The organism is Streptomyces sp. NPDC007872 (assembly GCF_042868165.1).
GTDB lineage: Bacteria > Actinomycetota > Actinomycetes > Streptomycetales > Streptomycetaceae > Streptomyces.
The window spans coordinates 171,802-283,127 of sequence record NZ_JBIAEA010000007.1 but is presented as its reverse complement, the minus strand read 5'-3'; the positions used below and the strand labels follow the sequence as shown (position 1 = coordinate 283,127).

108 protein-coding genes, 2 tRNA genes, 2 pseudogenes and 1 riboswitch (1 of these 113 running past the window's edge) are annotated in these 111,326 nt (G+C 74.0%); of the genes and pseudogenes, 70 read left to right on the top strand and 42 right to left on the bottom strand.

What is annotated here, in order from left to right; all coding sequences use genetic code 11:
• Positions 1-275: 275 nt before the first annotated feature.
• A complete protein-coding gene (locus tag ACFYNX_RS25190; RefSeq protein WP_388664313.1) occupies positions 276-1,142 on the bottom strand; it encodes a LysR substrate-binding domain-containing protein in 867 nt (288 codons plus the stop codon).
• 213 nt (positions 1,143-1,355) lie between these two features.
• Between ACFYNX_RS25190 and ACFYNX_RS25185 the strand changes: the two genes are divergently transcribed.
• The 7 genes from ACFYNX_RS25185 (at position 1,356) to ACFYNX_RS25155 (ending at position 6,493) form a co-directional block, all read left to right on the top strand.
• Entirely contained in the window at positions 1,356-2,396 is a 1,041-nt protein-coding gene (locus ACFYNX_RS25185; protein ID WP_388664311.1) for a bile acid:sodium symporter family protein, read from the top strand.
• A 57-nt stretch (positions 2,397-2,453) separates the two neighbouring features.
• Entirely contained in the window at positions 2,454-2,975 is a 522-nt protein-coding gene (locus tag ACFYNX_RS25180) for an isochorismatase family protein (protein WP_388664309.1), read from the top strand.
• Positions 2,972-3,355 carry a (2Fe-2S) ferredoxin domain-containing protein gene (locus ACFYNX_RS25175; RefSeq protein WP_388664307.1) on the top strand — a complete coding sequence of 128 codons (384 nt, stop codon included), beginning with the start codon at positions 2,972-2,974 and terminating at the stop codon, positions 3,353-3,355. The genes ACFYNX_RS25180 and ACFYNX_RS25175 overlap by 4 nt, the downstream gene beginning before the upstream one ends.
• Positions 3,356-3,546: 191 nt before the next feature.
• Positions 3,547-4,509, top strand: coding sequence for a beta-ketoacyl-ACP synthase III (locus tag ACFYNX_RS25170; RefSeq protein WP_365540359.1), 963 nt, complete (start codon positions 3,547-3,549; stop codon positions 4,507-4,509).
• A gap of 152 nt (positions 4,510-4,661) precedes the next feature.
• Positions 4,662-5,291: a hypothetical protein gene (locus tag ACFYNX_RS25165; RefSeq protein ID WP_388664304.1), complete on the top strand. Its 630-nt coding sequence runs from the start codon at positions 4,662-4,664 to the stop codon at positions 5,289-5,291.
• A 136-nt stretch (positions 5,292-5,427) separates the two neighbouring features.
• A complete protein-coding gene (locus ACFYNX_RS25160; protein ID WP_388664302.1) occupies positions 5,428-6,084 on the top strand; it encodes a class F sortase in 657 nt (218 codons plus the stop codon).
• A gap of 324 nt (positions 6,085-6,408) precedes the next feature.
• Positions 6,409-6,493 (top strand) — tRNA-Leu (locus ACFYNX_RS25155).
• A gap of 67 nt (positions 6,494-6,560) precedes the next feature.
• Here the strand turns inward: ACFYNX_RS25155 and ACFYNX_RS25150 are convergent.
• The 3 genes from ACFYNX_RS25150 to ACFYNX_RS25140 form a co-directional block, all read right to left on the bottom strand.
• Entirely contained in the window at positions 6,561-7,271 is a 711-nt protein-coding gene (locus ACFYNX_RS25150; protein ID WP_388664299.1) for a class I SAM-dependent methyltransferase, read from the bottom strand.
• Between the two features lie 35 nt (positions 7,272-7,306).
• Positions 7,307-7,765, bottom strand: a complete 459-nt coding sequence (locus ACFYNX_RS25145) for a hypothetical protein (protein WP_388664540.1) — start codon at positions 7,763-7,765, stop codon at positions 7,307-7,309.
• Between the two features lie 77 nt (positions 7,766-7,842).
• Positions 7,843-8,280, bottom strand: a complete 438-nt coding sequence (locus tag ACFYNX_RS25140; protein ID WP_388664538.1) for an ATP-binding protein — start codon at positions 8,278-8,280, stop codon at positions 7,843-7,845.
• A gap of 263 nt (positions 8,281-8,543) precedes the next feature.
• Here ACFYNX_RS25140 and ACFYNX_RS25135 point away from each other — a divergent pair, with 263 nt between their 5' ends.
• The 3 genes from ACFYNX_RS25135 (at position 8,544) to ACFYNX_RS25125 (ending at position 10,548) form a co-directional block, all read left to right on the top strand.
• A complete protein-coding gene (locus tag ACFYNX_RS25135) occupies positions 8,544-9,419 on the top strand; it encodes a helix-turn-helix domain-containing protein (protein ID WP_388664297.1) in 876 nt (291 codons plus the stop codon).
• Positions 9,420-9,656, top strand: coding sequence for a DUF397 domain-containing protein (locus ACFYNX_RS25130; RefSeq protein WP_030215754.1), 237 nt, complete (start codon positions 9,420-9,422; stop codon positions 9,654-9,656).
• 73 nt (positions 9,657-9,729) lie between these two features.
• On the top strand, positions 9,730-10,548 hold the full coding sequence (locus tag ACFYNX_RS25125) for an SAM-dependent methyltransferase (RefSeq protein WP_388664295.1): 819 nt from the start codon (positions 9,730-9,732) through the stop codon (positions 10,546-10,548).
• 67 nt (positions 10,549-10,615) lie between these two features.
• Here ACFYNX_RS25125 and ACFYNX_RS25120 read toward each other — a convergent pair whose 3' ends face one another.
• Entirely contained in the window at positions 10,616-12,547 is a 1,932-nt protein-coding gene (locus tag ACFYNX_RS25120; RefSeq protein ID WP_388664293.1) for a M64 family metallopeptidase, read from the bottom strand.
• Positions 12,548-12,632: 85 nt separating this feature from the next.
• Positions 12,633-13,976 carry a 6-phospho-beta-glucosidase gene (locus tag ACFYNX_RS25115; RefSeq protein WP_388664291.1) on the bottom strand — a complete coding sequence of 448 codons (1,344 nt, stop codon included), beginning with the start codon at positions 13,974-13,976 and terminating at the stop codon, positions 12,633-12,635.
• A 110-nt stretch (positions 13,977-14,086) separates the two neighbouring features.
• Between ACFYNX_RS25115 and ACFYNX_RS25110 the strand changes: the two genes are divergently transcribed.
• Positions 14,087-14,548: a YchJ family protein gene (locus ACFYNX_RS25110; RefSeq protein ID WP_388664289.1), complete on the top strand. Its 462-nt coding sequence runs from the start codon at positions 14,087-14,089 to the stop codon at positions 14,546-14,548.
• 18 nt (positions 14,549-14,566) lie between these two features.
• Here ACFYNX_RS25110 and ACFYNX_RS25105 read toward each other — a convergent pair whose 3' ends face one another.
• On the bottom strand, positions 14,567-16,660 hold the full coding sequence (locus ACFYNX_RS25105) for an MDR family MFS transporter (RefSeq protein WP_365540348.1): 2,094 nt from the start codon (positions 16,658-16,660) through the stop codon (positions 14,567-14,569).
• Positions 16,661-16,771: 111 nt separating this feature from the next.
• Positions 16,772-16,966 carry a hypothetical protein gene (locus tag ACFYNX_RS25100; protein ID WP_051716123.1) on the bottom strand — a complete coding sequence of 65 codons (195 nt, stop codon included), beginning with the start codon at positions 16,964-16,966 and terminating at the stop codon, positions 16,772-16,774.
• Positions 16,967-17,506: 540 nt separating this feature from the next.
• Here ACFYNX_RS25100 and ACFYNX_RS25095 point away from each other — a divergent pair.
• Positions 17,507-18,391 carry an alpha/beta hydrolase gene (locus ACFYNX_RS25095; protein WP_388664286.1) on the top strand — a complete coding sequence of 295 codons (885 nt, stop codon included), beginning with the start codon at positions 17,507-17,509 and terminating at the stop codon, positions 18,389-18,391.
• Positions 18,392-18,435: 44 nt separating this feature from the next.
• Here the strand turns inward: ACFYNX_RS25095 and ACFYNX_RS25090 are convergent, their stop codons facing one another.
• Together ACFYNX_RS25090 and ACFYNX_RS25085 are read right to left on the bottom strand one after the other, a co-directional pair.
• Positions 18,436-19,101, bottom strand: a complete 666-nt coding sequence (locus ACFYNX_RS25090) for a TetR/AcrR family transcriptional regulator (protein WP_365540346.1) — start codon at positions 19,099-19,101, stop codon at positions 18,436-18,438.
• Positions 19,102-19,174: 73 nt separating this feature from the next.
• Entirely contained in the window at positions 19,175-19,966 is a 792-nt protein-coding gene (locus tag ACFYNX_RS25085) for an IclR family transcriptional regulator (RefSeq protein ID WP_365540345.1), read from the bottom strand.
• 200 nt (positions 19,967-20,166) lie between these two features.
• Here ACFYNX_RS25085 and ACFYNX_RS25080 point away from each other — a divergent pair, with 200 nt between their 5' ends.
• The 8 genes from ACFYNX_RS25080 (at position 20,167) to ACFYNX_RS25045 (ending at position 26,819) form a co-directional block, all read left to right on the top strand.
• Positions 20,167-20,283 carry a putative leader peptide gene (locus ACFYNX_RS25080; protein WP_312847659.1) on the top strand — a complete coding sequence of 39 codons (117 nt, stop codon included), beginning with the start codon at positions 20,167-20,169 and terminating at the stop codon, positions 20,281-20,283.
• A gap of 343 nt (positions 20,284-20,626) precedes the next feature.
• Complete coding sequence (locus ACFYNX_RS25075) at positions 20,627-21,643, top strand: ABC transporter substrate-binding protein (RefSeq protein ID WP_388664283.1); 1,017 nt, start codon at positions 20,627-20,629, stop codon at positions 21,641-21,643.
• Positions 21,644-21,783: 140 nt separating this feature from the next.
• The gene (locus ACFYNX_RS25070) at positions 21,784-22,806 is read left to right on the top strand and encodes an ABC transporter substrate-binding protein (RefSeq protein ID WP_365540343.1); all 1,023 of its coding nucleotides are present in this window, start codon (positions 21,784-21,786) and stop codon (positions 22,804-22,806) included.
• Positions 22,803-23,681, top strand: coding sequence for an ABC transporter permease (locus ACFYNX_RS25065; RefSeq protein WP_388664280.1), 879 nt, complete (start codon positions 22,803-22,805; stop codon positions 23,679-23,681). Before ACFYNX_RS25070 ends, ACFYNX_RS25065 begins: the two co-directional genes overlap by 4 nt.
• Positions 23,678-24,517: an ABC transporter ATP-binding protein gene (locus tag ACFYNX_RS25060; RefSeq protein WP_388664278.1), complete on the top strand. Its 840-nt coding sequence runs from the start codon at positions 23,678-23,680 to the stop codon at positions 24,515-24,517. Before ACFYNX_RS25065 ends, ACFYNX_RS25060 begins: the two co-directional genes overlap by 4 nt.
• Positions 24,514-25,377 carry an ABC transporter substrate-binding protein gene (locus tag ACFYNX_RS25055; RefSeq protein ID WP_388664275.1) on the top strand — a complete coding sequence of 288 codons (864 nt, stop codon included), beginning with the start codon at positions 24,514-24,516 and terminating at the stop codon, positions 25,375-25,377. The genes ACFYNX_RS25060 and ACFYNX_RS25055 overlap by 4 nt, the downstream gene beginning before the upstream one ends.
• A 3-nt stretch (positions 25,378-25,380) precedes the next feature.
• Complete coding sequence (locus tag ACFYNX_RS25050; RefSeq protein WP_388664273.1) at positions 25,381-26,469, top strand: LLM class flavin-dependent oxidoreductase; 1,089 nt, start codon at positions 25,381-25,383, stop codon at positions 26,467-26,469.
• A gap of 92 nt (positions 26,470-26,561) precedes the next feature.
• Positions 26,562-26,819, top strand: coding sequence for a WhiB family transcriptional regulator (locus ACFYNX_RS25045; RefSeq protein ID WP_030215710.1), 258 nt, complete (start codon positions 26,562-26,564; stop codon positions 26,817-26,819).
• A gap of 59 nt (positions 26,820-26,878) precedes the next feature.
• Here ACFYNX_RS25045 and ACFYNX_RS25040 read toward each other — a convergent pair whose 3' ends face one another.
• The 3 genes from ACFYNX_RS25040 to ACFYNX_RS25030 all read right to left on the bottom strand — a co-directional run bounded on the left by ACFYNX_RS25040 (position 26,879) and on the right by ACFYNX_RS25030 (position 30,464).
• Entirely contained in the window at positions 26,879-27,853 is a 975-nt protein-coding gene (locus ACFYNX_RS25040) for an acyl-ACP desaturase (protein ID WP_365540339.1), read from the bottom strand.
• A 297-nt stretch (positions 27,854-28,150) separates the two neighbouring features.
• Positions 28,151-29,794 (bottom strand): ABC-F family ATP-binding cassette domain-containing protein, encoded by a 1,644-nt coding sequence (locus tag ACFYNX_RS25035; protein ID WP_388664270.1) that lies wholly within the window; start codon positions 29,792-29,794, stop codon positions 28,151-28,153.
• A 253-nt stretch (positions 29,795-30,047) separates the two neighbouring features.
• A complete protein-coding gene (locus ACFYNX_RS25030) occupies positions 30,048-30,464 on the bottom strand; it encodes an SsgA family sporulation/cell division regulator (protein WP_121829748.1) in 417 nt (138 codons plus the stop codon).
• Between the two features lie 400 nt (positions 30,465-30,864).
• Between ACFYNX_RS25030 and ACFYNX_RS25025 the strand changes: the two genes are divergently transcribed.
• Entirely contained in the window at positions 30,865-32,055 is a 1,191-nt protein-coding gene (locus ACFYNX_RS25025) for a WD40/YVTN/BNR-like repeat-containing protein (protein ID WP_388664267.1), read from the top strand.
• Here ACFYNX_RS25025 and ACFYNX_RS25020 read toward each other — a convergent pair.
• Complete coding sequence (locus ACFYNX_RS25020) at positions 32,052-32,351, bottom strand: YciI family protein (protein ID WP_365540336.1); 300 nt, start codon at positions 32,349-32,351, stop codon at positions 32,052-32,054. The genes ACFYNX_RS25025 and ACFYNX_RS25020 overlap by 4 nt on opposite strands.
• A 91-nt stretch (positions 32,352-32,442) precedes the next feature.
• Between ACFYNX_RS25020 and ACFYNX_RS25015 the strand changes: the two genes are divergently transcribed.
• Positions 32,443-33,168 carry an endonuclease V gene (locus ACFYNX_RS25015; protein WP_388664264.1) on the top strand — a complete coding sequence of 242 codons (726 nt, stop codon included), beginning with the start codon at positions 32,443-32,445 and terminating at the stop codon, positions 33,166-33,168.
• A gap of 129 nt (positions 33,169-33,297) precedes the next feature.
• Positions 33,298-33,669: a VOC family protein gene (locus ACFYNX_RS25010; protein WP_125667193.1), complete on the top strand. Its 372-nt coding sequence runs from the start codon at positions 33,298-33,300 to the stop codon at positions 33,667-33,669.
• 51 nt (positions 33,670-33,720) lie between these two features.
• Here the strand turns inward: ACFYNX_RS25010 and ACFYNX_RS25005 are convergent, their stop codons facing one another.
• Positions 33,721-34,944 carry a saccharopine dehydrogenase family protein gene (locus ACFYNX_RS25005; RefSeq protein WP_388664262.1) on the bottom strand — a complete coding sequence of 408 codons (1,224 nt, stop codon included), beginning with the start codon at positions 34,942-34,944 and terminating at the stop codon, positions 33,721-33,723.
• A gap of 213 nt (positions 34,945-35,157) precedes the next feature.
• On the opposite strand from ACFYNX_RS25005, the gene ACFYNX_RS25000 reads away from it, so the two are divergent.
• The 4 genes from ACFYNX_RS25000 to ACFYNX_RS24985 are packed head-to-tail and all read left to right on the top strand — an operon-like array spanning position 35,158 to position 40,935.
• Positions 35,158-36,306: a CaiB/BaiF CoA transferase family protein gene (locus tag ACFYNX_RS25000; RefSeq protein ID WP_388664260.1), complete on the top strand. Its 1,149-nt coding sequence runs from the start codon at positions 35,158-35,160 to the stop codon at positions 36,304-36,306.
• Positions 36,303-37,445 carry an acyl-CoA dehydrogenase family protein gene (locus tag ACFYNX_RS24995; protein ID WP_365540332.1) on the top strand — a complete coding sequence of 381 codons (1,143 nt, stop codon included), beginning with the start codon at positions 36,303-36,305 and terminating at the stop codon, positions 37,443-37,445. The genes ACFYNX_RS25000 and ACFYNX_RS24995 overlap by 4 nt, the downstream gene beginning before the upstream one ends.
• Before the next feature lie 60 nt (positions 37,446-37,505).
• The gene (locus tag ACFYNX_RS24990; RefSeq protein ID WP_365540331.1) at positions 37,506-38,720 is read left to right on the top strand and encodes an acetyl-CoA C-acetyltransferase; all 1,215 of its coding nucleotides are present in this window, start codon (positions 37,506-37,508) and stop codon (positions 38,718-38,720) included.
• Between the two features lie 40 nt (positions 38,721-38,760).
• Complete coding sequence (locus tag ACFYNX_RS24985; RefSeq protein ID WP_388664257.1) at positions 38,761-40,935, top strand: 3-hydroxyacyl-CoA dehydrogenase NAD-binding domain-containing protein; 2,175 nt, start codon at positions 38,761-38,763, stop codon at positions 40,933-40,935.
• 4 nt (positions 40,936-40,939) lie between these two features.
• On the opposite strand, the gene ACFYNX_RS24980 is transcribed toward ACFYNX_RS24985, so the two are convergent.
• On the bottom strand, positions 40,940-41,677 hold the full coding sequence (locus ACFYNX_RS24980; RefSeq protein WP_365540329.1) for a MerR family transcriptional regulator: 738 nt from the start codon (positions 41,675-41,677) through the stop codon (positions 40,940-40,942).
• 291 nt (positions 41,678-41,968) lie between these two features.
• Here ACFYNX_RS24980 and ACFYNX_RS24975 point away from each other — a divergent pair, with 291 nt between their 5' ends.
• Complete coding sequence (locus ACFYNX_RS24975) at positions 41,969-42,463, top strand: hypothetical protein (RefSeq protein ID WP_388664254.1); 495 nt, start codon at positions 41,969-41,971, stop codon at positions 42,461-42,463.
• Between the two features lie 22 nt (positions 42,464-42,485).
• Here the strand turns inward: ACFYNX_RS24975 and sph are convergent, their stop codons facing one another.
• Positions 42,486-43,511, bottom strand: coding sequence for a sphingomyelin phosphodiesterase (gene sph, locus ACFYNX_RS24970; protein ID WP_388664252.1), 1,026 nt, complete (start codon positions 43,509-43,511; stop codon positions 42,486-42,488).
• 125 nt (positions 43,512-43,636) lie between these two features.
• On the opposite strand from sph, the gene ACFYNX_RS24965 reads away from it, so the two are divergent.
• Together ACFYNX_RS24965 and ACFYNX_RS24960 are read left to right on the top strand one after the other, a co-directional pair.
• Entirely contained in the window at positions 43,637-44,122 is a 486-nt protein-coding gene (locus ACFYNX_RS24965; protein WP_365540326.1) for a hypothetical protein, read from the top strand.
• A 98-nt stretch (positions 44,123-44,220) separates the two neighbouring features.
• Positions 44,221-45,084 (top strand): oxygenase MpaB family protein, encoded by an 864-nt coding sequence (locus ACFYNX_RS24960; RefSeq protein WP_388664250.1) that lies wholly within the window; start codon positions 44,221-44,223, stop codon positions 45,082-45,084.
• 38 nt (positions 45,085-45,122) lie between these two features.
• Here ACFYNX_RS24960 and ACFYNX_RS24955 read toward each other — a convergent pair whose 3' ends face one another.
• Complete coding sequence (locus ACFYNX_RS24955) at positions 45,123-46,691, bottom strand: M1 family metallopeptidase (protein ID WP_388664248.1); 1,569 nt, start codon at positions 46,689-46,691, stop codon at positions 45,123-45,125.
• Between the two features lie 225 nt (positions 46,692-46,916).
• Between ACFYNX_RS24955 and ACFYNX_RS24950 the strand changes: the two genes are divergently transcribed.
• The 6 genes from ACFYNX_RS24950 to ACFYNX_RS24925 all read left to right on the top strand — a co-directional run bounded on the left by ACFYNX_RS24950 (position 46,917) and on the right by ACFYNX_RS24925 (position 53,680).
• A complete protein-coding gene (locus ACFYNX_RS24950) occupies positions 46,917-48,944 on the top strand; it encodes a Xaa-Pro dipeptidyl-peptidase (protein ID WP_388664246.1) in 2,028 nt (675 codons plus the stop codon).
• Positions 48,941-50,254: a M14 family zinc carboxypeptidase gene (locus ACFYNX_RS24945; RefSeq protein ID WP_388664244.1), complete on the top strand. Its 1,314-nt coding sequence runs from the start codon at positions 48,941-48,943 to the stop codon at positions 50,252-50,254. Before ACFYNX_RS24950 ends, ACFYNX_RS24945 begins: the two co-directional genes overlap by 4 nt.
• Positions 50,255-50,372: 118 nt before the next feature.
• Positions 50,373-50,672: a hypothetical protein gene (locus ACFYNX_RS24940; protein WP_365540321.1), complete on the top strand. Its 300-nt coding sequence runs from the start codon at positions 50,373-50,375 to the stop codon at positions 50,670-50,672.
• 165 nt (positions 50,673-50,837) lie between these two features.
• Complete coding sequence (locus ACFYNX_RS24935; RefSeq protein WP_365540320.1) at positions 50,838-51,314, top strand: hypothetical protein; 477 nt, start codon at positions 50,838-50,840, stop codon at positions 51,312-51,314.
• A gap of 196 nt (positions 51,315-51,510) precedes the next feature.
• Positions 51,511-53,148 carry an ABC-F family ATP-binding cassette domain-containing protein gene (locus ACFYNX_RS24930; protein WP_388664241.1) on the top strand — a complete coding sequence of 546 codons (1,638 nt, stop codon included), beginning with the start codon at positions 51,511-51,513 and terminating at the stop codon, positions 53,146-53,148.
• 127 nt (positions 53,149-53,275) lie between these two features.
• Positions 53,276-53,680, top strand: coding sequence for a hypothetical protein (locus tag ACFYNX_RS24925; RefSeq protein WP_388664240.1), 405 nt, complete (start codon positions 53,276-53,278; stop codon positions 53,678-53,680).
• Positions 53,681-53,727: 47 nt separating this feature from the next.
• Here ACFYNX_RS24925 and ACFYNX_RS24920 read toward each other — a convergent pair whose 3' ends face one another.
• Together ACFYNX_RS24920 and ACFYNX_RS24915 are read right to left on the bottom strand one after the other, a co-directional pair.
• Complete coding sequence (locus ACFYNX_RS24920; RefSeq protein ID WP_388664239.1) at positions 53,728-56,157, bottom strand: Tex family protein; 2,430 nt, start codon at positions 56,155-56,157, stop codon at positions 53,728-53,730.
• A 95-nt stretch (positions 56,158-56,252) separates the two neighbouring features.
• A complete protein-coding gene (locus tag ACFYNX_RS24915; protein ID WP_388664238.1) occupies positions 56,253-57,119 on the bottom strand; it encodes a hypothetical protein in 867 nt (288 codons plus the stop codon).
• Between ACFYNX_RS24915 and ACFYNX_RS24910 the strand changes: the two genes are divergently transcribed.
• A complete protein-coding gene (locus ACFYNX_RS24910) occupies positions 57,118-57,471 on the top strand; it encodes a hypothetical protein (RefSeq protein WP_388664236.1) in 354 nt (117 codons plus the stop codon). The two genes, ACFYNX_RS24915 and ACFYNX_RS24910, sit on opposite strands and share 2 nt — an antisense overlap.
• 12 nt (positions 57,472-57,483) lie before the next feature.
• Here ACFYNX_RS24910 and ACFYNX_RS24905 read toward each other — a convergent pair whose 3' ends face one another.
• Positions 57,484-58,227, bottom strand: a complete 744-nt coding sequence (locus ACFYNX_RS24905) for an enoyl-CoA hydratase-related protein (RefSeq protein WP_365540315.1) — start codon at positions 58,225-58,227, stop codon at positions 57,484-57,486.
• A 69-nt stretch (positions 58,228-58,296) separates the two neighbouring features.
• On the opposite strand from ACFYNX_RS24905, the gene ACFYNX_RS24900 reads away from it, so the two are divergent.
• Positions 58,297-59,010 carry an HdeD family acid-resistance protein gene (locus ACFYNX_RS24900; protein ID WP_388664234.1) on the top strand — a complete coding sequence of 238 codons (714 nt, stop codon included), beginning with the start codon at positions 58,297-58,299 and terminating at the stop codon, positions 59,008-59,010.
• 94 nt (positions 59,011-59,104) lie between these two features.
• Complete coding sequence (locus ACFYNX_RS24895) at positions 59,105-59,662, top strand: ATP-binding protein (protein WP_388664232.1); 558 nt, start codon at positions 59,105-59,107, stop codon at positions 59,660-59,662.
• On the opposite strand, the gene idi is transcribed toward ACFYNX_RS24895, so the two are convergent.
• The 3 genes from idi to ACFYNX_RS24880 form a co-directional block, all read right to left on the bottom strand.
• Positions 59,628-60,248 (bottom strand): isopentenyl-diphosphate Delta-isomerase, encoded by a 621-nt coding sequence (gene idi / locus ACFYNX_RS24890; RefSeq protein WP_125663071.1) that lies wholly within the window; start codon positions 60,246-60,248, stop codon positions 59,628-59,630. The genes ACFYNX_RS24895 and idi overlap by 35 nt on opposite strands.
• A 152-nt stretch (positions 60,249-60,400) precedes the next feature.
• Positions 60,401-61,666, bottom strand: a complete 1,266-nt coding sequence (locus ACFYNX_RS24885; protein ID WP_388664229.1) for a GNAT family N-acetyltransferase — start codon at positions 61,664-61,666, stop codon at positions 60,401-60,403.
• 201 nt (positions 61,667-61,867) lie between these two features.
• Entirely contained in the window at positions 61,868-62,809 is a 942-nt protein-coding gene (locus tag ACFYNX_RS24880; RefSeq protein WP_388664227.1) for a cation diffusion facilitator family transporter, read from the bottom strand.
• A 414-nt stretch (positions 62,810-63,223) separates the two neighbouring features.
• Here ACFYNX_RS24880 and ACFYNX_RS24875 point away from each other — a divergent pair, with 414 nt between their 5' ends.
• The 18 genes from ACFYNX_RS24875 (at position 63,224) to ACFYNX_RS24790 (ending at position 82,147) form a co-directional block, all read left to right on the top strand.
• The gene (locus ACFYNX_RS24875; RefSeq protein WP_388664536.1) at positions 63,224-65,017 is read left to right on the top strand and encodes a DUF5941 domain-containing protein; all 1,794 of its coding nucleotides are present in this window, start codon (positions 63,224-63,226) and stop codon (positions 65,015-65,017) included.
• Entirely contained in the window at positions 65,014-65,751 is a 738-nt protein-coding gene (locus ACFYNX_RS24870; protein ID WP_365540311.1) for a phosphocholine cytidylyltransferase family protein, read from the top strand. The genes ACFYNX_RS24875 and ACFYNX_RS24870 overlap by 4 nt, the downstream gene beginning before the upstream one ends.
• Positions 65,739-66,800 carry an iron-containing alcohol dehydrogenase family protein gene (locus ACFYNX_RS24865; protein WP_388664225.1) on the top strand — a complete coding sequence of 354 codons (1,062 nt, stop codon included), beginning with the start codon at positions 65,739-65,741 and terminating at the stop codon, positions 66,798-66,800. Before ACFYNX_RS24870 ends, ACFYNX_RS24865 begins: the two co-directional genes overlap by 13 nt.
• The gene (locus tag ACFYNX_RS24860) at positions 66,778-67,557 is read left to right on the top strand and encodes a CDP-alcohol phosphatidyltransferase family protein (protein WP_125663058.1); all 780 of its coding nucleotides are present in this window, start codon (positions 66,778-66,780) and stop codon (positions 67,555-67,557) included. The genes ACFYNX_RS24865 and ACFYNX_RS24860 overlap by 23 nt, the downstream gene beginning before the upstream one ends.
• A gap of 26 nt (positions 67,558-67,583) precedes the next feature.
• Complete coding sequence (locus ACFYNX_RS24855) at positions 67,584-68,450, top strand: glycosyltransferase family 2 protein (protein WP_388664534.1); 867 nt, start codon at positions 67,584-67,586, stop codon at positions 68,448-68,450.
• 50 nt (positions 68,451-68,500) lie between these two features.
• Positions 68,501-69,430 carry an ABC transporter permease gene (locus ACFYNX_RS24850; RefSeq protein ID WP_125663054.1) on the top strand — a complete coding sequence of 310 codons (930 nt, stop codon included), beginning with the start codon at positions 68,501-68,503 and terminating at the stop codon, positions 69,428-69,430.
• Complete coding sequence (locus tag ACFYNX_RS24845; RefSeq protein ID WP_125663052.1) at positions 69,423-70,208, top strand: ABC transporter ATP-binding protein; 786 nt, start codon at positions 69,423-69,425, stop codon at positions 70,206-70,208. Before ACFYNX_RS24850 ends, ACFYNX_RS24845 begins: the two co-directional genes overlap by 8 nt.
• 119 nt (positions 70,209-70,327) lie before the next feature.
• The gene (locus ACFYNX_RS24840) at positions 70,328-70,975 is read left to right on the top strand and encodes a TetR/AcrR family transcriptional regulator (protein ID WP_365540309.1); all 648 of its coding nucleotides are present in this window, start codon (positions 70,328-70,330) and stop codon (positions 70,973-70,975) included.
• Between the two features lie 312 nt (positions 70,976-71,287).
• Positions 71,288-72,199, top strand: a complete 912-nt coding sequence (hpnC, locus tag ACFYNX_RS24835) for a squalene synthase HpnC (protein WP_388664221.1) — start codon at positions 71,288-71,290, stop codon at positions 72,197-72,199.
• Positions 72,196-73,146, top strand: coding sequence for a presqualene diphosphate synthase HpnD (gene hpnD, locus ACFYNX_RS24830; protein WP_388664219.1), 951 nt, complete (start codon positions 72,196-72,198; stop codon positions 73,144-73,146). The genes hpnC and hpnD overlap by 4 nt, the downstream gene beginning before the upstream one ends.
• 295 nt (positions 73,147-73,441) lie before the next feature.
• Complete coding sequence (gene hpnE, locus ACFYNX_RS24825; protein ID WP_365540306.1) at positions 73,442-74,842, top strand: hydroxysqualene dehydroxylase HpnE; 1,401 nt, start codon at positions 73,442-73,444, stop codon at positions 74,840-74,842.
• Positions 74,839-75,939, top strand: coding sequence for a polyprenyl synthetase family protein (locus ACFYNX_RS24820; protein ID WP_365540305.1), 1,101 nt, complete (start codon positions 74,839-74,841; stop codon positions 75,937-75,939). Before hpnE ends, ACFYNX_RS24820 begins: the two co-directional genes overlap by 4 nt.
• A gap of 108 nt (positions 75,940-76,047) precedes the next feature.
• A complete protein-coding gene (gene shc, locus ACFYNX_RS24815) occupies positions 76,048-78,087 on the top strand; it encodes a squalene--hopene cyclase (protein ID WP_388664216.1) in 2,040 nt (679 codons plus the stop codon).
• Positions 78,087-78,761, top strand: a complete 675-nt coding sequence (locus ACFYNX_RS24810; RefSeq protein WP_365540303.1) for a 1-hydroxy-2-methyl-2-butenyl 4-diphosphate reductase — start codon at positions 78,087-78,089, stop codon at positions 78,759-78,761. The genes shc and ACFYNX_RS24810 overlap by 1 nt, the downstream gene beginning before the upstream one ends.
• Positions 78,762-78,768: 7 nt before the next feature.
• On the top strand, positions 78,769-79,791 hold the full coding sequence (gene hpnH / locus ACFYNX_RS24805; RefSeq protein ID WP_125665970.1) for an adenosyl-hopene transferase HpnH: 1,023 nt from the start codon (positions 78,769-78,771) through the stop codon (positions 79,789-79,791).
• 7 nt (positions 79,792-79,798) lie between these two features.
• Positions 79,799-81,187, top strand: a complete 1,389-nt coding sequence (locus ACFYNX_RS24800) for an aspartate aminotransferase family protein (RefSeq protein WP_365540302.1) — start codon at positions 79,799-79,801, stop codon at positions 81,185-81,187.
• Positions 81,188-81,327: 140 nt separating this feature from the next.
• Entirely contained in the window at positions 81,328-81,954 is a 627-nt protein-coding gene (locus ACFYNX_RS24795) for a helix-turn-helix domain-containing protein (RefSeq protein ID WP_388664213.1), read from the top strand.
• Positions 81,955-81,997: 43 nt separating this feature from the next.
• Positions 81,998-82,147, top strand: coding sequence for a DUF6126 family protein (locus tag ACFYNX_RS24790; protein ID WP_365540300.1), 150 nt, complete (start codon positions 81,998-82,000; stop codon positions 82,145-82,147).
• Positions 82,148-82,165: 18 nt separating this feature from the next.
• Here the strand turns inward: ACFYNX_RS24790 and ACFYNX_RS24785 are convergent, their stop codons facing one another.
• Positions 82,166-82,987, bottom strand: coding sequence for a tyrosine-protein phosphatase (locus tag ACFYNX_RS24785; protein WP_388664210.1), 822 nt, complete (start codon positions 82,985-82,987; stop codon positions 82,166-82,168).
• A 400-nt stretch (positions 82,988-83,387) separates the two neighbouring features.
• Positions 83,388-83,547, top strand: a riboswitch (cyclic di-AMP (ydaO/yuaA leader).
• Between the two features lie 3 nt (positions 83,548-83,550).
• Between ACFYNX_RS24785 and ACFYNX_RS24780 the strand changes: the two genes are divergently transcribed.
• The gene (locus tag ACFYNX_RS24780) at positions 83,551-84,501 is read left to right on the top strand and encodes a peptidoglycan DD-metalloendopeptidase family protein (protein ID WP_388664208.1); all 951 of its coding nucleotides are present in this window, start codon (positions 83,551-83,553) and stop codon (positions 84,499-84,501) included.
• 161 nt (positions 84,502-84,662) lie between these two features.
• Complete coding sequence (locus tag ACFYNX_RS24775) at positions 84,663-85,466, top strand: SGNH/GDSL hydrolase family protein (RefSeq protein WP_365540297.1); 804 nt, start codon at positions 84,663-84,665, stop codon at positions 85,464-85,466.
• Here the strand turns inward: ACFYNX_RS24775 and ACFYNX_RS24770 are convergent.
• From ACFYNX_RS24770 to ACFYNX_RS24750, 5 genes are read right to left on the bottom strand one after another with little or no spacing between them, the layout of a single operon-like run.
• Positions 85,444-86,316, bottom strand: a complete 873-nt coding sequence (locus ACFYNX_RS24770) for an STM4011 family radical SAM protein (RefSeq protein ID WP_388664206.1) — start codon at positions 86,314-86,316, stop codon at positions 85,444-85,446. The genes ACFYNX_RS24775 and ACFYNX_RS24770 overlap by 23 nt on opposite strands.
• 9 nt (positions 86,317-86,325) lie before the next feature.
• Entirely contained in the window at positions 86,326-87,702 is a 1,377-nt protein-coding gene (locus ACFYNX_RS24765) for an STM4012 family radical SAM protein (RefSeq protein ID WP_388664204.1), read from the bottom strand.
• A complete protein-coding gene (locus ACFYNX_RS24760; RefSeq protein ID WP_365540437.1) occupies positions 87,699-88,538 on the bottom strand; it encodes an STM4013/SEN3800 family hydrolase in 840 nt (279 codons plus the stop codon). Before ACFYNX_RS24760 ends, ACFYNX_RS24765 begins: the two co-directional genes overlap by 4 nt.
• Positions 88,539-88,549: 11 nt before the next feature.
• Entirely contained in the window at positions 88,550-89,716 is a 1,167-nt protein-coding gene (locus ACFYNX_RS24755; RefSeq protein ID WP_388664202.1) for an STM4014 family protein, read from the bottom strand.
• Positions 89,713-90,672 (bottom strand): STM4015 family protein, encoded by a 960-nt coding sequence (locus ACFYNX_RS24750; protein WP_388664200.1) that lies wholly within the window; start codon positions 90,670-90,672, stop codon positions 89,713-89,715. The genes ACFYNX_RS24755 and ACFYNX_RS24750 overlap by 4 nt, the downstream gene beginning before the upstream one ends.
• Before the next feature lie 236 nt (positions 90,673-90,908).
• Here ACFYNX_RS24750 and ACFYNX_RS24745 point away from each other — a divergent pair.
• The 3 genes and pseudogenes from ACFYNX_RS24745 to ACFYNX_RS24735 all read left to right on the top strand — a co-directional run.
• Positions 90,909-91,231, top strand: a pseudogene (locus ACFYNX_RS24745) (hypothetical protein); the annotation flags it as partial.
• A gap of 64 nt (positions 91,232-91,295) precedes the next feature.
• Positions 91,296-91,511 (top strand): annotated as a pseudogene (locus ACFYNX_RS24740) (DUF6745 domain-containing protein); the annotation flags it as partial.
• A gap of 144 nt (positions 91,512-91,655) precedes the next feature.
• Positions 91,656-92,429, top strand: a complete 774-nt coding sequence (locus ACFYNX_RS24735; RefSeq protein WP_388664198.1) for an SIMPL domain-containing protein — start codon at positions 91,656-91,658, stop codon at positions 92,427-92,429.
• A 70-nt stretch (positions 92,430-92,499) separates the two neighbouring features.
• On the opposite strand, the gene ACFYNX_RS24730 is transcribed toward ACFYNX_RS24735, so the two are convergent.
• Positions 92,500-93,132 carry a TetR/AcrR family transcriptional regulator gene (locus ACFYNX_RS24730; protein ID WP_388664196.1) on the bottom strand — a complete coding sequence of 211 codons (633 nt, stop codon included), beginning with the start codon at positions 93,130-93,132 and terminating at the stop codon, positions 92,500-92,502.
• A gap of 216 nt (positions 93,133-93,348) precedes the next feature.
• Here ACFYNX_RS24730 and ACFYNX_RS24725 point away from each other — a divergent pair, with 216 nt between their 5' ends.
• Entirely contained in the window at positions 93,349-94,548 is a 1,200-nt protein-coding gene (locus ACFYNX_RS24725) for an MBL fold metallo-hydrolase (protein ID WP_388664194.1), read from the top strand.
• A gap of 61 nt (positions 94,549-94,609) precedes the next feature.
• On the opposite strand, the gene ACFYNX_RS24720 is transcribed toward ACFYNX_RS24725, so the two are convergent.
• Entirely contained in the window at positions 94,610-95,221 is a 612-nt protein-coding gene (locus ACFYNX_RS24720) for a hypothetical protein (RefSeq protein WP_388664192.1), read from the bottom strand.
• Positions 95,222-95,258: 37 nt separating this feature from the next.
• On the opposite strand from ACFYNX_RS24720, the gene ACFYNX_RS24715 reads away from it, so the two are divergent.
• The 6 genes from ACFYNX_RS24715 to ACFYNX_RS24690 all read left to right on the top strand — a co-directional run bounded on the left by ACFYNX_RS24715 (position 95,259) and on the right by ACFYNX_RS24690 (position 100,237).
• On the top strand, positions 95,259-95,756 hold the full coding sequence (locus ACFYNX_RS24715) for a thioesterase II family protein (protein ID WP_388664190.1): 498 nt from the start codon (positions 95,259-95,261) through the stop codon (positions 95,754-95,756).
• Between the two features lie 527 nt (positions 95,757-96,283).
• A complete protein-coding gene (locus ACFYNX_RS24710) occupies positions 96,284-98,233 on the top strand; it encodes an ATP-binding protein (protein ID WP_388664188.1) in 1,950 nt (649 codons plus the stop codon).
• A gap of 7 nt (positions 98,234-98,240) precedes the next feature.
• Positions 98,241-98,675, top strand: a complete 435-nt coding sequence (locus ACFYNX_RS24705) for a roadblock/LC7 domain-containing protein (RefSeq protein WP_030215496.1) — start codon at positions 98,241-98,243, stop codon at positions 98,673-98,675.
• Positions 98,676-98,677: 2 nt separating this feature from the next.
• Entirely contained in the window at positions 98,678-99,049 is a 372-nt protein-coding gene (locus tag ACFYNX_RS24700) for a DUF742 domain-containing protein (RefSeq protein ID WP_125660154.1), read from the top strand.
• The gene (locus ACFYNX_RS24695) at positions 99,027-99,665 is read left to right on the top strand and encodes an ATP/GTP-binding protein (protein WP_365540278.1); all 639 of its coding nucleotides are present in this window, start codon (positions 99,027-99,029) and stop codon (positions 99,663-99,665) included. Before ACFYNX_RS24700 ends, ACFYNX_RS24695 begins: the two co-directional genes overlap by 23 nt.
• A complete protein-coding gene (locus ACFYNX_RS24690; RefSeq protein WP_365540277.1) occupies positions 99,662-100,237 on the top strand; it encodes a GAF domain-containing protein in 576 nt (191 codons plus the stop codon). Before ACFYNX_RS24695 ends, ACFYNX_RS24690 begins: the two co-directional genes overlap by 4 nt.
• 80 nt (positions 100,238-100,317) lie before the next feature.
• Here ACFYNX_RS24690 and ACFYNX_RS24685 read toward each other — a convergent pair whose 3' ends face one another.
• The gene (locus ACFYNX_RS24685) at positions 100,318-101,526 is read right to left on the bottom strand and encodes an acyl-CoA dehydrogenase family protein (RefSeq protein WP_388664185.1); all 1,209 of its coding nucleotides are present in this window, start codon (positions 101,524-101,526) and stop codon (positions 100,318-100,320) included.
• 483 nt (positions 101,527-102,009) lie between these two features.
• Between ACFYNX_RS24685 and ACFYNX_RS24680 the strand changes: the two genes are divergently transcribed.
• Positions 102,010-102,086: transfer RNA gene (locus tag ACFYNX_RS24680), tRNA-Pro, on the top strand.
• A gap of 218 nt (positions 102,087-102,304) precedes the next feature.
• Here ACFYNX_RS24680 and ACFYNX_RS24675 read toward each other — a convergent pair.
• The 9 genes from ACFYNX_RS24675 to ACFYNX_RS24635 all read right to left on the bottom strand — a co-directional run.
• On the bottom strand, positions 102,305-104,419 hold the full coding sequence (locus ACFYNX_RS24675) for a xanthine dehydrogenase family protein molybdopterin-binding subunit (protein WP_365540275.1): 2,115 nt from the start codon (positions 104,417-104,419) through the stop codon (positions 102,305-102,307).
• 58 nt (positions 104,420-104,477) lie between these two features.
• Complete coding sequence (locus tag ACFYNX_RS24670) at positions 104,478-105,473, bottom strand: xanthine dehydrogenase family protein subunit M (RefSeq protein ID WP_365540274.1); 996 nt, start codon at positions 105,471-105,473, stop codon at positions 104,478-104,480.
• Positions 105,470-106,030: a 2Fe-2S iron-sulfur cluster-binding protein gene (locus ACFYNX_RS24665; protein ID WP_365540273.1), complete on the bottom strand. Its 561-nt coding sequence runs from the start codon at positions 106,028-106,030 to the stop codon at positions 105,470-105,472. The genes ACFYNX_RS24670 and ACFYNX_RS24665 overlap by 4 nt, the downstream gene beginning before the upstream one ends.
• Before the next feature lie 137 nt (positions 106,031-106,167).
• Positions 106,168-107,163: an endo alpha-1,4 polygalactosaminidase gene (locus tag ACFYNX_RS24660; RefSeq protein ID WP_388664182.1), complete on the bottom strand. Its 996-nt coding sequence runs from the start codon at positions 107,161-107,163 to the stop codon at positions 106,168-106,170.
• The gene (locus tag ACFYNX_RS24655; RefSeq protein ID WP_365540271.1) at positions 107,160-107,822 is read right to left on the bottom strand and encodes a spherulation-specific family 4 protein; all 663 of its coding nucleotides are present in this window, start codon (positions 107,820-107,822) and stop codon (positions 107,160-107,162) included. The genes ACFYNX_RS24660 and ACFYNX_RS24655 overlap by 4 nt, the downstream gene beginning before the upstream one ends.
• Complete coding sequence (locus ACFYNX_RS24650) at positions 107,819-108,754, bottom strand: NAD-dependent epimerase/dehydratase family protein (RefSeq protein WP_365540270.1); 936 nt, start codon at positions 108,752-108,754, stop codon at positions 107,819-107,821. The genes ACFYNX_RS24655 and ACFYNX_RS24650 overlap by 4 nt, the downstream gene beginning before the upstream one ends.
• 6 nt (positions 108,755-108,760) lie before the next feature.
• Positions 108,761-109,474 carry an NDP-sugar synthase gene (locus tag ACFYNX_RS24645; protein WP_388664176.1) on the bottom strand — a complete coding sequence of 238 codons (714 nt, stop codon included), beginning with the start codon at positions 109,472-109,474 and terminating at the stop codon, positions 108,761-108,763.
• A 31-nt stretch (positions 109,475-109,505) separates the two neighbouring features.
• Complete coding sequence (locus ACFYNX_RS24640; RefSeq protein ID WP_365540268.1) at positions 109,506-110,507, bottom strand: GDP-mannose 4,6-dehydratase; 1,002 nt, start codon at positions 110,505-110,507, stop codon at positions 109,506-109,508.
• 67 nt (positions 110,508-110,574) lie between these two features.
• A protein-coding gene (locus ACFYNX_RS24635; protein ID WP_388664174.1) for a hypothetical protein crosses the window boundary here: on the bottom strand, positions 110,575-111,326 show its 3' portion. 646 nt of this gene lie beyond the right edge of the window; only the last 752 of its 1,398 coding nucleotides appear in the window; the start codon falls outside the window, past its right edge; it ends in the stop codon at positions 110,575-110,577.

Below are 111,326 nucleotides of genomic sequence, written 5' to 3'. Positions count from 1 at the left end.
CTCGACGGCTCGATGGCTGAAAAAGCCCGTTGGTCGCTCTCCGTACGGCGCGGGCGACGGTACCCCACCCGCCTGCCCGGCGGGAGGACCTTCACCAAGCCGGGACATTCGCCGTTCCCACAGGTCAGAATGGGTGGAGGAGCCAAGTCGGAAGCGCGGCGGGGGGATTGCGTACCGGGCGGTACGTCCGCCGGGCGCGAATCTCCACGGAATCTGTACGGAGCGCTCACGGCGGACCCCCCGCGCGGCGCGCCCGTACGGAACCGGCGGCTCCGTCAGCGGGGGCGGTGCAGCCGGTCGCCGCCCGCCAGGATCGCCTCCGCGAGCGCGTCGGCCGCCTCCTGCGCCTCCCCGCCCCGGCGCCCCCTCCGCAGCACGAAGCCCACCTCGCCGAGGTCCGGCAGGCCCGCCCGGGCCGGCACCGGGACGAGCCCCGGCGGCACCAGGCCCCGGGTGTGCGCCATCACCCCGAGCCCCGCGCGGGCCGCCGCCACGTTCGCGCTCAGGCTGGAGCTCGTGCAGGCGATCCGCCACGCCCGGCCCTGCGCCTCCAGGGCCTCCAGGGCCCGCGCCCGGGTGATCCCCGGCGGCGGGTACAGGATGAGCGGCACCGGCCGGTCCGGTTCGAGCCGCAGCCCCGGCGACCCGATCCAGATCAGGGAGTCCTCCCAGACGAGCCGGCCCCCGCTCTCCGTGCCCCGCCGCTTGGCCAGGATCAGATCGAGCCGGCCGGCCGCGAGCCGCGCCTGGAGCACCCCCGACAGCTCGACCGTCAGCTCCAGATCGACCTCGGGGTGCTCGCGCCGGAAGGACTCCAGGATCTCCGGCAGCCGGGTCGTCACGAAGTCCTCCGACGCGCCGAACCGCAGCCTTCCGCGCAACCGCGTCCCGCCGAAGAACGCCGCCGCCCGCTCGTGCGCCTGCAGGATCGTCCGCGCGAAGCCGAGCATCGCCTCGCCGTCCTCGGTCAGCTCCACGCGGTGCGTGTCCCGGCTGAAGAGCGGCCGCCCGGTCGCCTCCTCCAGGCGCCGCACGTGCTGGCTGACGGTCGACTGGCGCAGCCCGAGCCGGTCCGCGGCCCGCGTGAAGCTCAGCGTCTGGGCCACGGCGAGGAAGGTGCGCAGTCGGGCGGGCTCGTACACGGGCCGAGGTTATCGCGGTGCGTGATGACAGTCAGAGCGCTGTACGGGATTCCCGATCACCGGGCCGTGGAGCAGGATGGACGCACCCGTACTCGTGCCGGTCTCGTGCCCGCACGCGTACTCGTCCCGCACCCGTACCTGCACTCGTGCCCGTACCCGTACGTGCCCCCGCCCCCGCGCCCCGTCCGCCGCAGCACACAGACAGTGGAGCCCATGACCCCCCGCACCACCGGCCGTGCCCCCCGCCTCCTCTCCCGGCTGCCCGTCGACGGGTACGTCCTGGCGCTGCTCGGCACGGTCGTCCTCGCCGCGCTCCTGCCCGCCTCCGGGACCGCCGCGACCGTCGCGGAAGGGGCGTCGACCGGGGCCGTGGCCCTCCTCTTCTTCCTCTACGGGGCCCGGCTCTCCACCCGCGAGGCCCTCGACGGCCTCCGGCACTGGCGGCTCCACCTCACCGTCCTCGGCTGCACCTTCCTGCTCTTCCCGCTCCTCGGTCTGGCCGCGCGCGGCCTCGTCCCCGCCGTGCTCACGCCCCAGCTCTACGGCGGGCTGCTCTTCCTCTGCCTGGTGCCGTCCACCATCCAGTCCTCCATCGCCTTCACCTCGATCGCCCGCGGCAACGTGCCCGCCGCGATCTGCGCCGGCTCGTTCTCCTCCCTCGCCGGCATCGTCCTGACCCCGCTGCTCGCGGCGGTGCTCCTCGGCGGCGGCGCGGGCGGCCTCTCCGCCGACGGGATCCTGAGGATCGTCCTCCAGCTCCTCGTGCCGTTCCTCGCGGGCCAGTTCCTGCGCCGCTGGGTCGGCGGCTTCCTGGTCCGCCGCAAGAAGGTCCTCGGACACGTGGACCGGGGCTCGATCCTGCTCGTCGTCTACACCGCTTTCAGCCAGGGCATGGTCGCCGGCATCTGGCACCTGGTCACCCCCGCCCGGCTCGGCCTGCTCCTCGCGGTCGAGGCCGTCCTGCTCGCGGCGATGCTGGCGGTGACCTGGTACGGGGCCGGGCGCCTCGGCTTCGACCGGGCCGACCGGATCGCCATCCAGTTCGCCGGCTCGAAGAAGAGCCTGGCGGCCGGGCTCCCGATGGCCAGCGTCCTCTTCGGCCCCCAAGCATCCCTGGCCGTCCTCCCGCTGATGCTCTTCCACCAGATGCAACTGATGGTCTGCGCGGTCATCGCGAAGCGCCGCGCCCACGACGGCGAACCGACCGCCCCGGAACCCCACGCGCAGCCCCTCCCGGCGGCGAAGGTCCCGTAGGCCGGATCACACCCCGGACGGGCCCTGGATGATCATCGGGGCCGCTACGGTGCTCCCATGCCCGCACTCGATCCCGGCCGCACCGCGCTCGTCCTCGTCGACCTCATGGAACGCATCGTCGCGCTGCCCCTCGCCCCCCGCCCCGGCACCGACGTCCTCGCCGCCTCCGCCCGGCTCGCCGACGCCTTCCGGGACGCCGGCGCGCCCGTCGTCCACCTCCGCGTCGAGCGCCCGAACACCGCCGTTCAGCCGCCCGGCAGCGAGCTCGTCCCCGACCTCGTACGGGACGGCGACCCGGTCGTCGTCAAGCGCACCATCGGCGGCTTCCAGGACACCGGCCTCCACGAGCTGCTCTCCGGCCTCGGCGCCACCACCCTCGTCCTCGGCGGCATCGCCACCAACCTCGGCGTCGAGTCCACCGCCCGCGCCGCCTGCGACCTCGGCTACGAACTCGTCTTCGCCGAGGACGCCATGTCCGCCCTCACCGCCGACGAGCACCGCGCCTCCGTCGCCCTCGACTTCCCCCGCCTCGGCACGGTCGCCCCCGTCGCCGCGATCACCCTGGACGGCCCGGAGTGACCCCGGTGCCGATACGGTACGGGGCCCGCCCCTGCTCCCTCGTCGTCTGCCGCGGCTGCTGCTGCGGCGACGCCCGCAAGAACCCCGGCACCGACCACGAGGCCCAGCTCGCCCGGCTCCGCGAGGCCGCCGCGGCCTCCGGCGGCCGGCTGGCCGTCCGCACCAGCGACTGCCTCGGCCCCTGCGCCCAGGCCAACATCGTCGTGGTGCAGCCCTCCACCGAGGGCCGGCGGCGCGGCGGACGGGCCGCGTGGGTCGGGTTCACCCTGGACGACGACTGCCTCGACGACATCCTCGCCTGGGCGGAGGCCGGCGGCCCCGGCATCGCCCCGCCCCCGGCGACCCTGGTCCTCCAGATGGTCGACCCGCCGAAGAACTGAGCCGCGTCCGGGTCCGTGCGGAACCCGCGGGGCACGGACCCGGACGGCGCCCGTGCCCCCCACGGGCCCTTGTCACGGTCGGCCAAGCGGTACGGGCGAATGTTGGTGGTTTACGTCACCGGTTACCCATCAGTCGCTGACGAGACTGGGTGGTCCTGCCGGACGACCGATCACCTAGGGGGACCCTGAGCATGACGGGCACTCGCATTGCCGCGCTCGGGCACTACCAGCCCGCCAAGGTGCTGACCAACCACGACCTCGCCGCACTCGTCGACACCGACGACGCGTGGATCACCAGCCGGGTCGGCATCCGCACCCGGCACGTCGCGGGCCCCGACGAGCCCGTGGACGAACTCGCCGCGCACGCCGCGGGCAAGGCCCTGGCCGCCGCCGGCCTCGTCCCCGACGACATCGACATGGTCCTCGTCGCCACCTCCACCGCGATCGACCGCTCGCCGAACACGGCCGCCCGCGTCGCCGCCCGCCTCGGCATGACCGGGCCCGCCACCCTCGACCTCAACGTGGTCTGCGCCGGCTTCACCCACGCCCTGGCCACCGCCGACCACGCCGTGCGGGCCGGCGGGGCCCGCCGGGTCCTGGTGATCGGCGCCGACAAGATGACCGAGGTGACCGACTGGACGGACCGCACCACCTGCGTCCTCGTCGGCGACGGCGCGGGCGCCGCGATCGTCGAGGCCGTCGGGCCCACCGGCGACGGGGACGGACCCGCCCCGGGCATCGGCCCCGTCCTGTGGGGCTCGGTCCCGGAGATGGGACACGCCGTCCGCATCGAGGGCACCCCGCCCCGCTTCGCCCAGGAGGGCCAGAGCGTCTACCGCTGGGCGACCCAGCAGCTCCCCGCCCTCGCCCGCAAGGCCTGCGAGCGCTCCGGCGTCACCCCCGAGGAGCTCGCGGGCGTGGTCCTCCACCAGGCCAACCTGCGCATCATCGAGCCGCTCGCCGCGAAGATCGGGGCCGTCAACGCGGTCGTGGCCCGTGACGTCGTCGACTCCGGCAACACCTCCGCCGCCTCGATCCCGCTGGCCCTGTCCAAGCTGGTCGAGCGCGGCGAACTGCCCTCCGGCGCCCCGGTCCTGCTCTTCGGCTTCGGCGGCAACCTCTCGTACGCGGGCCAGGTGGTCCGGGTCCCGTAACGGACCCCGGGGCGGGGAGGCGCCCGTGCCCCGTTCGGCGGAGACCGGTGGCGGCGCGCCGGAGGCGGACCTAGCTTCGAACGCGGTGAGGGTCGTGTTTCCGGAAGCGGAACCGCTCCGCGTCCGGGCCCTCCCGCGACTGGAGGAACGCCATGCGCGCGATACGCGGTGCCGTCTTCGCCGCCCTGCTCGGCGGCGCCGCCGTGATGACGGCGGGCCCGGCGGCCCTGGCGGTCGAGGACGACGGCACCATCACGTCGTTCGGCTTCTCCGTCACCCCCGCGACGGTCGCCCCCGGCGGCACCGTCACCCTCACGTCCGAGGGCTGCGAGGAGCCGTCCGTGACGGTCACCTCCGGCGTGTTCGACACCGTGACCCTCGCGGAGGGCCGCCCGGGCACCGCGACCGTGGACGCCGAGGCCGAGGCCGGCACCCAGTACGAGATCACCTTCGACTGCAAGGGCGAACGCGGCACCACCACCCTGACCGTCACCGGGGGCGGCGCCCGGGAACACGACACCGGCCTCACGGACCCCGCCGAGCCGGTCGTTCCCGTCGGACCCGCCGAACCCGTCGACCCCACCGAGGCCGGAGGCACCGGCGGATACGACACCGGCGACCGCCCCGGCACCCACACCGGGGCCCAGAAGGGCGTGAAGGCCGGGTACGGGACCGACGGGCTCGGTACGGCCGAGGTGGTGACGGGCGTCCTGCTCATCGCCGGCGCGCTCGGCTCCGCCGTCGTCCTGACCCGCCGCCGCACCGCCGACGGCCGCCTCTGACGGCCCCTCCGCCCCGGTGTGACGAGGTCCGGGGCGGAGGGGCGCCATGCGCGACCGCACGACCGCCCGATCACCGCGGTCGTGCGGTCGTCGCGGTCGTGATGGACATGTGGTCGTCATCGTGAGGAGAACGGACGTGGGGCGAGCGGACAGCACGGGCCGGCACGGCGCCTGGGGCCTCGTCGCGGTCGTCCTCCTCGTGGGGGTGCACCTCGTGCGCGGCGGTGCGGAGGAGCTGCGGGCGGCGGACCCGCCGCAGCCCCTCGCCGCGGCCGCCCCCGACGGCGCCCGCGCCGACGCCGCCGTCCTCGCCCCCGTGTCCGTACCCGACCCGCTGCCCGCCTCGCCCCCGGCCCGGGTCCGCGTCCCGGCCGTCCGCGTCGACGCGCCCGTCACGGCGGTCGGGCTCGACGCCGACGGCTGGATCGAGGCCCCGCCGCCGGAGGACGACCGGCTCGCGGGCTGGTTCACCGGCGCGGTCACCCCCGGCGAACGCGGCACCGCCGTCGTCGTCGGCCACGTCGACACCCCGGGAGGACCGGCCGTCTTCTACGCACTCGGCGCCCTCCGCGGGGGCAGCCGCGTCGAGGTCCTCCGCCGCGACGGCAGGACCGCCGTCTTCACCGTGTACGGGGTCGAGGTCGTCCCCAAGGAGGGATTCCCCGCCCGGCGGGTCTACGCCGACTCCGGCCGTCCCGAGCTGCGCCTGATCACCTGCGGCGGCACGTTCACGCAGGAGAGCGGCTACGCGGGCAACGTGGTGGTCTCGGCCCGGCTGACCGGGGTCCGCTGATCCGCTCGCCGCCGCCCCGGGGAGGGGACCCGGGCCGACCTGACGGACTCCCTCCGAAGCATTGGCCCGGACCACGGGACGGTCGCCAAGGTGGCTCCCACGGAGCCGGCGTCGGGGGGCGTCGGGCTCTTACGGCCCCGCACCACTCTCCGTGCGCGAAGGGGCACCCGTCGCGCGCACGTCCGGACAATCCGGGCCGGACCGGGGTCGAAGGGGCCGTCCCACCCCACTGACCACGGAAAACGCTGGTGAAAGGCGCCTGAAACCCCTGGTAGAGTTATCTCTGTCGCCGCGGGGGAAACCCCGAAACGACACACACACCCGGTCCGGGTGGCGGAATGGCAGACGCGCTAGCTTGAGGTGCTAGTGCCCTTTATCGGGCGTGGGGGTTCAAGTCCCCCCTCGGACACAGAGAAGAAGTGCCGGTCGATCTCGCATCGACCGGCACTTCTCGTATGCGGCCTCTTCCCGCCCTCTCACACCTTCCGCGCCACCACCAGCCGGCACACCGGGCTGCCGTCCTCGCGTCGGCCCAGGGACTCGACCGGGACGTGGGTGACCTCGAAGCCGGTCGCCTCCAGGCGGGCGCGGACGTCCGGGAGGCGGAAGGTGCGGTAGTACATGACGAAGGGCGGGCGCCGGAGCGCGTTCCTGACCCGCATCGCCGCGTCGAAGCCCCACAGGATCCAGTAGGGGCGCGAGCCGACGCGCGGCGGGGCCGGGAGGGGGAAGGCGAAGGTGCCGCCCGGGCGGAGGGAGGCGTGGACCTGGCCGAAGAGGACGCGCTGTTCCTCCGGCAGGAAGTGGCCGAAGGCGCCGAAGCTGACCGCCAGGTCGAAGGCGGGGCCGAAGGGCAGGTCCAGGGCGTCGGCGCGGACCAGGTCGGCGTCCGGGTGGGCGCGGCGGGCCTCGGCCAGCATGCCCGTACTGAAGTCGACCCCCGTGATCCGGCCCGCGCAGACCGCGCGGAGGACGCCGAGCCCCGCGCCGGTGCCGCAGCAGACGTCGAGGCCCGAGTCGAACGGGCCGAGGGCCTCCAGGGTGCGGGTCACCGCGTCCAGGAGCCGGTCGGAGGTGCGGAAGGGGGTCGCGTCGAACTTGTGCGCGAGCAGGTCGTAGCCGTGCTCCACCGAGGAGAGGGCCTGGACGGTCAGTTCGCGGAGCGTCGGACCCTGCGGAGTGAACATGACCCCCGACCCTATGCCGTGGCGGACCGTGTGCGTCAGAGCGCGCTGCGCACCGAGGACGCCGACCAGGCCGGGGCGACGCCCGTCAGTTGGCAGGTCAGCAGGTACAGGGGGATCGGCGGCGTGTAGGGCGAGGTGCCGTCGGGGTGGTGGATCAGCCGGGGCCGGCGGTCCGGGATCACCGCACCGGACGCGTAGCAGGCGGGCAGCGGCCAGGTCAGGTCCAGGTCGGAGCCGGCCGGGACGAGCCACCACCACCAGTCGGCGTCGGCGTAGACGCAGCCGTTGACGGGCAGCCGGGAGAGGATCTTGAAGCCGAAGCGGGCCGGGACCCCGACGGCGTCGCGGCCGAGGCCGGTGCGCAGGTCGGCGGGGACGGCGAGCCGGGTGGTGGCGTCCGGCCGCCGGGAGCGGGCGGGGTCCGCCGGACCCCGGCCCCCGCGGGAGGGGGCGTCCGCGGCGCGGCGGTCGTCCCGTTCGAGACGGAGTTCCAGGGGGCGGCCGGCGGCCGGGACCAGGCCGAGGCCGGAGTGGCGGCGGGCCCGCGGCAGCATGCGGTCCGCCATCGACCTCAGCACGCTTCCCCCGTGCCGTGGGCCAGCTCGGCCCAGACGGTCTGCGACGTGCCGTGGCCGGTGCGCTCGGCGCCCCACGCGCTGCACAGCGCGTCGACGATGATCAGCCCGCGGCCGCGCTCGTCCTCGCCGCAGTCGCGGATCCGCGGCCCCGCCGGGCCGCCCTCGTCCCGCACCGCTATCCGCAGCTTCTCCTCGCCCTCGCGGAGCTCGCAGACGAACCGGCCGCTGGCGGTGTGCACGACGGCGTTGGTGACCAGCTCCGAGACGATCAGGGAGACGGTGTCGCGTATCTCGGGACCGCAGCCCCAGATGATGAGCCGTTCCTCCGCGAGGCGCCGGGCCCGCGCGACCGACGCCGTGAGGGCCGGAAGCTCGAAGGCGAAGCGCCGCACGGCGCCGGTATCGGTCTGGGGCTGCGGGCGCTGGGCCATGACGCGGGGACTCATGAGACCTGAAGGCTGCGCGTTACCAGAAGCCACGACCGGTTCCTCACAACAGTGGGCAGGACTTGCCGTACGGCGCCGCGCCGGGGCGCGGAGGCGCACGACGGCAGCGTGTACTGGTTCACCGGAACACTGTCCTCCTGCGTCGGACACTTGGCAAGTGGCACTCTGGAAATTGCAGAGTGCCGTGTTCTCTCCGGCCCGGCTTCGTGGCACACTCGTCGAAAACGGCGCGTCGGGGAGGTCTGGGAGTGAGCGAGCCGCGGTCCGCCCCCACGGTGGGACAGGTCGTCCTCGGAAAGCGGTTGCAGGACCTGCGCGAGCGGGCCGGCATGAAGAGGGAAGAGGCCGCGAAGATCCTCCGGGTGGCCCCGGCCACCGTCCGGCGGATGGAGACCGCCGAAGTCGCGCTGAAGATCCCGTACGTCCAGCTCCTGCTCAAGGAGTACGGGATCACGGACTCCGAGGCCGAGGGCTTCGTCGCCCTCGCGGAGGAGGCCAACCTCCCCGGCTGGTGGCAGCGGTTCCACGACGTGCTGCCCGGCTGGTTCTCCATGTACGTCAGCCTGGAGGGGGCCGCGAGCCTCATCCGGGCGTACGAGCCCCAGTTCGTCCCCGGTCTGCTCCAGACCGAGGAGTACGCCCGTGCCATTCTGCGCAGCGGGGCGGTCGGAGGCGGCACCGACGCCGCCAGGGAAGAGGACACCGAGCGGCATGTAGCCCTGCGGATGGAGCGCCAGTCCCTGCTGCTGAGGGACGACGCCCCCAAGTTCTGGGTGATCATGGACGAGACGGTGTTCCGCCGGCCGGTCGGTGACGGGCCCGAAGTGATGCGCGACCAGCTCGACCGGCTGCTCGAAGCGTCCGAGCTGCCGAACGTCACCCTGCAGATCGCGGAGTTCGCGTCCGGCCACCACCCCGGCACCTACGGACCGTTCGTCCTCTTCCGCTTCGCCGTGCCCGAACTCCCGGACATGGTCTACAGCGAGTACCTGACCGGCGCCGTCTACCTCGACGCGCGTCCCGAGGTGGCGTCCCACCTGGAGGTCATGGACCGCATGGCGGCTCAGGCCGCGACTGCACAACGCACGAAGGAGATTCTCCGGAATCTCCGCAAGGAGCTGTGAATGGATCGCATATACAACGGCATGCCCGCCGCGGAGCTCGGTGCCGAGGGATGGCACAAGCCCTGGAGCGGCGGGAACGGGGGCAACTGCGTGGAGGCCATGAAGCTGGCCGACGGCAGGGTCGCCGTGCGACAGTCCGCAGACCCTGAAGGACCCGCGCTCATCTACACCCACGGGGAGATCGAAGCCTTCATCCGGGGAGCGAAATCCGGTCAGGCCGACTTTCTGCTCACCTAACCCTTCCGTCCCGCCCCTCCCGTCACGTACCTCTTGCCGTAGCGCCACTCGTTCATCCCGACCAGGAGAGCCGATGACCCAGGACCCCGCAGCCCCGCGGACCGAGATACGCATCGACACCAGCAAGCCGCATCCGGCACGCATGTACGACTGGTTCCTGGGCGGCAAGGACAACTACCCGGTCGACGAGGCGATGGCCCGTCAGCTCCTCACCGTCGACGCCCGGGGCCGGGACATGGCCCGGGTCAACCGGGCCTTCATGCACCGCGCCATCCGCTGGCTCAGCGCCCACGGCGTCCGCCAGTTCCTGGACATCGGCACCGGCATCCCCACCGAGCCCAACCTGCACCAGATCGCGCAGGAGGCCGCGCCGGAGGCCCGCATCGTCTACTGCGACAACGACCCCATCGTGCTCGCGCACGCGGCCGCCCTGCTGCGCTCGACCCCCGAGGGGGCCACCGAGTACATCCAGGCGGACGCCCGCGAGCCCGAGGTCATCCTCGAAAGGGCCGGGAAGGTCCTTGACTTCGACCAGCCGATCGCGCTGTCCATGCTCGCCCTGCTGCACTTCGTCGGGGACGAGGACGGCGCGTACGAGCTGGTCTCCAAGCTCGTCGACCAGCTCGCGCCGGGCAGCTACCTCGTCCTCTCCCACGTCACCGGGGACTTCAACCCCGAGGGAGCGGCGCAGGCGGCCGCCATGTACAAGGCGCGCGGGCTGACCCTGCGGCCCCGCTCGCGCGACGAGCTGGCCGCGTTCTTCGACGGCATGGAGTTCGTCGAGCCGGGCGTCTCGCTCACCGCCGAGTGGCACCCGGAGCTGGGCGAGCCCGTCTCGGTCCCGGGCGACGAGCCCATCCCGGGCTGGGCCGGCGTGGCCCGCAAGCCCTGACCCCACCCCGTACGAACGGCGCGAACGGCGGCCCCGCGGACCCACCGGTCCACGGGGCCGGCCCGTCTCAGCCCCTCGGCGGCACCAGCGTCACCAGGAAGCTCCGCACCGGGCCCTCGTTCCCGGCCGCGTCGACCGCGCGGTACTCGACGGTGTGGGTGCCGTGGTCCGGGGTGGCGTCGTCCCACGGCACCGCCCGGCTCCGGCCCAGCTTCCCGTACACGAGGCCGTCGATCACCGTGCCGCCCGGTGAGAAGCGGAAGGGCGCGTCCGCGTCCGTCGGCCAGCCGTAGTACGTGTACCAGCCGTCGCCGTCGACCCGGAAGCGGCTCACCACCGCGCCCTCCCGGTCGTCCCGCGCGGTCAGCCGCATCGTGAACGCCCCGTCGTAGACGTATTCCACCGGCCGCCCCGGCCGCCGCACCGTGCGCAGCGGCTCCGACAGCTCGTACGCGGCCGTGGCCGGGCGGGCGTCGACCGTCCACCGCAACTCCTGGCCCGTGACCGCGAGTCGCCCCGTGTCCGCGAGCCGGGCCGTGAGCACATGGCTCCCCGGGGCGATCCGCAGCGCGCCCAGGTCCAGGTCGCGGTCGTTGCGGTCGCCCGTCGCCACGGGACGCCCGTCGAGGCGCCAGCGCACGGCCGGGGTGCCGTCCACCGCGTGGGTGGTGTCCGCGTGGACGACGCTCCGGGCGCCGACGGGGGAGCCGGTCGGGGTGTGCCCGGTGAACGCCGCCCCGGACGGCTCCCGCGCGGTGACGACCGAGGGGTCCACCGTCCAGCGGACGGTCCGGGTGAGCGCCTCGGAGGCGCGGACCGCCGGGTCGCGGACGAACGGCGTCGGATCGGTGACCGTCGCCGTCAGCGCGTGCGGGCCGGGGGAGAGGCGGAGCCCCCGCAGGTCGACGGTGCGGGCGCCGCGCGTGTCCAGGGCCCGCCCGTCCAGCCGCCAGGTCACGGCGAGTTCACCGCCCACCGGGTGCAGGACGTCCACCCACACCGACCGGTCCGCCCCGATCGGTGCCGCGTTCGGCGTGTGGTCCTGGACCAGGTTCACCTTCGCCGCGATCGCCCGGACCATCACCTCGCGCTCCACCTGGTCGAAGGCGTAGCCGAGGGTCTTCATCAGGGAGTGGCGGCTCGGCCGCCAGACCCCCGCCGTGCTGTACAGGCCGCCTTCGTACCGGCCGATCACCCCGCCGGACTCGCTCTCCTCGCCCAGCCAGCGCCACCACTTGGCCCGCTGCTCCCGCATCTGCCCTTCGCTCAGGAGCGTGTGGTGGGCGGAGGCCGGCTCCGGGCCGGAGTACGTCCCGCCCGGCACCCCGCGCGCGTAGTAGTCGTACTCGTCCTGGAGGCCGCCGAGCGAGTGCCCGAGCTCGTGCGGGGTGATGAGGGCGGAGAGCGCGTTGCCGCCGGACGCGGTCGCGTAACCGCCTCCCGCGCCGCCGTAGGTGGAGCTGTGGGCGAGGGCGACGACGTGCCGGTTGGCGGCGCTCGTACCGGGGACGAGGTCGGCGAGCGCGGCGGCCTTGCGGCCGTCGACGGTCAGCAGCCGCTGCACGCTGCCCGGGTCGCAGCCGCCCCAGAAGCCCATGTCGAGGACCGTGTCGCGGGCGGGCGCGTCGAGCCCCGGGTCGCAGTCCACCCCGGACTCCGCCGAAGGGGCCTCCACCGCCCACACGTTGACGTACGAGCGGTAGGAGGCGAACGGCTCGACGCTCCACAGGGTGTTCAGGTGCCGTTCGAGGTCCGCCCGGAACTCCGGCATCTCCCCGGCGGTGTAGCCGTCGCCCATGAACACCAGGTTGAACCGCCGCTCCGCGGGTCCGGAGGTCTGCACGGGGACGACGACCGGCCCTCCGGCGGAGGCCGGCCGCTCGCCGGGCACTCCCGTCTCCGCCGCCGCCGGCACCGTTCCCACGAGCCCGGCGGCCAGCAGACAGGCGGCGACGAGCCGGGCCGCGCCCCGCCGAACTCCCTTGTTCCGTAAGGTCATGGGGCGCGAGCCTAGGCCGCGCCCCCGCCCTCGCGGAAGACGTCCGTCGGCCGTGTCGGACGGCCGTACGGGGGGCGCCGGTGGCTCAGCGCCGCAGGTACGCGAGCCCCGGGTGCGCCGCCGCGTACCCCTCCACGAGCCGGCGGGCCACCGCGACCGAGTCCACCAGCGGGTGCAGCGCGAAGGCCTTGACCGCCGTCTCCCGCGAGCCGCCCTCCGCCGCCGCGAGCACCTCCCGCTCCACCGCCTTCACGGCCGTCACCAGGCCGACGGCGTGGTACGGCAGCGGGGCCACGGCCACCGGCCGGGCGCCGTTCGCGTCGACCAGGCAGGGCACCTCGATCACCGCGTCCGCGTCGAGCACGGAGAGCGTCGTGCCGTTGCGCACGTTGAGGATCAGCGTCGTCCGCTCGTCGCGCGCGATGGCCCGCATGAGGGCCAGCGCCACCTTCTCGTAGCCGCCCGACTCCAGGTCCTCCTCGTCGCGCTCCCCGACCCCGGCGGCCTCCCGGTTGGCGGCCATGTAGGTGGCCTCCCGGTCCGCGAGCGTGCGGTGCCAGGCGGCCAGGGCAGGGGTGCCGGGCCTGCCCATCTCCTCGTAGAAGGCGCCCTGCTGGTCGCGCAGGTACGCGCCGCGCGTCCGCCCGGCGCTCCGGTAGGCGTGCACCGCCTCCCGGTTGAAGTAGTAGTAGTGCAGGTACTCGTTGGGGACCGCGCCGAGCGAGCGCAGCCACTCCGGGCCGAAGAGCCGGCCCTCCTCGAAGGAGCCGAGCGCCTCCTCGTCGGCGAGCAGCCGGGGCAGCTCGTCCCGGCCGCCGACCCGCAGCCCCCGCAGCCAGCCCAGGTGGTTGAGGCCCACGTAGTCGATCCAGGCCTCGTCCGGGTCCGCGCCCAGGATCCGGGCGACCCGGCGGCCCAGGCCCACGGGGGAGTCGCAGATGCCGACGACCCGGTCGCCGAGGACCCGGGACATCGCCTCCGTGACCAGGCCCGCCGGGTTGGTGAAGTTGATGACCCAGGCGTCCGGGGCGAGTTCCGCGACCCGCCGGGCGATGTGCGTCGCGACGGGCACGGTCCGCAGGCCGTACGCGATCCCGCCCGCCCCCACCGTCTCCTGCCCGAGCACCCCTTCGGCGAGCGCGATCCGCTCGTCCGCCGCCCTGCCCTCCAGGCCGCCGACCCGGATGGCCGAGAACACGAAGTCCGTCCCGCGCAGCGCCTCGTCCAGGTCCGTCGTCACCGTCACCGCCGGCGCGTCCGGCACCCCCTCGGCCTGGTCCGCGAGGACCCGCGCGACGGCGGAGAGCCGCCCCTCGTCGAGGTCGTACAGGGTGACCCGGGTGACCCGCCCCTCGGCGTGGTCGCCGAGCAGGGCGCCGTACACCAGCGGCACCCGGAATCCGCCGCCTCCGAGAATCGTCAGTTCCATGCCCGTACGCTACTCGGACGCCCCCGCCGGGACCCCGCGCACACGGGCCGGGACCGGGCGGGGCGGCGGCTGGAACCGGGTGGGGCGGCGGCCGGGGGACAATGGGAGCCATGTCCCGACGCAAGCCCCGCCCCCGCACCGCACCCCGTACCGCCCCGCCCCCCGCCGCCCCTTCCGTCACCCCGGAATCGCCCTGCCCCTGCGGTCTCGACGCCGCGTACGGCGCGTGCTGCGGCCGCTTCCATTCGGGTGCGGGCGGCACGGCCCCCACCGCCGAGCTCCTGATGCGCTCCCGCTACAGCGCCTTCGTCGTCCGCGACGAGGCCTGTCTGCTGCGCACCTGGGCGCCGGAGACGCGGCCGGCCGAGGTCGACTTCGACCCGGGGCTGCGCTGGACAGGCCTGGAGATCGAGGCGACCACCGAGGGCACCGCCTTCCACCGGCGCGGCACCGTCACCTTCACGGCCCGCTACGTCCACGGCGGCGCCCCGGGCGCTCTGCGCGAGCGCAGCCGCTTCGCCCGCCACGAGGGGGCGTGGGTGTACGTGGACGGGGACGTCGCCGACGAGTAGCCCCGGGCCCGGCGGGTCTCAGCGGGCCCCCGCCGCCACGCGCGACCCCGAGCGCGGGATGCCGCTCGCCAGGTCCTCCGCGACGATCTTCTTCGCGATGGCGTCCGTCGCCACCCGCAGCTCGGGCCCGCTGGGCCGGCCGCGCTCCCGCTCGACGCGGTCGGCCAGCCAGGACCCCCAGGCGTGCGTGATGACCCGCGCCTCCCGTTCGCCCGCCGGGGTGTGGGAGAACAGGTTGCCGTCGCGGGTGAGGAAGCCCTCGTCGACCATCCGGTCGAAGACCGGCAGGAGCACCTCCGGCGGCACCCGCCGCCCGGCCGCGATCAGGCCGAGGCTTGCGTGCCCGACGGTCCGGGTGTACAGCTCGACCTGCATCACCGCCCACGCGCCGGCCGCGTCGAGCCGGGTGTCGGACGTGTCGACGATCCGCCGGGCCGTGTCCGGGCCGGTGCGGCGCAGGATCCGCCCGACGGACAGTTCGAGGAGCTTCGCCGAGTCGCCGGACGTGGTGGGCGACGCGAAGCCCTCGCCCATGTCGGGGGCGGCGGCGCGCGCCGAGTCCCGCAGCTTCACCTGCTTGAGGAAGAGCGCCACGACGAAGCCCACGGCGGCGACGGGCACGGTCCACAGGAAGACGGTGTGGAGGGTGTCGGCGTAGGCGTTCACGATCGGCTCCGCGACCGCGTCCGGCAGGCCGTGCACCCCGGCCGGGCTCTGCGCGGCCCGTCCGACGGCGGCCGGGTCGAGCCCGAGGCCCCCGGCGACGGCGGAGGCCTCCCCGACCCCGGTCGTGAGGCGGGGCGCCAGGGAGTTGGCGTAGATCGTGCCGAAGACGGCGGTGCCGAAGGAGCTGCCGAGCGTACGGAAGAAGGTGACGCCGGAGGTGGCGGTGCCCAGGTCGGCGTAGTCGACGGTGTTCTGCACGGCGATGGTCAGGACCTGCATGCACAGGCCGATGCCGGTGCCGAGGACGAACATGTACAGGGACGCGAGCCAGGTGCTCGTCCCCGGCTCCATCAGCGAGAGCAGATAGAGGCCCACGCCCATCACCAGGCAGCCGGCGACGGGGAAGATCCGGTAGTGGCCCGTCTTGCTGACCACGTTGCCGCTGAAGATCGACGCGATGAGCAGTCCGACGACCATGGGCAGGGTGCGGATGCCGGAGACGGTCGCGGAGTCCCCGTCGACGTACTGGAGGTAGGTCGGCAGGAAGGTCATCGCGCCGAGCATGGCGAAGCCGACCACGAAGCTGAGCACGGAGCAGACCGTGAAGACGGGGTTCCCGAAGAGGCGCATGGGCAGCATCGGTTCGGCCGCCCGGGTCTCCACCCGGCAGAAGAGGGCCAGGGCGACGATCCCGCCCGCGAAGAGCCCGATGATGACGCCGGAGCCCCAGGCGTACTCGTTCCCGCCCCAGCTCGTGGCCAGGATCAGGGCGCTGGACCCGACGGCGACGAGCGCGATGCCGGCGTAGTCGATGACCGGCCTGCTCGCCGAGCGGACGGAGGGGATCGTGCGGGCGGCGGCGATCACGACCAGGATCGCGACGGGCACGTTGACGTAGAAGGCCCAGCGCCAGCTCAGGTGGTCGGTGAACAGACCGCCGAGGAGCGGGCCGATGACGGTGGAGACGCCGAACACGGCGCCGATCGCGCCCTGGTACTTGCCGCGTTCGCGCAGCGGGATCACGTCCGCGATGAGCGCCATCGAGGTGACCATCAGACCGCCGGCGCCGATGCCCTGGAGGCCGCGCCAGACGATGAGCAGCGTCATGTTGGTGGCGAGTCCGCAGAGGAACGAGCCGGTGATGAAGACGACCGCGGAGATCTGGAAGATCACCTTGCGGCCGAAGAGGTCGCCGAACTTGCCGACGAGGACGGTCGCGACGGTCTCGGCGAGCAGGTACGAGGTGACCACCCAGGACATGTGGGCGGCGCCGCCCAGGTCCGCGACGATCGTGGGCAGGGCGGTGCCGACGATCGTCTGGTCGAGGGCGGCGAGGAGGACGCCCAGCATGATCGTGCCGAAGACGATGTTGCGGCGGCGTCTGTCGAGCACGGGCGGTTCGGTGGCGGCCGGGGGCGCGGGCGCTGCGTCGCTGGTCGTGGTCACCCTCGCAGCGTCACACCGGCCCCGCCCCCACGCATGCGGGGGACGGCCGGACAGGTGTGTCGTCCCGTCACGGCTCCGGGCACGGACGCGCCGGGCCCCCCTCGGACCCCGTCAGGGGGTGACGGGCAGCTCGGGGTGGTGCTTGGCGAGGATCTTGTTGGCCCGCGCGAGCGCCGCGAGGGCGTGCTCGCGGTCCGCCCGGTCCTCCGCGCAGAGCGGTCCCCGGAACCGGTACACCTCGCGCGCCGCGCAGTCCGCGTCGACCTCGGCCTGGAGGACGTGCAGCGGCAGACAGGCGCCGATCATCGCGGCCACGCGGTCGGGGATCGGGACGGGGACGAGGCGCGAGGGCGAGGTGATCACGGGTCAGTCCTAATGGGTCCGGGAAGCGTACGGAAGAGTCTCTCCCCTCATACGTACTGGACGGGGCCGCGGGTTCGGCCACGGAGACGTCGCGGGACGGCGACGGTCCCGGGTGTCGCCGGCGGGCCGCGGGGGCGGCGGGGGAGCGGACCGGGTGTGGAGGACGATCTTCCGCGGGACGTTCCCGCAGGTGCGGGGGTCCGCGGCCGGCGGCGGTTTGCGCATCTTCTCTGCGTATCGGCCGCGCGTGCGGCGGCCGAGCGGCCCGGGAGGGGGGTGGTGAGGATGATCCAGTTCCGGCGCAATGTGAAGGATCTCACTCGTCGGTCCGGAGTCTTTCGGGGCGGGTGGGGTATGTGCTCGCGCCCCCGCTCCTTTCTTCCGCACGTTCCCCTGTCTCTTCCGCGCGTTCCCCTGTTCATGAAACAACACGAACGGTCGTGCTAGCATTTTTTCACACCCCGGTCACCGAGGAGATCCGGCATGCACCCGATGACTCCGCTCGTCCGCACCTTCCTGAACGCCACCGCCCGCGTCGCCCCCGGCCCGGCCGGACGCCTGGCCTTCCACCTCTTCGTCCGCCCGCTCGGCCGGGCCCGGCCGAAGCCCGACGAGCAGGCGGTCATGGCCGCCGCCCGCGTCGAGCGCCTCCGCGTCCGGGGCAAGGAGGTCGTCACCTACGCCTGGGGCGACGGCCGGCGGCCCGTCCTGCTCGTCCACGGCTGGTCCTCGCGCGCCTCCCGCCTCGGCGCCTTCGCCGAAGCGCTGCTCGCGCGCGGCTACAGCCCGGTCGCCTTCGACGCGCCCGGCCACGGCGAGTCCCCGGGCCGGGCGTCGAACATCGTCGAGTACCGGGAGATCATCCGGCGGCTGCACGCCCGGCACGGCGACTTCGACGCCGTCGTCGCCCACTCCTTCGGCGCCCTCGCCTCCCTCTTCGCCCTGCGGGACGGCGTGCGCACGGCCCGCTTCGTCGGCATCGGCGCGGTCGGCTCCTTCACGTACCTCGCGACGGGCTTTCAGGGCCTCCTCGGCGTGGACGAGCGGGTGGTCCGGGTCCTGCGCGCCCACGTCGAGCGCCGGCTCGCACCGGGCGAGCCCGGCCTCTGGCTCCGCCTGGAGGCCGACCGCGACCCCGAACCGCTCGGAACGCCCGTCCTGCTCCTCCACGACGAGGAGGACGACATGGTCTCCCCCTCCCAGTCGCGCCTGCTCCTGCGCGCCCACGGCGACCGCGCCCGGCTCGTCACCACCCGGGGCCTCGGCCACCGGCGCATCCTGAAGGACCCGGCCGTCGTCGCCGAGGCCGTCGAGTTCGTGACGGCACCGGCGGTCGAGACGCCGGGGGAGCGGGTGGCGACCGGCTGAACCGGCGGTCGTCGCCCGGGGCGCGGGTCCCGCCTCCCGGGGAGCTACGCGGCGCCCAGGGCCTCCCGGCCCCGGTCCGTCGCCGCCGCGCGCAGCCGCGCCGCGATGCCCCGCTCGGCGCGGTCGTACGCCCGGGGGTCGTCGAACAGCACCGAGTGCGCGTTGGCCGCCTCCATCAGGGCGATCACCTCGAAGGCCGTCTGCTCCACGTCCAGGTCCGCCACGAGCTCCCCGGCGGCGCGCGCCTCCGACAGGGTCCGCTCCACGTACGCGGCCCACTCCCGGCGGGCCCGGGCGACGGCGTCGTGGACCGGACCCGTACGGGCGTCGAACTCGGCGGAGACCGCGGAGAAGAAGCAGCCGCCCGCGAAGACCCGCTCCGAGGAGTACGCGAGCCAGTTCCCGCACAGCCCGCGCACCCGTGCCGCCCCCGGCGGCACGTCCCGCAGGGGAGTGACGACCCGGTGGGAGAAGACGGAGACGGCGGCCCTGACGGTGGCGAGCTGGAGCTCCTCCTTGGAGCCGAAGAGGGCGAAGACACCGCTCTTGCTCAGGTTCAGCTCGGTCGCGATGCGGCCCAGGGACAGGCCTTCGAGGCCCTCGACCGAGGCGATGTCCATCGTCCGGCCGAGCACGAGGCGCCGGGTCTGGTTGCCGCGCTCGACGCGCCCGTCCGTCTTCGTGCCGGTACCGCCGGTGCTGCCGCTCATCCCTCCATCGTACTGAACGCACGACCGTGCGGAATTCTCGTCGCGGCCCCGTCCGCCCGGGTGCCCCGCCCCCTCACGCCCCTTCGTCGAAGCCGCGCCGCTCCGCCGGGGCGAGCAGCAGCACCTCCAGGGCGCGCGCCGTCGTCCGCGCCTGCGCCAGGTACCGGTCGAGCCGCTCGTCGGTGATCAGCTCCGGGGTCGCCCGGAGCGCGAGCGCGAACCGCGCGTGCCCCGCCCGCTCCAGGACCGGCACGGCCACGGTCCGGACCCCGTGGGCCGACTCGCCGTCGTTGAGCGCGTACCCCGCCTCTCGTACGCGCTCCAACTCGGCCGCGAGCGCGGGCGGTTCGACGATGGTCCGCTCGGTGAACGCGTACAGCGGCGGCAGCGAGCGCGGTCCGCCCTCGCCCGCCCTCGGCCACGCGAGGAGCACCTTCCCGAGCGCCGTCGAGTGCAGCGGCCTGCGCAGACCCACCTTCGGGGTCACCGAGCCGCCCGCCACGATCACGGCGTGCGGGCCGCTGCGCAGGGCCAAGTCGGCCGTCGCGCCCGTCCGTTCGGCGAGGTCGGACAGCTCGGGCGCGGCCAGGTGCAGCCCCCGCTGGTGGTACGAGAGCCGGCCCAGCTCCGTCATCGCCGGACCGAGCCGGTAGCGGGCCGTCCTGGCGTCCTGTTCGAGGAAGCCCGCGCCGAGCAGCGTCCGGGCGAGCCGGTGCGCCGTGGAGGTGGAGAGCCCGAGCCGCCGCGCGAGGTCGGAGGCGCTCAGGTCGGGCCCGTTGTCGTGGAAACAGTGCAGCACGTCCAGCGCGCGGCGGACCGCCTGGGCGCCCGCCGGGGGTCGGACGATGCCGGCCTCGGTCGTCATAGGGTTCGCTCCCCGTGGGTGATCGGGCTCCCACGCTCCCACATGGCGGGAGCCGAATCAGCGGTCCGGCGAGGTCGGAAACACTCCGTTCACAAGCAATCCCACATGGTGGGAGGCGTGTTGTGGGCGGTCGGGCTTCCGTGGCAAGGTTCCGGCCAACGCACCACCACGACGGTACCGAGCGGAAGGGAGCAGGGACGATGACGCACGCACGCCGTACGACGCGACGCACGCCCGCCGGCTCCCCCGCGCCGCTCGGGCTCACCCGTCGCCGCCACATCGACCTGGCCCGCGTCGCCGGCGCCACCTGTCGCTGACACCGCCCGTCGCTGACGTCCCCCGCCGCCGACGCGAACGGCGACAGGCCCCGGCCGTCCCCGCTCGGACCGTCTCCGCTCGGACCGTCCCCGTCCTCGCCGTCACCTGCATGAGGCCCCGGCGGCACCTCCGGCGCCCGCGCCGACACCCCTGACACTCGCGTCCGGCGGCACCCGCCCGAGAGACCCGTGGCCGAAAAGCCTCAGGTCGGCGTCCGCCGGGACCGCACCCCGACTTCCGCGACGGAACGGAACGGCACACCGCTGCCGTCACCCGCCCCGGACCCCGGCGCGCCCACCGCCGTCCCCCGTCCCGACACACCCACACCCTGGGAAGCCCTCCATGACGCACGCCCGCGTTCCCGACACGCTCTGGTTCACCCGCTGCCCCGTCCCCACCGCCACCGGCGTCGCCGCCGACCGGGGCTGGCTGGCCGGGGAGTTCGCGGCCGACGGCATCGCCGTCCGCTCGCTCCAGGACGCCGAACCCGGCGCCGACCGCGCCACCCACTTCACCCACGCCCTCCCCGGCCTCTTCCGCGAGGGCGGCAACGTCCCCGCGCTGTGGGCCCGTTCCCGGGGCGAGCGCACCCGGCTCGTCGGACTCACCTGGATCGAGGAGCGGCAGGCGGTGCTCGTCGCCCCCGGCTCCCCGGTGCGCGGAGCCGCCGCCCTGCGCGGACTCCGGCTCGCCGTGCCCCGCCACTCCGTCCCCGTCGACTTCTGGCGCGCGATGGCCCTGCGCGGCTTCGAGGGCGTCCTCGCCTCGGCGGGGTACGGACTCGCCGACGCCGTCCTCGTCGACGTGCCCGCCGACGGGTACGAGGGCCAGTGGGCCGGCGAGCTGGCCGCCCTGCGCCGGGGCGAGGTCGACGCCGTCTACGTGAAGGGCGCCCTCGCCGTCGAGGCCGCGCGGCGCGCCGGAGCCGAGGTGGCCGTCGAGCTGGACGAGCTGCCCGACCCCGCGCACCGCGTCAACAACGGCACCCCCCGGCCCCTCACCGTGCACCAGGACCTCCTGGACGAGCGCCCCGACCTCGTGGACCGGTTCCTCTCCGTCCTGCTCCGCGCCGCCGACTGGGCCGCAGGGGAGCCGGACGAGGTCGCCCGCATCCTCGGCGCCGAGACCGGCGCGGGCGCGGAGGGCGTCGCGGGCGCCTACCGGCCCGGCACCCACCGCACCCTCCATCCCGACCTGTCCGACACCCGCCTCGGCCTCCTGGCCCGGCAGGAGGAGGCCCTGCGCGCCCACGGCTTCCTGCCCGAGGCCGTGGACGTACGCGCCTGGGCCGACCCCGAACCGCTGCGCCGCGCCCGCCTGCTCACGACCGCTCCCGCGACCGCCGCCCCCGCTCCGTAACCGGTCCGCACGACCCCGCCCCGTAACCGGTCCACAAGAACCTGCCCCACCGTCCCGCCCCGTAAGCGACACGAGCACACCCGCCCCGCCCCGCCAACCGGCACAAGCGCACCCGTACCCGACCCCGAAGGACGACCGCCATGCGCCCACTCACCCCGTTCGCCGCCCTGGCGGCCCTCGCCGCCCTCGCCACCGTCACCGCCTGCGGCGGCAGCCCGGCCGCCGACACGGCCGCGGGCGGGGGCGACGGCCGGAAGGGGGCGGAGGGAACGGTCACCGTCCGCATCCCCGACCCCGGCAACTCCGGCGTCCTCGCCCGCGGCAAGAAGGACGGCAGCCTCGACAAGGCCCTCGCCGCGGTCGGCGCCAAGGTGGCCTGGACCGGCAGCGCCGGCCCCTTCGCCCCCGCCGCCCAGGCGATGAACGCCGACCAGCTCGACATCGCGACCGGCTCGATCACCTCCGGCATCACCTCCCTCTCCCAGAGCCCCGGCTTCGCCTTCTTCACCGCGACCGACCCCGACCCCGTCGGCGAGGGCATCCTCGTCCGCGAGGGCTCCGACATCACCTCCGTGAAGGACCTCGTCGGCCGCAAGGTGGCCGTCAACAAGGGCGGCACCGGCGAGTACCTCCTCCTCAAGGCCCTCGCCGGGGCCGGCATCCCCGCCGACAAGGTGGAGCGCGTCTACCTCCGCCCCGACCAGACCGCCGCCGTCTTCAACGCCGGCCAGGTCGACGCCTGGGCCGTCTGGTCCACCTACGCCGTCGCCGAGATCGGCTCGGGCAAGGCCCGCTTCGTCGCCGACGGAACCGCCATCGGCTCCGACAACTACAGCCTGAACGCGGTCCGTTCGAAGTTCGCGAAGGAGCACCCCGAAGTCGTCGAGGCGCTCTACGCCTACCTCCACGAGAACAGCGCCAAGGAGAAGAAGGACCCGGCCGCCTACCTCAACGTCTTCACCGACGCCGGCCCCACCGCCGTCAACGGCAAGGCCAAGGAGGTCCAGATCGCCTTCACCGCCAAGGCGGGCACCGTCGACCCGATCGGCCCCGAGGACGTCAAGCGCTTCGAGACCGTCGCCCGGTTCTACGCCGACCAGAAGGTCACCCCGGGCAAGGTCGACATCGCCGCCCACCTCCTCGACGTGGAGAAGCTGTCGTGACGGCCCCGGTCACCGCCGGGAGAGCGCCGGGGGAGTCCCCCGGAACCGGAGGGGACACCGCCGGGCTCGTCGCCCCGCGCCCGCCCGCCCACCGCGCCCGCTCCCGCGCGTCCTCCCTCACCGTCCGGGCCCTCGGCCCGGTCGCCCTCCTCGTCCTCTGGTGGGTTTCCTCGGCCACCGGGCTCCTCACCCCCGACGTGCTCGCCTCGCCCGCCCAAGTGCTACGCGCTGTGGGGGAGTTGTGGGGCAACGGGCAGTTGCCCGACGCGCTCGCCACCTCCCTCACCCGTTCGGGCATCGGGCTCGTCATCGGCCTCGCCGCCGGGCTCGTCCTCGGCATCACCACCGGATTCACCCGGCTCGGCGACGAACTCCTCGACTCCTCCCTCCAGACCCTGCGCACCGTCCCCTTCCTCTCCCTCGTCCCCCTCTTCATGGTCTGGTTCGGGATCAACGAGACCGCGAAGATCCTGCTCATCGCGGTCGCCACCACCTTCCCGATGTACGTCTCCACCGTCGGCGGCGTCCGGAACACCGACCGCAAGCTCGTCGAGGCCATGCGCAGCTTCGGCCTCGGCCGGCTCGCGATCGTCCGCCAGGTCGTCCTGCCCGGCGCCCTGCCCCCGCTCCTCGCCGGACTGCGGCTCTCCATGACGCTGAGCGTCATCGCGCTCATCGCCGCCGAGGAGATCAACGCCACCGAGGGCATCGGCTATCTGATGTCCCAGGCCCAGAGCTACGCCCGCACCGACGTCCTCGCCGTCTGCATCCTCGTCTACGGCCTGCTCGGCCTCACCGCCGACGTCCTCGTGCGCGGCCTGGAACGGGTCCTCATGCCCTGGCGCACGGCCGGCCCCGGGGGAGGAGCCCGATGACCGCACCCACCCCTCCGGCCGGAGGGACGGCGGTACGGGTCCGGGGCCTGCGCCGGGTCTTCGGCACTCGCGCGGTCCTCGACGGACTCGACCTCACCCTGGCGCGCGGCGAGTTCCTCGCCCTGCTCGGGGCGAGCGGCAGCGGCAAGACGACCCTGCTCCGCATCCTCGGCGCCCTCGACGGCTCCGACGGCGGAGAGGCCTTCGTCCCCGCCGCCCGCACGATCGTCTTCCAGGAGCCCCGGCTCGTCCCCTCCAAGAAGGTCCTCGCCAACGTGACCGTCGGCCTCCCGCGCGGGGCGGCGACCCGGGAGACCGGCCTGCGGGCCCTCGCGGAGGTCGGACTCGAACGGCACGCCGACGCCTGGCCGGCCACCCTCTCCGGCGGCGAGGCCCAGCGGGTCGCCCTGGCCCGCGCCCTGGTGCGGGAGCCTGAACTCCTGCTGCTCGACGAGCCGTTCGCCGCCCTCGACGCGCTGACCCGGCTCCGCATGCAGGACCTGGTCGGCGAACTGCGCCGGATCCACCGCCCCGCCGTCCTGCTCGTCACCCACGACGTCGACGAGGCCGTGCGCCTCGCGGACCGGGTCGCCGTCCTGCGCGACGGCCGGCTCGTCACCGACGAACCCGTCGCCGTCGACCGCCCCCGCGACCCCGGCGACCCGGCCTTCGTCGCCCTCCGCCGCCGCCTCCTCGCGGACCTCGGCGTCCACACACCCGAAGAAGCGCCGGCCTCCGGGGAAGCACCGGCCTCCGGGGAAGCGCCCGCCCCCGGGGGAGCGTCCGCCCCCGCCACCGTCCCGTCCGAAGAGTCCTTCGAAGGAGCGCCCGCATGACCGTCGTCATCGGTGTCCACCGCAGCAACCCCTCCCTCTACCACCTCTCCCGCCTCGGCTACGCGGAGGAGGAGCTCGCCGCCCTCGGCGAGACCGCGACCTGGCACCCGTACACCGACGGGGTCCGCACCGGCGCGTACCTCGCCGACGGCACCATCGACTTCGGCGGCACCGGCTCCACCCCGCCCGTCACCGCGCAGGCCGCCGGGCACGACATCGTCTACGCGGCGGTCTCCGCGCCCCGCCCCGACCACGGCGCCCTCCTCGTCCCCGAGGACGGCCCGGTCCGCACCGTCGCCGACCTGAAGGGCGGCACCGTCCACCTCGCCGTCGGCTCCTGGCAGACCCACCTCGTCGCCCAGGCCCTGGACGACGCGGGCCTCTCGTACGCCACCGACATCACCCCCGTGCGCGGGGACTCCGGCAGCGAGGAGAAGCTGCGCTCCGGCGGGATCGCCGCCTGGGTCGCCCAGGGCGCCGAACTGGCCGCCGCCCGCCGCGCCGGCGGCCTGCGCACCCTGATCCCCACCGGCGAGGTCATCAGCGACCGGTCCGTCTTCTTCACCCGCCGCGACCTGGCCGAGCAGCGGCCCGAGGTCGTCGAGGCGCTGGTCCGGGCCCTGCGCCGGGCCGACGAGTGGGCCGCCGCCCATCCGCGCGAGGCCGCCGGGACCGCCGCCGCCGACCAGGGCGGCACGGTGGACGACTGGGAGACCGCGCTGCGCGCCCTGCCCTGGACGATCGAGGAGGTCACCGAGGAGTTCGTCGCCGAGCAGCAGCGGGCGGCGGACGTCTTCCACCGCACCGGATTCATCGACCGCGCGGTCACCGTCGCGGACGCGCTGCCCCGGAAGGCCTGACCCGTGACCTCACCGACGCAGGCCCCCGAGGTCCTCTGGTACGTCATCCCGCGCGAGGGCGCCTACCCGTGGGAGCCGGAGGGCCGCCGCCCCGTCGACCTCGGCTACCTCCGGCACCTCGCCGCGACGGTCGAACGCCTCGGCTACACGGGCGCGCTGCTCGCCACCGACCTCTACGACGTCTGGCCGCTCGGCTCCGCGCTCGCCGCCTCCACCAGCACCCGCTTCAAGCCCCTCCTCGCCGTCCACCCCGGCCTGATCTCCCCCACCCTCCTCGCCAAGATGGCGCTCAGCTTCGACCACCTCTTCGGCGGCCGGCTCCGCTTCAACGTCGTCAACGGCTCGACCGCCTCCCTGCGCGAGTACGGGCTGCACGTCGAGCACGACGAGCGGTACGAACTGAGCGCCGAGTACTGGTCGATCGTGAAGCGGCTCACGGCGGGGGAGGTCTTCGACCACAAGGGGCGCTTCTACGACCTGAAGAACGCGGGCGCCTCCTTCCGCGACCTGCGCCCGGTCCAGGAACCGCACGTGCCGCTCTGGTTCGGCGGCTCCTCGGCCGCCGGCATCGAGATGGCCGCCGAGCACGTCGACGTCTACCTCACCTGGGGCGAGCCGCCGCACCTCCTGAGGGAGAAGCTCGACCGCGTACGGGCCCGGGCCGCCGCCCACGGGCGCACCCTCCGCATCGGCCTGCGCCTCCACCTCATCGTCCGTGACACCGAGGACGAGGCATGGGCCGCCGCCGACCGGCTCCTCGACGTCACCAGCGAGGCGACGTACGCCCGGCAGCTCGGCGAGCGGTCCGGGGAGGACGGGGTCGGCTGGCAGCGCCAGTTCCGCCAGCACGGCGGCCGGGTCCCGGCCCGCGCCCGCGAACTGGAGACCCACCCCAACCTCTGGCCGGGCATGAGCCTCTTCCGCCCCGGCCCCGGCACGGCGGTCGTCGGCTCCACGGCCCAGGTCGTCGCACGCCTCCAGGAGTTCCGGGAGCTGGGCGTCGACACCTTCATCCTCTCCGGCAACCCCCTCCTGGAGGAGGCCTACCGGGTGGCCGAAACGGTCCTGCCGGCCCTGGGCGTCACGCCCTGAGGTCGGGGGCGGACCTTTCGGCCAAGGGTTCGGCGCGCCGCATTGATCGAACGTTGATGGCTCGTTTACGACGCCCCGGCACCGTGTACGGCATGCAGACCGACACGAGCGTACTGACCGCACCGGAGCCCGACATGACCTGGCAGGAGAACGCGCTGTGCGCCCAGGCCGGCCCGGAGTTCTTCTTCCCGGCTCCCGGCTCCTCCACCCGCGAGGCGAAGCAGCTCTGCGGGGCCTGCGAGGGGCGGGTGGCCTGCCTGGAGTACGCCCTCGCGCACGACGAGCGGTTCGGCGTGTGGGGCGGGCTCTCGGAGAAGGAGCGGTTCCGGCTGAAGCGCAACCGGGGCTGAGCCCGCGCGGCGGACCGTCCGCCCGCCGCGCGGTGACCCGGCCGGTCGGCCGTCGGGCGTCAGCCCGCCGCGCGGGCCGCGATCCGGGCCTTGCGGGCCGCGAGCTTCTCGTCGAACTTGCTCGCCTCGCCGTCCAGGCCGTTCATGTACAGGCCCAGCTCCTCCTGGGCGCGCAGGCCCTCCGGCCCCAGGCCGTCGATCTGGAGGACCTTGAGGAAGCGCAGCACGGGCTGGAGCACGTCGTCGTGGTGGATGCGCATGTTGTAGATCTCGCCGATCGCCATCTGCGCCGCCGCCCGCTCGAAGCCGGGCATGCCGTGTCCGGGCATCCGGAAGTTGACCACGACGTCCCGCACGGCCTGCATGGTCAGGTCCGGGGCGATCTCGAAGGCCGCGCCCAGCAGGTTGCGGTAGAAGACCATGTGCAGGTTCTCGTCGGTGGCGATGCGGGCGAGCATCCGGTCGCAGACCGGGTCGCCGGACTGGTGGCCGGTGTTGCGGTGCGAGATGCGGGTGGCGAGCTCCTGGAAGGCGACGTACGCCACGGAGTGCAGCATCGAGTGCCGGTTGTCGGACTCGAAGCCCTCGCTCATGTGCGCCATCCGGAACTGCTCCAGTTTGTCCGGGTCGACGGCGCGCGAGGCGAGCAGGTAGTCGCGCATCACGATGCCGTGCCGGCCCTCCTCGGCGGTCCAGCGGTGCACCCAGGTGCCCCAGGCGCCGTCGCGGCCGAAGAGGGTGGCGATCTCGTGGTGGTAGCTCGGCAGGTTGTCCTCGGTGAGCAGGTTGACCACGAGGGCGATCCGGCCGATCTCGGTCACCTTCGACTGCCGCGGGTCCCAGGCCTCGCCGTCCTCGAAGAAGCCCGGGAAGTTCCGGCCGTCGGACCACGGCACGTACTCGTGCGGCATCCAGTCCTTGGTGACCTTCAGGTGCCGGTTGAGCTCCTTCTCCACGACCTCTTCCAGGGCGTGGAGGAGCCGCGCGTCGGTCCACTCTGCCGAGCTGCCGAGGTGGGGAGAGGTGAGCGTCAAGGGAACTCCTGGGGACGGAGGGGGACGGAAGGGGACGGAAGAACGCATACGTGCGTACCTACGGATTCGTAGGTTACGAAACCGTAGGTTAAGGCTCCGTAAGGCGTCCACCAACCCCGTCCCGGACGTTGTCCGGTTACGTTCCGTTATGCTCCCTGCTCGGCCCGGGTGGCGGAGACGCAGGTCACGTCCGGCGCGGCGTCCGCCGGACACCCGGCCGACTACGCGGCGCGAGCATCCGGCGGCGCTGGGTGCGCATCCCGCCCGGGGCGTTCGGCGGCGACGAGCGCGCGACCTTCAGGCCCTCTCCCCGGCCACCTCCCGGACCTCCTCGGCGGTCGTCGGCCGCAGCGCGCCGTCGAGCAGCAGCCAGCGGGTGATCCCGAGCGACTCCAGGAACGCCACGTCGTGGCTCGCCACGACCAGCGCGCCCTCGTAGGCGTCGAGGGCCGCCGTCAGCTTCCGCACCGACGCCATGTCCAGGTTGTTCGTCGGCTCGTCCAGCATCAGCAACTGCGGGGCCGGCTCCGCGAGGAGCAGCGCCGCGAGCGTCGCCCGGAACCGCTCCCCGCCCGAGAGCGTGCCCACGGCCTGGTCGGCCCGCGCCCCCCGGAACAGGAACCGGGCGAGCCGGGCCCTGATCGCGTTCGGCGTCGCGGCGGGCGCGAAGCGGGCCACGTTCTCCACCACGCTCAGCCCGTCGTCGAGGACGTCGAGCCGCTGCGGCAGGAAGCGCAGCGGCACCCGCGCGTCCACCTCGCCGGCCGACGGTTCGAGCTCCCCGGCGATCGTCCGGAGCAACGTCGTCTTCCCGGCGCCGTTCCGCCCCACGAGGGCGATCCGCTCCGGACCGCGCAGCTCGAACACCCCCTCGACGCGGGCCCCGTACCGCAGCTCCAGGTCCCGCAGGTGCAGCACCTCGCGGCCCGGCGGCACCGAGGTGCGCGGCAGTTCGACGCGGATCTCGTCGTCGTCCCGCACCGCCTCCACCGCCGCGTCGAGCCGCTCCCGGGCCTCCGAGAGGCGCTCTCCGTGGAGCGTGCGCTGCTTGCCGGCGGTGACCTGGGCGCTGCGCTTCTGGCTGTTCGCCACCAGCTTGGAGGCGACCTTGTTCTCGAAGCTCTTCTGCCCGTACCGCTTGCGGCGCGCCAACTTCATCTGGGTGTCGGCGAGTTCCCGCTTCTGCCGCTGCACGTCGGCCTCGGCGACCCGCACCATCCGCTCCGCCGCCTCCTGTTCGGCGGCGAGCGCCGCCTCGTAGTCCGACCAGGAGCCGCCGTACCAGGCGACCTCGCCGTCGCGCAGGTCGGCGATCTGGTCGACCCGTTCCAGGAGTTCGCGGTCGTGGCTGACCACGACCAGGACCCCGGACCACCTCTCCACCGCCTCGTAGAGGCGCGCGCGGGCGTGCAGGTCCAGGTTGTTGGTCGGCTCGTCGAGCAGCAGGACGTCGGGCCGGGCGAGCAGCAGCGCGGCGAGGCGCAGCAGCACGGACTCGCCGCCCGAGATCTCGCCGACGGTCCGGTCCAGGCCGATGCCGCCGAGCCCGAGCTGGTCCAGGGTGGCCCGGGCCCGCTCCTCGACGTCCCAGTCGTCGGCGAGGGCGGCGAAGTGCTCCTCGGCCGGGTCGCCCGCCTCGATGGCGTGCAGGGCGGCCCGCTTCGCGTCGATGCCGAGGATCTCGTCGACCCGGCGCGAGGTGTCCAGGACCAGGTTCTGCGGCAGGTGGCCGAGTTCGCCCGTGACCCGGACCGTGCCGGAGGAGGGCGTCAGCTCGCCCGCGAGCAGCTTGAGGAGCGTGGACTTGCCGGAGCCGTTGAGCCCGACGAGCCCGGTGCGGCCGGGGCCGACCACGAGCCGGAAGTCGTCGAAGACCTCCGTGCCGTCCGGCCAGGAGAAGGAGAGCGAGGAACAGGTGAGGAAGGTGGGGTGATGCGCCATGAAGGCCTCCGGTTGCGCGGGCGTGACGGGATGCAACGCGTGGAGACACCGGGGCGCGGGCAGCGGGAGAACGGCTCGTACGCCGAGGTCGAGAACGGCACACGCGGCACAGGGGGCACGCGCGGCTCGGTGTCTCGCAACCTCAGACGAGCAACGTCCTTCTCCGATCGGGTGACGACAAGGTCGATGCCGACGATACGAGCCCGACCGGGAGGGCGGCAAACGATTTAACGGACGGTCCGGCGGCGAGGGGTCACGGGCGCTCGCGGAACAGCTCCGTCAGGTCCTGGTCCCAGTCCAGGTACTGGTGCTCGCGCCCCTCCGGCACCAGGTGCTGCGAGCGCTCCAGGAAGCGGCGCAGCTCCGAGGTCCGGACGTGGACCATGGCCACCCCCTCCGGGGCGTGGAACTCGACCACGGTCCGGTCGTACCCGTACGGGCGCAGCCGCACGTCCCCGACCCCGGCCGGGCGCTCGACCCCCTGGACGAGCAGCTCGCGCGCGAAGGCCCAGGAGACCTCGACGCCCTCCAGGGTCGCGGGAGGGGGGAAGGCCATGCTGACGGCGTACGGATCCTCGCGGTCGTACCGCAGGGTGGCGGGGACGGTCTCCATCCGGGGAGCGGATGCGACCAGACGGGCCTGGACGGCCTGCTCGATGACGGCGGACAAGACCGGCTCCTCTCGCGCGGGTTTCGGATCCTGTGCGTCTCCCCGACACCGGGGCTCCTGACACCCGGCAAGACGGGCGAGGAGGCCGGAACGTGCACTCCGGATCCACGTGAGCTGCGTCACCGACCCTACCGGGAGGGGCGTCCGGCCAGGCCGGAGCCTTTCCGCCACCGGCTCAACTCTGTCCGGAAAGCTCTCCGGCCGATGCGGCGCGAGGGCCCGAAAGGTCGCGGTACGGCTGGAATCCGGAGGTGCCGCAGCCGCACAGGACCACCCGCGACCCGGTCGGGCGCGGCGGCGCCGGACAGCACCCACGGGCGCCGGGAGGTGTCGAACACCTCGGTCAGACCGGGGACGCACCCTGGACGGGGAGAGGGCGGGGGCGCTAGCTTCCGGCGCCATGACGTCCATGGGGAAGACGAGACGAACGATGTCGGCGGGACTGGTCGGGGCGGCGCTCGCGCTGACCCTGGCCGCCCCGGCGCGGGCCGGGGAGACCCCCACGGCCGCGACCGACGGACGACCCGCACCGGTGAGCGACCGGCACCCGGCGACCACGCCCGACCGGCGGCCCGAGCCGACGGGCGACCGGCAGCTCACGCCCGACCGGCGGCCCGCACCCGGCTGGCGGCTCACGCCCACCGGGACCGACGCCCGCTTCCGGGGGCTCGCGGCGGTCGACCGCCGCACCGCCTGGGCCGCGGGCTCCAAGGGCACGGTGCTGCGCACCACCGACGGGGGCCGGAGCTGGCGGAACGTCTCGCCGCCCGGCGCGGAGGGGCTGGAGTTCCGCGACGTGGAGGCCTTCGACGCCCGCCGGGCCGTCGTCCTCGCCATCGGGGAGGGGGAGGCCTCGCGGGTGCTGCGCACCGAGGACGGCGGCGCCACCTGGACCGAGTCCTTCCGCAACACCGACCCGCGCGCCTTCTACGACTGCATGACCTTCTTCGACCGCCGCAACGGCCTCGCCATGAGCGACCCGGTCGACGGGAAGTACCGCATCCTCTCCACCCGCGACGGCGGCCGGTCCTGGCGGGTCCTGCCGGACCGGGGGATGCCGGACGCGCTCCCCGGCGAGGCGGGCTTCGCGGCGAGCGGCCAGTGCCTGGTGTCGGCCGGACCCCGGGACGTGTGGCTCGCGACGGGCGGCGCGGCCGCGGCGCGCGTGCTGCACTCCGCCGACCGGGGCCTGACCTGGACCGCCACCGCCTCGCCGGTCCCGGCCGGGGACCCGGCCCGGGGCGTCTTCGGGCTCGCCTTCCGCGACCGCGCGCACGGCATCGCCGTCGGCGGCGACTACCGCAAGGACCAGCCGTCCCCCGAGGCCGCCGCCGTCACCGCCGACGCGGGCCGCACCTGGCGCCCCTCGGCCGCGCCGCCGCCCGCCTACCGCTCGGGCGTCGCCTGGCTCCCGCACGCCAGGACGTCCGCGCTCGCCGTCGGCCCCACCGGCACGGACCTCACCACCGACGGCGGCCGCACCTGGCGCACGGTCGACACCGGCTCGTACGACACGGTCGACTGCACCCCGGACGGCTCCTGCTGGGCCGCGGGCGAACAGGGCCGCGTCGCCCGCCTGACGCGGGGCTAGGAGGGCAGCTCCTCCCGGTACGCGGCGATCCCCTCGACCGTCTTGGTCGCGTAGAACTCCGTGATCCGGTACGCGCACACGCCCCCGGTGCTGAACGGGTCGGCCGCCGCGATCCTCTCGATCTCCGCGCGGTCGACCCCGGCGGCCAGGATCACCCCGCCGTCCCGGGGGTTCTTCCGGCCGGACGCGAGGAAGACGCCGGCGGCGTACTGCGCGTCGAGCCACTCGACGTGCGCGTCGAGCAGCGCGTCCACCCGCTCGACGGGGGCGGTGTAGGTCAATTCCAGTACGAACATGATCGCCAGGCTACCGGCCGCCTCCCCGGCCCCGGGCCCCCGTTCCGCCCCTCGGAACGGAGGCCCGGCCGGCCGTAGGGTGGCCCGCATCATGACGATCACCGAGATTCCGGCGGGCTGGCCCGCCGACGAGACCGCCGCCCTCGCCGTCCAGCGGGAGCTGAGGGACCGACTGGTGCGGGACGAGGAGGGGCCGGCGGTCGGCGAGGGGCACGTCACGGGGCTCGACGTGGCCTACGACGACGAGCGCGACCTCGTCGCCGCCGCGGCCGTCGTGCTCGACGCGCGGACCCTGGAGGTCGTGGAGGAGGCGACGGCGGTCGGCCGGGTCTCGTTCCCGTACGTCCCCGGCCTCCTCGCCTTCCGGGAGGTCCCGACCGTGCTCGCCGCGCTCGGCGCCCTGACCGCCGACCCCGGCCTCCTGGTCTGCGACGGCTACGGCCTCGCCCACCCCCGCCGCTTCGGCCTCGCCAGCCACCTCGGCGTGCTCACCGGGCGGCCGTCCGTCGGCGTCGCCAAGAACCCCTTCACCTTCGCGTACGAGCAGCCGGGCCCCGCGCGCGGCGACGCGTCCCCGCTGCTCGCCGACGGGGAGGAGGTGGGACGGGCCGTGCGCACCCGGGCCGGGGTCAAACCGGTCTTCGTCTCCGTCGGCCACCGGATCTCCCTCGCCGGCGCCTGCGCCCACACCCTCCACCTCACCCCGCGCTACCGCGTCCCGGAGACCACCCGCCGCGCCGACGCCCTCTGCCGCCGCGCCCTCGCGGAGGCGCTCGGGGAGCGTCCGGGCCCTTCCGGGGCGCCCGGCGCCTTCTGAGTACGCGTACGGATGCCGGATCCCCGGACCACCCGGCAGGGTGGGGGCCATGACGACTCCCCTTCCCGTTCCGCCGCGTTCCGTCCCGCGCGGCTCGCGTCCGATCCCCGCCGCCCCCGGGGGCCGTGCGTGATCGGGCGGCTGCGGTGCGTCGTCCTCGACTGCCCCGACGCGTACGAACTCGCCCTGTTCTACCAGCGGTTGGTCGGCGGTGTGGTCGACGCGCCCGATCCCCGGTGGGCCGTCGGCGAGGGCTGCGTGGTCCTGCGCGGCGACGGCGGCCCGGTCCTCGCCTTCCAGAGCGTCCCGGGCCACCGGTCGCCCGTCTGGGGCGCGCCCGAGCAGCAGTTCCACTTCGACGTGCGGGTCGACGACCTGGCCGCCGCCGACGAGGCCGTCCTCGCGCTCGGAGCCGTACCGCTGGACGACGGGGGAGGCGACCCGGCCCGGCGCGTCTACGCGGACCCGGCCGGCCACCCCTTCCGCCTCGTACGGCCCTGACCCGCCGGACCGGGCCTCGCCCCCGGTGGATCAGGGCCCGATCCGCCGTGCCTAGCTCCGGTGCGCCACCCGGAAGCGGATGCCCGCCTCCCGCAGCCGGGCGGTGAGGGCGTCGCCCATCGCGACCGCCGTCGTCACCTGGCCCGCGGTCTTCGGCAGCGGGTCGAAGGCGAGGCAGAGGGCCGACTCGGCGAGCATCTTGGCCGTCTCGTCGTACCCCGGGTCGCCGCCCGACACCTCGGTGAGGACCCGCCGCCCGCCGCCCTCGCCCACGAACCGCACGGAGAACCAGCTACGGGCGCGCCGCTCGGCCGACGGGCCCTCCCCGGCGCTGTAACGCTCCATCAGCCAGCTCCGCACGGGCGGGAGCTGGGCCGCCGCCACGCTCGCGCCGACGGCGGCGGCGCCGCCGAGCGCCATCGGGAGCGTCTTCACGGAGGCGTAGTGCCGGTAGCGGAAGTCCGGCCCGTACCGGTCCAGGGCCGCCGCCGAGCGCGCCACGACCTGCGGGTCGAGCGTCGGCAGCGGCAGCGCCCACGTGCCCGTCTCCCGGCTGAACCGGGGGCCGCCGAGCGGGGCGCGCGACCGCCGGCCCACCAACCGGGGCTCGTGCAGGCGCCGTTCGCGCGCGGCCCGCAGGACCTCCCGGCCCCGGCCGAGCGCGGTCAGCGCGGAGGCGAAGGTGCCGCCGGAGAACGCGGCCCCGGCCCGTACGAAACCGTCCACCCGCAGCGGCACGTCCTCCGGGAGCTGCCCCACGGTGAAGTGCACGCCCAGGTCGTGCGGGACCGAGTCGAAGCCGCAGGCGTGCACGATCCGGGCGCCGGTCTCCCGGGCGCGCGCGTCGTGCCGCACGTACACGAGGTCCACGAACTCGGCCTCGCCCGTCAGGTCCAGATAGTCCGTGCCGGCCTCCGCGCAGGCGGCGACGAGCTCCTCGCCGTACCAGACGTAGGGGCCGACCGTCGTCGCCACCACCCGTGCGGACCCGGCCAGTTCGCGCAGCGACGCCGGGTCGGCGGAGTCCGCCACGACCAGCGGGAGGCCGGCCAGGTGCGGCCGGTCCGAGGCCAGTCGGTCCCGCAGCGCCTCCAGCCTGCCGAGGCTGCGTCCCCCCAGCGCCCAGCGGCACCCGGCGGGGGCGTGCTCGGCCAGATACTCCGCGGTCAGCTCGCCCACGAACCCGGTGGCCCCGAAGAGGACCACGTCGTACGGCCTGCCCCCGCGCTCCGGGCCCGCCCCTGCCCCGCTCCCCACGCCCGCCCCTGTGTCCATGCAGCCCCTCGCTTCGGCCGGACCGCGCCGCCGTGCGCGGTCGTCGTCGGCGGAGGATAGCGGAAGACCCCTCCGGACCTCCCGGGCCCCCGGGCGAACGGGCCTCTCCGGAATTTCCAAGCGCTTGCTCGGCCGGGGGGCTTGTGCCGAGTGGAACACGTTCCTAGCATCTCTGGTGTTACATCATTGGTGTCACACACCCCCGGGGGTTCGATGAGCACGACGCACACCACCCGCACGGGCCCCCTCGCCGGGGTGCGCGTGGTGGAACTGGCCGGCATCGGCCCCGGCCCCTTCGCCGCGATGCTGCTCGCCGACCTCGGCGCGGACGTCGTCCGGATCGACCGCCCCGGCGGCCCCGGCCTCGGCATCGACCCCGCCCGCGACCTCACCAACCGCAACAAGCGCTCGGTCCTGGTCGACCTCAAGGCCGGGGACGGCCCCGCGACCGTCCTCGACCTGGCCGAGCGCGCGGACGTCCTGATCGAGGGCTACCGGCCCGGCGTGGCCGAACGCCTCGGCGTCGGCCCGGACGCCTGCCTGGCCCGCAACCCGCGCCTGGTCTACGGCCGGATGACCGGCTGGGGCCAGGACGGGCCGCTCGCCCCGACCGCCGGCCACGACATCGGCTACATCGCGATCACCGGCGCCCTCGGCATGATCGGCCCGGACCCGGAGGGCCCGCCGGCCATCCCCGCCAACCTGCTCGGCGACTACGCCGGAGGCTCGCTCTACCTGGTCATCGGCGTCCTCGCCGCGCTCCAGCACGCCCGCGCCCACGGCGAGGGCCAGGTCGTGGACGCCGCGATCGTCGACGGCACCGCCCACCTCACCACCATGATCCGGGGCATGCTGGCCGCCGGGAGCTGGCAGGACCGGCGCGGCACCAACCTGCTCGACGGCGGCTGCCCCTTCTACGGCGTCTACGCGACCTCCGACGGCGGCCACATGGCGGTCGGCGCCCTGGAGGAGCGGTTCTACGCCGAGTTCGTCCGTCTCCTCGGCATCGGCGAGGAGGCCGCCGCCGCCCGCTACGACCTCGCCCGCTGGCCCGAACTGCGCGAGGCCGTCGCCAAGGCGTTCCTGGGCCGCACCCGGCAGGAGTGGACCGACGTCTTCGACGGCTCCGACGCCTGCGTGGCCCCCGTCCTCTCCCTGGACGAGGCCCCGTCCCACCCGCACCTGGCCGCCCGCGGCACCTTCACCGAGCACGGCGGGCAGGTCCAGCCGGCCCCCGCACCCCGCTTCTCCGCCACCCCCGGCACCCTGCGCACGGGCCCCGCCCTGCCCGGTGCCGACACCGCCGAGGTCGCCCGCGACTGGGCCGTACCCTCCCTGCATCCCCAGGAGACTTCCGCATGAAGCGCCGCATCTACACCGAGGACCACGAAGCCTTCCGGGCGGTCGTGCGCACCTTCCTGGAGAAGGAGGTGCTGCCCCACTACGAGCAGTGGGAGAAGGACGGCATCGTCTCCCGCGAGGCCTGGCTCGCCGCCGGGCGGCAGGGCCTGCTCGGCATCGCCGTCGACGAGGAGTACGGGGGCGGCGGCAACCCCGACTTCCGCTACGGCGCCGTCCTGGCCGAGGAGTTCACCCGGGCCGGCACCCCCGGCCTCGCCCTCGGCCTGCACAACGACATCATCGGCCCGTACCTCACCTCGCTCGCCACCGACGAGCAGAAGCGGCGCTGGCTGCCCGGCTTCTGCTCCGGCGAGACCATCACCGCCATCGCCATGACCGAGCCGGGCGCGGGCTCCGACCTCCAGGGCATCCGCACCACCGCCGAGGACCGCGGCGACCACTGGATCCTCAACGGCTCCAAGACCTTCATCTCCAACGGCATCCTGGCCGACCTCGTGGTCGTCGTCGCCCGCACCACCCCCGACGGCGGTGCCCACGGCCTCTCCCTGCTCGTCGTGGAGCGCGGTGCGGAGGGCTTCGAGCGCGGCCGCAACCTCGACAAGATCGGCCAGAAGTCCCAGGACACCGCCGAGCTGTTCTTCCACGACGTCCGCGTCCCCAAGGAGAACCTGCTCGGAGAGCTCAACGGCGCCTTCATCCACCTGATGACCAACCTCGCCCAGGAGCGGATGGCCATCGCCGTCGCCGGCATCGCCGCCGCCGAACACCTCCTGGAGATCACCACCACCTACGTCAAGGAGCGCGAGGCCTTCGGCCGCCCGCTCTCCCGGCTCCAGCACATCCGCTTCGAGATCGCGGAGATGGCCACCGAGTGCGCCGTCACCCGGGCCTTCCTGGACCGCTGCATCGAGGAGCACGCGAACGGCGCGCTCGACGCCGTGGACGCCTCGATGGCCAAGTGGTGGGCGACCGAGCTCCAGAAGAAGGTCGCCGACCGCTGCCTGCAACTGCACGGCGGATACGGCTACATGACGGAATTCCCGGTCGCCAGGGCCTACACCGACGGCCGCATCCAGACCATCTACGGCGGCACCACCGAGATCATGAAGGAGATCATCGGCCGTTCCCTCCTCGGCTGACCCCCACCCCCGCGACACCCTCGGCGCAACCCCTCCCACCCTCATCGCGAAAGGCCTCCCGTGAGCACCGAAGCGTACGTGTACGACGCGATCCGCACCCCGCGCGGTCGTGGCAAGGCCACCGGCTCCCTGCACGGCACCAAGCCGATCGACCTGGTCGTCGGCCTGATCAAGGAGATCCAGAGCCGCAACCCCGGCCTCGACCCGGCCGCCGTCGACGACATCGTCCTCGGCGTCGTCGGCCCGGTCGGCGACCAGGGCTCCGACATCGCCCGCGTCTCCGCCATCGCCGCCGGACTCCCCGACACCGTCGCCGGCGTCCAGGAGAACCGCTTCTGCGCCTCCGGCCTCGAAGCGGTCAACATGGCCGCCATGAAGGTCCGCTCCGGCTGGGAGGACCTCGTCCTGGCCGGCGGCGTGGAGTCCATGTCCCGCGTTCCGATGGGCTCCGACGGCGGCGCCTGGTTCGCCGACCCGATGACCAACCTGGAGACCAACTTCGTTCCCCAGGGCATCGGCGCCGACCTCATCGCCACCATCGAGGGCTTCTCGCGCCGCGACGTCGACGAGTACGCGGCCCTCTCGCAGGAGCGCGCCGCCGAGGCCTGGAAGGACGGCCGGTTCGCCCGCTCCGTCGTTCCCGTCAAGGACCGCGCGGGCCTCACCGTCCTCGACCACGACGAGTTCCTCCGTCCCGGTACCACCGCCGACTCCCTGGCGAAGCTCAAGCCGTCCTTCGCGGACATCGGCGAGCTGGGCGGCTTCGACGCGGTGGCGCTGCAGAAGTACCACTGGATCGAGGAGATCGACCACGTCCACCACGCGGGCAACTCCTCCGGCATCGTCGACGGCGCCGCGCTCGTCGCCGTCGGCTCGAAGGAGGTCGGCGAACGGTACGGGCTGACGCCGCGCGCCCGGATCGTCTCGGTGGCCGTCTCCGGCTCCGAGCCGACCATCATGCTCACCGGCCCCGCCCCGGCCGCCCGCAAGGCCCTGGCCAAGGCCGGTCTGACCATGGACGACATCGACCTGGTCGAGATCAACGAGGCCTTCGCCGCCGTCGTCCTGCGCTTCGTCAAGGACATGGGCATCTCGCTGGACAAGGTCAACGTCAACGGCGGCGCCATCGCGCTCGGCCACCCGCTCGGCGCCACCGGCGCGATGATCCTGGGCACCCTCGTGGACGAGCTGGAGCGCCAGGACAAGCGCTACGGCATGGCCACCCTGTGCGTGGGCGGCGGCATGGGCATCGCCACCGTCGTCGAGCGCGTCTGACCGTCCCGTCCGAACCCCTTCTTACGGAGAAGCACCAGTCATGAGCGAGAGCACCACCATCCGCTGGGAGCAGGACGAGACCGGGATCGTCACCCTCGTCCTGGACGACCCGAACCAGTCCGCCAACACCATGAACCAGGCCTTCCGGGCCTCGATCATCGCCGTCGCCGACCGCGTGGAGGCCGAGAAGGACTCCATCCGGGGCATCGTCTACACCTCCGCGAAGAAGACCTTCTTCGCCGGCGGCGACCTCAAGGACATGATCCAGGCGGGCCCCGAGCACGCCCGGGACATCTTCGAGGGCGCCCTGGAGATGAAGAGGGCCCTGCGCCGCATCGAGACGATCGGCAAGCCGGTCGTGGCCGCGATCAACGGCGCCGCGCTCGGCGGCGGCTACGAGATCGCCCTCGCCTCCCACCACCGGATCGCCCTCGACGCCTCCGGCTCCAAGATCGGCCTGCCCGAGGTCACCCTCGGCCTGCTGCCGGGCGGCGGCGGCGTCACCCGCACCGTGCGCCTGATGGGCATCACCGACGCCCTCCTCAAGGTGCTGCTCCAGGGCACCCAGTACAACCCCGGGCGGGCCCTGGACAACGGCCTGGTGCACGAGCTGGCCGCCACCCCCGAGGAGATGCTCGCGAAGGCCGTCGCCTTCATCGACACCCACCCCGAGTCGCACCAGCCCTGGGACGTGCCCGGCCACAAGATCCCCGGCGGCACCCCCTCGCACCCGAAGTTCGCCGCCAACCTGCCGGCCTTCCCGGCCAACCTGCGCAAGCAGCTCAACGGCGCCCCCTACCCGGCGCCCGCCGCCATCATGGCCGCCGCCGTCGAGGGCTCCCAGGTCGACTTCGAGACCGCGTCCGTCATCGAGTCCCGCTACTTCACCGAGCTGGTCACCGGCCAGACGGCGAAGAACATGATCCAGGCGTTCTTCTTCGACCTCCAGGCCGTCAACTCCGGCGCCAGCCGCCCCAAGGGGATCGAGCCCCGCGAGGTCCGCAAGGTCGCCGTCCTCGGCGCCGGCATGATGGGCGCCGGCATCGCGTACTCCTGCGCCCGCGCCGGCATCGAGGTCGTCCTCAAGGACGTCTCCGCCGAGTCCGCCGCCAAGGGCAAGGAGTACTCCGAGAAGCTGTGCGCCAAGGCCGTCTCGCGCGGCCGCACCACCCAGGAGAAGGCCGACGCCCTCCTCGCCCGCATCACCCCCACCGCCGAGGCCGCCGACCTCGCGGGCTGCGACGCGGTCGTCGAGGCCGTCTTCGAGGACACCGCCCTCAAGCACAAGGTGTTCCAGGAGATCCAGTCCGTCGTGGAGCCCGACGCGCTGCTCTGCTCCAACACCTCCACCCTGCCGATCACCGTCCTCGCCGAGGGCGTGGAGCGCCAGGCCGACTTCATCGGCCTGCACTTCTTCTCGCCCGTCGACAAGATGCCGCTCGTGGAGATCATCAAGGGCGAGCGGACGAGCGACGAGGCCCTGGCCCGCGCCTTCGACCTGGTCAGGCAGATCAACAAGACGCCGATCGTGGTCAACGACTCGCGCGGCTTCTTCACCTCGCGGGTGATCGGCCAGTTCCTCAACGAGGGCGTCGCCATGGTCGGCGAGGGCATCGAGCCCGCCTCCATCGAGCAGGCGGCGGCGCAGGCCGGCTACCCGGCCAGGATCCTCTCGCTGATGGACGAGCTGACCCTGACCCTGCCCCGCAAGATCCGCAACGAGACCAAGCGGGCGATCGAGGAGGCCGGCGGCGTCTGGGCGACCCACCCGGGCGAGGCCGTGATCGACCGCATGGTCGACGAGTTCGAGCGTCCCGGGCGCAGCGGCGGCGCCGGCTTCTACGAGTACGACGAGAACGGCAAGCGCGGCAAGCTCTGGACCGGCCTGCGCGAGCACTTCACCAAGCCGGGGTACGAGATCCCCTTCCGCGACATGCAGGAGCGGATGCTGTTCTCCGAGGCCATCGACACCGTCCGCCTCCTGGAGGAGGGCGTCCTGACCTCGGTCGCCGACGCCAACATCGGCTCCATCATGGGCATCGGCTTCCCGGCCTGGAGCGGCGGCATCCTCCAGTACGTCAACGGCTACGAGGGCGGCGTCGCCGGCTTCGTCGCCCGCGCCCGCGAGCTGGCGGAGACGTACGGCGAGCGCTTCGCCCCGCCGGCCCTCCTGGTGGAGAAGGCGGAGCGGGGCGAGGTCTTCACGGACGCCTGACCGGTCACGGACCGCGGAACGCCGTCCGCAGCTCCTCGCTCAGCGAGCGCTGGAAGGCCGTGACGAGGGCCTGGATCACCATCGGCTGCATGTGGGCCGAGAGCGACCTCATCGCTTTCAGGTGGTCCGGGTCCTCGCCGCTCTCCCGGTAGGGGTTCCACACCTCCTCCCGGAAGAGCCGGGCGAGCTCCTGGGCGGCGGCCCGCGCGTGCTCCAGGAGCACGGTCCGGGAGGCCAGGATCGTCTCGTGCTCGATGGGCACGTCCAGCATCTCCACGCCGAGCCGCAGCAGCGAGCCGTCGAGCCGGTACGTGTCGGCGTCGTCGGTCCGCTCCAGGACCCCCATCGCGGCGAGCCGGTCGACGTCCCGCCCGGCCAGCGCCCGCCCGGCCCGCCGCTCCAGGTCGCGCAGGGTGATCGACTCGGCGGACTCGGGCGCCCACGAGGCCACGAGCGCCCGGTGGACCGCGAGGTCCCGCGCGCTGAGGTCGGGCGGGAGCTGTTCCAGGTACCGTTCGATCGCGGCGAGCGTCATGCCCTGCCGCTGGAGCTCCTCGATGAGGGCGAGCCGGGAGAGGTGCTCCGGCCCGTAGTGCCCGACCCGCCGGGCCCCGATGACGGGCGGCGGAAGGAGCCCCCGGGTCCCGTAGAACCGCACGGTCCGCACCGTCACCCCGGCCCGCGCGGCCAGCTCGTCGACGGTGTAGCTCGGTCCCCGCTCCACGTCACTCCCGACGTCCATCCGAGCCGCCTCGTTTCCCCAGCCGTCGGCCCGCGTGTCCGGACCGCTTGAACAGTATTGCTGTCTCACCACCTGTGTAAAAGACCGGCGCGATTGTCAGTTGCCGCCCGTAGGGTGATCGCCATGAACGGGAACCCTCCACGGCCGACGGCTCGTGGACCGGGGGATACCGGTCACGGCGTACGACTTCGGCGCGTAAGGGGCGCCGGGCCGGGGCGGCGGCGCGGGGCCCGGGCGCGGAGGTTAGAGTCGGCCGCTGTCGCAGCGGGGGACAGGGGAGTGGGGGAATCGATGTACGCGGAACTCAGGGACACGGCCGGGGAATTGGCCGGGATCCTGTGGCGGGAGCACACCGTCTACCGCGAGCGGGGCGGCGGGGTGGTGATCCGGGGCGAGCACGTGCGCCGCTGGATCAGCCTGGCCCCGACCGGGGGCAAGGACCGGGCGCTGCTGCGGGCCGGGCGGATCCTGGACGGGGGGACGACGGCGCCGGCGCGCACGGAGGTGGTCGTCGACCTGACGGCCGGGACGGCGGAGCTGGCGGCGGTCTGCCGCAGCCTGCTCGCCGACGTCGCCGCGACGGACGAGTCGGCGCTCGCGCCGGGTCGCGGGGAGAGGGCCGGGAAGCGCGAGAAGCCGGGGCGGAAGGCTCGCGCCCCCCGTCCCGGCCGTCCCCGGAAGGAGCGGCACACCAGTGCCGCCTCCTGTTTCGTCCTGCTCTGCGTCGCCGCGGTGCTCGGCTCCTGGCTCTACGGCCTCTTCCTCTTCGGGGGCCCCGGCTACTGAGCGGCGGCCCCCGGCCCGGCCGTCAGAAGCCGGTGACCGGGTAGTGGTCGGAGAGGTTGCTGTAGCTGTAGCTGGTGCCCCAGCTACTGACCGTCCACGGGGCGCTCTTCTCCAGGACCACGTGGTTGGTCCAGCCGGCGGGCCGGGCGTTTCCGGCGCGGTAGAGGACGTAGTCGAGGTCCTCGCGCGGGTCGTCCGGGTAGCGCTCGGAGGCGATCGAGTTCAGCTCGGTGTCGAAGGAGTACGGGTGGCCGGTGCGGGCGTCGGCCCCCACCAGGCCCGCGTCGGCGAGCATGGTGTCGTACTCGGGCGTGTGCGAGTCGACGTTCATGTCGCCCGCGACGATCACCTGCTCGCCCGCCGGGATCTTCTTGGCGTCGAGGAAGGCGTCGATCGCCTTGAACTGGCGGCTGCGCGTCTGCGCCGCCTCGCCCGCCGAACAGCCCGGGTCGGTGGACTGGGCGTGGGTGCCGAGGACGTGGACCCGGCTGCCGTTCACGTCGAGCACCGCGTAGGCGAAGCCCTTGTTCGACCACCAGTCGGCCCCGCAGGCGTCCTTGTAGACGTACTGCTCCTTGCGGACGATCGGCCACTTGCTCAGGATCGTCACGCCGCCGTCCTCGGGCGTGGTCGCGGAGTAGGACCCGCCGGTGGCGTCCCACCCGCTCCTGCTCCGGCCCACGACCGGGGTCTGGTGCGGGTACTGCCCGGCGGCGTTCGCCTTGAGCGCGTCGGAGGCGGAGTTGTCGAAGGCCTCCTGGAGGACGACGACGTCCTGCCCCTGGAAGAAGGGGGCGGCGGGGATCGCCTTCGCCCGGTGGTCCTGCCCCCAGTTCGGATAGAGCGTCTTCGAGAAGACGAACGTGTTGTAGGTGAGGACCTTCAGCCGGGGGGCCTCGGTGGCCGCGGCGGACGCGGCCGGGGCCGTCGCCGTCAGGGTGGCGGCGGCGAGGGCGAGGGAAAGGGCGGCGCCGGGGGCGCGGCGGAGCGCGGCGAACGACACGTGAACTCCCGTGGAGACGTGGGGGATTGGCCTGGCGCCGCACATACAATCAGCCGTGGTTACCTTCCGGTAGCCTCCGGGTGCCGGGAATCTGGCCGGACCCGCACGAGCGTGCCAACTCTCACTCCGGTGCCGTATTTGCACCCATTTGCTCCAGGTAGAATGCGCGCATGACCCTCGCGAACTCGCAGATCTTCAAGATGGACCTCGGTCCGCTCAACCCCGTCTGGGCCGAGCTCATCCTCGGCCTGGTGTTGTTCGGCATCACCTTCCTCATCCTGGCGAAGGGCGTCCTGCCGAAGATCAAGCGCACGCTCGACGAGCGCGAGGACGCCATCGAGGGCGGCACCGACCGCGCCGACGACCTGCGCACCGAGGCCGCCCGCGTCCGCGAGCAGTACGAGGCCGAGCTCGCCGAGGCCCGCCACGAGGCCGCGCGCATCCGCTCCAAGGCCGTCGAGGAGGGCTCCGCCGCCATCGCCGCCGCCCGCGCCGAGGGCACCACCGAGCGCGACGCCATCCTCGCCACCGGCACCGCGAAGATCGCCGAGGAGCGCGCCGCCGCCGAGCGCGAGCTCAACGCCGACGTCGACGCCTGGGCCCACGCCCTCGCCGCCCGCATCGTCGGCGAGCCGGTCGGCGCCGACCGCGCCTGACCCGTACACCCGGAAGGGGCCGTCGCCCGGGCGACGGCCCCTTCGTCGTGTCCGCCGCCCCGGGTGCACCCTGGAGACGACCGCAGAGGAGAACGACCGTGGAACGCGCGCAGCAGGCCGACCCCGCACCGCCGCCCGTCGGCGGGGTGCTGTGGAGCGTCGCCGGCGACGTCCGGGCGCTCCTCATGCTGCCCGCCGCCCTCACCATGCAGGTCGCCCACCCCGCGATCGGCGCCGGCGTCGACGAGCACTCCGTCTTCCGCACCGACCCCTGGGGCCGCGGCGAGCGCTCCCTGCGCTCGGTCCAGCTCTGGATCTACGGCGGCGAGGAGGCCGCCCGCGAAGGCCGCCGGCTCCGCGAGCTGCACCGCACGATCCGGGGCACCGACGCCCACGGACGCCGCTACCACGCCCTCACCCCCGCCTACTACTCCTGGGTCCACGCCACCGGCTTCCCCGTCTACCGGCACGGCCTCCGCCTGCTCGCCCGCCCCCTCACCGACGCCCAGGAACGGCAGCTCTACGCCGAGTGGCTCCGGGTCGGCCGCGTCCTCGGCATCCACGACCGGGACATGCCGCAGACGATCGAGGAGTTCTGGCCGTACTACCGGAAGGTCCTCGCCGAGGAGCTGGAGGCCACCGTCGTCGTACGGGAGCTCCTCGACACCGACCTGCCCGTCCCCGCCCCCGACCGGGGACCGCTGCCGGTCCGGCTCCTCCTCCGCCTCCTCTGGCCCCTCCTGCGCCGCCCCTTCCTGCGGCTGCGGGCCTTCCTCACCGCGGGCTTCATGCCCCCGGACGCCCGCGAGGCCATCGGCCTGGAGTGGACGGACGCGCAGGAGCGCGCCCTGCGCCGCCTCTGCCGGGTCCTGCGGGCCGTCGTCCCCGTCCTGCCCGAGCGGCTGCGCTACCTCCCCCTGGCCAGGGAAGCCCGGAGGGCCGCCCGCCGCGCGCGGCGCTGACGGACGGCCCCGGTCCCACTCCAGGGATGCGGTACGGCTCAGTGACCGCCGTGGCCCTCGTGACCGCGCTCGTGGTCGTGGACCGTGTTCGTCGCCGCGATCTTCTTCCACGACTTCGGCTGCGCCGGCTTCGCGGCCGCCGCGCCCGCCCGGGCCCTCGCCGCCGCCCCGGCCTTCGCGGCCGTCCGGGCGGACGGGCCGGCGTCGGCCGCCGCCGGAGCGGCCGGCTTCGACGGCTCGTACAGCCAGGTGTCGAACAGCTCGGCCAGCGGCTCGCCGGAGACCCGCTCCGCGTACCGCACGAAGTCGGCCACCCGCGCGTTGCCGTACGCGAACTGCTTCGGCCAGCCCTTCAGGATCGCGAAGAAGTCCTCGTCCCCGACCTCGTTGCGCAGCGCCTGGAGCGCCAGCGCGCCCCGGTCGTAGACGGCGCCGTGGAACTGGTTCTCCGCGCCCGGGTCACCCGGCTTCACCGTCCAGAACGGGTCGTCGGCACCCCGCAGCGCGTACACGTAGTCCGCCAGCTCCTGGGCCGTGCCCTCGCCCTCCTTCTCCGACCACAGCCACTGGCTGTAGCGGGCGAAGCCCTCGTTGATCCAGATGTCCTTCCAGTCCCGGACGGACACGCTGTCGCCGTACCACTGGTGCGCCAGCTCGTGGACGACCACCGACACGTTCGCGCCGTTGGCGAACTGCCGCGGGCTGTAGAACGGCCGGGTCTGCGTCTCCAGGGCGAAACCGCTGGTCACGTTGGGCACGTAACCGCCGAGCGCGTTGAAGGGGTACGGCCCGAAGACCGACTCCAGCCACTCCGCCACCTCGGTCGTGCGCTCGATGGAGGCGCGCGCCGCGCCCGCGTTGGCGCCCAGGTCCTTGCTGTACGCGTTGAGGACCGGCAGACCGTTCGCGGTCCGGTCCGTCGTGATGTCGAACCTGCCGACGGCGAGCGTCGCCAGGTAGGTCGCCTGCGGCTTGTCGGAGCGCCAGTTGAAGCGGGTCCAGCCCAGCGACGTGGACTGCGACTGCAACACGCCGTTGCTGATGGCCTGATGACCGGCCGGCACCGAGACCGAGACGTCGAAGGTGGCCTTGTCCAGCGGGTGGTCGTTGGACGGGAACCACCACACGGCCGAGTCCGGCTCCTGCGCGGCGACGCCGCCGTCCGGGGTGCGGGCCCAGGCCGACCAGCCGTCCACCTTGAACTCGGAGGGCTTGCCCGCGTAGCGGACGACCACCGAGATCTCCTTGTTCTTCTCCAGCGGGACGGCCGGGGTGACCTCCAGCTCGTGGTCGCCCGAAGCGGTGAACTTCGCGACCCGGCCGTTCACCCGGACCTCGCTGACCTTCAGACCGAGGTCGAGGTTGAACCGGGACAGGTTCTGCTTGGTGGTGGCGAGTATCGTCGCCGTGCCCTCCAGGAGGTCCGTGGCGGGCTGGTACTTCAGGCGCAGGTCGTAGTGCGAGACGTCGTAGCCGCCGTTGCCGCTGGCCGGGTAGTAGGAGTCGCCGATGCCCGGGGCCCCGGGGGTGAAGTCGGCCGCCGATGCCGGGATCGCCAGCAGCAGGGAGGCCGCGAGGGCGCTCGGAACGATGATTCTGCGGTGCACAGGTGCTCCCCAAGTCATAAGAAACGTAAGACGCGCGGGTAGTCGTCGGTCCTTAGCAACGACACTATTCAGACCCCCGACGGGCCGTCACGTCCAGAGGACCTCCTGTCACACGATCGCCATTCGGCCGACACGAACCCCTCCACCCACGGGATCCCCCCGAATGGACCCTGATTCCCTCCGGCGCTCTTTTGCACGGGAGTTGACCGGGGTACGTTCCCGCCCATGCCGATGCGAAAGCGGATCACCCGCGGAGCCCGAGCGCCGTACGGAGCCCTCGTGGCGGCGGCCACGGCCGCGCTGCTCGCGACCCTCGTCACCCCGGCCGGCGCCCGGACCGGCCCCGCCGCGCCCGCGACCGGGTCCGTGCGCGAGTCGCGCCCCGTCCACTCGTACGCCGACGCCGTCCGCGAGTCCGTCTGGGTCGACACCGGACTCGACGGCGACGGCGACGGACGCGCCGACCGGGTCGCCGTCGACGTCGTCCGCCCCCGGGAACCCGCCGCGGCCGGCCGCAGGATCCCGGTGATCATGGACGCCAGCCCGTACTACGCCTGCTGCGGACGCGGCAACGAGAGCCAGAGGAAGACGTACGACGCGGACGGGAAACCGGTCCGGTTCCCGCTGTACTACGACAACTTCTTCGTCCCGCGCGGCTACGCCTTCGTCGCCGTCGACCTCGCCGGGACCAACCGCTCCGACGGCTGCGACGACGTCGGCGGGCGCTCCGACGTGCGGTCCGCCAAGGCCGTCGTCGACTGGCTGAACGGCCGCGCCCGCGGCTACACCACCCGCACCGGCACGGCCCCGGCCCGCGCCACCGGCTGGAGCACCGGCGACGTCGGCATGATCGGAAAGAGCTGGGACGGCACCATCGCCAACGGCGTGGCCGCCACCGGCGTCGAAGGGCTGAAGACGATCGTCCCCATCGGCGCCATCTCCTCCTGGTACGACTACTTCCACTCCCAGGGCGCCCCCCTCTACGACGCCAACCCGAGCTGGCTCTCCGACTACGTCGGCAGCCCGGAGGCACGGGCCCGCTGCGGCGCCGTCCAGGACCGCATCACCACCGCCACCCCCTACAGCGGCGACTGGACCGCCGCCTGGAGCGAGCGCGACCACGTCAAGGACGCCGGCCGGGTGAAGGCCAGCGTCTTCGCCGTGCACGGACTCCAGGACCTCAACGTGCGGGCCGGGCAGTTCGGCCGGTGGTGGGACGCGCTCGCCGCCCACGGCGTCGAACGGAAGGTCTGGCTCTCGCAGACCGGCCACGTCGACCCCTTCGACTTCCGGCGCGCCGACTGGGTCCGCACCCTGCACCGCTGGTTCGACCACTACCTCCTCGGCTACGACAACGGCATCGACCGCGAGCCCGTCGCCGACGTCGAGCGCGCCCCGGACCACTGGGCCACCGACCGGCACTGGCCGCCGACCGGCACCGCGACCACCACCCTGCGCCCCGCCCCCGGCACCGCCGGCGGGCCCGGCGTCCTCGGCCGCGCCCCCGCCGCCCCCGGCTCCACCGCGACCTTCACCGACGACCCGGCCCTCGGCGAACTGGACTGGGCGGCCCGGATCGACACCGCGACCCCCGAGAAGGCCGGATTCGTCACCCGGCCGCTCTCCCGCGACCTGCGGATCGCCGGCTCCTCCCGGGTGACGGTCACCGCCACCCCGACCACCGCCACCGCCCACCTCTCCGCCGTCCTCGTCGACCTCGGCCCCGCCACCATCCGCGACTACGCGGCGGCGGGGGAGGGCATCACCACCCTCGACGGGCGCACCTGCTGGGGCGCGAGCACCCCCGGCGACAGCGCCTGCTACAAGGAGACCGCGGCCCGCACCGCCGACGTCGGGCACACGGTCGTCAGCCGGGGCTGGGCCGACCTCGGCACCTGGGCCGACCCCCGGAAGGGACGCCCGCTGACCCCCGGCAGGGCGTACACCCTCACCCTGGACCTCGCCGCCACCGACCACGTCGTCCCGGCCGGCCACAAGCTGGCCCTGATCGTCGGCGGCACCGACCGGGACCTGCTCGACCCCCCGTCGACCACCCCCACCCTCACCCTGGACCTCGCCCGGACCCGGGCGGAGCTGCCCCTGGTCGGCGGCGCGGGCGCCTTCGTCCGGGCCACGAGGGGACCGGCCCCGGCCCTCTCCGCGCCGCCGTCCCTCCTCCTGCCGCCGGGCGGATCCGTCCCGCCGGCCGCCGTCGCCGGGCCGCGCCTGCCCGGAGCGGGGGCCGCCCGATGACGACCCCCAGCGCGCGGCGGGGCTCACGGCGCGCGCTCGCCCTCCTGGCGGGCGCCGCCGTCCTCGCCCTGCCGCTCGTCGCCGTCCCCGCCGAGACCGCGGGCAGCGCCCCCGCGCAACCGCCGCCGCGCACCGGCTTCGAGACGAGCCGGGGCGCCCGGTGGACCACCGAGGCCGAGGAGCGGGACTTCCTCGCGGCCGTCGACCGGGCGGGCGACCGGGTGTCGCTGCGCGAGATCGGCACCACCGCCCAGGGCCGCCCGCTCCGCCTCGCCGCCCTCGGCGCGGCCCGGGCCGCCACGACCGTGCTCCTCGTGTGCAGCCAGCACGGCGACGAGCCCGCCGGCCGCGAGGCCTGTCTGAGCACGATCCGCGACCTCGCGTTCGCCCGGGACCCGCAGACCCGCCGCTTCCTCGACCGCACCACCGTCCTGGTCGTCCCGACCGCGAACCCCGACGGCCGGGAGGCCGACACCCGGGGCAACGCCGACGGCGTCGACGTCAACCGCGACCACATCGCCCTGCGGACCGCCGAGGCACGGGCGGTCGCCGCCGTCGTCCGCGACCGCCGCCCCCACCTCGTGTACGACCTGCACGAGTACGGCGCCACCCCCCGGTACTACGAGAAGGACCTGCTCGCGCTCTGGCCCCGCAGCCTCGACGCCGACCCGCACGTCCACGACGAGTCCCGGACGCTCTCCGAGACGTACGTCCGCCCCGCCGCCGGACTCGCCGGGTACAGCACCGGGATCTACGGCATCTGGACCGACCCGCTCACCGGCGAACCGGTCCGGCAGGTCGCGGGCGACGGCCAGGAGCGGATCCTGCGGAACACGGCCGGCATCAAGCACGCCGCCGGCCTGCTCGTCGAGACCCGGGTGGACGCGCTCGACCCGGCCGAGAAGGACGACCCGCCCCGCAACCACCGGCGCCGGGTCGCCAGTCAGCACGCCGCCCTGAAGGGGATGTTCACCTACCTCGACGCGCGGCGCGGTCCGCTGGCGGCGGCCACCGTCCGCGCCCGGCTCGCCGGCCTCGCCGACCGGGGCCCGGTCTTCCTCGGCGGCGCCGACGACGACCCGCCGGAGCCGGAGGAGATCCTGGCCGACCCGCCCTGCGGCTACCGCCTGGACGCCGCGCAGTACGCCGAGGCCGGCGACGAACTCGCCCTGCACGGCGTCACCGTACGGCGGGAGGGGGCGGGGGCGTTCGTACCGCTGCGGCAGTCGCAGCGCGCGCTCGTCCCCCTGCTGCTCGACGGACGGGCCGCCTACCACCTCGTCAGTGGGAGTCCTGTGGAGGAGTGTTGACGACCCCGTGGGCCCCGGGCCCCCTGGCGTGATGCCGATGTTTGCCGAGGTAAAGTTACCTGCCGGTACTGACCATGCCTCGAACGGGTCTTCCTGGCCCGGGAGTTGGAGAAACGCCATGCGTCCCACCCAGACCGCGCGCCGCGTCCTGCCGGCCCTGCTCGCCACCATGCTGCTGGCCGGCGGTGTGCTGGCCGGCCAGACGGTGACCGCCGAGCCCGCGGCGGCCGCCTACACCTGCAACGTCAGCAAGCTGAAGGCCGACGCCCGCAAGGAGCGCGACCGCGCCGCCAAGCTCAAGCGCCTCGGCGCCACGACGGAGGCCAAGAAGGCCCTCGCCAAGGCCGCCGCCCTGGAGAAGCGCGCCAAGCAGTGCGCCGACGCGGACAACAGCAGCCGCCCGCCGTTCGGCAAGTGACACCCCGCGCGGGGCGGTCGCCGACCGAAAGGCCGGCGACCGCCCCGCGGCCGTCCAGGGCGTCGGACACCCGCCTCCCGGGGGCCCGCCGCCGTACCCGGATCGGGACATTCCCAGGACGGATCAGCCATGGAACGGGCCGCTCCGCGGGGAAATACTCGGAGCATGCCGTCCGCGTACACCAGCCTCGACCTGACCCCCGCGACCGACCTCGCCCCCACCGACCTCCTGGTCGGCGGCAGGCCGCTGCTCCACCGGCTCGACGGGGCCGACGGCGCGGACACCGTCTCCCCCCTGGCGTCGGACCTCCCGCCCGTCCTCCGGGCCGAGCACGTCCGCCGCCTCCTCGACGCCGGCGACCACGGCCTCCCGGGCGGCCGGTACGTGATCCACTCCTGCCCCGACTGCGACGACCCCGGCTGCGGAGCCGTCACGGCCGTCGTGGAGCGCGACGGCGACGACGTCGTCTGGCGCGACTTCGCCTGGTGGACCGGCCCCGCCGTGGACCTCGCGCGCGACGGCTACCCCGGCACCGGCCCCTACCGCTTCCACGGCCCCACCCACCGGGCCGTGCTCCTCCGGCTCCTCGACGGGACCCGGCCCGGGACCGCCCCCGTCCCGGTGGGCGCCTCCCGCGGCTGACCCGGACCTCCGCCGCGCCCTCCGGCCTCTGCCTCCCTCCGGCCTCTGCCTCCCTCCGGCCTCTGCCTCCCTCCGGCCTCTGCCGCGCCCCGGGCCTCCGCCCGCGCCCCCGGCCTCCGCCCGCGCCCCAGGCCCCGCCCCCACCGCGCCCCGGGACCCCAGGCGGTTCCTCCCGTCGCCTAGGATTCGTCCCCTGATGACTGCAACCCTCGTCGCCAAGGACCTCGCCGCCGGCCACGGCGAGCGCACCCTCTTCGCCCAGCTCGACCTCGTCGTCGCCCCCGGCGACGTCATCGGCCTCGTCGGCGTCAACGGCGCCGGCAAGTCGACCCTGCTGCGGCTGCTCGCCGGGCTCGACGCCCCGGAGGAGGGCGAGCTGAGGCTCTCCCCGCCCACCGCCGCCGTCGGCCACCTCCCGCAGGAGCCCGAGCGGCGCGCGGGCGAGACCGTGCGGGAGTTCCTCGCCCGGCGCACCGGCGTCGCCGCCGCCCAGAGCGCGATGGACGAGGCCACCCAAGGCCTCGTCGACGGCACCCCCGGCGCCGACGACGCGTACGCCGTCAGCCTGGAGCGCTGGCTGGACCTCGGCGGCGCCGACCTCGACGAGCGCGCCGAGGAGGTCGCGGGCTCCCTCGGGCTCACCGTCGGCCTCGACCAGCCGATGACCTCCCTCTCCGGCGGCCAGGCCGCCCGCGCCGGCCTCGCCTCCCTCCTCCTCTCCCGCTACGACGTCTTCCTGCTCGACGAGCCCACCAACGACCTGGACCTCGAAGGCCTGGAGCGCCTGGAGGCCTTCGTGAAGGGGCTGCGCGCCGGGACGGTCGTCGTCAGCCACGACCGCGAGTTCCTCGCCCGCACCTGCACCAAGGTCCTCGAACTCGACCTCGCCCAGCAGCAGATCACCCTGTACGGCGGCGGTTACGAGGCCTACCTGGAGGAGCGGGAGACCGCCCGGCGCCACGCGCGCGAGGAGTTCGAGGAGTACGCCGGGAGGAAGGCGGCCCTGGAAGCGCGCGGCCACATGCAGCGGTCCTGGATGGACAAGGGCGTCCGGAACGCCCGCCGCAAGGCCACCGACGGCGACAAGCTCGGCCGCAACGCCCGCAGCGAGGCCAGCGAGAAGCAGGCCGCGAAGGCCCGGCAGACCCAGCGCATGATCGAGCGCCTCGACGTCGTCGAGGAGCCCCGCAAGGAGTGGGAGCTGCGCATGGAGATCGCCGCCGCCCCGCGCTCCGGCTCGGTCGTGGCGACCCTGCGCGAGGCCGAGGTGCGCCGCGGCGACTTCTCCTTCGGCCCCGTCACCCTCCAGATCGACTGGGCCGACCGGGTCGCCGTCACCGGTGCCAACGGCGCCGGGAAGTCGACCCTGCTCGCCGCCCTCCTCGGCCGCCTCCCGCTGGACTCGGGCGACGCGTCGCTCGGCCCGGGCGTCGTCGTCGGCGAGGTCGACCAGGCCCGCAAGCTCTTCCACGGCACCGAGACCCTCCTGGAGGCGTTCTGCGCGGCCGTGCCCGATACCGAGCCCGCCGAGGTCAGGACCCTGCTCGCCAAGTTCGGCCTGAAGGCCGTCCACGTGCTGCGGCCCGCCACCACGCTCTCGCCGGGCGAGCGGACCCGGGCCGCGCTCGCGCTGCTCCAGGGCCGGGGCGTGAACCTGCTGGTCCTCGACGAGCCGACCAACCACCTGGACCTCCCGGCGATCGAACAGCTCGAGTCCGCCCTCGACTCGTACACCGGCACGCTGCTGCTCGTCACCCACGACCGGCGCATGCTCGACGCCGTCCGCACCACCCGCCGCGTCGAGGTCGCCGACGGCAAGGTCACCGAACTCTGAGACACCCCGGCCCGGGCCGCCCGTCTTGCACGGGCGTGACCCGGGCCGTGAACTGTACGCACGACGGCTCTCCGCGGGGGCGCGGCCGGCCCCGTCCCCGCGGACGGCACTCTTCAGGAGGCACCACATGACCGACGACGGCATCACCCGGCTCCTCGCGATGCTGGACGACCTCGACGCGGACGTCGACGCGACGATCGACCTCGCCGACCAGATCGCGGCGACGGGCGGCCCGGAGCTGCTGCCGCGCCTGGAGGCCGAACTCGGCCGGGCGGTCGAGGAGCGCAACGGGTACGCCCGCGAGCTGCTCGGCGGCGTCGTCGCGGGCATCGGCGGCACCGGCCGCCTCCCGGTCCTGGTGCGGGCCTCCGCCGTCGACCTCGGCGACGACCAGGACGGCCTGGCCGCCGAGATCGTCGACCTCGTCCAGGCCGACCCGCAGCAGGCCGAGGCCCTGCTGCGGCCCCTGACGGAGGACGACGACCTCGCCGTCGCCCACCGCGCCGACTGGGCCCTGCGCTTCCTGCCGTAGCGACGCCCGTACGGGAAGGGACCACGGCTCCTTCCCGTACCCCGGCGCTACCGGCGCTTGCCGCCGCCCTCGCCCAGCAGGCCCGCCTTGCGGAGGGCGTCGGCCATGGCGCTGTTGGCGGGCGCCGGGGCCGCGCCCCGGTCCCGGCCGTTGCCGCCCCGGCCGCCCTGGCCGTCGCGCTCGGCCCGGCGGCCGCCGCCGCCCTGCCGCTGCTGCGGCGGCCGGCCGGAGCGCTCGCCCCGGTCACCGCGCTCGCCCCGGCCGCGCCCGCCCGCGCCGCCCGCCGCGTCCGCGCCCGGCTCGTCGTCGAGCCGCAGCGTCAGCGAGATCCGCTTGCGGGGGACGTCCACGTCCAGGACCTTCACCTTGACCACGTCGCCGGGCTTCACCACGTCGCGCGGGTCCTTCACGAAGGTCTTCGACATCGCGGACACGTGCACCAGGCCGTCCTGGTGCACGCCGATGTCCACGAACGCCCCGAACGCCGCCACGTTGGTGACGACGCCCTCCAGGACCATCCCGGACGCCAGGTCGCCGATCTTCTCGACGCCCTCCTTGAAGGTGGCGGTCCGGAACGCCGGACGCGGGTCGCGGCCCGGCTTCTCCAGCTCGCGCAGGATGTCCGTCACCGTCGGCAGACCGAAGGTCTCGTCGACGAAGTCGTCCGCCCGCAGCGAGCGCAGCGTGCCGGTGTCGCCGATCAGCGACGCGACCCCGCCGCCGGTCGTCTTCGCCATCCGGCGCACCACCGGGTACGCCTCCGGGTGCACGGAGGAGGCGTCCAGCGGGTCGTCGCCGCCCCGGATGCGCAGGAAGCCCGCGCACTGCTCGTACGCCTTCGGGCCGAGCCGCGCCACGTCCTTGAGCGCCCGGCGGGAGCGGAAGGGCCCGTGGGCGTCCCGGTGCGCCACGATGTTCTCCGCGAGGCCGGAGCTGATGCCCGAGACGCGCGAGAGGAGCGGCGCGGAGGCGGTGTTCACGTCCACGCCGACGCCGTTCACGCAGTCCTCGACCACCGCGTCGAGCGAGCGCGAGAGCTTCACCTCGGCCAGGTCGTGCTGGTACTGGCCGACGCCGATCGACTTCGGGTCGATCTTCACCAGCTCCGCCAGCGGGTCCTGGAGCCGCCGGGCGATGGAGACGGCGCCGCGCAACGACACGTCCAGGCCCGGGAGTTCCTGCGAGGCGAACGCGGAGGCCGAATAGACCGAGGCGCCGGCCTCCGAGACCATCACCTTGGTCAGGTTCAGCTCGGGGTGCCCGGCGACGAGTTCGGCCGCCAGCCTGTCGGTCTCGCGGGAGGCCGTGCCGTTGCCGATCGCGACCAGCTCGACCGCGTGCTCCTTCGCGAGCCGCGCGAGGGTCGCCAGGGCCTTGTCCCACTTGTTCGCCGGGACGTGGGGGTGGATCGTGTCGGTGGCGACGACCTTGCCGGTCGCGTCCACGACGGCGACCTTCACGCCCGTGCGGAAACCGGGGTCGAGGCCCAGGGTCGCCCGGGTGCCGGCCGGCGCGGCGAGCAGCAGGTCCCGCAGGTTCGCCGCGAAGACACGCACGGCCTCGTCCTCGGCGGCCGTCCGCAGCCGCAGCCGCAGGTCGATCCCGAGGTGCACCAGGATCCGGGTCCGCCAGGCCCAGCGGACGGTGTCCTGGAGCCACTTGTCCCCGGGGCGCCCCCGGTCGGCCACGCCGAAGCGGTGCGCGACGATCCCCTCGTACGAGGAGGGGCCCTCGACGGGCTCCTCCGGCTCCAGGTCCAGGGCGAGCACGTCCTCCTTCTCGCCGCGCAGCATGGCGAGCACCCGGTGCGAGGGGAGCGCCGTGAACGGCTCGGCGAAGTCGAAGTAGTCGGCGAACTTCGCCCCCGGCCCCTCCTTGCCGTCGCCCTTGCCGTCCCGCACCTTCGCCACCAGACGGCCCCGGCCCCACATGCGCTCGCGCAGCTCGCCGATGAGGTCGGCGTCCTCGGAGAACTTCTCCGCGAGGATCGCCCGCGCGCCCTCCAGGGCCGCCGCCGCGTCCGCGACGCCCTTGCCGGCGTCCACGAAGGCCGCCGCGGCGGCCGACGGCTCCACGGACGGGTCCGCGAGCAGCCCCTCCGCCAGCGGCTCCAGACCGGCCTCGCGGGCGATCTGCGCCTTGGTCCGGCGCTTCGGCTTGAAGGGCAGGTAGATGTCCTCCAGGCGCGCCTTGGTGTCGGCGCCCAGGATGCGGGCCTCCAGGTCCTCCGTCAGCTTGCCCTGCTCGCGGACCGAGTCGAGGACGGCCGACCGGCGGTCCTCCAGTTCGCGCAGGTAGCGCAGCCGCTCCTCCAGGGTGCGGAGCTGCGCGTCGTCGAGCGTCTCGGTCGCTTCCTTGCGGTAGCGCGCGATGAACGGCACGGTCGAACCGCCGTCGAGGAGCTCGACGGCTGCCCTCACCTGTCGCTCGCGTACGCCGAGTTCCTCGGCGATCCTTGCTTCGATGGACGTCGTCACGGTGTCCCGACTCGCCTTCTCGTGCCTCAAGCTTGCGACTGCATTGTGCCGGGTCGGTCACCCGTACGCGGCAACCGACCCGTCCCGCGCGTCCTTCAGCCCTTGCCGACGAGGTCCTCCGGGAAGGCGCCCGCGGCCGCCGCCGCGAAGAGGAAGCCGCGGCCCAGCTCCGTGAGGCGCTCGACGCCGGGCGCGCCGAGGTGCTCGTACGGGGCGGAGTCCAGCCGGTCGGTGTGCTCCTCGAGCTCGGCGCGCAGGGTCGTCCCGGCCTCGGTCAGCTCGCCCTCGGCGTCGATCAGGCCCCGGTCGCGCAGCCGCTGCACCGCCCCCTCCCAGTCGACGCGCCGCCAGCCCCGGGAGCCGAGGACCCAGCGCGGGGCCATGCCCCTGCCGGTGGCGGTGTGGGAGGCGAGGGCCTCGACGGGGTCGAGCCCGGCGGAGAGCAGGGCCGCGAGGTGCCCGTCGCCCCGGTGCTCGCGCAGCAGGGTGGTGGCGTGCCAGTAGGCGAGGTGGGGCTCCTCGGGGACCGGCAGGTCGGCGTTGGCCGAGTACAGGGGCCGGGCGTGCCGGGTGCAGGCCTCGGCGGCCCGCAGCGCGAGCTCCGCCGCCTCGGCCATCTCCGGGGAGGCGACGGCGTCCTCGCCGAGCAGCCGGCGCAGGGTGGCGTCGACGGCGCGCAGCCGCGCGGCCAGGACCTCGGCGGGGGAGGCGGTCTCCCACACGGCGGGCAGGTGCCGGGCGAGCAGCTCGTGGTTGTAGTTGTAGAAGGTCGCCGTGACCGTGCCCGCGCCCACCGCACCGAGCGGGGCGCTCCGGGCGGCGAGCCGCATCGCGCTCTGGTCGGCGAAGCCGAGGGCGGAGAACTCGCGGTCCAGGTCCGGCGAGAAGTACAGCGAGGAGTGCAGCGAGTTCAGAGCGTTGTGGCATCGGCGTCCGGCACGCGGCGGAAGGGCGTTCGTCATGCCCTCAACGTTACCGACTGGTCGGTACGACGGGAACAGGCGCGGGGCCTCCGGCGGCGGGAGCGCCCACACCCCCTCGGCCGGCGGGAGTCGACGCGTCCCCTCGGCCGGCGGGGACAGGGACCCCTTCCCCCGGCGGGAGCGGCGCGTTCCCTCCGCCGGGGTCTCCTCCGGCATCGCCATGGCCCTCCACCTCCTCGGCCGGATCGCCGGGGACGAGACCGCCCGGGCGGTCCAGCTCCGCACCGAGTACGACCCGCAGCCGCCCTGCGACGCGGGTTCGACGGAGAAGGCCCCGGCCGGGATCGTCGCGAAGTGGCGCGCGGAGACCGGTCGGCCCGGGGCCGCGTAGCCCGTACGGGCCTCAGAGCCCGTACGTGAAGCGGGGCGGGCGGCGCTCCAGGAAGGCGGCGACCCCCTCCGCGGTGTCGCCGCTGCCGCGCGCCTGCTCCGCCCAGTGGGCGTCCCGGTCCGTGCGCCCGTCGGCGAACTCCTTGGCCGCCGCCTGGGTGAGCGGCGAACGGGAGGCGAGCACCCGGCAGAACTCCGCCACCCGCTTGTCCAGTTCGCCCGCCGGGTGGAGCTCGTCCACGAGCCCCGTCCGCAGCGCCCGCTCCGCGTCGATCAGTTCGCCGGAGAACAGCAGGTACTTGGCGGCCGACGGGCCCACGAGGGCGGCGAGGCGGCGGGTCGACGAGGACGGGTAGACGATGCCGAGCTTCGCGGGGGTGACCCCGAAGCGGGCGCCCTCCTCGGCGAACCGCAGGTCGCAGGCGGCGGCGAGCTGGCTGCCGCCCCCGACGCAGAAGCCCCGGACGGCCGCCAGGGTCGGCTTGGGGAAGGCCGCGAGCGCCTCCTCCGCCCGTACCGCCAGGCGCTGCTGCTCGTCCCCGGGCTCCCGCAGCGCCGAGATGTCCGCCCCGGCGCAGAAGGTGTCGCCCTCGCCGGTCAGGACCAGGACCCGGACCGCCGGGTCGGCGGCGAGCCGCTCCAGGACGCCCGGCAGGGCGCGCCACATGCCGGCGCTCATCGCGTTGCGCTTGGCCGGGTTGGCGATGACGACGGTGGCGATCCCGTCCGTGACGCTCTCCTGCAGCTTCGGCTCCATGGGCCGGATGCTATCCGGCACGCCCGAACGTACGATCAGGAAGGGGCCGCCCTGCCGAGGAGGCACCGGATGACCGAGGACCGCCGCGAGGCGAAGGACGCTCCCGACCCGGCCGGGGACGTGCGGCGCCGGGGGAAGAAGCTGAACCGCAGCTTCGGTTGGCTCGCCGCGCTCGGCGCCCTGCTGGTGGTCGGCGGGATCGTCGGCCTCGTCTACACGGGCGCCGCCACCCTGACCTCGATGCTGCTTTTCGGCTGGCTGCTGCTGATCGGCGGCGCCGTCGGACTGCTCCAGGCCGTCCAGTCGCGGGGCACCGGCTACTTCTGGCTCGCCGCGGTGGTGGCCGCCCTGAACATCGCGGCCGGCGTCGTGGTGATCCGGCACCCCGAGGGTTCGGCGGAGGCGCTGACGATGTTCGCGGCCCTGCTCTTCCTGACCGGCGGGCTGTTCCGGCTCGTCGGCAGCGTGGTGGTGCGCGGCCCGCAGTTCGGCTGGACCCTCTTCCAGGGCGCCTTCGGCCTGCTGCTCGGCCTGCTCGTCCTCTTCGACTGGCCGCACAGCAGCCGGTACGTCCTCGGGGTCTTCTTCTCGCTCGCGCTGCTCTTCGACGGCCTCGGCCTGCTCGCGATCGGGGTGGGCGGCCGACGGATCGTCAGTATGGTGACCCCGCCGGAACCGGTTCCGGCCCCTTCTCCGAAGACCCCGCCGGACCCCTCGTCGGAGCCTTCTCCGAGGCCCTCTCCGGAGTCCTCAGAAAGCGTGCGCGATCAGTCGAACAACTGACATCGGCATACTCACCCGATCAGAAGGCAGCCGATAAGTGTCGACTTGTGGTCAGTAGGTGAGTCCACCCCCGCGGATTGCCAAGACTCGATCCGTGGCGAGAATCGAGCACGAGGGTGGGAACCGGACGGTGGAGCCCCGCGAAGGCGGCCCTGCCCGACACCCGTCCTACGAAGGAGTCTGGCGCTTCACCGCTGCCGCGGTCGACGTCTCCGTCCCGCAGGCCCGGCACGCCGTGCGCGACCTGCTGGTCCGCCAGGGCGTCCCCCTCCACGACGAGATCATGGACGGCCTGCTGCTGATCGTCTCCGAGCTGGTCACCAACGCCGTGCGGCACGCGGCGCTGCTGTCCCCGGAGATAGCGGTCGAGGTGGCGATCGGCCCCGAGTGGATCCGGGTGTCCGTCGAGGACAACCACCCCTACCGACCCAAGGCCCTGGAGGCCGACTGGGGGCAGACCGGCGGCCGGGGCCTGCTCCTGGTCCGCGAGATCGCCCAGGAGGCCGGCGGCGCCTGCGACGTCGAGCACACCGCGAGCGGCGGCAAGATCATCTGGGCGGCGCTGCCCCTGGCCCCGATGGCACCGGGGCCGGGGGCGGCGCCCCAGGAGCCGGTGGTCACCAGCCCCCGGACGGACCCGTCAGCTCCCTGACGGCCGGGCGCGCCGCGTCGAGCACCGTCATGAACCAGGCGGAGAACGGCGCGGCGGCGTGCCGCTCGGACAGCTCGGCGGGGGTCACGAAGGCGGTGTCCTCGATCTCCTCCGGGTCCGGGCGCGGCTCGGCCTGCACCAGGCCGACGAAGAGGTGGTTGAACTCCTGCTCCACCAGGCCCGAGGCCGGGTCCGGGTGGTTGTAGCGGACCGTGCCGGCCTCCGCGAGCAGCGAGGGCGAGACGCCCAGCTCCTCGAAGGTGCGCCGGGCCGCCGCCGCGAACGGCGCCTCGCCCGGGTAGGGGTGGCCGCAGCAGGTGTTCGACCAGACGCCGGGGGAGTGGTACTTGCCGAGCGCCCGCCGCTGGAGGAGCAGCCGGCCCGACTCGTCGAAGAGGAAGACGGAGAAGGCCCGGTGGAGCTGCCCCGGCGCCTGGTGGGCGGTGAGCTTCTCCGCCGTGCCGATGGTCCTTCCGTCCTCGTCGACCAGTTCGAGCATGATCGGGGCCGGGTCTCCGGACGGCTGGACACCGTTCGACGCGATCTCCGGAGAGATCTGAGCCGCGGTGGCTGGTGTGGTCGGCATACCCATCCTTCGCTTCGGTCCTCGGCCCGGTGGGGCCCCCTCAGTCTGCCGTACAAAAGCGGCTTGTCCGTACTTCGACGGCCGGACGCGACCGCTCCCACCGCACCGGAGTACAACCGGGGCGGCGGGAGCGGGAGGGGTCAGGAGCGGCACTACACCCCGAAAGCGGCGGGATGGACGAGCGCACCCGAGGGAACGGGCCCGGAGCCGTCCAGGACGAGCGCCCTCATCGCCTCGTCCGGAACCTCGAAACCTGGCCTGATTCCATACGCGGACGCCCGTTCGAACCCGAACCGGAGGTAGTACTCCGGGTGCCCCAGGACGAGCACCAGCGTCTCGCCCCGCAGCCGGGCCGCGTCGAGGACCGCCCGGACGACGGCCTGTCCGGCCCCCGTCCGCTGATGTTCCGGCGCCACCGCGACCGGGGCGAGCGCCGCCGCCGGGGCGCCGCCCACCCGGCAGCGGGTGATCAGGGCGTGTGCCGCGACGGTACCGTCCGGGGCCTCGGCCACGTACGACAGGCCCGGCAGCCAGGCCCCGGGGTCCGCCCGGAGCGCGTCGACCAGATCGGCCTCCGCCGCCGACCCGAAGGCCGCGGTCTCGACCCGCCGGACCTCCGCCTCCTCGCCGGGCTCCTCCGGCCGGGTGCGCCAGCGCGGATCGGCGGGGCGCAGGACGAAACCGGCGTAGCCGTAGTCGGAGCCGTGCTCGCGCCGCAGCGCGATCTCGGCGCGGGCCCCGGCGACCGCCTCGGCCATGCCGGGCACGGAGGTGTCCGCCGCCCCGGCGCGCGCGGCGAGCGGACCGTAGTACTCGTCCCAGTCGCCCTCCGGCTGACCGAAGGCGCCCAGGACGTGGTAGCCGGCCGCGACCGCGGCCGCCGCGTTCCCGGCGACGGTGCGGAGCGGGTAGTGCTCCTCCCAGAAGGCGCGGGCCGCCGGGCCCGGCTCCCCGGTGGTCCACACGCACTCGGTGAGCACGAGCGTGCCGCCGGGCGCGAGGAGACGGCGCCACTCGGCGAGAGCCCGGTCGAAACCGAGCACGAAGACCGAGCTCTCGGCCCAGACCAGGTCGAAGGAGCCGTCGGGGAAGGGCAGGGAGCCGATGTCGGCGCGGAGGACGCGGACGGAGCCGCCGTCGGGGTCCGTGCCGTCGAGCCCGCGCGCGGCGGCGGACTCCCGCAGCTCGGCGAGGAACGGCCCGTGGGTGTCGACGGCGGTCACCTCGGCGCCCGCCTCGGCGGCCAGGAGCAGCGCGGAACGACCGGGGCCGCAGCCCAGGTCGAGCACGCGCGGACGCACGGGGAGGTGCCCCGCGAGGGAGAGGAGCCGGCGGGTGGTGGTGTCGGAGCCCGGACCCTGGCGCGGCAGGCCGTGGTGCAGGGCGAAGAAGGCATCGCGAAGAGCGTTGTCGGACAACGTGGGAAACCCTTGGGTGAGAGGGCCCCGGCCGACGACGTGACGTACCGGTGCGAGGACCGGGATCAGGTCAGCCGGAGACCCGGAGGCTGAGGGACGACCGGGCGCTGCCGCACGGGGCAGCCTCCATCGCGACGGTCATCGACCCCAGCTCCTCTCCTCACGCGTTCGTACGAAAAGACTAACAGGCGGCCCGGTGCGCTACAGGCACAGTTTCGCCTCGTGCTCCGCGTGGCCGACCGGCTCCAGTTGGAAGGTGCAGTGCTCCACGTCGAAGTGCGAGCCCAGGCAGCCCTGGAGCGCGTGCAGCACCTTCTCGTGCCCCACCGAGTCGAGGGCCCCCTGGTCGACGACCACGTGCGCCGAGAGGACCGGCATGCCCGAGGTGATCGTCCAGGCGTGCAGGTCGTGCACGTCCTCGACCCCCGGCAGGGCCAGTATGTGGGCCCGCACCTCCGCCATGTCGACGCCCTTGGGGGCCGCCTCCAGGAGCACGTCCAGGGTCTCGCGCAGCAGCTTGACCGTGCGCGGGACGATCATCAGGCCGATCACCAGCGAGGCGATCGGGTCCGCGTACTGCCAGCCCGTGGCCAGGATGATCCCGGACGCGACGATCACGGTGACCGAGCCGAGGGCGTCCGCGAGCACCTCCAGGTACGCCCCGCGGACGTTGAGGCTCTCCCGCTGGCCCCGCATCAGCAGCGACAGCGAGATCACGTTCGCCACCAGGCCGACCGTCGCGAACGCGATGGCGGGGCCGCCCCTGGTCCCGGCCGGTTCGAGGAACCGCTGGACCGCCTCGAACAGCACGTAGCCGCCCACGCCGAGCAGCAGCAGACAGTTGGCGAGCGCCGCCAGGATCTCCGCCCGCGCGTACCCGAAGGTGCGGTTGCCCGAGGGCGGCCGGTTCGCGAAGTGGATCGCCAGGAGCGCCATCGCGAGGCCGACCGCGTCGGTCGCCATGTGGGCCGCGTCCGCGATCAGCGCGAGCGAGTCCGCGACCACGCCGCCGATGATCTCGATCACCATCACGGAGAGCGTGATGCCGAGCGCGATCCGCAACCGGTTCCGGTACGCGGCCCCCGCGGTGCCCGTGGGCGGCGGGCCCCCGTGGCCGTGCCCGTGATCGTGTCCAGCCCCCATGACGTGGCCTCCCGGTCGTGTCGTCCGTATGCCCCGGTGCGCAAGTCAACTACGGGTGGGGGGTATGCGCAACACGGTACTGAACACCGTTGTCATATGCTCTGACCTGCGGTGATGCATTCCGGACAGCGCGTGTGGAGAGGGGCTCGAAGACGGCCCCCGCACAACCCCCGGACCGGGGTTTGTGGGCCGGGCGGGTGATCGCCCATCATGATCTCCGGCGGGCGGGACGCACCGAGGCGGACAGGAGCGTGCCCGGGGGAGTCCTGCCCGCGAAGCCTCGATGAACTCGTCCTTCTGTTCATCGGATAGCCTCAGCCGACGTGTCGCCGCCCGGTGCCGGGCCGCACCGCCGCGCCCGGGGCCGCCATGGGCCCCGCCGGCCCCTCCGTCAGCTCCAAGGAGTGAGTTCGTCTGTCGACCGCCATCCTCACCGGCCCCCCGGCACCCGGATCCTCGCTCGACGGTGATCTGCGGTCGCTCGGCTTCGACGTCCGGATCGCCTCCGGCGCCGAGGAGGCCGGCGCCCTGCTGACCGCCGTCCCGGCGGGCGAGCGCGTCGCGCTCGTCGACCCCCGGTTCGTCGGCCACCTGCACGCGCTGCGCCTCGCCCTCACCGACCCCCGGTTCCCGGCCGCCGGAGTCCCCGGCGCGCTCACCGCGCAGGGCGAGGCCCGTCCCGCCCTGGCCCGGGCCCTGAGCGAGGTCTCCGTGACGTCCGGGGCCCCGGCCGCCCCCGCCGACGACCTCCCCGGCAGCCTCGCCGACGCCCTCGACGCCGACGGCGTCGCCGTGCACCGCCCCCAGCTCGGCACCCTCGTCGCCACCGTGCCCACCGACGCCGAGGCCCGCCACGCGGCGCGCGCCGCCGTCGAGGCCGTCGACGACGAGGCCGTACGCCTCCGCTCGGCCGTGAAGGCGCACGATGGCTTCTTCACCACCTTCTTCATCAGCCCGTACTCGCGCCACATCGCCCGCTGGTGCGCGCGCCGCGGCCTGACCCCCAACCAGGTCACCACCGCCTCGCTGCTCACCGCCCTGATCGCGGCCGGCTGCGCGGCGACCGGCGAGCGCGGCGGCTACGTCGCCGCCGGCGTCCTCCTCCTCGTCTCCTTCGTCCTGGACTGCACCGACGGGCAGCTCGCCCGCTACGCGCTGAAGTACTCGACGATGGGCGCCTGGCTCGACGCCACCTTCGACCGCGCCAAGGAGTACGCCTTCTACGCGGGCCTCGCCCTCGGCGCCGCCCGCGACGGCGACGACGTCTGGGCCCTCGCGCTCGGCTCCATGGTCCTGATGACCTGCCGCCACGTCGTGGACTTCTCCTTCAACGAGGCCAACCACGACGCCACCGCGAACACGAGCCCCACCGCGGCCCTCTCCGACCGGCTCGACGGCCTCGGCTGGACCGTCTGGGCCCGCCGCATGATCATCCTGCCGATCGGCGAGCGCTGGGCGATGATCGCCGTCCTCACCGCCGTCACCACTCCCCGGATCGTCTTCTGGGCGCTGATCGTCGGCTGCGCCTTCGGCGCCTGCTACACCACCGCCGGCCGGGTCCTGCGCTCCCTGACCCGCAAGGCGAGGAGGACCGACCGGGCCGCCCGCGCCCTCGCCGACCTCGCGGACTCCGGTCCCCTGGCACAGGCCGTCGCCAAGGCGGCCCGCCGCCTCGCGCTCCCCGCCCCCGTCGTCGCGTTCCTGGGCGCCGCGCTCGTCGTCGGCTGCGCGCTCGGCGCGGGGCCGGGCGTCACCGTCGCCGCGGCCGCCGGATACGCGGTGCTCGCCGGCGTCGCCGTCGCCCGCCCCCTCAAGGGCGCCCTCGACTGGCTCGTCCCCCCGCTCTTCCGCGCCGCCGAGTACACCACCGTCCTCGTCCTGGCCGTCCGCTCCGACTCCCCGGGGGCCCTCCCGGCGGCGTTCGGGCTGGTCGCGGCGGTCGCCTACCATCACTACGACACGGTGTACCGCATTCGCGGCGGCACCGGCGCGCCGCCCGCCTGGCTGGTGCGCGTCACCGGCGGACACGAGGGGCGCACGCTCCTGGTGACCGTCCTCGCCGCCCTCCTCGCGGGCCGCGGCGACGACTTCACCCCGGCACTGGCCGCCCTCGCGGTCGCCGTCGCGCTGGTGGTGCTCGTGGAGTCCATCCGCTTCTGGGTCTCCGCCGGAGCACCCGCCGTTCACGACGAAGGAGAAACAGCATGATCGGTCTCGTACTGGCAGCCGGTGCCGGACGGCGTCTGCGCCCCTACACCGACACCCTTCCGAAGGCCCTCGTGCCGGTCGACGGGGACACCACGATCCTCGACCTGACCCTGAAGAACTTCGCCGAGATCGGCCTCACCGAGGTCGCGATCGTCGTCGGCTACCGCAAGGAGGCCGTCTACGACCGCAAGGAGGCCCTGGAGGCCGAGTACGGGCTGAAGATCACCCTCGTCGACAACGACAAGGCCGAGGAGTGGAACAACGCCTACTCCCTGTGGTGCGCCCGCGAGGTCCTCAAGCGCGGTGTGATCCTCGCCAACGGCGACACCGTCCACCCCGTCTCCGTCGAGAAGACCCTGCTCGCCGCCCGCGGCGACGGGCAGAAGATCATCCTCGCCCTCGACGCGGTGAAGAACCTCGCCGACGAGGAGATGAAGGTCATCACCGCCGAGGGCGAGGGCGTCCGGCGGATCACCAAGCTCATGGACCCGGCGACCGCCACCGGCGAGTACATCGGCGTCACCCTGATCGAGGCCGAGGCCGCCGAGGAGCTCGCCGACGCCCTCAAGGCCACCTTCGAGCGCGACCCCGACCTCTACTACGAGGACGGCTACCAGGAGCTGGTCAACCGCGGCTTCACCGTCGACGTGGCCCCCATCGGCGACGTCAAGTGGGTCGAGATCGACAACCACGACGACCTCGCGAAGGGCCGTGAGATCGCGTGCCAGTACTGACCCGGCTGATCCCGTCGCCGGTCGTCGTCGACATCCGCGGAGGAGCGCTGGACGACCTGTCCGCGCTCCTCGCGGACCAGCGGATCTCCAGCAACGGCAAGATCGCCGTCGCCATCAGCGAGGGCTCCGGCCTCAAGCTCCGGGACCGCTTCGCCGCCGAGCTGCCCGGCGCCGACTGGTACCCGGTCGCCGGCGGCACCATCGACGAGGCCGTGAAGCTCGCCGACGCCATGCGCGGCAAGCGGTACGACGCGGTGGTGGCCCTCGGCGGCGGCAAGATCATCGACGTGACCAAGTACGCGGCGGCCCGGGTCGGGCTGCCGCTGGTGGCCATCGCCACCAACCTGTCGCACGACGGGATCTGCTCCCCGATCTCCACCCTGGACAACGACAACGGGCGCGGCTCCTACGGCGTCCCCACCCCGATCGCCCTCGTCATCGACCTGGACGTGATCAGGGACGCCCCGGTCCGCTTCGTCCGCTCCGGCATCGGCGACGCGATCTCCAACATCTCCGCCCTGGCGGACTGGGAGCTCTCCCACCGCGAGACCGGCGAGCACGTCGACGGCCTCGCGGCCGCCATGGCCCGCAGCGCCGGAGAGGCCGTGCTCCGCCACCCCGGCGGCGTCGGCGACGACGACTTCCTCGTCACCCTCTCCGAGGGCCTGGTGATGTCCGGCATCGCCATGTCGATCAGCGGCGACAGCCGCCCCTCCTCGGGCGCCTGCCACGAGATCAGCCACGCCTTCGACCTGCTCTACCCGGCCCGCGCCGCCAGCCACGGCGAGCAGTGCGGCCTCGGGGCGGCCTTCGCCATGCACCTGCGCGGCGCCCGGGCGGAGTCCGCGCAGATGGTCGCCACGCTGCGCCGGCACGGCCTGCCCGTCACGCCGGAGGAGATGGGCTTCACCGTGGACGAGTTCGTCCACGCGGTGTCCTTCGCCCCGCAGACCCGGCCGGGCCGCTTCACCATCCTGGAACACCTCGACCTGTCCGACGACGAGATCAGGGACGCGTACGCCGACTATGCACAAGCCATCGGTAGCTGAGCTCCGCCCGGTCGTCCACCCCCCGGGCGTGAAGGACCGGCGGAGCGGCGAGCACTGGGGCGGCCGTCTGTACATGCGGGAGATCTCGCTGCGGATCACCCGGCAGTTGGCGAACACCCGGGTCACTCCCAACCAACTGACCTACCTCATGACCGTCTTCGGCGCGCTCGCCGCCCCGGCGCTCCTCGTGCCGGGCATCCCGGGCGCCGTCCTCGGCGTGCTCATGGTCCAGCTCTACCTGCTGCTCGACTGCGTCGACGGCGAGCTGGCCCGCTGGAAGAAGCAGTTCTCGCTCGGCGGCGTCTACCTGGACCGGGTCGGCGCCTACCTGTGCGACGCGGCGGTCCTCGTCGGCTTCGGCCTGCGCGCCGCCGACCTGTGGGGCACCGGACGGATCGACTGGCTGTGGGCCTTCCTGGGCACCCTCGCCGCCCTCGGCGCCATCCTGATCAAGGCCGAGACCGACCTCGTCGGCGTCGCCCGCCACCAGGGCGGCCTCCCGCCGGTCAAGGAGTCCGCCGCCGAGCCGCGCTCCTCCGGCATGGCGCTGGCCCGCCGGGCCGCCGCCGCGCTCAAGTTCCACCGGCTGATCCTCGGGATCGAGGCCTCCCTGCTCATCCTGGTCCTCGCGATCGCGGACCAGGTCAGGGGCGACCTCTTCTTCTCCCGGCTCGGCGTCGCCGTCCTCGCCGGCATCGCCCTGCTCCAGACCGTGCTGCACCTGGTGTCGATCATGGTCTCCAGCAGGCTGAAGTGAGGCCGGCCGTGAACACGCCGCTCAGGATGGGGGCCGTCGTCATCACGATGGGCGACCGCCCCGACGGCCTGCGCGCGCTGATCGACTCGATCGCCGCGCAGGAGGGCGACCCCGTCGAGGTCGTCGTCGTCGGCCAGGGCACCCCGGTCACCGGGGTGCCCGACCGGGTCCGCACCGTCGACCTGCCGGAGAACGTCGGCATCCCCGCCGGCCGGAACGTCGGCATCGAGGCCTTCGGCCCCGGCGGCACCGACGTCGACGTCCTGCTCTTCCTCGACGACGACGGCCTGCTCGCCCACGCCGACACCGCCGAGCTGGTCCGGCAGGCCTTCACCGCCGACCCGCGCCTCGGCATCGTCAGCTTCCGCATCGCCGACCCGGAGACCGGCGCCACCCAGCGCCGGCACGTGCCGCGGCTGCGCGCCGCCGACCCGATGCGCTCCTCGCGGGTGACCACCTTCCTCGGCGGCGCCAACGCCGTCCGCACCAAGGTCTTCGCCGAAGTCGGCGGTCTGCCCGGCGAGTTCTTCTACGCGCACGAGGAGACCGACCTCGCCTGGCGCGCGCTCGACGCCGACTGGATGATCGACTACCGTTCCGACATGGTGCTGCTGCACCCCACCACAGCACCTTCCCGGCACGCCTCCTACCACTTCAACGTGGCGCGCAACCGCGTGTGGCTGGCCCGTCGCAACCTGCCCGCGCCCCTGGTGCCGGTCTACCTCGGCGTCTGGCTGCTGCTCACGCTGGCCCGGCGGCCCTCGCCCTCCGCACTGAAGGCGTGGTGCGGCGGATTCCGGGCGGGCTGGACCACCCCCTGCGGACCGCGCCGCCCCATGAGGTGGCGTACGGTGTGGCGGCTGACCCGGCTGGGTCGCCCCCCGGTCGTCTGACATCGTGGTACCCGACGTGCCGCGCATCTTGAACATGAAAGTTTCGACTTGTGAGTGACACACACCAGGGCGGGGCGGTCGCGACGAGCGCGCCCCCGTCCGTCGACGAGGGCCTGGCTCCGGCCGACCTTGCCGCGAAGTACGGCCTCTCGGTCAGCGGCGCCCGGCCCGGCCTGTTCGAGTACGTCCGTGAGCTGTGGAGCCGTCGCCACTTCATCCTGGCCTTCTCCTCCGCCAAGCTGACCGCCCAGTACAGCCAGGCGAAGCTGGGCCAGGTGTGGCAGGTGGCGACCCCCCTCCTGAACGCCCTGGTCTACTACCTGATCTTCGGGCTGATCCTGGGGGCCGGGAAGGGACTGTCCAAGGACGTCTACATCCCGTTCCTGGTCACCGGCATCTTCGTGTTCACCTTCACCCAGAGCTCGGTGATGGCCGGCGTCCGGGCGATCTCGGGCAACCTGGGCCTCGTCCGCGCCCTGCACTTCCCGCGCGCCACCCTCCCGATCTCCTTCTCCCTCCAGCAGCTCCAGCAGCTCCTGTTCTCGATGATCGTGCTCGTGGCGGTCGCGATCTCCTTCGGCAGCTACCCCTCGCTCCGCTGGCTGCTGGTGGTCCCCGCGCTGTTCCTGCAGTTCGTCTTCAACATCGGCCTGGCCATGATCATGGCCAGGATGGGGGCCAGGACGCCCGACCTCGCCCAGCTCATGCCGTTCGTCATGCGCACCTGGATGTACGCCTCCGGCGTGATGTTCTCGATCCCGGCGATGCTCTCCGACAAGCCCGCCTGGATCGCCGACGTCCTCATGTACAACCCGGCGGCCGTCTACATGGACCTGATCCGCTTCTCCCTCATCGAGGGCTACGGCGCGGAGAACCTGCCGTCCCACGTCTGGATGACCGCCCTCGGCTGGGCCCTGGCCTTCGGCATCGGCGGCTTCGTCTACTTCTGGAAGGCCGAGGAGAGGTACGGCCGTGGCTGACCCGACCAAGAGCAACGTCCCCACCGTCATCTGCGACGAGGTCCACATCGTCTACCGGGTCAACGCCGGCGGCGGGGGCAAGGGCAGCGCCACGGCGGCGCTCAGCCGGATCGTCGGCCGCGGCAAGGCCGAGGTCTCCCGGGGCGTCCGCAAGGTCCACGCGGTCCGCGGCGTCACCTTCACCGCCTACCGGGGCGAGGCCATCGGCCTCATCGGCTCCAACGGCTCCGGCAAGTCCACCCTGCTGCGCGCCATCGCCGGCCTGCTCCCCACCGAGAGCGGCAAGGTCTACACCGACGGCCAGCCCTCGCTCCTCGGCGTCAACGCGGCCCTGATGAACGACCTCACCGGCGAGCGCAACGTGATCCTCGGCGGCCTCGCCATGGGCATGAGCCGCGAGGAGGTCCGCTCCCGCTACGAGGGCATCGTCGACTTCTCCGGCATCAACGAGAAGGGCGACTTCATCAGCCTGCCCATGCGCACGTACTCCTCCGGCATGGGCGCCCGGCTCCGCTTCGCCATCGCGGCCGCCAAGAACCACGACGTCCTCCTCATCGACGAGGCCCTCGCCACCGGTGACCGCAAGTTCCAGATCCGTTCCGAGGAGCGCATCCGCGAGCTGCGCAAGGAGGCCGGCACGGTCTTCCTGGTGAGCCACAGCAACAAGTCCATCCGGGACACCTGCGACCGGGTGCTCTGGCTGGAGAAGGGCCAGCTCCTCATGGACGGCCCCACGGACGAGGTCCTCAAGGCGTACGAGCGGGAGACCGCCCGCTGAGCGCCCCCCGCCCGAGCCGCCGCCCCCGTCGCGTCCCCCGCGCCGGGGGCGGCGCCGTTTCCGCGCGGCGTGCGGCCACCCGGAATGTTCATGCGGTCAACATCGGGCAGGATGAGCCCATGGCAGCGATCTCGGGGGGAAAGACCTACCACCACGGCGATCTGCGGAACGCGCTGATCTGCGCGGCCGTCGGCCTCGCCACCGAGGGAGGCCCCGAACGGGTCGTGCTGCGCGAGGCGGCCCGCCGGGTCGGCGTCTCGCCCACCGCCGCCTACCGGCACTTCGACGGCCGGGGCGAGCTCCTCCGCACGGTCAGGGCCCACGCCCAGCGGATGCTCGCCGACTCCATGGAGCGCGCCGCCGCCCGCGAACCCGGCGCCGACGACCCCGTCCTCGCGGCCGAGCGCCGGCTCGCCGCCCTCTGCCGGGGGTACGTCGGCTTCGCCGTGGAGCAGCCGGGACTCTACCGGGCCGCGTTCTGCCTGCCCCGCCCGGCCGGGGCGGGCGCGGCGGTGCCGGAGCGGCAGCCGCACGAGCCCGAGGTGCGGGCCTTCGCCCTGCTCGGCGAGGCCCTCGACGCCCTCGCCGGGAGCAACGCCCCGCAGCGGACCGTCCGCCCCGCCGCCGGTGCCGCCGCGTGGTCGGCCGTGCACGGGCTGTCACTCCTGCTGCTCGAAGGGCCTCTTCGGCGCCTTCCCGCACAGCGCAGGAACGCCGTCGTCGAGTCCACCCTCGCCATGGTCGTCACCGGGACACGCGCCCCCTGAGCCTCGGTTCGACCCGAACTCCCTTGCGGTACGGGCAGATTGACGTCCCGTACGGGTGAGGTTCCCGACGCCCGCCACCCCGGAACGGCGACGGTCGTCGTACAACGTAAGCTGGACCGGTCTGTTTCGCGGCAAGTAGGGCGATACCCCACGGCCATCGGGCCCCGGGTGGCGGCCCTACGGGCAGGGGTCGGCGGCGTGTCCGAAATAGGATGGATTGGGTCAGCAGTGTAGAACGGGAGACGTGACGGCCATGACGCAGAATCTCCAGCTCCACGAGGGTGTCGCCGTCCCTCCGTCGGGCAGCGACCGGTGACGGACCCCCGGCAGGCGCGCCCCGGCGCCACCTCGCGCGCCACCCTCGGCAAGGCCGCGGACGAGAACTTCCCCGTCGCCCCCTTCTTCCTGCCCCGCGCCTGGCGCGACGACCTCATGGCCGTCTACGGCTACGCCCGGCTCGTCGACGACATCGGCGACGGCGACCTCGCCCCCGGCGGGGCCGACGCCCGCCGGCTCGGCGTCGCCCCCGAGCACGCCGAGGACCGGCTCGCCCTCCTCGACGCCTTCGAGGCCGACCTCCACCGCGTCTTCGACTCCACCCCGCGCCACCCCCTGCTGCGCGCCCTCCAGCCCACCGTCGAGCGGTGCGGACTCGCCCCCGGGCCCTTCCTCGGCCTGATCGCCGCCAACCGCCAGGACCAGGTGGTCGGCCGCTACGAGACGTACGACGACCTCCTCGCGTACTGCGAACTCTCCGCCAACCCCGTCGGCCGCCTCGTCCTCGGGATCACCGGCACCGAGACCCCCGAGCGGATCCGGCGCTCCGACGAGATCTGCACCGCCCTCCAGATCGTCGAGCACCTCCAGGACGTCGCCGAGGACCTCGGCCGCGACCGGATCTACCTGCCCGCCGAGGACCTCAAGCGCTTCCACGTCACCGAGGACGACCTCGCCCGGCCCACCGCCGGCGCCTCCGTCCGCGCCCTGATCGCCTTCGAGGCCGAGCGGGTCCGCGCGCTGCTCCACGCGGGCGTCCCCCTCGTCGGCAGCGTCCACGGCCGCCTCCGCCTCCTCCTCGCCGGATTCACCGCCGGGGGACTCGCGGCCCTCGACGCGATCACCGACGCCGGATACGACGTACTGACCGGCCCGCCCGGGCCCACCAAGCCGAGCCTGCTGCGCCGGGCGGGAGCGGTCCTGCTCCGGGCGCGGGGAGAGGGGTGACCGTGACCGTGGAGGGACAGCACCAGCCGTCCGCGCCGGTACAGGCCGCCTACAGCTACTGCGAGGCGGTCACCGGGCAGCAGGCCCGCAACTTCGCCTACGGCATCCGGCTGCTGCCGGCCGAGAAGCGCCAGACGATGTCCGCGCTCTACGCCTTCTCGCGGCGCGTCGACGACATCGGCGACGGCACCCTCGCGCCCGGCGAGAAGAAGGAGCGCCTGGAGGCCACCCGGGACCTGCTCGACCGGATCCGCTCCGACAAGGTCGGCGAGGACGACACCGACCCGGTCGCCGTCGCCCTCGCCGACTCCGCCCGGCGCTTCCCGATCCCGCTCGACGGCCTCGACGAACTCATCGACGGCGTCCTCATGGACGTCCACGGCGCCACCTACGCGACCTGGGACGACCTCAAGGTCTACTGCCGCTGCGTCGCCGGCGCCATCGGTCGCCTCTCCCTCGGCGTCTTCGGCACCCACCCGGGCGCCCACGGCGCCGACCGCGCCCCCGAGTACGCCGACACCCTGGGGCTCGCGCTCCAACTCACCAACATCCTCAGGGACGTGCGCGAGGACGCGGAGAACGGGCGCACCTACCTGCCCGCCGACGACCTCGCCAAGTTCGGCTGCGGGGACGGCTTCGGCGGCCCCCTGCCCGAGGGCTCCGACTTCGCCGGGCTCGTCCACTTCGAAGTGCGGCGCGCCCGCGCCCTGTTCGCCGAGGGCTACCGGCTGCTTCCCCTGCTCGACCGGCGCAGCGGCGCCTGCGTCGCCGCCATGGCCGGCATCTACCGGCGCCTGCTCGACCGGATCGAGCGCGACCCGGAGGCGGTCCTGCGCGGCCGCGTCTCCCTGCCGGGCCGCGAGAAGGCGTACGTAGCGGTGCGCGGCCTCTCCGGCCTCGACGCCCGCCACGTCACCCGCCGCGACGCCGGGAGGCGCACCCGATGAACCCGTACGCGCCGGAGCGCCCGGCCGCGCCCGGCACCGCGCTCCCGATCGTTCCCGGCGCGCTTCCCGTCCGCGCGGCGAACCGCCGACCCGGCGCCGCCCCCCGTACGATCACCGTCCGCGCGGCCGTCCCCGGCACGACCGTTTCCCGTGCGTCCGCCGTCCGCACGGTCGCCCCCCGTGCGGCCGTCGGCCGTGCCGCGACCCCCGGCGCCGTCCCGGCGTCCCCGACCACGGCCGTCACGTGCGGCCCGGACCCGACGGGTCCGACCACGACGAACCGATCGGAGGCCGCGTGACCCAGGACGCGACCGGGCGGGACGCCCGGCAGGCCCACGCCGTCGTCGTCGGCGGCGGCCTCGCCGGGACCACCGCCGCGCTCCAGCTCGCCGACGCGGGCGTCCGCGTCACCCTCCTCGAAGGCCGGCCCCGGCTCGGCGGCCTCGCCTTCTCCTTCCGCCGCGGAGACCTGACCGTCGACAACGGCCAGCACGTCTACCTGCGCTGCTGCACCGCCTACCGCTGGTTCCTCGACCGGATCGACGGCGCCCACCTCGCCCCCGTCCAGGACCGCCTCGACGTGCCCGTCCTCGACGTCGGCCACCGCCGCGGCCCCCGGCTCGGCCGGATCCGCCGCGACGACCTGCCCGTCCCGTTCCACCTCGCCCGCAGCCTGGCGACCTACCCCCACCTCAGCGCCGTCGAGCGCGTGAGCGTCGGCCGGGCCGCGCTCGCCCTGAGCCGGCTCGACCCCGCCGACCCGGCCCTGGACGGCATCGACTTCGCCACCTGGCTCGGCCGCCACGGACAGTCCCCGCGCGCCGTCGAGGCCCTGTGGGACCTCGTCGGCGTCGCCACCCTCAACGCCACCGCCCCGCACGCCTCCATGGGCCTGGCCGCCATGGTCTTCAAGACCGGACTCCTCTCCGAGCCCGGCGCCGCCGACATCGGCTGGGCCCGCGTCCCGCTCGGCGAACTCCACGACACCCTGGCCGGAAAGGCCCTCGCCGCCCTCGGCGTGCGCACCGAGCTGCGCACCAAGGCCGAGCGGATCTCCCGCACCGCCGACGGGCGCTGGGCCGTGGAGGTGCCGGGCGAGACGATCGAGGCCGACGCCGTCGTCCTCGCCGTACCGCAGCACGAGACCCACGCCCTGCTGCCCGACGGCGCCCTCGACGACCCCGACCGGCTCCTCGACATCGGCACCGCCCCCATCCTCAACCTGCACGTCGTCTACGACCGCAAGGTGCTGAGGCGGCCCTTCTTCACCGCCCTCGGCTCCCCGGTGCAGTGGGTCTTCGACCGCACCGACGCCTCGGGCCTCACGGGCGGCGGCCAGTACCTCGCCGTCTCCCAGTCCGCCGCCCAGGACGACATCGACGAGCCCGTCGCCGTCCTGCGCGAGCGCTACCTCCCGGAGCTGGAGCGGCTGCTGCCCGCCGCCCGCGGCGCCGGGGTGCGCGACTTCTTCGTCACCAGGGAGCGGACGGCGACGTTCGACCCCGCCCCGGGCACCGGCCGGCTCCGCCCCGGCGCCCGCACCCGGGCACCCGGCCTCCACCTGGCCGGAGCCTGGACCGCCACCAACTGGCCCGCGACCATGGAGGGGGCCGTCCGCAGTGGTTTCAGCGCTGCGGGCGCCGCGCTCTCCGCCCTCGGCCGCCGCCATGACCATCCGCTGCAGGAGGCGGTATGAGTGTGAGTACCGGAACAAGAGGAGAGACCGTGCCGACAGCGCCGCCGGGACACCCGGCCGTCGACACCGCGGACGTGTCCGCACTGCTGGAGCGGGGACGGGCCCTGTCCACCCCCGTACTGCGGGCGGCCGTCGACCGCCTCGCGCCGCCCATGGACACCGTGGCCGCCTACCACTTCGGCTGGATCGACGCGCAGGGCAACCCCGCCGACGGCGACGGCGGCAAGGCCGTCCGCCCCGCGCTCGCCCTGCTGTCGGCCGAGGCCGCGGGCGCCGCGCCCGAGGTCGGGATCCCCGGCGCCGTCGCCGTGGAGCTCGTCCACAACTTCTCGCTGCTCCACGACGACCTGATGGACGGCGACGAGCAGCGCCGCCACCGCGACACGGTGTGGAAGGTGCACGGCCCCGCGCAGGCCATCCTCGTCGGCGACGCCCTCTTCGCCCTCGCCAACGAGCTGCTCCTCGAACTCGGCACCGTCGAGGCCGGACGGGCCACCCGCCGGCTCACCACGGCCACCCGCAAGCTCATCGACGGACAGGCCCAGGACATCTCCTACGAGCACCGCGAGCGGGTCACCGTCGCGGAGTGCCTGGAGATGGAGGGCAACAAGACCGGCGCCCTCCTGGCCTGCGCCGTCTCCATCGGCGCGGTCCTCGGCGGGGCCGACGACCGGACCGCCGACAAGCTGGAGGAGTACGGCTACCACCTCGGCCTCGCCTTCCAGGCCGTGGACGACCTGCTCGGCATCTGGGGCGACCCGGAGTCCACCGGCAAGCAGACCTGGAGCGACCTGCGCCAGCGCAAGAAGTCCCTGCCCGTCGTCGCCGCCCTCGCCGCCGGCGGCCCGGCCTCCGAGCGGCTCGGCGAGCTGCTCGCCACGGACGCCAAGTCCAGCGACTTCGACTCCTTCTCCGAGGAGGAGTTCGCCGCCCGCGCCGCCCTCATCGAGGAGGCCGGGGGCCGGGAGTGGACCTCCCAGGAGGCCCGCCGCCAGCACGCCGTCGCGATCGCGGCCCTGGACGAGGTGGACATGCCCGCCCGGGTGCGGGACCAGCTCGTCGCCCTCGCCGACTTCGTGGTCGTACGGAAGAGATGATCACCATCACCCTGATATGAGTTCGCGGTCGCCGGCCGGTGCCACCCGGCGCCGGCCGACGGCAGACCCGCAGGAGCAGAAGGAAACAGACTGCGCGAAGGGGAAGCCATGACAGCGACGACCGACGGAAACGCCGGGGCCGTGAGCCCCCGGACGGCCGTGGCCGGAGAGACGACCGACACCGCCCTCCCGGAAGGGACCGCCCCCGTCCCGGGGAGAACCTCCCCGGAGGGGACCGCTCCCGCCCCGGGAAGACTCGACGAGACCGCCGCGCGGGCCGCGGCACGGGCCGCCGAGCACCTGCTCGCCCGCCAGGATCCGGCGGGCTGGTGGAAGGGCGACCTGGAGACCAACGTCACCATGGACGCCGAGGACCTGCTCCTCCGCCAGTTCCTGGGCATCCTCGACCCCGACACCATCCGGGCCGCGGCCCTCCACATCCGCCGCGAACAGCGCGAGGACGGCGCCTGGGCCACCTTCTACGGCGGGCCCGGCGAACTCTCCGCCACCGTCGAGGCCTACGTGGCCCTGCGGCTCGCCGGGGACCCGCCCGAGGCCCCGCACATGGCCCGCGCCTCCGCGTGGGTCCGTGCCCGCGGCGGCATCGCGGCCGCCCGGGTCTTCACCCGGATCTGGCTCGCCCTCTTCGGCTGGTGGCGCTGGGAGGACCTGCCCGAGCTGCCCCCGGAGCTGCTCTTCCTGCCCAAGTGGTTCCCGCTCAACATCTACGACTTCGGCTGCTGGGCCCGCCAGACGATCGTGCCGCTCACCGTGGTCTCCGCGAAGCGCCCGGTCCGCCCCGCCCCCTTCCCGCTCGACGAGCTGCACACCGATCCGGCCCGCCCGAACCCGCCCCGCCCGCTCGCCCCGCCGACCGGCTGGGACGGCGTCTTCCAGCGGCTCGACCGGGCGCTGCACCTCTACCACCGGGTGGCGCCGCGCCCGCTGCGCAAGGTGGCCATGAACCTCGCCGCGCGGTGGATCGTCGAGCGCCAGGAGAACGACGGCTGCTGGGGCGGCATCCAGCCCCCCGCCGTCTACTCGGTCATCGCCCTCCACCTCCTCGGCTACGACCTCGGTCACCCCGTCATGCGGGCCGGCCTGGAGTCCCTCGACCGGTTCGCCGTCCGGCGCGAGGACGGCTCCCGGATGGTCGAGGCCTGTCAGTCGCCCGTCTGGGACACCTGCCTCGCCACCGTCGCCCTCGCCGACGCCGGGCTCCCGCCCGACCACCCGGCCCTGGTCAAGGCCGTCGACTGGATGCTCGACGAGGAGATCACCCGCACCGGGGACTGGGCGGTGCGCCGCCCCGGACTCCCGCCGGGCGGCTGGGCGTTCGAGTTCCACAACGACAACTACCCCGACACCGACGACACCGCCGAGGTCCTGCTCGCCCTGCGCCGGGTCCGGCACCCCGACCCGGCCCGGGTCGAGGCCGCCGCCGCCCGGGGCGCGCGCTGGACCCTCGGCATGCAGTCCCGCAACGGCGCCTGGGGCGCCTTCGACGCCGACAACACCAGCCCCTTCCCCAACAAGCTGCCCTTCTGCGACTTCGGCGAGGTCGTCGACCCGCCCTCCGCCGACGTCACCGCCCACGTGGTGGAGATGCTGGCCCACGAGGGCCTCGCCCGGGACCCCCGCACCCAGCGGGGCATCGAGTGGCTGCTCGCCGAACAGGAGCCGCACGGCGGCTGGTTCGGCCGCTGGGGCGTCAACCACGTGTACGGGACGGGCTCGGTGCTCCCCGCCCTCGCCGCCGCCGGGATCCCCGCCTCCCACCCGGCGGTCCGCCGGGCCGTCGCCTGGCTCGGCTCCGCGCAGAACGAGGACGGCGGCTGGGGCGAGGACCTCCGCTCGTACCAGGACGAGCAGTGGGTCGGGCGCGGCGCCTCCACCGCCTCCCAGACCGCGTGGGCGCTGATCGCCCTGCTCGCCGCGGGCGAACGGGAGTCCGAGCCGGTCCGGCGGGGGATCGCCTGGCTGGTCGAGACCCAGCTCCCGGACGGTTCGTGGGACGAGCCGTACTTCACCGGCACCGGCTTCCCCTGGGACTTCTCGATCAACTACCACCTCTACCGGCTCGTCTTCCCGCTCACGGCGCTCGGCCGGTACGTGTACGGGGAGCCGTCGCCCCGCAAGGAGGGCTGATGGGCCGCGCGCCGGCCCCCGGCGCCGCCGCCCCGCCGCTCCTGATCGCCTGCGCGCTCGGCATCGAGCAGCTCGCCCTGCGCAGCGGCGACCGGGGCGGCGCCCCCGGCCCGGTCACCGTGCTGCGGACGGGCATGGGGCCCGAACGGGCCCGGGAGGCGGTCTCCCGGGCGCTGGGGGAGCGGCGCCGCTGGGACGCGGCCGTGATCGCCTCCGGATTCTGCGCGGGGCTCGCCCCGGGCATGCACCCCGGCGACCTGATCGTCGCCGACGAGACCCGCGGACCCGACGGCACGACCGCGTGCACCGGTACGGACCTCCTGGTGAAGGCCCTGGTCAGGGCGGTGCCGGGCCGGGCCGTGCACCTCGGTCCGCTGAGCGGCTCCGACCACGTGGTGCGGGGACCCGAGCGGGCCGCGCTGCGGGGCACCGGCGCGATCGCCGTCGACATGGAGTCCGCCGCGACCCTGCGTACCGCACGGGCCGCCGGAGCCTTCGGGGAGGGGCCGGGCGCGCGTCCGGTTGCGGCCGTCCGGGTGGTCGTGGACGCTCCAGAACATGAGCTGGTCCGTATTGGCACGGTACGCGGGGGAATATCAGCCTTTCGCGTCCTTCGTGCCGTCCTTCCCGCTTTCTTCGAATGGCACCGTTCTTTGCTGCTCCCCAGGAGGTGAGCGAGTTATGGCCATGCCGCTCCGTCAGTCCATCCGGGTCGGGACCTACCTCTTCGAACAGAAGCTCCGCAAGCGCGACAAGTTCCCGCTGATCGTCGAGCTCGAACCGCTCTTCGCCTGCAACCTCAAGTGCGAGGGCTGCGGGAAGATCCAGCACCCGGCGGGTGTCCTCAAGCAGCGCATGCCGGTCGCCCAGGCGGTCGGCGCGGTCCTGGAGTCCGGCGCCCCCATGGTGTCCATCGCGGGCGGCGAGCCCCTGATGCACCCTCAGATCCACGAGATCGTCCGCCAGTTGGTGGCGAAGCGGAAGTACGTCTTCCTCTGCACCAACGCGATGCTGCTCCGCAAGAAGCTGGAGAACTTCACCCCCTCGCCGTACTTCGCCTTCGCCGTGCACATCGACGGGCTGCGCGAGCGGCACGACGAGTCCGTGGCCAAGGAGGGCGTGTTCGACGAGGCGGTGGCGGCGATCAAGGAGGCCAAGCGGCGCGGCTTCCGGGTCACCACCAACTCGACCTTCTTCAACACCGACACCCCGCAGACGATCATCGAGGTGCTCAACTTCCTCAACGACGACCTCCAGGTCGACGAGATGATGATCTCGCCCGCCTACGCCTACGAGAAGGCCCCCGACCAGGAGCACTTCCTGGGCGTCGAGCAGACCCGGGAGCTCTTCAGGAAGGCGTTCGCCGGGGGGAACCGGCGCCGCTGGCGCCTGAACCACTCGCCGCTCTTCCTGGACTTCCTGGAGGGCAAGGCGGACTTCCCCTGCACCGCCTGGGCGATCCCCAACTACTCCCTCTTCGGCTGGCAGCGCCCCTGCTACCTGATGAGCGACGGCTACGTCCCCACGTACCGCGAGCTCGTGGAGGAGACCGACTGGGAGAAGTACGGCCGGGGCAAGGACCCGCGCTGCGCCAACTGCATGGCGCACTGCGGCTACGAGCCCACCGCCGTCCTCGCCACCATGGGCTCCCTCAAGGAGTCCCTGCGCGCGGTCCGGGAGACCGCCTCCGGGAACAGCAGGTGAGCGGCGCGTGACCGGCGGCGGGTTCGACCTGCGGGCCCTGCTCGCCGAGCGCGGCGGCGAGCGGTACGAGCTGCACTCCCGGTACCTCAACCCCCAGCTCCCGCGCATGCTCCGCACCATCGGCTTCGACAAGGTGTACGAGCGGGCCGAGGGCGCCCACTTCTGGGACGCCGACGGGAACGACCACCTGGACATGCTCGCCGGGTTCGGCGTGATGGGCCTCGGACGGCACCACCCCGTCGTCCGCAAGGCCCTCCACGACGTCCTGGACGCCGGGCTCGCCGACCTCACCCGCTTCGACTGCCCGCCGCTGCCCGGCCTCCTCGCCGAGCGGCTGCTCGCCCACAGCCCCCACCTCGACCGGGTCTTCTTCGGCAACAGCGGCACCGAGGCCGTGGAGACCGCCCTCAAGTTCGCCCGGTACGCCACCGGGCGGCCCAGGATCGTCTACTGCGACCACGCCTTCCACGGGCTCACCACCGGCTCCCTCTCCGTCAACGGGGAGCGGGGCTTCCGGGACGGCTTCGCCCCGCTCCTGCCGGACACCGCGATCGCCCTCGGCGACCTCGACGCCCTGGAACGGGAGCTGCGCAAGGGAGACGTGGCCGGCTTCGTCGTGGAGCCGATCCAGGGCAAGGGCGTCCACGAGGCGCCGCCCGGCTTTCTGCGCGGGGCCCAGGAGCTGCTGCACCGGCACGGCGCCCTGCTGATCGCGGACGAGGTGCAGACCGGTCTGGGCAGGACCGGCGACTTCTACGCGTACCAGCACGAGGAGGGCGTCGAGCCGGACCTGGTCTGCGTCGCCAAGGCGCTCTCCGGCGGCTACGTGCCGGTCGGCGCCACCCTCGGCAAGGACTGGATCTTCAAGAAGGTCTACTCGTCCATGGACCGGGTCCTGGTCCACTCGGCGAGCTTCGGGTCGAACGCGCAGGCCATGGCCGCCGGGCTCGCCGTCCTCTCGGTGATGGAGGAGGAGGGCACGGTCGCCCGCGCGCGCCGGATCGGCGACCTGCTCTCCGGCCGCCTGAAGGAGCTGGTGCCCCGCTACGAACTGCTCCACGAGATCCGCGGGCGCGGTCTGATGATCGGCATCGAGTTCGGCCGGCCGTCCTCGCTCGGACTGCGCGGCCGCTGGACGATGCTCCAGGCGGCCCGCAAGGGCCTCTTCGCCCAGATGGTCGTCGTCCCGCTGCTCCAGCGGCACAGGATCCTCACCCAGGTCTCCGGGGACCACCTGGAGGTGATCAAGCTGATCCCGCCGCTCGTCGTCGACGAGGCGGACGTGGACCGGTTCGTCACCGCCTTCACGACGGTCATGGACGAGGCCCACGGCGGGAGCGGGCTGATGTGGGACTTCGGGAAGACGCTGGTCAGGCAGGCGGTCGCCCAGCGCTGACCCGAACCGGATCCTTCCGGGTCCCCGTACGGTCCTTCCGGGTTCTCACACGGTCCGTCCGGGTCTCCGCGAGGCCCTCCGGGTTTTGCCTCTGGGGCAAGAAACTTGCCTCAGAGGCACGATCCTGGCGGAATGGAGTCATGGACCACGTCCCCGGGGACACCTCCCCGGCCTCCGCCACCGACGTCCTGCCGGACGTCGCCCCGCAACTGCGGGCCCTGCGCCGCCGCCGGGGACTCACCCTGGAGGCCGCCGCCCGGCGGGCCGGCCTCTCGCCGGCCCACCTCTCGCGTCTGGAGACGGGGAACCGGCAGCCCTCGCTGCCGATGCTGCTCGCCCTGTCCCGCATCTACGGTACGACGGTCTCCGAGCTCCTGGGGGAGACCCCGCCCGAACACGACCCCGTCGTCCGGGGCGACCGCTCCGAGCCCGTCGAGGCCGACGGCTGGATCTACCGCCAGGCGGGCGGCGCCGGACGCGCCCTCCAGTGCCTGCGGGTCCACGTGCCGCACGCCACCCGGGCCGACATCGTGCGCGTCCACCCCGGCGAGGAGTGGATCCACGTCCTGGAGGGGCGGGTGCGGCTCGCGCTCGGGGAGACGGTCCACGTCCTCGACCCCGGGGACGGCGCGCACTTCGACTCGCTCACCCCGCACCGGATCGGCGCCGCCACCCCCGGCGGGGCCGAGCTGCTCTTCGTCCACACCCTGCTCCAGAGCCCCGCCGCCGAGTTGTGCTTCGGCGACGGGACCCCGCACCGGCGCTGACCGCCACAAAGCCGCTGTAACCATTTTTCAGGAAAGGACCGACATGTCCGAGAAGCCTGCGGCCGTCACCGGCGAGGAGCGCGGGGAAGGCAAGTTCCCCAAGGGCCTGGTGCTCCGCCTCTTCGCCTACCTGATCGCCGGTCACCTCTTCGCCGGCTTCCTCTACCTGCTCTTCGCGATGGGCGCGAAGTAGGACCCCGGCCGGCAGGCCCTACGCCTCGGTGAGCAGGCGCTCCCGCAGCCGCTCGCGGGTCTCCGGGGACAGCCCCAGGCCCTCGGAGAAGTAGGCGTCCACCGAGCCCCAGGTCGTCTCGATCGTCCCGAAGGCCGCCCGCAGGTACTCCGCCCGCGCGTCGAAGAGCGGGCTCAGCAGCTCCATCACCTCGGGCCCCATGGCGTCCGGGGCGGTGGAGCTGCGGCGCACCTTGTAGCGGCGGTGCGGCTCGTTCGACTTCACGTAGTCGGCCTCGATCGCCGCCCGCTCGACCCCGACGGCGAGCAGGGTGATCGCGACGGCGAGCCCGGCGCGGTCCTTGCCCGCCGCGCAGTGCATCAGGGCCGGGACGCTCTCCTCGGCCATGGAGTGCAGGATCCGGCTGTGCTCGGCGGTGCGCTCGACCACCATCCGGCAGTACGAATCGGACATCCGGGCCGCGGCCTGCCCGTCGCCGAGGACCTCCCGCAACTGCGCGGTCTCGCCGTCCCGCACCAGCCGCCAGAACTCCTTGCCGTCGGCCGGGTCGTTGAGGGGTATGTTCACGTTCCGCACCCCGGGCAGCTCGACGTCCGGGCCCTCGATCCGCCGGTCGGCCTCGTTGCGGAAGTCGAAGACCGTGTGCAGCCCGAGACCGGCGAGGAAGGCGGCGTCGCTCTCGGTCGCGTGGGCGAGGTGGCCGCTGCGGAAGAGGCGGCCGGGACGGACCGCCCGCCCGTCCGTCGTCGGCAGACCGCCCACGTCCCGGAAGTTGCGGACCTCCGTCAGCTCGGGCTCGTCGGCTTCGACGGGCGGGACCTGCGGCAACTGCTGCGTCACGGATGCTCCTGGAAGGTTGGCGCGCGGATGTCCGACGCGACGTCGGTTCCTGATCGGTTCCTGGGGCAATCATCCAGACGGGAGCGGTGCGGCGCACCCCCTCGGACGGGAATGGGTGATCTGTCCGAATTGGCCTATTGGGTATAACGCGCCCTGTTTACAGGCGAGATGGGATTCGGCGCGTGAGCAGCGTCATAGAAGTGACGGATCGTGGCCGGGGGTCCGGCGCGATTTCCGTGCGGGAAAAGGGAGTCGGAGGAACGTCCTCCACGGAGGGTGACCGGAATTCCGGGGGAACGATCTAGGGCGGAATCCCGGGACAAAACAGCGGCTTGTTCGCGCCGACCCCGCTCGTCTAGCGTCACGCTCAATCCGGACGGACCGCCGAATCCTGCCACCGCCCGGAATTCCACCCATCCCATGCGTGGCAGGAGCGGGGGACCCAGGAAGTACGCCGGTCCCGCGACGCAGGACGGCTCGGGGTGAAGCCGCGCGAGAGCGCGGCCGGACATCTCCAGTCCGAACCCGACAGCTCACCTCGCAGGCGCCGGAGAGGATTCGCCATGCCCGCGAAGGGTAAGCACCGCCGTCCCAAGAGCAACCCCCTCACCCGCGGATTCGCCGCCGCCGGTACGGGAGGCGCCGTCGTCGCCCTCCCGCTCCTCGGCGCCACGGGGGCCCACGCCGCCGAGCAGGCCGCCCCGGCCGCCGCCTCCGTCCAGTCCGTCGTCACCGCGCACGCCGTCGCGGCGAAGGCCGCCCCCGCGAAGGCCGCCGCGGAGACCGGCCCCCGGACGTACTCCGTCGTCGCCGGCGACTACCTGTCGAAGATCGCCGCCGACCACCACCTCCAGGGCGGCTGGCAGAAGGTCTACGAGGACAACCGCCGGACCATCGGCGCCGACCCCTCCCTCATCCTGCCCGGCATGAAGCTCACCATCGGCGCCAAGGGCTCCGCCCCCACCGGTCCCCAGAGCACCACCGGCGCCCAGGCCTCCGGCAAGAACGGCGACGAGGCCCCGCGCGCCTCCCGCGACAGCGGCCGCCCCGCCGCCCCGGAGGCCGAGGAGAGCTCCACCGGCTCCTCGGCCTCCACCGCCTCCTCCACCGGCTGGGTCTCCCCGGTCGCCCTCGCCGGCTTCTCCACCCCGTACCACGCCTCCGGCTCCATGTGGTCCTCCGGCTACCACACCGGCGTCGACTTCATCGCCTCCTCCGGCACCACCGTCCGCGCCGTCGGTGCCGGCACGGTCGTCTCCGCCGGCTGGAGCGGCTCGTACGGCAACGAGGTCGTCATCAAGCACGAGGACGGCAACTACTCGCAGTACGCCCACCTCTCCTCCCTCTCGGTCTCGGCCGGGCAGAGCGTCAGCGGCGGGCAGCAGATCGGCCTCTCCGGTTCCACCGGCAACTCCACCGGCCCGCACCTGCACTTCGAGATCCGCACCACCCCGAGCTACGGCTCGGACATCGACCCGCTGGCCTACCTGCGCCAGCACGGCGTCTCCCTCTGACGCCCCGAAGGACACACCCTTTTCCGAAGGCCCGGCGCATGCGCTCCGGGCCTTCGGCCTATTCCGACTTGGGCGAATCTTTATCGGTGGCATATATCACCCACCGTCAACCCCTCCTTACGGTCGCGTAGGTCACACGCGAAAGGGAAGGATGTGCCCCCGTGGCAGACGATTCGAGATCAAGAGACAAGAACGCATTCGGGTCGTACGCGGCGATCGGTGACAGCTTCACCGAGGGCGTCGGAGACCCCGGCCCCGACGGGACGTACGTCGGCTGGGCGGACCGCTTCGCGGTCCTGCTCGCCGACCAACTGCCGGAGCACGAGGCCTTCCGCTACGCCAACCTGGCCGTACGCGGGCGCCTCCTCGACCAGATCGTGGCGGAACAGGTCCCCCGGGCGAGGGAACTCGCCCCCGACCTGGTGACCTTCTGCGCGGGCGGCAACGACATCATCCGCCCCGGCACCGACCCGGACGACGTGGCCGAGCGCTTCGAGCGCGCCGTCGCCGACCTGACCTCCGCCGTCGGGACCGTCATGGTGACCACCGGCTTCGACACCCGTGACGTGCCCGTGCTCCGGCACCTGCGCGGCAAGATCGCCACCTACACCGCGCACGTCCGCGCCATCGCGGACCGCTACGACTGCCCGGTCCTCGACCTGTGGTCGCTCAGGTCCGTCCAGGACCGGCGGGCCTGGGACGGCGACCGGCTGCACCTCTCGCCCGAGGGACACACCCGGGTCGCCCTGCGCGCCGCCCAGGTCCTCGGCCTGCCGGTGCCCGCCGATCCCGACCAGGCGTGGCCGCCGGTCCCGCCGCGCGGCTCGCTCGAGGTGCGCCGCGACAACATCCAGTGGGCGCGGGAGTACCTCGTGCCCTGGATCGGGCGCCGGCTGCGCGGCGAGAGCTCCGGGGACCACGTCGAGGCCAAGCGCCCCGACCTCATGCCCCTCCAGCGGGCCTAGCGGGCGGTACGGCGGCGGGGATCCGCTCCAGGACCCCGCCCGCGAACACGTCGTACAGCGGCAGCGTCTCCAGGTGGACGTAGCCGATGTGGCAGTCGCAGACGGCGAGGGGGCAGGCGCGGGGGCGCAGGGCGGAACGGTACGAACCGTCGTACAGGTTCCCCAGTTCGGCCTTGACGAAGTGGCAGCGCCGCACCGTCCCCCCGCCGTCCACCGACACCACCGACTCCCCGGTCCGGCAGGGCAGCCCCGCCGAGCGGTGCGGATGCCGGCTGTACGGGAAGAGGGGGTCCAGCTCCGTCCACCCGTCGGCCTCCGCGTCGGTGTACGCATGCCCCTCGGCCGCGTTCACCCACAGGTACACGTGCGGCGGCAGCGCCTCCCGCAGTCGCCGCGCGTCCTCCCGGTGCTCCGGGAGCCCCACCACGCCCACGCTGAACCGGACGCCCCGGTCCGCGAGATCGCGGCACTTGCCGAGGAAGCGCTCGTACGGCGTCTGCCCGGGGTGGTACGTGCACCACAGTGCCACGCCCTCCCGGTCCGCCTCCGCCAGCCAGTCGGTCCGGCAGCTCAGATTGGTCTGGATCGCCACCCGCTCGACGTGCGGCAGCCGCGACAGTTCGACGAGCGCCCTCCGGTACCAGGAGCGCACCAGGCCCTCGCCCCACGGCGTGAACAGGATCCGCAGCCGGTCGCCGGTCTGCGCGGCGGCCCACCCGGTGAACCGTTCGAGCGCCGCCCGGTCCGCGCGCAACCGCTCCCGGCTGTCCCGGCGCTTGGCGAAGGGGCAGTACGGGCAGTCGTAGTCGCAGGAGGAGAGCGGCCCCCGGTAGAGCAGCGTCAGGTCCACGGCCGCCCCCTACTTCGGCTCGTACGCGGCCATCGCGGCCCGCACCCCGGGGGAGAACAGCTCGGGACCGAGCCCGTCCGAGTGCGCGAGCCCCTCGGGGGAGAGCCGCAGCAGCCCCGCCGGGGCCTCCCCGTCCAGCCAGCCGAGCGCCTCGAACCGGCCCAGCTCCCCGGGGAAGTCCGCGAAGGGCGAGGACCCGAACCGCTCCTCGTACCCGGCCACCGGCATCCCCTCCGCCTGGAGCAGCGACTGGAGCAGATGGCGGCGCCGGGCCTCCCCGGCGTCGACCCACCGGCCCACCCGGGCGCGCGAGAAGTCGCCGGTCTCCGCGTAGGCGTCGATGATCGAGCGGATCTCCCGCATGTCGACGGCGTAGTCGAAGGAGTAGTGCAGGGCCGAGGTGTACGAACGGGCCCCGCAGCCCAGGCCGATCATCCCGTCCGTCTGGCAGGCGTGGTCGTCCGGGCCGAGCGGCACCGCGTCCCGCCGCCGGAACATCCGCATCGACACCTGCTCGTAGCCGTGGGCCAGGAGGTGGTCCCGGCCGTGCCGGTAGAGCCGCAGCCGCCGCTCGTCCCACTCCCGGTCGTCCTCCGGCGGCGTCCGGCCCAGACCGGTCAGCGGCCGGACGTACAGCGGGTAGAGGTACAGCTCCTCCGGGCGCCAGGCCAGGGCCGCGTCGAGCGAGCGGCGCCAGGACTCCTCGGTCTGCCCGCCGATCCCGTAGATCAGGTCGATGTTGAGCACGGGGACGCCGGTGTCCCGGATCCGGCCGAGCGCCGCCTCCACGTCCGCGCGGCGCTGCGGCCGGACCGCCGCCCGCGCCTCGGCCTCCACGAAGCTCTGCACCCCGATGCTGAGCCGGGTCGCGCCCCGCTCGACGAGCAGCCCGAGCCGGTCGGCGGTCGCCGTCGCGGGCGAGGTCTCCACCGACAGCGGCACCGCCCGCAGGTCCGCCCCCATGCGCTGCTCGGCGATGTCGCAGAGCCGCTCCAGCTCGGCGGCGGTCAGGAAGGTGGGCGTGCCGCCGCCGAACGCGGCCGTCGCGAACCGCACCGGCTCCCCGTCCCCGAGCGCCTCGCGCACGGCGGTCGCCTGCCGGTCGAGGGCGTCCAGGTAACGGGTGGTCAGCTCGCCGGGGGCGCCGATCCGGGTGAAGAGGTTGCAGAAGCCGCAGCGGACCTCGCAGAACGGCACGTGCGCGTAGAGCGAGAGCGCGTCCTTCGGCTCCCCGGCCCAGAGCGCGGCGAGCTCCGGCGGATCGGACAGCTCCCGGTACGCCGTCTTGTGCGGGTAGGCGTAGACGTAGCTGCGGTACGGGCGGGGGGCGGGGGTTCCGGCGGTTGTCACGCGGTGGCCTCCCGGAGCGTGGTCGGTGGTCTTCACGCGGCGGCCTCCTCGTCGGGTCCGGCGGGTCCGGCGGGGCCCGGCAGGACGAACTGCGCGTACGGCACCGTCCACACGACCTCGTGGCCGAGCCGGTGACCGGTGAAGCCGTCCTCCCCGTACGCCGTGCCGTGGTCGGAGCAGACGATCGCGAAACAGGGGCGCCGGGAGCCCATCGCGGCGAAGAGGCGCCCGATGTGCCGGTCGACGTACTCCAGGGCCGCCGCGTGCGTCTCCCGGGAGTCGCCCGCCGCGCGGGTCGCCCCCGGCAGGTGGAACCAGTTGGGCTGGTGCAGCGCCGACACGTTGACGAAGAGGAAGAGCCGCTCCTCGTGGGGGAGTCCGGCCACGACCTCCTCGGCGCGCTCGACCTGGGACTCGAACGAGGTCGGGGACGCGACGCCGAAGGAGGGCTCCCAGTGGCTCTCCCGGAACAGCCCGGGGAGCACGGAGCCGAGCGGCGGCCGCCTGTTGAAGAAGCCCACCCCGCCGACGCAGACCGTCCGGTAGCCCTCGGCCGCGAGGCCGGAGACGAAGTCGGGGGTGTCGTGCACCCAGGTGCCGTCGGCGGTCGACTCGCTCCCCGCGAACCGGGCCGCGAACAGCCGGGGATGGGGTCCCTGCGCGGCGGGGGTCGGCAGGAAGCCGGCGAAGATCGCCTGGTGGGAGGCGTAGGTGAAGCTCCCCGGCGCGTGCCGCCGCTCCCAGACGCCGCCGGGCAGGTGCCGGGCCAGGTGCGGGATGCGGCCCGCGGCCGCCAGCTCGGCGGCCACGTCGTACCGGAGCGTGTCGAGGGTGACCAGGAGCAGGTCGTGGCTGCCGACGATCGCGTTCATGTCGGGCTGGTTCACGCGGTGCTCGTTCCTGTGGTGCGGGCGGTGCTTGTGGTGCTGGTGGGGCTTGCGTCGCAAGGCGTACGGGGGAACAGCGCGGCCACCTGGGCCGCGTAGGTGTCGAGGCCCTCGGCCCCGCCGCCGGGCAGGCCCGTGAGCCGGGGCAGCAGGTCGCCGAAGGCGTTGACCTCGCCCACGGCGAAGCGCCGCCATCCCGAGGCGGGCAGCAGGTCGACGCCCACGCACCGGGTCCCGGGGAACGCGGCGGCGGCCCGCTCGCACACTCCGAGCGCGTCCGCCCAGCGTCCGCCGGCGGCGGCGATCGCGGCCCGGGCCGCGTCCAGGTCGCCCCGGGCCCCGCCCAGGTGCAGATTGGTCAGGGGGGAGCGGCTGGTGCGGAGCACCGCGTGGGTGGCCCGCCCGTCGACCACCACCACCCGCAGGTCGGCGGCCCGCCCGTCCTGGGTCGCCTTCGGCAGCCACCGCTCGACGTGCAGGCCGTCGGGGGCCAGGGCGTCCACGATCGCGGCGACCTCCCGCTCGCTCGTGTAGCGCCGTACCCGCAGGGAGTTGAAGAGCCGTCCGTCCGGCCCGCGCTCCACCGAGGTGGTGGCCTGGACCCGGCCCGCGCCGTTCGTCTCCACCGCGAGGACCCCCGAGGCGGAGGAGCCGTGCGCGAGCTTCACGAACACCCGGCGCATCCCCGCCCCGGCCGTCACCGCCCGCACGTCCGCCCAGCCGCGCACGGCCGGCGCGGCGGCGCCGGAGGTCGGCGACCGGGGCACCGGCACGCCGGCCGCCCGCAGCCGGCCGTGGGTCAGCCGCTTGTCGAACAGGACCGGGAGCTCGGCGGGGTCGTCGACGAGGACCGCGCCCGCCGCCCCGACGCTCCGGGCGAGGTCCGCCACGGCGGCGGTGAACCGCGCGTACCAGCGGCCGGTGCCCTCGACCCGGGCCGGATCGTCGACCCCGCGCAGCAGCCGGTCGGCCTCCGGCTCCTCGCCCGGCGAGTCCAGGCGCACGGTCTCGCCCGCCGCGAACCGGGCCCGGCCCCGCAGCACGTCCGGCCAGGACACGACCCGCGCCCCGGGCAGCCCGGCGGACCGCAGCGCGTCCTGGAAGAACGCGACGCGGCGGCCCGCCGGAACGCCGACGACCACGGGGCGCGGGCCGGAGGTCATTCGGCGACCGCGACGTACCGGTGGACCTCGCCGTCGCCGTACTCCTCCGGCACCTGCGCGTCGTCGAGGACCACGGTCACGCCGTGCGGGACGAGCGCGGCCCGCACCCGCTCCCGCATCGGCTCCGAGAGGTAGTGGTGCGACAGGTCGAGGTGCGACAGGTGGGTCAGGGGCTGCCCGTCGAGCAGGGCCGCCGCGCCCTCGTCGGTGAGCACGCCCATGGACAGGTCGAGCCGCTCGATCCGGGCGACGACGGGCGCGCCCGCCACGGCGGCGGCGACCGCGTCCTCGATCACGCTGTTGCGCAGGCCCAGGTGGCGCAGGGCGGGGAAGGACGTGCCGGCGAGCAGCGGGGCCAGGTCCTCGGGGGTGCTGTCGCCACCGTACTCGTCGGTGCCGAGCCAGAGTTCCAGGTTCTCCAGGGCGGGCAGGTCGCTGCCGACGATCCCGCGCACCACCTCGGCGCCGAGACCGCCGGTCTCCACCACCAGGGTCTCCAGGGCGGTGTGCCGGACCGGCGGGAAGACCAGCTCCGTGCCGCCGCGCACCCCCAGCTCGCGCAGCGCCGGGTAGGCGGCGAGCAGCGGCGTCACGTCGGACTGGACGATCCAGGAGATCTCGCAGTCCTCGAAGGTCATGTCGCCGAGGAAGACCGCCTCCAGGCCGGTGAGCCGGTCGTTGGCGCCCATCAGAGCGGTGACGACGCCGGCGGACGAGGTCTCGTACGGCTCGTCCCAGCCGCCGACGACGAGCGCGCGCACCCGCGGGGCGTCGACCGCCCTCAGGAACCGCTCGAAGCGCGGGCCCCAGTGCTCGTCCCCGGGGTCGGAGTACGTCGGCGCGGAGATCCGCCAGGCGACCCCGGCCGCGTCGGGCAGTTCGACCGGCGCGGCCGCGTCCGGGAACTCGAAGACGGGAAGGCCGTGGAACTCCCGCAGGTGGTGGCCGATGGTCATGACGGTGCTCCAGAGGACGGACGGCGTGGGTCGCTGAACCCCTGAGTTCTACCAAGCGGCACCGACAGTGCGCCGCGCCGGGTGCCGTACGGGCTCGCGCCGGGTGCCGAGCGGCCCGGATCGGGTGTCGCACGCGCCCGGACCGGATGCCCACGGGCCCCGGGGCGATGGTCAGTGCCGGCCTCCGGCGTCGTTCTCATGTTCGGGCGACCGTGCCGGACGGGGAGGGGACAGCCATGTACCGGCAGGGAGACGTGCTGATCGCGTCCGTCGACGAGACGGCCGTTCCGGAGCGCGCCAGGACGGCGGCGGGGGAGCCGAGGGACGCCCGGGGCCGCCTCGTCCTCGCCCTCGGCGAGGTCACCGGACACGCCCGCGCGATCCCCGGCCCCGGCCGGCTCGTGCGGGAGCCGGGCCCCACGGCCCCTTCCTGCTCGAACTGCCCGAGGGCGGCCGGGTGGTGCACGAGGAGCACGCCCCGATACCGCTGCCGAAGGGCTGGTACCGGATGGTCCGCCGGCGGGAGTACGTGCCCGGCGCCCACCGGATCGTCGCGGACCGACGCACCCGCACATCGACCGACCGACCCGGGGAACCCGGGGGACACCGGGACATGAACCGCACCACCGCACAGGGCGAGTGGCGTGCCGTGGCGGATCGGGCCGGCCGACGACGAGGACGTGGCGATGGTCGAGGTCGTCGACTCCACGCCCGAACCGGACGGCGCCCACCGCACGTACCGGCTGCGGGTGCCGCCCGCCACCCGGACCGCGCGGGAGGGCGTCGCCTGGACCTTCGGCCTCCGCCCGGAGGCGTACGAGCCGCTCGTCCGGACCTGAGCCGGGTGCCCCGGTGGCGGTGCCCGGCTGGTACGGACAGGGGTAAGGGGGACGCCGGTCAGGAGTGGCGCACGGAGCGCGGCGGCACCGGGTGCTGGGATGTGCCCGCCGGAGCCCCGGCACCCACACCCGAAGGGACCGCCTGTGACGACCCGCCGGCCACGCGCCGCCCGCACCACCCGCCTCCTCGCCGCCACCGCCGTGCTCGGCGGCCTCCTCGTCGGCGCCACCGCCCCCGCCCTGGCCGCCGCGCCCGGCGGGGCGGCCCGCCCCACCGCCGTCCGGGAGGCCGAGCCCGCCACGGTCACCGTCGCCGGGCACGGACGCGCGTCCGCCGCGCCCGACCTGGCGATCCTGTCCATCGGCGTCGAGGCCAGCCGGGCGACGGCGAAGGAGGCGATGGCGGCGCAGAAGACCGCGGCCGAGGCCCTGCTCGTGGTGCTCCACCAGCAGGGGATCGCCGAGCGGGACATCCGTACCGACAGCCTCTCGCTGGCCCCGGTCTACACCCAGAGCGCCGAGGGGGAGAGCCGGGTGTCCGGCTACCAGGCCGGTCAGGCCTTCTCCGTGAAGGTCCGGGACATCGACAGGACCGGGCAGGTCGTCGGCGCGGTCAACGAGTCCACCCGGGACGCGGGCCGGATCAACGGCGTCGTGTTCGACGTGGCCGACCCGTCGGCGCTGCGGGCCAAGGCGCGGGAGGCCGCCTTCCGGGACGCGTACGACAAGGCGGAGCAGCACGCCCGGCTCAGCGGCCACCGGCTCGGCCGTCTCGTCTCGCTGAGCGAGGGCGAGTCCGTGCGCCCCGGTCCCGGCGGGGCCGCTCCCGCCCTCGCCGCCGAGGAGCCGGGCGTGCCGCTGGCCCCCGGCGAGATCGAGGAGCAGGTCACCGTCTCGGCGGTCTTCGAACTGCTCTGACGGGCCGGGGCCCCGCCGGACCGTTCCGGCTCCTGAGGGTCGCCCGCCCCGCCCGGGTCCGGGACCCGCTTCAGGATCCGGGCCCGCTCCCTTCGCCGGCCCGCTCCCCGTCCGGGAGGCCCAGTTCCCGGGCGAGGGCGGCGTCGGCCCAGCGGAGCATCGCGGTGCGGGAGAGGGAGCCGGCGTAGGCGGTGGTCTGGACGGCGAGGCCGTCGAGGAAGGCGGTGAGCCGCCAGGCCGCCTCGGCCGGGTCCGGGCAGGGGAACTCCCCGGCGGCGGCGCCCTCCGCGATCACCCGGGTCAGCGCCGCCTTCCACTCCTGGTCGAGGGAGGCGGCGACCCGGCGCAGCTCCGGGTCGCGCAGCGACGCGGCCCAGCCCTCGATCCACAGCCGCCAGCCCTTGGCCTGCCCGGTCGGGGCGTACCAGCGGACCGCCGCCCGCAGCCGCCGCACCGCCGTGGTGCGCCGGCCGAGCAGCCGCCGCAGATGGGCGAGGTCCGCCTCGGCGGCGTGCGCGAAGGCGGCCGCGACCAACTGTTCCTTGGAAGCGAAGTGGTAGAGCACGAGCGCGTTGCTCACGCCGAGCGCCGAGGCCACGTCGGCGATCCGCACGGCCGCGACCCCGCGCGCCTCGATCTGCTCCACCGCGGCCCGCAGCAGCTCCTCCCGCCGCTCGGCCACGCTCAACCGCACTCTCGTCACGCCCGGCAGCCTACACAGCACATGACAAGAGCATGATCAATAACGGCTCCGGTGCGTACGCGTCCCCGCACCTTCCGCGACCGCCGCCGCCGACCGTACCTCCGCCGTTCCCCGCCGGGGCCGGAGGTCCGGCGCCGCCCGGCCCCACCGCCCCGCCCCGTTCCTCCGCTCGCGGGCCGCCCATAATGGAATGACCCCCAGAGATCAGGAGGTCCTGTGACCGGTACAGGCCCAGACCGTTCACCGCGGATCCGGCCGCGCGTGCCGCGCCCCGAGTCCTTCGGCGCGGAACCCGCCGGCGAGCGCCTCGCCCGCATCCGCCGTTCCCCGAACTTCCGGAACGGGATCTTCCAGAACCCCGAGGAGGCGCGCCGGAGCCCGTCCGGCTCCGCCGTCGAGTTCGCCAGGGTCTACTTCGAGAAGGAGGGGCGCGCGAGCAGGGCCCCCGCCGGCTCGATCCCCGTCCACCCCACCACCGTGGCCGACCTGGCCCGTCCCCCGGCCTCCGGCCTGCGCCTCACCTGGACGGGGCACTCCAGCGTCCTCGCGGAGATCGACGGCCACCGGGTCCTCTTCGACCCGGTCTGGGGCGACCGCTGCTCCCCGTTCCCGTTCGCGGGCCCCAAGCGGCTCCATCCGGTGCCCGCCCCGCTCGCCGCGCTCGGCCCGGTCGACGTGGTGGTGATCTCGCACGACCACTACGACCACCTGGACCTGCCGACGATCAAGGAGCTCGCCACCACCGACACCCTCTTCGCGGTGCCGCTCGGCGTCGGCGCGCACCTGGAGCGCTGGGGCGTACCGGCCTCCCGGCTGCGGGAGCTGGACTGGAACGAGTCCACGGAGATCGGCGACCTGCGCCTCACGGCCACCCCGGCCCGCCACTTCTGCGGCCGCGGCCTGCGCAACAAGCAGCACACCCTCTGGGCCTCCTGGGTCGCCGAGGGGCCCGGTCACCGGATCTTCCACAGCGGCGACACCGGCTACTTCCCCGGCTTCCGGGACATCGGCGCGGAGCACGGCCCCTTCGACGCCACCATGATCCAGCTCGGCGCCTACGCGGAGTTCTGGCCCGACATCCACATGACCCCCGCCGAGGGCCTGCGCGCCCACCTCGACCTCCAGGGCGGGCGCCCGCACGGCGTGCTGCTGCCGATCCACTGGGGCACCTTCAACCTCGCCCCGCACCCGTGGGCCGAGCCGGGGGAGTGGACGGGGGACGCGGCGGAGGAGGCCGGTCAGGCGGTGGCGTTCCCCCACCCCGGCGAGCCGTTCGAGCCGGCGGGGAAGCTGCCCTCGGACCCGTGGTGGCGCGGGATCTCCCGGCCCCTCGCCCGCCCGTGGCGCCGCCCCCGGCCCGTCGGGGCCGGGCCCGAGCCGCGCGGCGACGACCTCGACCTCGCCGGCGAGCGGTGAGGCGGTGAGGCGGTGAGCGCGGACCGGCGGACCGGGCCGCGTCCGGGGCGCGGGCCGGCGCTCACTGCGGCTGTGCCTCCGCCGCCGCCCGCCACACCTCGGCGGTGAGGTCGAGCATGCCGTGGGTCTGGGCCTTGGCGGCCAGGGCGCGCAGCCGCGCGTGGGCCGTGGGGTCGGACCGCTTGACGCGGATCTGCTCCTGGAGCATCTCCCGGCGGATCCGGTCCCGGAAGCTGAGCTGGCCCTCGTCGGCGGCGGCCTGCTCGCACAGGCGCTCCGCCTCTTCGTACGCGCCGCGGGCGTAGGCGAACTGGGCGAGGAGGAAGGCGCGCTCCTGCTGGTGCTGCGCCGTGCCGACGAGCTCCACGGCGGGGCGGGCCTCGTCCAGGTACTGCCGCGCCTTCTCCAGGTCCGGCGGCATGGCCTGGAGGGCGAGCGCGGCAGCGGCGTGGCGCAGGCGCAGCCACAGGAGCAGGTCGTCGCGGCTGGACAGCGCGGCCATCGCCCGCTCCAGGAAGGCGGTGGACAGGTCGTGGTTCCCCTGGCGGGTCGAGACCGTCGCCGCGGTCCACAAGGCCTCGGCCGCCAGTGCGCCGGTCCGCGCGCCGAGTTGGGCGCAGGCGTCCTCGCTGAGGCGGAACGCCTCGGCCAGGTCGCCGAGTTCGGCGGTCACGGAGGCGAGCAGCAGCCGGCAGCGGACCTCGGCCCCGATGACCGCGTCCTCGTACCGGACGGCGTACGAGGCGGCCCGCCTCCCGAACCCGGCGCGGCTGTACGTGTCCGGATGCCCGGCCCCCTCCCGCGGGGTCGGGGGCGAGGGGGAGACCACCGGTGACGAGGACATCCTCGCCGACCTGCGCACGCTGGACGGCACCAGCGGCGAACTGCTGTCCGATCCGGAGGCCCTGGAGCTGATCATGCCCGCGTTGCGGGCGGACTACCGGGCCGTACGCACCTACCGGTGGCGGCCCGGCCCCGAACCGGCCTGCCCGCTGACGGTGCTCACGGGCGACCGCGATCCCCGCACCCCGGCGGACGCGGTCCTGGACTGGAAGCGGCACGGCACCGGGGAGTGCCGTTTCCACGCGTACGAGGGCGGCCACTTCTACCTGACCGAGCACGTCCGGCGCGTGGCGGAACTGATGGGGGCCGACCTCGCCCCGCACCCGCGGGCCGCGCCGGGGAAGGACCGCCCTCACCCAAGGTGAGGGACCGGTCGCGGCCGGCGCCGCCGCGCGTACGGATCCGGCCGCCGGAGCGGGCGCCGGCCGGGCGGCGGGAGGCGTGCGCCGCGGCGCGGATCCGGCCCCGCGGGAGGGCGCGGGCGCCCGCGGGGGAGGGGCGGACCGGACGGGTCCGCCTTTCCGCCGGGAATTCCGGTCGGGGACGATTCCCATGGAGGGCGGGGGTGCGAAGGCGCCTCCGCCCCCTTCCGTTCCCGCCCCCGGACGATCACCCCGCACCGCGGCAACGACTTTCGGCCGACGGTTCTCGGCCTGTTGTGCGAGGGGCGATACCGGACCGGGTCGCACTACGGGTAAGTTTGCCAACTGCGCACCGCACATGAACGGTTGACGACTACAGTGTGTGGTTGATGATCATCGGTAGGCTCCCCCCTGCCCCTGTAGACGAACCCGTAGACGATCCCCGTAGTCCATCCGGGAGACCACCCGGCTCGCCCCCCTGACACGCTCCCCGCAGTACGCCGACTCCTGGGCACGTACCAAGGACACTCATGTCTCAACTTCGCGCACCCGCTCCGCGTTCCGACCGACGCGAGGGCGGGCGGCACGGCCGGCCGGGCGCCCGCTCCGCCACCGGCAACGGCAGCACCCCCACGGCGCAGTCCCCCGCGCCGCTCCCCGCGGAAGCCCGCATACGGCCCCAACTCCTGCGCACCTCGGTCCTCCCCGCCGTCGCGGTGGCCCTCGGCGGCGCGGCGGCCGTCCTCTTCACCATCCGCTCCACCGGAGCCACCCCCACCCCCGGCCTCTGGGCCGCGCTCACCGGCGCCGCCGCCCTCACCGTCGCCTCCGTCGCGGCCGCCGCGCTCGGCGCCGACCGCGCCGCCAAGGCGGTCCTCGACCGCTGCAACGCCCTGCGCCGCACCAGCGCCCGCGGTCAGAGCGAACTGCGCGCGATCGTCGAACAACTGCGCAGGGGAGAGGGGATCCCGCCCCGTCCCGCCCCGCCGGCCGCCTCCACCACAGGTGACGAATTCGACCTCCTCACGCAGGAGATGACGCGCTCCCACGAAGCCGCCGTGGCGGCCGTCGTGCAGGCGTCCCGGCTCTCCAGCAGCGTCGGGAACGAACAGAAGGTCGAGGTCTTCGTCAACCTCGCCCGGCGCCTCCAGTCCCTGGTCCACCGCGAGATCCAGCTCCTCGACGAGCTGGAGAACGAGGTCGAGGACCCGGAGCTGCTCAAGGGCCTGTTCCACGTCGACCACCTGGCCACCCGCATCCGCCGCCACGCCGAGAACCTCGCCGTGCTCGGCGGCGCCATCTCCCGCCGCCAGTGGTCGAACCCGGTCACCATGACCGAGGTGCTCCGCTCCTCCATCGCCGAGGTCGAGCAGTACCCGCGCGTGAAGCTCGTCCCCCCGATCGACGGTACGCTCCGGGGCCATGCCGTGGCCGACGTCATCCACCTCCTCGCCGAACTCGTCGAGAACGCGACGCTGTTCTCCGCGCCGCACACCACCGTGCTGCTGCGCGCCCAGTACGTCACGGCGGGCCTCGCGATCGAGGTCGAGGACCGCGGACTCGGCATGCCCGCCGCCGAGCAGAACAAGATGAACGCCCTCCTTGCCGACCCCGACCAGGTCAACGTCTCGCACCTGCTCCAGGACGGCCGCATCGGCCTCTTCGTCGTCTCGGCGCTCGCCCGGCGCCACGGCATCGCCGTACGCCTCCAGTCCAACATCTACGGCGGCGTCCAGGCCGTGCTCGTCCTCCCGCAGGGCCTCCTCGGCGCCGACCCGGAGGGCCTCGCCCAGCACGAGCGCCAGGCCGCCGCGACCGCCGGGTCCTCGGCGATCCCGCCCGGCCAGGTGCAGCTCCAGCCTCCGGCGCAACCCGCGGCCACGGCCCCGTCCCCCGTACAGGCCCCGTCCCACGCCCCTTCCCCCGACCCGCACCCGGCCCCCGTACCGGCGCAGGCCCCGCTCCACCAGGCGCCTCCCGCCCCGTCCCACCCGCAGGCTCCCGTGCCCGCGCAGGGGAACGGAGCGCCCGCCTCCCACGCAGTGCCCGCCTCCCACGCACCGGCGTCCGCGCCCTCCCCGGAACGGGCCGCCGCCCGCCACGAGGAGACCCCCGCCACCGGCTCGTACGCGTACCCCCGTACGACCGAGCGGCCCGGCGGGTACGGGGACACCGGTCCCGTACCCGTGGTCCCCGACCGTCCGGCCGACACCGGACACCAGGGCCCGCCGGCCTCCCTGGTCTCGCCCCTGCCCCCGGCACCCCCCACCGGGGACAACGGACGGCCCCTGCTCCCCAAGCGGCGCGCCCAGGAGCACCTCGTCCCGCAACTGCGCGACGAGCCGGCGGCCCGCAGGACCGAGGAGCACGCCCTGCACGACCCGGGTCTGATGGCCGCGTTCCAGCGCGGCATCGGCCTCGCGGAATCCCAGCCCGCCCCCCATGAGTCGCCGCGTCCCGGCGACCCGTACAAGGAGTAGATGCACCATGGCGAGCAATGCGCCGACCGGCCATTCCTCGGACCTCGACTGGCTGCTGAGCGGACTGGTCCAGCGGGTCCCGTACACCCGCAACGCCGTTCTGCTCTCCTCCGACGGCCTCGTCAAATCCGTCCACGGACTCGACCCCGACGCCGCCGACCACATGGCGGCGCTCGCCTCCGGCCTGTACTCGCTCGGCCGGAGCGCGGGTGCCCGCTTCGGCGACGGCGGCGAGGTCCGCCAGGTGGTCGTGGAGCTGGACTCCACCCTCCTGTTCGTCTCCACCGCCGGCTCCGGCACCTGCCTGGCCGTCCTCGCCGGGCGCGAGGCGGACGCCGCCGTCCTCGGCTACGAGATGGCGATGCTCGTCAAGAGCGTCCGGCCGTATCTGGTCACTCCCGCCCGGCAGGCCGCCGGCGCCCTCGGCGGCTTCGGACAGTAACCGTGACGTCCCCCCAGGAAGGACCCTGGCTCGACGACGCGGCCGGCCGGCTGATCCGTCCGTACACCGTCAGCGGCGGCCGGACCAAGCCCACCACCGCCCTCGACCTGCTGTCGATGGTGATGGCGACCGGTTCGTCCCCCCAGGCGCACATGGGCCCCGAGCACAGCCTGGCCCTCGGGCTCTGCGGCGGCCCCACCTCGGTGGCCGAGGTCGCGGCGCACCTGAGGCTGCCGGCCGTCGTCACCAAGGTCCTGCTCTCCGACCTCGTGGACTGCGGGGCGCTCACCGCCCGGGCGCCCCGCTTCCACGCCAACCCCACCGACCGTTCCTTGCTGGAGGCAGTGCTCGATGGCCTACGACAACGGCTCTGAGCGCCACGAGAGCTCCGCGGCCGACTCCTTCCCCGCCGACTCCTTCCCCACCGCGGTCAAGATCCTGGTGGCGGGCGGCTTCGGCGTGGGCAAGACGACCCTCGTGGGCGCCGTCAGCGAGATCGAACCGCTGAGCACCGAGGAGCTGCTGACCTCGGTCAGCGCGGCCACCGACAGTCTGGAGGGCGTGGAGTCCAAGACCACGACCACCGTCGCCATGGACTTCGGCCGCATCACGCTCGACAACAACCACGTGCTGTACCTCTTCGGCACCCCCGGCCAGGAGCGCTTCTGGTTCATGTGGGACGAGCTCTCCGAGGGGGCGCTCGGGGCGGTCGTCCTCGCCGACACCCGCAGGCTCCAGGAGTGCTTCGCCGCCGTCGACTTCTTCGAGCGGCGGGGGATCCGCTTCGTCGTCGCGATCAACGAGTTCGACGGCGCCCACCGCTACGAGCCGGACGAGGTGCGGGCCGCGCTCGACCTCGACCCGCAGGTGCCGGTCGTCCTCTGCGACGCCCGGATCTCCAGCTCGGGCATCCGCACCCTGCTCACCCTCGTCCAGTACCTGCTCACCACCATCCCGGACACCGTGCCGAGCTACGGAGCCACGCCATGACCTACGACCCGACCGGTCACCTCCTGCTGACCCCGAACGACAAGGAAGCACCGGCCCGGGTGCGGCGGCTGCGCGAGCTCGGTCTGGGGGAGCGGCCGGAGCCGGCGTTCGACGACTTCGCGCACCGGCTCGCCGAGATGACCGGCGCCCCGTTCTCGATGGTCAACTTCATCGACGAGAACCGGCAGTTCTTCGCGGGCCTCCACACCCCCGAGGGCACGCACTCCGGCAGCGACCTGGGCGCCGCGGCCGCGGCGGGCGGGGGCGGCGTCGGCCGCTTCATGGCCCGTGACCACGGCTACTGCCCGCACGTGGTGGTGCGGCGCAAGGCGCTCGTCCTGGAGGACGTCTGCGACTACCCGCGCTTCGCGGGCAATCCGGTCGTGGACGAGATCGGCATCCGCTCCTACATGGGGGCGCCGCTGATCGACCGCACCGGGGTCGCGCTCGGCACCATCTGCGTGGTCGACACCGACGTGCGCCCGTGGGGCCGCGCCGGTCTGGAGACCATCAAGGCGATGGCCGCGGAGCTGGTGGAGCAGATCCACCGCCGCGAGGACGGCGTGCTCTGACCGCCGGCGTCCGACGACGGCCCGGGGCCCGGTACGGCGGTGGCCGTACCGGGCCCCGGGCCGTCGGGACCGGTCGCGGATCAGACGGGCAGCGGCTCCGGCACGGGGGTGCGGACCACCTCGGAGAGCCGCTCCGACCAGCTTCCCTTGTCCTGGCCGAGGGCGACCTCGGCCAGGCGCAGGAGCTGGATGTCGGAGGTGCCGGCCGGGGCGAAGATGTGGTGCGCGTCCCGGAGGTACCGCTCGATGGCCCGGTCCGTGAAGAGGCCGGCGGCGGCGTGGACCTCCATGGCGTTGCGGCCGGAGTCGATCGCCGACTCGACGTTGACGAGCTTGGCGTTCATCAGCTCGGCGTCGCAGGAGAGGCCCTGGTCGAGCAGGTGCACGGCGTGGTACGCGGCCAGCCGGGCGGTCATGAGCCGGGACTGCATCTGGCCCAGCTTCAGCTTGACCGTGGGGAGGTCGTGGAGCGGCTTTCCGTAGCGGATGCGTTCGGAGGCGAAGCGGGTGGTCTCCTCCAGGATCGCCCGGTGGATGCCGAGGGAGACGGCGGTGAGGTTGGCCCGCCCGTAGAGCACGCTGGAGGAGTACGCGACGGAGAGGCCGTCGCCCTCGTCGCCGAGCCGGTTGGCGGCCGGCACCCGGCAGTTCTCGAAGATCAGCTCGCCGAAGCTGAAGCCGTGGAGTCCCATGGCCGTCTGCTGCGGACCGGTCCTGAAACCCGGTCGATCGGATTCGACCAGAAACGCACTGAGCCCCTTCGAGCCGGGACCGGTCCTGACCACGACGCCGTGCAGATCGCCCACGTGGCTGTTGCCGACGTAGACCTTGCTGCCGTTGAGGACGTAGTCGTCGCCGTCCCGGACCGCACTGGCGCTCATGCCGAGGACGTGGCCGCCGGCGTCGGGCTCGGTGACCGCGATGGTCGGCAGGCACTCGCCGGCGGCGATCGCCGGGAGCCAGGTCTTGCGCTGCTCGTCGCTGCCGAAGTGCACGATCTTGGCGGTGCCCAGTTGGGAGGCCTGGACCATGGCGCCCATGGCGCCGCTGACCCGGGAGAGCTCCTCGATGATGATGGTCTTGGCCAGGTGGCCGGCGCCCATGCCGCCGTACTCGGGACTGATCGTCGCGCCCAGCCAGCCCTGCTCGGCGATCATCCGGGACAGCTCGTGGTGGACCGTCCGGGAGGCCTCCATCTCGGCTATGCGCGGCCGGACCTCGCGCTCCGCGAAGTCCCTCACCGTCTCCCTGAGCTCATGATGCAGCCGACTGCCGAAGTAGCTGTCCATGACGAGTTCCTCCCGCGAAACGCCTGATCGTCGGGTTGTCCGACCAGGTGGTGCATCGGCAGTGGTCCCGTCCCGAACAGGCCGACCTCCTCATGGTGTTGATCTTTCCGTGACGGATCAATAACGGAGCGAAGTTTGTCTGAAACAGGAGCGGTTGACGATCGGGTTCGGCTATGTTTCGGGTGTTCTTGGCCTGCTCGGCCCTATCCGCCCCTCCCGCCCGTGGGCATGTTTCTGCCACATGCCAGGGGCAAGAAAGGTCCGGACATAGGGTCGCGAGGCCCTCGTCTTCGCCGTATGAGCGGCTTCTTCCGCAGAAGAGCGGCATGTCGCCCCCCGATGCCGCCTCTCCGCCCCCTCTCCGTCGGTGCGCGCCCGCGTACGCCCGGGGGCACCGGGAAAGGGGTTCGTGACCACCCGGGAAAGTGCGGTATTGTTCTCATGCGCGTTCGGCCAGGGGAAAACCCCAGGTCAGACGGGCAACGGGACGTGGCGCAGCTTGGTAGCGCACTTGACTGGGGGTCAAGGGGTCGCAGGTTCAAATCCTGTCGTCCCGACCACGCGGAAACGCAGGTCGGAGGCCGTTCTCTCACATCGAGAGGACGGCCTTTCGTGCGTTCGGGGGCGTCGCGCACCCCGCCCGCGGGCGTCGCCCCGTCCGGATGCGTCTCACCCCGTCCGCGAACGCGCGACCATGCCCTCCAGGGCGCCGCCCTCCGCCGGTACGGTCCCGGGGCGCGGCGGACCGCCGCGCCCCGGGACTGAGACCGGCCCCCTCCTACCGCGTGCGGTCGGCCTCCGACAGGTGCGGCAGGAGCCGGTCCGGGGTCAGGGGCAGGTCGCGCAGGCGCACGCCGGTCGCGTGGTGGACGGCGTTGGCGATCGCCGCGGCCGTGCCGACGATGCCGATCTCCCCGATGCCCTTGCTGCCCATCGGATTGAGGTGGGGGTCGTGCTCGTCCACCCAGTGCGCCTGGATCGCCGGCACGTCCGCGCAGGCCGGCACGTGGTAGGAGGCCAGGTCGCGCTCGGTGTAGTCGCCGAAGGCGGCGTCCATGGTGCTGTGCTCGGTGAGCGCCATGCCGAGGCCCATCGTCATCCCGCCGATGAACTGCGAGCGGGCCGTACGGGAATTGAGGATCCGCCCCGCCGCGTAGACGCCGAGCAGCCGGCTCACCCGGACCTCGCCGGTGACGGTGTCGACGCGGACCTCCGCGAAGTGGGCGCCGAAGGCGTGCCGGGCGTACGGGGAGTCCCCGCCCGTCTCCTCCTCGGTGTCCGCCTCGGCGGTGACCCCCTCGGACGGCAGCGCTCCCGAGCGGTCGGCCAGCGTCTCGCGCAGGGCGGTGCAGGCCTTGTGCACGGCCCAGCCCCAGGAGCCCGTGCCGGAGGAACCGCCCGCCACGGGGGCGTCGGGCAGGACGCTGCTGCCGAGCTCGACCCGCACCGCGTCCAGCGGGACGCCGAGGGCCTCGGCGGCGATCTGGGCCAGGACGGTGCGCGCGCCCGTGCCGATGTCGGTGGCGTCGACCCGTACGGTGTACCGCCCGTCCGGCCCCGCGTGCGCCGACGCCTTGCACGGGCTCAGGAGGACGGGATAGGTGGCCGAGGCGACCCCCGTGCCCCACAGCAGGTCCCCGTCGCGGCGGACGCCCGGCCGGGGGTCGCGGCCCTCCCAGCCGAAGCGCCGCGCGCCCTCCCGCAGGCAGTCGGCAAGGCCCCGGCTGCTGAACGGCTTGCCGCTGTCGGGCTCCGCGTCCGGCTCGTTGCGCAGCCGGAGCTCCACCGGGTCGACGCCCACCGCCCCGGCCAGCTCGTCCATGGCCGACTCCAGGGCGTACATGCCGGACGCCTCGCCCGGCGCCCGCATCCACGACGGGGACGGCACGTCCAGGGCCACCACCCGGTGACCGGTGAAGCTGTGCGGAGAGGTGTACATGGCGCGGGCGGGGACGGCGGCCTGCTCCACGAACTCCTTCACCGTCGACGTCTGGGTGACGACCTCGTGGGAGAGGGCGCTGATCACCCCGTCCTCGGACGCGCCGATGCGCAGGCGCTGGACGGTGGGCGCGCGGTGCCCCACGACCGCCGGGAGCTCCCGGCGGGGCAGGACGAGCCGCACCGGACGGCCGGTGTGCCGGGAGGCCATCGCCGCCAGGACGCACGGGGGCCGGGGCGTGCCCTTCGAGCCGAAGCCGCCGCCGACGAAGGCCGAGACGACCGTGACCCGCTCCGGGGGCAGCTCGAACAGGCCCGCGAGCACGTCCCGTACCGTCGACGCCCCCTGGCTGGAGTCGTACACGGTGAGGCCGCCGTCCTCCCAGCGGGCCGTGGACGCGTGGGGCTCCATCGGATGGTTGTGCAGGGCGCTCATGGAGTACGTCGCGTCGATCCGCACCGGGGAGGCGGTGAACGCCGCGGCGAAGTCGCCGCGCTCGCGCACGGCCGGATGGCCGCCGTTGGCCTCCTCCGGCGTGTAGAGGTCCGGGTGGTCGGCGCGCAGCAGGACGTCGTGGTCCTCGGTGGCGTACTCGACGTCGAGGGCCTCGGCGGCCTCGCGCGCGATCTCCGGTGTGTCGGCGACGACGACGGCCACGTACCAGCCGCGGTGCGGCACCCGGTCGTCCTGGAGCAGCAGGAGCGTCGGGTCGTCCGACGCGCCGAGCCGGGGCGCGTTCTCGTGGGTGAGCACGGCGCGCACGCCGGGGCGCTCCAGGACCGCGTCGGCGTGCACGGCGGTGACCCGGCCGCGGGCGACGGTGGCGGGCACGGGGCAGGCGTGGAGGCAGCCGGACGGCGTCCGGTCGACGGCGTAGCGGGCCTCGCCCGTCACCTTCTGCCGGGCGTCGCGGCGGACGGCCCCCGTCGTCGGCCGCACGAGCTGGCTGGTCATGGCGCGGTGCCTCCTGTGGTGGGCGTCGGATGGACGGGCTGGGGGGACGGGCGGGTGGTCAGGCCGTGTCGGCGCGGGACGCGAGGTCGTGCAGCACGCTCACGGCGAGGTTGCGGGCGAGGGGGACCTTGAAGCCGTTGTCGCGCAGCGGCTCGGCGGCGGCGAGCTCGGCGTCGGCGGCCCGCTGATACGTCTCGGCGGTCGCCGGGGCGCCGCGCAGCACCTCCTCCGCCGCGCGGGCCCGCCAGGGCTTGTGGGCCAGACCGCCGAAGGCGAGGGCCGCGTGCCCGATCCGCCCGTCCTCGACGGTCAGGACGGCGGCGACGGAGGCGAGCGCGAAGGCGTACGAGGCGCGGTCGCGGGCCTTGCGGTAGGTGCCGCGCGCGCCGGCCGGGGGCGCGGGCAGCGTCACGCCGGTGATCAGCTCGCCGTCCTCGATGACGGTGTCCCGGTCCGGACGGTCGCCGGGCAGCCGGTGGAACTCCGCGACCGGCACCGTCCGCTCGCCGGCCGGCCCGCGCAGCCGGACCTCCGCGTCCAGGGCGGCGAGGGCGACCGCCATGTCCGACGGGTGCGTGGCGACGCAGTGGGCGGAGTGGCCGAGCACGGCGAGGTCGCGGTGGACCCCTTCCCTGGCCGGGCAGCCCGAGCCGGGCACGCGCTTGTTGCACGGCTTCGACGCGTCCTGGAAGTACGGGCAGCGGGTGCGCTGGAGCAGGTTGCCCCCGGTGGTGGCCGCGTTCCGCAACTGCGGGGAGGCGCCGGCCAGGAGGGCCTGCGAGAGGGCGGGGTAGCGCTCGCGCACGAGCGGATGGGCGGCCACGTCGCTGTTGCGCGCGGTCGCGCCGACGTGCAGGCCTCCCGCGGCGGTCTCCTCGACGGCGTCGAGCGGCAGACCGTTGATGTCGATGAGCAGCGGCGGCCCCGCGACCCCCAGTTTCATCAGGTCCACGAGGTTGGTCCCGCCCGCGAGGAACCGGGCGCCGGGCTGGGCCGCGAACCGGTCGATGGCCTCCTCGGTGCGCTCCGGCCGGACGTACGCGAAGGGCTTCACCGCGCGGCCTCCTCGATCGCGTCGACGATGTTCGGATAGGCGCCGCAGCGGCAGATGTTCCCGCTCATGCGCTCGCGGATCTCCTCCGGCGTGAGGGGCACCGGGCCGTCCGGCGACCGCTCGGGCGGCGTCACGTACGACGGCTGCCCGTCGGCGGCCTCGTCGAGGAGGGCGACGGCCGAGCAGATCTGCCCGGGGGTGCAGTAGCCGCACTGCAACGCGTCCCGGGCGACGAAGGCCTCCTGGACCGGATGGAGCCGGTCGCCGTCGGCGAGCCCCTCGACCGTGGTGACGGACGCGCCCGCGCAGGCGACGGCGAGCAGCAGACAGCCGTTCACCCGCCGCCCGTCGAGGAGCACGGTGCACGCCCCGCACTGCCCGTGGTCGCAGCCCTTCTTCGAACCGGTGAGGTCCAGGTGGTCGCGCAGGGCGTCCAGAAGGGTGGTGCGGTTGTCCACGGTGAGGGTCCGGTCCTTGCCGTTGACCCGCAGGGTGAGGGTGGAAGCGGCCTCGGGAGGGACACCTGTGACCCGGCCCGCCGCTGTGCTCCGGTCCACGGATCGGTCCACGGATTCCACAGGTCCTCCTCCTCGCCTTCGCCTGCGTCGACGGTATGCGAGGGGCGTCTGCCCCGCCCGTCGTGAGGCATGCGGGCGGCTTCACCGAGGTCGGGAGGACAGAAGGCGGTTCCGGATCAGCAGGGCTTCCGCCACACGTCCAGCTCCGGGTTCTTCAGCATCGACGACAGGCGCAGGGAGCGGGACCGGGGGCAGAAGCGGGACGGGGGCTCCTCGTACTCCACGTGGAAGACCGCCTTGCCCGCCGCGATGAAGGGTTCGAGCAGGCCGCACTCGTCGAACTGGGCGCACTCCTCGTTGACCGCGAAGTCGAAGTGGTCCACCAGGCGGGGGATCTGGGGGAGGTCGTTCTTGAGGCCCACCGCCAGGCCGCGTTCGTGGGCGATGTCCGCGATCACGCGGTTGTAGCGGAGCTGGTCGTCCGCCGTCAGCGGGAAGCCGGTGTCGTTGCCGTAGCCCTCCACCAGGTCCGGTTCCACCGCGTCGAAGCCCTTGTCGCGGCACATGTCGAACCGCCGTTCCATCAGGGGGCGCAGGACGTCCACGCGGCGGATGTCCAGCCAGCGTTCGCCGTGCCAGCCGTTGGGGCCGCCCAGGACGGACTCGGGGAAGGCGTCCCGGTCGGGGCGGTAGTCCTCCCAGGCGCCCACGTTGACGTAACAGATCACCTTCCGCCCGTCCCGGTGCAGCCGGGCCACGTCGGCGGCGCTGTTCTCGAAGCCGTCGATGTCGTACACCGGCACGTCGACCGACGGGTCCACCCTGCCGTCGAGCTGCCACTGCCAGGAGAGGCCGGGGCGCGGCCGCCAGCGCGCGCCGGACGCGGGAGGACGGGTGGGCGTGCGGTCCGGCGCGGGCCGGGTGGTCGTCGGCCGGCCGGACGTGGGGGCGGGCGTGGGGCCGGGCGGGCGGGACGTCGTCGGGCCGCCGGTCGTGGGGGCGGGCGTCGAGGGGGGTGCGGGGCCCGTCGGCCGGGCGGTCGAGGAAGGGTTCGTGCCCGGTCCGCCCGTGCCCGCGCCCCCGGCCGGTCCCTCCGGTTCCCCCGAGCAGCCCGCCAGGACGGTCAGGGCCAGGAGCGCGGCCGTGAGGACCGCGCCCGGTCGCCGCCTCACCGGTCCGCCTCCGCCAGGGCCGGCGTCAGCCCCGCCCACGGGTTCGGCGGCTCGCCCGTGACCGGGCCGCAGACCCCCGCGCCCCGTTCGCGCGCGGTGCGCACGGCCAGCGGGACGAGCGGGGCGGGCACCCCGTACACCAGGTGGCAGAGCCGTTCGGACGGTGACCGCGCCGTCCACGACGGGCGGCTGAACGTCGAGACGTACGTCGACCAGTGGCCCTCGAAGGTGACCGTCAGGTCCGCGAGCCGTACGTAACCGGGGGCGGGGTGCACCCCCGGGTTGATGACCACGGGGGAGACGCCCTCCCTGCGCAGCGAACGCACCACGCGCCGGGCGGCCGGCAGGCCGTCGCGCCCCGCCGTCGTCTGGTCCAGGAAGCAGCCGTCCACCCCGTACCACTCGCGGTGCCGGAGCGCCTCCTCGGTGATGACCTCCGCGTCGCGCATGCCGTAGTCCGTGTCCACGTAGCCGAGCAGCCGGGCCCCCGCGGAGCGCAGCGCGCGGGCCGCGGCGGCGAACGCCGGGTCCGGCGCGTCGCCGGGGCCGCTCGCCGGGTTGAGCACGACGGCGTAGGTGTGCGCGGCGCCGTTGATCAGCCGGTTCCAGGCGTCCGGGTCCTCGGCCGGGTGGACGTACAGCGGGATCAGCAGGCTCACGACGCCGCCGCCCCGTCGGTCACGAAGGACCGGGGCCGGGCCTCCCACAGCGCCGAGAGCGACGCGTCGAGGGAGTGGGCCGGGGCCCAGCCCAGGGCGGCGGCTGCCGCGGCGATGTCCGAGCACTGCCAGGACACGCGCGCGGACCGCTCCGAACCGCCCCCGTCCGCGCCCGACTCCACGATCCGGCCGCGGAACCCGGCCGCGTCCGCGAGCCGCCGCACCAACTCCCGTACGGGAAGCGCCTCGCCGCCGCCGACGTTCAGGACCGGCGGCAGCGGCCCCGGCGCGGTCGCCGCCCGTTCCACCGCGCGCGCCACGTCCCGTACGTCCACGAAGTCGCGGTACGCGGAGAGGTCGCCGAGCCGCAGCTCCCCCTCCGGATCCCCGGGATCCGCCACCTCGGCGAGCAGCGCGGCCACCCGGCCCGGCAGGCCCGTGGCGGGCGCCCCGGCGCCCACCGGATTGCCCACCCGCAGCACCACCGCGTCGAGCCCCGACGACGTCACCGCCACCGTCCCCGCCAGCTTGGTCGCCCCGTACGGCCCCGCCGGGGCGCACGGCTCCGACTCGGTCACCCGCAGACCGGGCGTGCCAGGCCCGTACTCGGCGGCCGACCCCAGGTGGACGAGGCGGGCTTCGGGGGCGGCCTCGCGCAGGGCCGCGCACAGGGCGGCCGGTCCGCGCGCGTTCACCTCCGCGAGCGTGACGGCGTCGCCGCCGGTCGCGCCCGCGCAGTTGACCACGGCGTCGGGCGCGGCCTTCGCGAGCGCCCCCGCCAGGAGGTACGGGCGGTCGGCGGCGAGGTCGACGGCCACGTCGGCCCCCGGGGAACGGCCGCCGACGAGGACCCGCGCGCCCGGGAGGGCGCGCAGTCGCTCGGTGACGTGGCCGCCCAGGTATCCGCCGGCGCCGAGGACGAGGATGCGCATTGCTGTTCAGGCTCCCTTGAGCAGGAGGGACTTGCGGCTGGTGAACTCCGCGTTGGCCCGGTCGTAGTCGTCGGGACGGCCGATGTCCAGCCAGTAGCCGTCGAAGTCGTAGGCGTGCGGGGGCGTCTCGGCGGCGAGCAGGTCGAGCACCAGCTCGTCGAAGCCGAGGGGGAGCCCCGGGGTGTAGGCGTCGAGGGTCCTCCGCGAGACGCCGTACACCCCCATGGACACCCGGTAGTCGATGCTGGGCTTCTCGGTGAAGGCCACCACCCGGCTGTCGTCGGTGGTCAGCACCCCGAAGTCGATGTGCACCTTGCGGGCGTACGTGGCGATGGTCAGCGGCGCGTCCGACGTCTCGTGCCGGCGCAGCACGTCGGCGTAGTCGAGGTCGGTGAGCACGTCGCCGTTCATGACGAGGAAGTGCTCCGGCAGCCGGTCCCGCAGGTTGAGCAGCGGACCCATGGTGCCGAGCGGGTTCTCCTCGGTGGCGTAGTCGATGCTCAGGCCCCACTGCGAACCGTCGCCCACGTAGGCCCGGATGATCTCGCCGAGGTGTCCGATGGCGAGGGTGCAGTGGGTGAAGCCGGCCTGGGACAACTGGCGCAGCACGATCTCCAGGATCGCGTGCTGGTCGCCGATGGGGACGAGCGGCTTGGGCAGCGCGGTGGTGTACGGCCGCAGCCGGACGCCCTTTCCACCGGCCAGGATCACAGCGTGCATGGCATACCTCCTGCGGGACGTGCCGGACGGGTCAGATGTTGTAGATGCCGGTCTTGTAGCGGGCCAGGTTCGCGGGGTCGGTGAACCACTCGGCGGTCCGCGCGAGGCCCTCCTCCAGGGAGTGGTCCGGCTGCCAGCCGGTCGCCGCGGTCAGCCGGGACGCGTCCGCGACCAGCCGCATCACCTCGGAGTCGGCCGGCCGCAGCCGGGCCGCGTCCTCGCGGACGTCGAGCGGGGTGTCCATGACCTTCCCGATCAGCGCGACCAGGTCGCCGACGGAGATCTCGCCGCCCGTGCCCGCGTTGAAGGTGCGGCCCACGACGTCCTCCGCCGGGGCCGTGCCCACCGCGAGGAACGCCCGCGCGGTGTCCTTCACGTAGGTGAAGTCCCGCGTGGGGCGCAGGTCCCCGAGGGTGAGGGTGCGCTCCCCGGCCGCCACCTGGCCGATGACGGTGGGGATCACGGCCCGCATCGACTGCCGGGGACCGAAGGTGTTGAACGGGCGGAGCGTCACCACGGGGGTGCCGAAGCTGGCGTGGTAGCTGTCCGCGAGCCGGTCGCCGCCCGCCTTCGAAGCAGCGTACGGGGACTGGGTGTTGATGGGGTGGTCCTCGGTGATCGGGACCGTCTGCGCCGTGCCGTACGTCTCGCTGGTCGAGGTGTGCACCAGGCGGGGCGTCCCCAGGGCGCGCACGGCTTCGAGGACGTTGAGGGTGCCGGTCACGTTGGTGTCCACGTAACTGTGCGGCGCCTGGTAGGAGTACGGGATCGCGATGAGCGCGGCCAGGTGGTACGCGCAGTCGGCGCCGTCGAGCAGGCCGCGCACCGAGCCCGGGTCGCGGACGTCGCCGAGCACGATCTCCACCTGGTCGAGGACCTCGGGGGAGAGGGTCTCCAGCCAGCCGTACGAGGAGAACGAGTTGTACTGGGCCATGGCCCTGACCCGGTGGCCGGAGGCGACGAGCGCCTCCGTGAGGTGCGAGCCGATGAACCCTTCGGCCCCGGTGACGGCGGCGAGCGGTGCGGAGGTCAACTCTTCGGTCCTTTCGACAGGAACAGATCGGGACGGTGGTCGTGCGTGACGAGCGGCGGGTGGTCCGTCAGGCGTGCGGGGACGGCCGGCCCAGGAGGGCGACGACACAGGCCGCCAGGCAGACCGCGGCCGCGGCGCAGACCGACGGCAGCACGGCGGACCCGTCGGGCAGGTCCGCCCGGGTGATGAGCACGGCGCCCGCGGCGGTCGTCAGACAGACCACCGCCGGCGGCCAGGCCACGCCGAACGCCTGGAGCAGGAGGGCGGCCCACAGCACCGCCGCGAGGGAGAGCAGCGCGACCGGCCCGGAGCCCAGGAGCAGCGCGGGGACCAGCAGGAGCATCAGGTAGCAGACGAGACAGAGGGCGAGGACGCCGGAGGAGCGGAACAGGAACGCCCGCGGGGTCGCGCTGGCGCGCAGCGCGGCGACCGACCAGCCCCGGTAGCGGTAGAGCAGCCACTCCGCCGGGCCCATGCTCAGCGTCAGGACGATGACCGCGTACGCGTCCTGGCGGCCCTCCAGGGTCACGAGCACCGCCGCCGCGAGCCCGAACAGGCCGTACGGCACGGAGCCGCGCAGCTTGGGGCGCGGGCCCCCGGCGGCCGGGACGGCGAGGCCGGAGGCCAGGACCCGCAGGGCGACGGCGAGCGTGGCGAGGAGCGCGAGCAGCGGGAAGGTGAGCCGCAGCAGGGTGCCGGGCTCCCACCAGGGCAGCACCGCGGCGCCGGCGATCAGCGGGCTGAGCGCGGCGAGCAGCAGTCGCTCCCGGCCGAGCACGAGCAGGACGCCCGCCGCCGCCAGGTACAGCGACTGGGCCG

Excerpts from the sequence above, each read along its gene's own strand:
- ACFYNX_RS25185 (WP_388664311.1), top strand. The coding sequence starts at position 1,356 with ATGACCCCCCGCACCACCGGCCGTGCCCCCCGCCTCCTCTCCCGGCTG.
- ACFYNX_RS25180 (WP_388664309.1), top strand. The coding sequence starts at position 2,454 with ATGCCCGCACTCGATCCCGGCCGCACCGCGCTCGTCCTCGTCGACCTC.
- ACFYNX_RS25170 (WP_365540359.1), top strand. The coding sequence starts at position 3,547 with ATGACGGGCACTCGCATTGCCGCGCTCGGGCACTACCAGCCCGCCAAG.
- ACFYNX_RS25165 (WP_388664304.1), top strand. The coding sequence starts at position 4,662 with ATGCGCGCGATACGCGGTGCCGTCTTCGCCGCCCTGCTCGGCGGCGCC.
- ACFYNX_RS25150 (WP_388664299.1), bottom strand. The coding sequence starts at position 7,271 with ATGTTCACTCCGCAGGGTCCGACGCTCCGCGAACTGACCGTCCAGGCC.
- ACFYNX_RS25140 (WP_388664538.1), bottom strand. The coding sequence starts at position 8,280 with ATGGCCCAGCGCCCGCAGCCCCAGACCGATACCGGCGCCGTGCGGCGC.
- ACFYNX_RS25130 (WP_030215754.1), top strand. The coding sequence starts at position 9,420 with ATGGATCGCATATACAACGGCATGCCCGCCGCGGAGCTCGGTGCCGAG.
- ACFYNX_RS25125 (WP_388664295.1), top strand. The coding sequence starts at position 9,730 with ATGACCCAGGACCCCGCAGCCCCGCGGACCGAGATACGCATCGACACC.
- ACFYNX_RS25120 (WP_388664293.1), bottom strand. The coding sequence starts at position 12,547 with ATGACCTTACGGAACAAGGGAGTTCGGCGGGGCGCGGCCCGGCTCGTC.
- ACFYNX_RS25115 (WP_388664291.1), bottom strand. The coding sequence starts at position 13,976 with ATGGAACTGACGATTCTCGGAGGCGGCGGATTCCGGGTGCCGCTGGTG.
- ACFYNX_RS25110 (WP_388664289.1), top strand. The coding sequence starts at position 14,087 with ATGTCCCGACGCAAGCCCCGCCCCCGCACCGCACCCCGTACCGCCCCG.
- ACFYNX_RS25100 (WP_051716123.1), bottom strand. The coding sequence starts at position 16,966 with ATGATCGGCGCCTGTCTGCCGCTGCACGTCCTCCAGGCCGAGGTCGAC.
- ACFYNX_RS25095 (WP_388664286.1), top strand. The coding sequence starts at position 17,507 with ATGCACCCGATGACTCCGCTCGTCCGCACCTTCCTGAACGCCACCGCC.
- ACFYNX_RS25090 (WP_365540346.1), bottom strand. The coding sequence starts at position 19,101 with ATGAGCGGCAGCACCGGCGGTACCGGCACGAAGACGGACGGGCGCGTC.
- ACFYNX_RS25085 (WP_365540345.1), bottom strand. The coding sequence starts at position 19,966 with ATGACGACCGAGGCCGGCATCGTCCGACCCCCGGCGGGCGCCCAGGCG.
- ACFYNX_RS25080 (WP_312847659.1), top strand. The coding sequence starts at position 20,167 with ATGACGCACGCACGCCGTACGACGCGACGCACGCCCGCCGGCTCCCCC.
- ACFYNX_RS25075 (WP_388664283.1), top strand. The coding sequence starts at position 20,627 with ATGACGCACGCCCGCGTTCCCGACACGCTCTGGTTCACCCGCTGCCCC.
- ACFYNX_RS25070 (WP_365540343.1), top strand. The coding sequence starts at position 21,784 with ATGCGCCCACTCACCCCGTTCGCCGCCCTGGCGGCCCTCGCCGCCCTC.
- ACFYNX_RS25060 (WP_388664278.1), top strand. The coding sequence starts at position 23,678 with ATGACCGCACCCACCCCTCCGGCCGGAGGGACGGCGGTACGGGTCCGG.
- ACFYNX_RS25055 (WP_388664275.1), top strand. The coding sequence starts at position 24,514 with ATGACCGTCGTCATCGGTGTCCACCGCAGCAACCCCTCCCTCTACCAC.
- ACFYNX_RS25045 (WP_030215710.1), top strand. The coding sequence starts at position 26,562 with ATGCAGACCGACACGAGCGTACTGACCGCACCGGAGCCCGACATGACC.
- ACFYNX_RS25035 (WP_388664270.1), bottom strand. The coding sequence starts at position 29,794 with ATGGCGCATCACCCCACCTTCCTCACCTGTTCCTCGCTCTCCTTCTCC.
- ACFYNX_RS25025 (WP_388664267.1), top strand. The coding sequence starts at position 30,865 with ATGACGTCCATGGGGAAGACGAGACGAACGATGTCGGCGGGACTGGTC.
- ACFYNX_RS25020 (WP_365540336.1), bottom strand. The coding sequence starts at position 32,351 with ATGTTCGTACTGGAATTGACCTACACCGCCCCCGTCGAGCGGGTGGAC.
- ACFYNX_RS25015 (WP_388664264.1), top strand. The coding sequence starts at position 32,443 with ATGACGATCACCGAGATTCCGGCGGGCTGGCCCGCCGACGAGACCGCC.
- ACFYNX_RS25005 (WP_388664262.1), bottom strand. The coding sequence starts at position 34,944 with ATGGACACAGGGGCGGGCGTGGGGAGCGGGGCAGGGGCGGGCCCGGAG.
- ACFYNX_RS25000 (WP_388664260.1), top strand. The coding sequence starts at position 35,158 with ATGAGCACGACGCACACCACCCGCACGGGCCCCCTCGCCGGGGTGCGC.
- ACFYNX_RS24995 (WP_365540332.1), top strand. The coding sequence starts at position 36,303 with ATGAAGCGCCGCATCTACACCGAGGACCACGAAGCCTTCCGGGCGGTC.
- ACFYNX_RS24985 (WP_388664257.1), top strand. The coding sequence starts at position 38,761 with ATGAGCGAGAGCACCACCATCCGCTGGGAGCAGGACGAGACCGGGATC.
- ACFYNX_RS24980 (WP_365540329.1), bottom strand. The coding sequence starts at position 41,677 with ATGGACGTCGGGAGTGACGTGGAGCGGGGACCGAGCTACACCGTCGAC.
- ACFYNX_RS24975 (WP_388664254.1), top strand. The coding sequence starts at position 41,969 with ATGTACGCGGAACTCAGGGACACGGCCGGGGAATTGGCCGGGATCCTG.
- sph (WP_388664252.1), bottom strand. The coding sequence starts at position 43,511 with ATGTGCGGCGCCAGGCCAATCCCCCACGTCTCCACGGGAGTTCACGTG.
- ACFYNX_RS24965 (WP_365540326.1), top strand. The coding sequence starts at position 43,637 with ATGACCCTCGCGAACTCGCAGATCTTCAAGATGGACCTCGGTCCGCTC.
- ACFYNX_RS24950 (WP_388664246.1), top strand. The coding sequence starts at position 46,917 with ATGCCGATGCGAAAGCGGATCACCCGCGGAGCCCGAGCGCCGTACGGA.
- ACFYNX_RS24945 (WP_388664244.1), top strand. The coding sequence starts at position 48,941 with ATGACGACCCCCAGCGCGCGGCGGGGCTCACGGCGCGCGCTCGCCCTC.
- ACFYNX_RS24940 (WP_365540321.1), top strand. The coding sequence starts at position 50,373 with ATGCGTCCCACCCAGACCGCGCGCCGCGTCCTGCCGGCCCTGCTCGCC.
- ACFYNX_RS24935 (WP_365540320.1), top strand. The coding sequence starts at position 50,838 with ATGCCGTCCGCGTACACCAGCCTCGACCTGACCCCCGCGACCGACCTC.
- ACFYNX_RS24930 (WP_388664241.1), top strand. The coding sequence starts at position 51,511 with ATGACTGCAACCCTCGTCGCCAAGGACCTCGCCGCCGGCCACGGCGAG.
- ACFYNX_RS24925 (WP_388664240.1), top strand. The coding sequence starts at position 53,276 with ATGACCGACGACGGCATCACCCGGCTCCTCGCGATGCTGGACGACCTC.
- ACFYNX_RS24910 (WP_388664236.1), top strand. The coding sequence starts at position 57,118 with ATGCCCTCAACGTTACCGACTGGTCGGTACGACGGGAACAGGCGCGGG.
- ACFYNX_RS24915 (WP_388664238.1), bottom strand. The coding sequence starts at position 57,119 with ATGACGAACGCCCTTCCGCCGCGTGCCGGACGCCGATGCCACAACGCT.
- ACFYNX_RS24905 (WP_365540315.1), bottom strand. The coding sequence starts at position 58,227 with ATGGAGCCGAAGCTGCAGGAGAGCGTCACGGACGGGATCGCCACCGTC.
- ACFYNX_RS24900 (WP_388664234.1), top strand. The coding sequence starts at position 58,297 with ATGACCGAGGACCGCCGCGAGGCGAAGGACGCTCCCGACCCGGCCGGG.
- idi (WP_125663071.1), bottom strand. The coding sequence starts at position 60,248 with ATGCCGACCACACCAGCCACCGCGGCTCAGATCTCTCCGGAGATCGCG.
- ACFYNX_RS24880 (WP_388664227.1), bottom strand. The coding sequence starts at position 62,809 with ATGGGGGCTGGACACGATCACGGGCACGGCCACGGGGGCCCGCCGCCC.
- ACFYNX_RS24870 (WP_365540311.1), top strand. The coding sequence starts at position 65,014 with ATGATCGGTCTCGTACTGGCAGCCGGTGCCGGACGGCGTCTGCGCCCC.
- ACFYNX_RS24860 (WP_125663058.1), top strand. The coding sequence starts at position 66,778 with ATGCACAAGCCATCGGTAGCTGAGCTCCGCCCGGTCGTCCACCCCCCG.
- ACFYNX_RS24855 (WP_388664534.1), top strand. The coding sequence starts at position 67,584 with ATGGGGGCCGTCGTCATCACGATGGGCGACCGCCCCGACGGCCTGCGC.
- ACFYNX_RS24840 (WP_365540309.1), top strand. The coding sequence starts at position 70,328 with ATGGCAGCGATCTCGGGGGGAAAGACCTACCACCACGGCGATCTGCGG.
- ACFYNX_RS24820 (WP_365540305.1), top strand. The coding sequence starts at position 74,839 with ATGAGTGTGAGTACCGGAACAAGAGGAGAGACCGTGCCGACAGCGCCG.
- shc (WP_388664216.1), top strand. The coding sequence starts at position 76,048 with ATGACAGCGACGACCGACGGAAACGCCGGGGCCGTGAGCCCCCGGACG.
- ACFYNX_RS24810 (WP_365540303.1), top strand. The coding sequence starts at position 78,087 with ATGGGCCGCGCGCCGGCCCCCGGCGCCGCCGCCCCGCCGCTCCTGATC.
- hpnH (WP_125665970.1), top strand. The coding sequence starts at position 78,769 with ATGGCCATGCCGCTCCGTCAGTCCATCCGGGTCGGGACCTACCTCTTC.
- ACFYNX_RS24795 (WP_388664213.1), top strand. The coding sequence starts at position 81,328 with ATGGACCACGTCCCCGGGGACACCTCCCCGGCCTCCGCCACCGACGTC.
- ACFYNX_RS24790 (WP_365540300.1), top strand. The coding sequence starts at position 81,998 with ATGTCCGAGAAGCCTGCGGCCGTCACCGGCGAGGAGCGCGGGGAAGGC.
- ACFYNX_RS24780 (WP_388664208.1), top strand. The coding sequence starts at position 83,551 with ATGCCCGCGAAGGGTAAGCACCGCCGTCCCAAGAGCAACCCCCTCACC.
- ACFYNX_RS24760 (WP_365540437.1), bottom strand. The coding sequence starts at position 88,538 with ATGAACGCGATCGTCGGCAGCCACGACCTGCTCCTGGTCACCCTCGAC.
- ACFYNX_RS24755 (WP_388664202.1), bottom strand. The coding sequence starts at position 89,716 with ATGACCTCCGGCCCGCGCCCCGTGGTCGTCGGCGTTCCGGCGGGCCGC.
- ACFYNX_RS24750 (WP_388664200.1), bottom strand. The coding sequence starts at position 90,672 with ATGACCATCGGCCACCACCTGCGGGAGTTCCACGGCCTTCCCGTCTTC.
- ACFYNX_RS24715 (WP_388664190.1), top strand. The coding sequence starts at position 95,259 with ATGACCGCGTCCTCGTACCGGACGGCGTACGAGGCGGCCCGCCTCCCG.
- ACFYNX_RS24710 (WP_388664188.1), top strand. The coding sequence starts at position 96,284 with ATGTCTCAACTTCGCGCACCCGCTCCGCGTTCCGACCGACGCGAGGGC.
- ACFYNX_RS24705 (WP_030215496.1), top strand. The coding sequence starts at position 98,241 with ATGGCGAGCAATGCGCCGACCGGCCATTCCTCGGACCTCGACTGGCTG.
- ACFYNX_RS24695 (WP_365540278.1), top strand. The coding sequence starts at position 99,027 with ATGGCCTACGACAACGGCTCTGAGCGCCACGAGAGCTCCGCGGCCGAC.
- ACFYNX_RS24690 (WP_365540277.1), top strand. The coding sequence starts at position 99,662 with ATGACCTACGACCCGACCGGTCACCTCCTGCTGACCCCGAACGACAAG.
- ACFYNX_RS24685 (WP_388664185.1), bottom strand. The coding sequence starts at position 101,526 with ATGGACAGCTACTTCGGCAGTCGGCTGCATCATGAGCTCAGGGAGACG.
- ACFYNX_RS24675 (WP_365540275.1), bottom strand. The coding sequence starts at position 104,419 with ATGACCAGCCAGCTCGTGCGGCCGACGACGGGGGCCGTCCGCCGCGAC.
- ACFYNX_RS24650 (WP_365540270.1), bottom strand. The coding sequence starts at position 108,754 with ATGCGCATCCTCGTCCTCGGCGCCGGCGGATACCTGGGCGGCCACGTC.
- ACFYNX_RS24645 (WP_388664176.1), bottom strand. The coding sequence starts at position 109,474 with ATGCACGCTGTGATCCTGGCCGGTGGAAAGGGCGTCCGGCTGCGGCCG.